103 protein-coding genes (1 of these 103 running past the window's edge) are annotated in these 115343 nt (G+C 63.6%); 55 read left to right on the plus strand and 48 right to left on the minus strand.

Annotation, left to right across the window (positions count from 1 at the left end):
* Positions 1–578 precede the first annotated feature (578 nt).
* The 4 genes from JQ628_RS06700 to JQ628_RS06715 all read left to right on the plus strand — a co-directional run bounded on the left by JQ628_RS06700 (position 579) and on the right by JQ628_RS06715 (position 6041).
* Positions 579–941: a hypothetical protein gene (locus JQ628_RS06700; RefSeq protein WP_212221161.1), complete on the plus strand. Its 363-nt coding sequence runs from the start codon at positions 579–581 to the stop codon at positions 939–941.
* A 98-nt stretch (positions 942–1039) separates the two neighbouring features.
* A complete protein-coding gene (locus tag JQ628_RS06705) occupies positions 1040–1447 on the plus strand; it encodes a FixH family protein (RefSeq protein WP_212221163.1) in 408 nt (135 codons plus the stop codon).
* The gene (locus tag JQ628_RS06710; protein WP_212221165.1) at positions 1444–2847 is read left to right on the plus strand and encodes an efflux RND transporter periplasmic adaptor subunit; all 1404 of its coding nucleotides are present in this window, start codon (positions 1444–1446) and stop codon (positions 2845–2847) included. The genes JQ628_RS06705 and JQ628_RS06710 overlap by 4 nt, the downstream gene beginning before the upstream one ends.
* A complete protein-coding gene (locus JQ628_RS06715) occupies positions 2844–6041 on the plus strand; it encodes an efflux RND transporter permease subunit (protein ID WP_212221166.1) in 3198 nt (1065 codons plus the stop codon). Before JQ628_RS06710 ends, JQ628_RS06715 begins: the two co-directional genes overlap by 4 nt.
* Positions 6042–6090: 49 nt before the next feature.
* Here JQ628_RS06715 and JQ628_RS06720 read toward each other — a convergent pair whose 3' ends face one another.
* Complete coding sequence (locus tag JQ628_RS06720) at positions 6091–6582, minus strand: MarR family winged helix-turn-helix transcriptional regulator (protein ID WP_212221168.1); 492 nt, start codon at positions 6580–6582, stop codon at positions 6091–6093.
* A gap of 212 nt (positions 6583–6794) precedes the next feature.
* On the opposite strand from JQ628_RS06720, the gene JQ628_RS06725 reads away from it, so the two are divergent.
* Both JQ628_RS06725 and JQ628_RS06730 read left to right on the plus strand, forming a co-directional pair.
* The gene (locus JQ628_RS06725; protein ID WP_212221170.1) at positions 6795–8048 is read left to right on the plus strand and encodes a cytochrome P450; all 1254 of its coding nucleotides are present in this window, start codon (positions 6795–6797) and stop codon (positions 8046–8048) included.
* Between the two features lie 59 nt (positions 8049–8107).
* Positions 8108–9280 (plus strand): ABC transporter substrate-binding protein, encoded by a 1173-nt coding sequence (locus JQ628_RS06730; RefSeq protein WP_212221172.1) that lies wholly within the window; start codon positions 8108–8110, stop codon positions 9278–9280.
* 100 nt (positions 9281–9380) lie between these two features.
* Here JQ628_RS06730 and JQ628_RS06735 read toward each other — a convergent pair whose 3' ends face one another.
* The 4 genes from JQ628_RS06735 to JQ628_RS06750 form a co-directional block, all read right to left on the minus strand.
* Positions 9381–9560, minus strand: a complete 180-nt coding sequence (locus tag JQ628_RS06735) for a hypothetical protein (protein ID WP_212221174.1) — start codon at positions 9558–9560, stop codon at positions 9381–9383.
* A gap of 115 nt (positions 9561–9675) precedes the next feature.
* Entirely contained in the window at positions 9676–10245 is a 570-nt protein-coding gene (locus JQ628_RS06740) for a peptidase S14 (protein ID WP_212221176.1), read from the minus strand.
* A gap of 108 nt (positions 10246–10353) precedes the next feature.
* Complete coding sequence (locus tag JQ628_RS06745; protein WP_349628029.1) at positions 10354–11460, minus strand: murein L,D-transpeptidase family protein; 1107 nt, start codon at positions 11458–11460, stop codon at positions 10354–10356.
* Positions 11461–11528: 68 nt separating this feature from the next.
* Positions 11529–12875 (minus strand): M20/M25/M40 family metallo-hydrolase, encoded by a 1347-nt coding sequence (locus JQ628_RS06750; protein ID WP_212221178.1) that lies wholly within the window; start codon positions 12873–12875, stop codon positions 11529–11531.
* Between the two features lie 147 nt (positions 12876–13022).
* Between JQ628_RS06750 and JQ628_RS06755 the strand changes: the two genes are divergently transcribed.
* Positions 13023–14144, plus strand: coding sequence for a hypothetical protein (locus tag JQ628_RS06755; protein WP_212221180.1), 1122 nt, complete (start codon positions 13023–13025; stop codon positions 14142–14144).
* Between the two features lie 48 nt (positions 14145–14192).
* On the opposite strand, the gene JQ628_RS06760 is transcribed toward JQ628_RS06755, so the two are convergent.
* Complete coding sequence (locus JQ628_RS06760; protein WP_212221182.1) at positions 14193–14699, minus strand: hypothetical protein; 507 nt, start codon at positions 14697–14699, stop codon at positions 14193–14195.
* 37 nt (positions 14700–14736) lie between these two features.
* Positions 14737–16284: an acetolactate synthase large subunit gene (locus JQ628_RS06765; protein WP_212221183.1), complete on the minus strand. Its 1548-nt coding sequence runs from the start codon at positions 16282–16284 to the stop codon at positions 14737–14739.
* 221 nt (positions 16285–16505) lie between these two features.
* Between JQ628_RS06765 and JQ628_RS06770 the strand changes: the two genes are divergently transcribed.
* Both JQ628_RS06770 and JQ628_RS06775 read left to right on the plus strand, forming a co-directional pair.
* Positions 16506–17087 (plus strand): L,D-transpeptidase, encoded by a 582-nt coding sequence (locus JQ628_RS06770; RefSeq protein WP_212221185.1) that lies wholly within the window; start codon positions 16506–16508, stop codon positions 17085–17087.
* Positions 17088–17175: 88 nt separating this feature from the next.
* Positions 17176–17979: a DUF2927 domain-containing protein gene (locus JQ628_RS06775; RefSeq protein ID WP_212221187.1), complete on the plus strand. Its 804-nt coding sequence runs from the start codon at positions 17176–17178 to the stop codon at positions 17977–17979.
* Positions 17980–18410: 431 nt separating this feature from the next.
* Here the strand turns inward: JQ628_RS06775 and JQ628_RS06780 are convergent, their stop codons facing one another.
* The 3 genes from JQ628_RS06780 to JQ628_RS06790 form a co-directional block, all read right to left on the minus strand.
* Positions 18411–19490: a M48 family metallopeptidase gene (locus JQ628_RS06780; RefSeq protein ID WP_212221189.1), complete on the minus strand. Its 1080-nt coding sequence runs from the start codon at positions 19488–19490 to the stop codon at positions 18411–18413.
* A 59-nt stretch (positions 19491–19549) separates the two neighbouring features.
* On the minus strand, positions 19550–20692 hold the full coding sequence (locus JQ628_RS06785; RefSeq protein WP_433996114.1) for a DUF898 family protein: 1143 nt from the start codon (positions 20690–20692) through the stop codon (positions 19550–19552).
* A gap of 222 nt (positions 20693–20914) precedes the next feature.
* The gene (locus tag JQ628_RS06790) at positions 20915–22087 is read right to left on the minus strand and encodes an isovaleryl-CoA dehydrogenase (RefSeq protein WP_212221191.1); all 1173 of its coding nucleotides are present in this window, start codon (positions 22085–22087) and stop codon (positions 20915–20917) included.
* Positions 22088–22313: 226 nt separating this feature from the next.
* Here JQ628_RS06790 and JQ628_RS06795 point away from each other — a divergent pair, with 226 nt between their 5' ends.
* The 5 genes from JQ628_RS06795 to JQ628_RS06815 all read left to right on the plus strand — a co-directional run bounded on the left by JQ628_RS06795 (position 22314) and on the right by JQ628_RS06815 (position 26644).
* Entirely contained in the window at positions 22314–23585 is a 1272-nt protein-coding gene (locus tag JQ628_RS06795) for a cytochrome P450 (protein WP_212221193.1), read from the plus strand.
* 77 nt (positions 23586–23662) lie between these two features.
* Entirely contained in the window at positions 23663–24937 is a 1275-nt protein-coding gene (locus JQ628_RS06800) for a cytochrome P450 (RefSeq protein WP_212221195.1), read from the plus strand.
* Between the two features lie 12 nt (positions 24938–24949).
* Positions 24950–25384 carry a PaaI family thioesterase gene (locus JQ628_RS06805; RefSeq protein ID WP_212221197.1) on the plus strand — a complete coding sequence of 145 codons (435 nt, stop codon included), beginning with the start codon at positions 24950–24952 and terminating at the stop codon, positions 25382–25384.
* Positions 25385–25505: 121 nt separating this feature from the next.
* Complete coding sequence (locus JQ628_RS06810; protein ID WP_212221199.1) at positions 25506–26054, plus strand: thiamine pyrophosphate-binding protein; 549 nt, start codon at positions 25506–25508, stop codon at positions 26052–26054.
* On the plus strand, positions 26054–26644 hold the full coding sequence (locus JQ628_RS06815; RefSeq protein WP_212221201.1) for a thiamine pyrophosphate-dependent enzyme: 591 nt from the start codon (positions 26054–26056) through the stop codon (positions 26642–26644). The genes JQ628_RS06810 and JQ628_RS06815 overlap by 1 nt, the downstream gene beginning before the upstream one ends.
* 2 nt (positions 26645–26646) lie before the next feature.
* Here JQ628_RS06815 and JQ628_RS06820 read toward each other — a convergent pair whose 3' ends face one another.
* Entirely contained in the window at positions 26647–27570 is a 924-nt protein-coding gene (locus tag JQ628_RS06820; RefSeq protein ID WP_212221203.1) for a LysR family transcriptional regulator, read from the minus strand.
* A gap of 119 nt (positions 27571–27689) precedes the next feature.
* Here JQ628_RS06820 and JQ628_RS06825 point away from each other — a divergent pair, with 119 nt between their 5' ends.
* The 4 genes from JQ628_RS06825 to mdlC all read left to right on the plus strand — a co-directional run bounded on the left by JQ628_RS06825 (position 27690) and on the right by mdlC (position 32629).
* Positions 27690–28862, plus strand: a complete 1173-nt coding sequence (locus tag JQ628_RS06825) for an acyl-CoA dehydrogenase family protein (protein WP_212221204.1) — start codon at positions 27690–27692, stop codon at positions 28860–28862.
* Positions 28863–28871: 9 nt separating this feature from the next.
* Complete coding sequence (locus tag JQ628_RS06830) at positions 28872–30011, plus strand: CaiB/BaiF CoA transferase family protein (protein ID WP_212221207.1); 1140 nt, start codon at positions 28872–28874, stop codon at positions 30009–30011.
* Complete coding sequence (locus tag JQ628_RS06835; RefSeq protein ID WP_212221209.1) at positions 30008–30877, plus strand: FAS1-like dehydratase domain-containing protein; 870 nt, start codon at positions 30008–30010, stop codon at positions 30875–30877. Before JQ628_RS06830 ends, JQ628_RS06835 begins: the two co-directional genes overlap by 4 nt.
* A 120-nt stretch (positions 30878–30997) precedes the next feature.
* The gene (mdlC, locus tag JQ628_RS06840) at positions 30998–32629 is read left to right on the plus strand and encodes a benzoylformate decarboxylase (protein ID WP_212221211.1); all 1632 of its coding nucleotides are present in this window, start codon (positions 30998–31000) and stop codon (positions 32627–32629) included.
* Here the strand turns inward: mdlC and JQ628_RS06845 are convergent.
* Positions 32626–33246, minus strand: coding sequence for a TetR/AcrR family transcriptional regulator (locus tag JQ628_RS06845; protein WP_349628039.1), 621 nt, complete (start codon positions 33244–33246; stop codon positions 32626–32628). The genes mdlC and JQ628_RS06845 overlap by 4 nt on opposite strands.
* A 221-nt stretch (positions 33247–33467) precedes the next feature.
* Here JQ628_RS06845 and JQ628_RS06850 point away from each other — a divergent pair, with 221 nt between their 5' ends.
* Complete coding sequence (locus tag JQ628_RS06850) at positions 33468–33950, plus strand: DUF1772 domain-containing protein (RefSeq protein ID WP_212221215.1); 483 nt, start codon at positions 33468–33470, stop codon at positions 33948–33950.
* A 109-nt stretch (positions 33951–34059) separates the two neighbouring features.
* Here the strand turns inward: JQ628_RS06850 and JQ628_RS06855 are convergent, their stop codons facing one another.
* Both JQ628_RS06855 and trhA read right to left on the minus strand, forming a co-directional pair.
* Positions 34060–34854 carry an SDR family oxidoreductase gene (locus tag JQ628_RS06855; RefSeq protein ID WP_212221217.1) on the minus strand — a complete coding sequence of 265 codons (795 nt, stop codon included), beginning with the start codon at positions 34852–34854 and terminating at the stop codon, positions 34060–34062.
* 49 nt (positions 34855–34903) lie between these two features.
* Positions 34904–35599 carry a PAQR family membrane homeostasis protein TrhA gene (gene trhA / locus JQ628_RS06860; protein ID WP_212221219.1) on the minus strand — a complete coding sequence of 232 codons (696 nt, stop codon included), beginning with the start codon at positions 35597–35599 and terminating at the stop codon, positions 34904–34906.
* A 167-nt stretch (positions 35600–35766) separates the two neighbouring features.
* Here trhA and JQ628_RS06865 point away from each other — a divergent pair, with 167 nt between their 5' ends.
* Together JQ628_RS06865 and JQ628_RS06870 are read left to right on the plus strand one after the other, a co-directional pair.
* On the plus strand, positions 35767–37233 hold the full coding sequence (locus JQ628_RS06865; protein ID WP_212221221.1) for a YcjX family protein: 1467 nt from the start codon (positions 35767–35769) through the stop codon (positions 37231–37233).
* Positions 37230–38258: a YcjF family protein gene (locus JQ628_RS06870; RefSeq protein ID WP_212221223.1), complete on the plus strand. Its 1029-nt coding sequence runs from the start codon at positions 37230–37232 to the stop codon at positions 38256–38258. The genes JQ628_RS06865 and JQ628_RS06870 overlap by 4 nt, the downstream gene beginning before the upstream one ends.
* 116 nt (positions 38259–38374) lie before the next feature.
* Here the strand turns inward: JQ628_RS06870 and JQ628_RS06875 are convergent, their stop codons facing one another.
* Positions 38375–39961 carry a glycosyltransferase family 39 protein gene (locus tag JQ628_RS06875; protein WP_212222206.1) on the minus strand — a complete coding sequence of 529 codons (1587 nt, stop codon included), beginning with the start codon at positions 39959–39961 and terminating at the stop codon, positions 38375–38377.
* A 294-nt stretch (positions 39962–40255) separates the two neighbouring features.
* Between JQ628_RS06875 and JQ628_RS06880 the strand changes: the two genes are divergently transcribed.
* From JQ628_RS06880 to JQ628_RS06895, 4 genes are all read left to right on the plus strand, one after another.
* Positions 40256–42010, plus strand: coding sequence for an adenylate/guanylate cyclase domain-containing protein (locus JQ628_RS06880; RefSeq protein ID WP_212221225.1), 1755 nt, complete (start codon positions 40256–40258; stop codon positions 42008–42010).
* 377 nt (positions 42011–42387) lie between these two features.
* Entirely contained in the window at positions 42388–42621 is a 234-nt protein-coding gene (locus JQ628_RS06885) for a hypothetical protein (RefSeq protein ID WP_212221226.1), read from the plus strand.
* A 170-nt stretch (positions 42622–42791) separates the two neighbouring features.
* The gene (locus JQ628_RS06890; protein WP_212221229.1) at positions 42792–43502 is read left to right on the plus strand and encodes a dihydrofolate reductase family protein; all 711 of its coding nucleotides are present in this window, start codon (positions 42792–42794) and stop codon (positions 43500–43502) included.
* A gap of 279 nt (positions 43503–43781) precedes the next feature.
* Positions 43782–43982, plus strand: coding sequence for a cold-shock protein (locus tag JQ628_RS06895; RefSeq protein ID WP_212221231.1), 201 nt, complete (start codon positions 43782–43784; stop codon positions 43980–43982).
* Positions 43983–44106: 124 nt separating this feature from the next.
* Here JQ628_RS06895 and JQ628_RS06900 read toward each other — a convergent pair whose 3' ends face one another.
* Both JQ628_RS06900 and JQ628_RS06905 read right to left on the minus strand, forming a co-directional pair.
* Positions 44107–44757, minus strand: a complete 651-nt coding sequence (locus JQ628_RS06900; RefSeq protein ID WP_212221233.1) for a hypothetical protein — start codon at positions 44755–44757, stop codon at positions 44107–44109.
* 114 nt (positions 44758–44871) lie between these two features.
* Positions 44872–45333 (minus strand): Lrp/AsnC ligand binding domain-containing protein, encoded by a 462-nt coding sequence (locus JQ628_RS06905; protein ID WP_212221234.1) that lies wholly within the window; start codon positions 45331–45333, stop codon positions 44872–44874.
* A gap of 114 nt (positions 45334–45447) precedes the next feature.
* Here JQ628_RS06905 and putA point away from each other — a divergent pair, with 114 nt between their 5' ends.
* The 3 genes from putA (at position 45448) to JQ628_RS06920 (ending at position 50423) form a co-directional block, all read left to right on the plus strand.
* On the plus strand, positions 45448–48447 hold the full coding sequence (gene putA / locus JQ628_RS06910; RefSeq protein WP_212221236.1) for a bifunctional proline dehydrogenase/L-glutamate gamma-semialdehyde dehydrogenase PutA: 3000 nt from the start codon (positions 45448–45450) through the stop codon (positions 48445–48447).
* Between the two features lie 108 nt (positions 48448–48555).
* Positions 48556–49764: a CaiB/BaiF CoA transferase family protein gene (locus JQ628_RS06915; protein WP_212221239.1), complete on the plus strand. Its 1209-nt coding sequence runs from the start codon at positions 48556–48558 to the stop codon at positions 49762–49764.
* 11 nt (positions 49765–49775) lie between these two features.
* Complete coding sequence (locus JQ628_RS06920; protein ID WP_212221241.1) at positions 49776–50423, plus strand: glutathione S-transferase family protein; 648 nt, start codon at positions 49776–49778, stop codon at positions 50421–50423.
* Between the two features lie 66 nt (positions 50424–50489).
* On the opposite strand, the gene JQ628_RS06925 is transcribed toward JQ628_RS06920, so the two are convergent.
* From JQ628_RS06925 to JQ628_RS06935, 3 genes are all read right to left on the minus strand, one after another.
* Positions 50490–50654 carry a hypothetical protein gene (locus tag JQ628_RS06925; protein ID WP_212221243.1) on the minus strand — a complete coding sequence of 55 codons (165 nt, stop codon included), beginning with the start codon at positions 50652–50654 and terminating at the stop codon, positions 50490–50492.
* Between the two features lie 67 nt (positions 50655–50721).
* On the minus strand, positions 50722–52269 hold the full coding sequence (locus JQ628_RS06930) for a hypothetical protein (protein ID WP_212221245.1): 1548 nt from the start codon (positions 52267–52269) through the stop codon (positions 50722–50724).
* Positions 52270–52370: 101 nt separating this feature from the next.
* On the minus strand, positions 52371–53375 hold the full coding sequence (locus JQ628_RS06935; protein WP_212221247.1) for a hypothetical protein: 1005 nt from the start codon (positions 53373–53375) through the stop codon (positions 52371–52373).
* A gap of 293 nt (positions 53376–53668) precedes the next feature.
* Between JQ628_RS06935 and JQ628_RS06940 the strand changes: the two genes are divergently transcribed.
* Complete coding sequence (locus JQ628_RS06940) at positions 53669–54040, plus strand: Crp/Fnr family transcriptional regulator (protein ID WP_212221248.1); 372 nt, start codon at positions 53669–53671, stop codon at positions 54038–54040.
* Positions 54040–54849, plus strand: a complete 810-nt coding sequence (locus tag JQ628_RS06945) for an MBL fold metallo-hydrolase (RefSeq protein WP_212221250.1) — start codon at positions 54040–54042, stop codon at positions 54847–54849. Before JQ628_RS06940 ends, JQ628_RS06945 begins: the two co-directional genes overlap by 1 nt.
* A gap of 174 nt (positions 54850–55023) precedes the next feature.
* Here the strand turns inward: JQ628_RS06945 and JQ628_RS06950 are convergent, their stop codons facing one another.
* Complete coding sequence (locus JQ628_RS06950) at positions 55024–55938, minus strand: LysR family transcriptional regulator (protein ID WP_212221251.1); 915 nt, start codon at positions 55936–55938, stop codon at positions 55024–55026.
* Positions 55939–56045: 107 nt separating this feature from the next.
* Here JQ628_RS06950 and JQ628_RS06955 point away from each other — a divergent pair, with 107 nt between their 5' ends.
* The 4 genes from JQ628_RS06955 (at position 56046) to JQ628_RS06970 (ending at position 59533) form a co-directional block, all read left to right on the plus strand.
* A complete protein-coding gene (locus JQ628_RS06955; RefSeq protein WP_212221253.1) occupies positions 56046–56798 on the plus strand; it encodes an SDR family NAD(P)-dependent oxidoreductase in 753 nt (250 codons plus the stop codon).
* 84 nt (positions 56799–56882) lie between these two features.
* Positions 56883–57581, plus strand: a complete 699-nt coding sequence (locus JQ628_RS06960) for a pirin family protein (protein WP_212221255.1) — start codon at positions 56883–56885, stop codon at positions 57579–57581.
* A gap of 141 nt (positions 57582–57722) precedes the next feature.
* Positions 57723–58322, plus strand: coding sequence for an NAD(P)H:quinone oxidoreductase (gene wrbA, locus JQ628_RS06965; RefSeq protein ID WP_212221257.1), 600 nt, complete (start codon positions 57723–57725; stop codon positions 58320–58322).
* 263 nt (positions 58323–58585) lie between these two features.
* Positions 58586–59533, plus strand: coding sequence for a DUF5996 family protein (locus tag JQ628_RS06970; RefSeq protein ID WP_212221258.1), 948 nt, complete (start codon positions 58586–58588; stop codon positions 59531–59533).
* On the opposite strand, the gene JQ628_RS06975 is transcribed toward JQ628_RS06970, so the two are convergent.
* Together JQ628_RS06975 and JQ628_RS06980 are read right to left on the minus strand one after the other, a co-directional pair.
* Positions 59526–60731 carry a GNAT family N-acetyltransferase gene (locus tag JQ628_RS06975; protein WP_212221260.1) on the minus strand — a complete coding sequence of 402 codons (1206 nt, stop codon included), beginning with the start codon at positions 60729–60731 and terminating at the stop codon, positions 59526–59528. The genes JQ628_RS06970 and JQ628_RS06975 overlap by 8 nt on opposite strands.
* 2 nt (positions 60732–60733) lie before the next feature.
* Positions 60734–61666, minus strand: coding sequence for a cupin-like domain-containing protein (locus JQ628_RS06980; protein WP_212221262.1), 933 nt, complete (start codon positions 61664–61666; stop codon positions 60734–60736).
* 211 nt (positions 61667–61877) lie between these two features.
* Here JQ628_RS06980 and JQ628_RS06985 point away from each other — a divergent pair, with 211 nt between their 5' ends.
* On the plus strand, positions 61878–62969 hold the full coding sequence (locus JQ628_RS06985) for a glycosyltransferase (protein ID WP_212221264.1): 1092 nt from the start codon (positions 61878–61880) through the stop codon (positions 62967–62969).
* 131 nt (positions 62970–63100) lie between these two features.
* Here the strand turns inward: JQ628_RS06985 and JQ628_RS06990 are convergent, their stop codons facing one another.
* The 4 genes from JQ628_RS06990 to JQ628_RS07005 form a co-directional block, all read right to left on the minus strand.
* Positions 63101–64414 (minus strand): O-antigen ligase family protein, encoded by a 1314-nt coding sequence (locus JQ628_RS06990; protein ID WP_212221266.1) that lies wholly within the window; start codon positions 64412–64414, stop codon positions 63101–63103.
* The gene (locus JQ628_RS06995) at positions 64411–65424 is read right to left on the minus strand and encodes a glycosyltransferase family 2 protein (RefSeq protein ID WP_249127590.1); all 1014 of its coding nucleotides are present in this window, start codon (positions 65422–65424) and stop codon (positions 64411–64413) included. Before JQ628_RS06995 ends, JQ628_RS06990 begins: the two co-directional genes overlap by 4 nt.
* A gap of 184 nt (positions 65425–65608) precedes the next feature.
* Positions 65609–66619 carry a glycoside hydrolase family 26 protein gene (locus tag JQ628_RS07000; RefSeq protein ID WP_212221270.1) on the minus strand — a complete coding sequence of 337 codons (1011 nt, stop codon included), beginning with the start codon at positions 66617–66619 and terminating at the stop codon, positions 65609–65611.
* A complete protein-coding gene (locus JQ628_RS07005; RefSeq protein ID WP_212221272.1) occupies positions 66606–68561 on the minus strand; it encodes an acyltransferase family protein in 1956 nt (651 codons plus the stop codon). Before JQ628_RS07005 ends, JQ628_RS07000 begins: the two co-directional genes overlap by 14 nt.
* 449 nt (positions 68562–69010) lie before the next feature.
* Between JQ628_RS07005 and JQ628_RS07010 the strand changes: the two genes are divergently transcribed.
* From JQ628_RS07010 to galE, 6 genes are all read left to right on the plus strand, one after another.
* Positions 69011–69940: a DUF6492 family protein gene (locus JQ628_RS07010; RefSeq protein ID WP_212221274.1), complete on the plus strand. Its 930-nt coding sequence runs from the start codon at positions 69011–69013 to the stop codon at positions 69938–69940.
* Complete coding sequence (locus tag JQ628_RS07015; protein WP_212221276.1) at positions 69937–71379, plus strand: oligosaccharide flippase family protein; 1443 nt, start codon at positions 69937–69939, stop codon at positions 71377–71379. The genes JQ628_RS07010 and JQ628_RS07015 overlap by 4 nt, the downstream gene beginning before the upstream one ends.
* Before the next feature lie 6 nt (positions 71380–71385).
* Positions 71386–72174: a class I SAM-dependent methyltransferase gene (locus JQ628_RS07020; protein WP_212221278.1), complete on the plus strand. Its 789-nt coding sequence runs from the start codon at positions 71386–71388 to the stop codon at positions 72172–72174.
* Positions 72175–72541: 367 nt separating this feature from the next.
* Complete coding sequence (locus JQ628_RS07025) at positions 72542–74845, plus strand: exopolysaccharide transport family protein (RefSeq protein ID WP_212221280.1); 2304 nt, start codon at positions 72542–72544, stop codon at positions 74843–74845.
* Positions 74838–75662, plus strand: a complete 825-nt coding sequence (locus tag JQ628_RS07030; protein WP_212221282.1) for a WecB/TagA/CpsF family glycosyltransferase — start codon at positions 74838–74840, stop codon at positions 75660–75662. The genes JQ628_RS07025 and JQ628_RS07030 overlap by 8 nt, the downstream gene beginning before the upstream one ends.
* A 1-nt stretch (position 75663) precedes the next feature.
* On the plus strand, positions 75664–76698 hold the full coding sequence (galE, locus tag JQ628_RS07035) for a UDP-glucose 4-epimerase GalE (protein WP_212221284.1): 1035 nt from the start codon (positions 75664–75666) through the stop codon (positions 76696–76698).
* Position 76699: 1 nt separating this feature from the next.
* Here the strand turns inward: galE and JQ628_RS07040 are convergent, their stop codons facing one another.
* Positions 76700–77302 carry a 3-keto-disaccharide hydrolase gene (locus JQ628_RS07040; RefSeq protein WP_249127592.1) on the minus strand — a complete coding sequence of 201 codons (603 nt, stop codon included), beginning with the start codon at positions 77300–77302 and terminating at the stop codon, positions 76700–76702.
* 219 nt (positions 77303–77521) lie between these two features.
* On the opposite strand from JQ628_RS07040, the gene JQ628_RS07045 reads away from it, so the two are divergent.
* The 4 genes from JQ628_RS07045 to JQ628_RS07060 all read left to right on the plus strand — a co-directional run bounded on the left by JQ628_RS07045 (position 77522) and on the right by JQ628_RS07060 (position 79827).
* Positions 77522–78028, plus strand: coding sequence for a cupin domain-containing protein (locus tag JQ628_RS07045; protein ID WP_249127593.1), 507 nt, complete (start codon positions 77522–77524; stop codon positions 78026–78028).
* 6 nt (positions 78029–78034) lie between these two features.
* Entirely contained in the window at positions 78035–79135 is a 1101-nt protein-coding gene (locus JQ628_RS07050) for an amidohydrolase family protein (RefSeq protein ID WP_212221288.1), read from the plus strand.
* A 58-nt stretch (positions 79136–79193) separates the two neighbouring features.
* A complete protein-coding gene (locus tag JQ628_RS07055) occupies positions 79194–79418 on the plus strand; it encodes a DUF2171 domain-containing protein (RefSeq protein WP_212221290.1) in 225 nt (74 codons plus the stop codon).
* Positions 79419–79485: 67 nt separating this feature from the next.
* Complete coding sequence (locus JQ628_RS07060) at positions 79486–79827, plus strand: hypothetical protein (protein ID WP_212221292.1); 342 nt, start codon at positions 79486–79488, stop codon at positions 79825–79827.
* Here JQ628_RS07060 and JQ628_RS07065 read toward each other — a convergent pair.
* Positions 79801–83358: a sensor domain-containing phosphodiesterase gene (locus tag JQ628_RS07065; protein ID WP_212221294.1), complete on the minus strand. Its 3558-nt coding sequence runs from the start codon at positions 83356–83358 to the stop codon at positions 79801–79803. The genes JQ628_RS07060 and JQ628_RS07065 overlap by 27 nt on opposite strands.
* A 314-nt stretch (positions 83359–83672) precedes the next feature.
* Between JQ628_RS07065 and JQ628_RS07070 the strand changes: the two genes are divergently transcribed.
* From JQ628_RS07070 to JQ628_RS07090, 5 genes are read left to right on the plus strand one after another with little or no spacing between them, the layout of a single operon-like run.
* The gene (locus JQ628_RS07070) at positions 83673–84725 is read left to right on the plus strand and encodes an Ldh family oxidoreductase (RefSeq protein WP_212221296.1); all 1053 of its coding nucleotides are present in this window, start codon (positions 83673–83675) and stop codon (positions 84723–84725) included.
* A 13-nt stretch (positions 84726–84738) separates the two neighbouring features.
* Complete coding sequence (locus tag JQ628_RS07075; protein ID WP_212221298.1) at positions 84739–86106, plus strand: LLM class flavin-dependent oxidoreductase; 1368 nt, start codon at positions 84739–84741, stop codon at positions 86104–86106.
* A gap of 22 nt (positions 86107–86128) precedes the next feature.
* Positions 86129–86914 carry a fumarylacetoacetate hydrolase family protein gene (locus tag JQ628_RS07080; RefSeq protein WP_212221300.1) on the plus strand — a complete coding sequence of 262 codons (786 nt, stop codon included), beginning with the start codon at positions 86129–86131 and terminating at the stop codon, positions 86912–86914.
* Positions 86915–86917: 3 nt separating this feature from the next.
* Positions 86918–88651, plus strand: coding sequence for a thiamine pyrophosphate-requiring protein (locus JQ628_RS07085; RefSeq protein ID WP_212221302.1), 1734 nt, complete (start codon positions 86918–86920; stop codon positions 88649–88651).
* A gap of 20 nt (positions 88652–88671) precedes the next feature.
* On the plus strand, positions 88672–89628 hold the full coding sequence (locus tag JQ628_RS07090) for a Bug family tripartite tricarboxylate transporter substrate binding protein (RefSeq protein ID WP_212221304.1): 957 nt from the start codon (positions 88672–88674) through the stop codon (positions 89626–89628).
* On the opposite strand, the gene mctP is transcribed toward JQ628_RS07090, so the two are convergent.
* The 12 genes from mctP to JQ628_RS07150 form a co-directional block, all read right to left on the minus strand.
* Positions 89612–91108, minus strand: coding sequence for a monocarboxylate uptake permease MctP (gene mctP, locus JQ628_RS07095; protein WP_212221306.1), 1497 nt, complete (start codon positions 91106–91108; stop codon positions 89612–89614). The genes JQ628_RS07090 and mctP overlap by 17 nt on opposite strands.
* Positions 91109–91121: 13 nt before the next feature.
* The gene (locus JQ628_RS07100) at positions 91122–91301 is read right to left on the minus strand and encodes a DUF3311 domain-containing protein (protein WP_212221308.1); all 180 of its coding nucleotides are present in this window, start codon (positions 91299–91301) and stop codon (positions 91122–91124) included.
* A 145-nt stretch (positions 91302–91446) separates the two neighbouring features.
* On the minus strand, positions 91447–92436 hold the full coding sequence (locus JQ628_RS07105) for a tripartite tricarboxylate transporter substrate binding protein (protein WP_212221310.1): 990 nt from the start codon (positions 92434–92436) through the stop codon (positions 91447–91449).
* Between the two features lie 3 nt (positions 92437–92439).
* Positions 92440–93627, minus strand: coding sequence for an acyltransferase family protein (locus JQ628_RS07110; RefSeq protein WP_212221312.1), 1188 nt, complete (start codon positions 93625–93627; stop codon positions 92440–92442).
* A 14-nt stretch (positions 93628–93641) separates the two neighbouring features.
* Entirely contained in the window at positions 93642–94904 is a 1263-nt protein-coding gene (locus tag JQ628_RS07115) for a serine hydrolase domain-containing protein (RefSeq protein WP_212221314.1), read from the minus strand.
* A 168-nt stretch (positions 94905–95072) separates the two neighbouring features.
* Entirely contained in the window at positions 95073–95933 is an 861-nt protein-coding gene (locus JQ628_RS07120; RefSeq protein ID WP_212221316.1) for a D-amino-acid transaminase, read from the minus strand.
* A 127-nt stretch (positions 95934–96060) separates the two neighbouring features.
* Positions 96061–96792 (minus strand): amino acid ABC transporter ATP-binding protein, encoded by a 732-nt coding sequence (locus tag JQ628_RS07125; protein ID WP_212221318.1) that lies wholly within the window; start codon positions 96790–96792, stop codon positions 96061–96063.
* A gap of 3 nt (positions 96793–96795) precedes the next feature.
* A complete protein-coding gene (locus JQ628_RS07130) occupies positions 96796–97488 on the minus strand; it encodes an amino acid ABC transporter permease (protein ID WP_212221320.1) in 693 nt (230 codons plus the stop codon).
* 4 nt (positions 97489–97492) lie between these two features.
* Positions 97493–98224, minus strand: a complete 732-nt coding sequence (locus tag JQ628_RS07135; protein ID WP_212221321.1) for an amino acid ABC transporter permease — start codon at positions 98222–98224, stop codon at positions 97493–97495.
* Between the two features lie 207 nt (positions 98225–98431).
* Positions 98432–99343, minus strand: a complete 912-nt coding sequence (locus JQ628_RS07140; RefSeq protein WP_212221323.1) for an amino acid ABC transporter substrate-binding protein — start codon at positions 99341–99343, stop codon at positions 98432–98434.
* Positions 99340–100221, minus strand: coding sequence for an alpha/beta fold hydrolase (locus JQ628_RS07145; RefSeq protein WP_212221325.1), 882 nt, complete (start codon positions 100219–100221; stop codon positions 99340–99342). The genes JQ628_RS07140 and JQ628_RS07145 overlap by 4 nt, the downstream gene beginning before the upstream one ends.
* Positions 100218–100631, minus strand: a complete 414-nt coding sequence (locus JQ628_RS07150) for a hypothetical protein (protein WP_212221327.1) — start codon at positions 100629–100631, stop codon at positions 100218–100220. Before JQ628_RS07150 ends, JQ628_RS07145 begins: the two co-directional genes overlap by 4 nt.
* Before the next feature lie 330 nt (positions 100632–100961).
* On the opposite strand from JQ628_RS07150, the gene JQ628_RS07155 reads away from it, so the two are divergent.
* The 3 genes from JQ628_RS07155 to JQ628_RS07165 all read left to right on the plus strand — a co-directional run bounded on the left by JQ628_RS07155 (position 100962) and on the right by JQ628_RS07165 (position 104069).
* Positions 100962–101927 carry a tripartite tricarboxylate transporter substrate binding protein gene (locus JQ628_RS07155; protein WP_212221329.1) on the plus strand — a complete coding sequence of 322 codons (966 nt, stop codon included), beginning with the start codon at positions 100962–100964 and terminating at the stop codon, positions 101925–101927.
* A gap of 138 nt (positions 101928–102065) precedes the next feature.
* On the plus strand, positions 102066–102551 hold the full coding sequence (locus JQ628_RS07160) for a tripartite tricarboxylate transporter TctB family protein (protein ID WP_212221331.1): 486 nt from the start codon (positions 102066–102068) through the stop codon (positions 102549–102551).
* Positions 102552–102560: 9 nt separating this feature from the next.
* Positions 102561–104069: a tripartite tricarboxylate transporter permease gene (locus tag JQ628_RS07165; RefSeq protein ID WP_212221333.1), complete on the plus strand. Its 1509-nt coding sequence runs from the start codon at positions 102561–102563 to the stop codon at positions 104067–104069.
* A gap of 60 nt (positions 104070–104129) precedes the next feature.
* Here the strand turns inward: JQ628_RS07165 and JQ628_RS07170 are convergent, their stop codons facing one another.
* A complete protein-coding gene (locus JQ628_RS07170) occupies positions 104130–105515 on the minus strand; it encodes a M20 family metallopeptidase (RefSeq protein ID WP_212221335.1) in 1386 nt (461 codons plus the stop codon).
* A gap of 157 nt (positions 105516–105672) precedes the next feature.
* Between JQ628_RS07170 and JQ628_RS07175 the strand changes: the two genes are divergently transcribed.
* The gene (locus JQ628_RS07175) at positions 105673–107073 is read left to right on the plus strand and encodes an LLM class flavin-dependent oxidoreductase (protein ID WP_212221337.1); all 1401 of its coding nucleotides are present in this window, start codon (positions 105673–105675) and stop codon (positions 107071–107073) included.
* 789 nt (positions 107074–107862) lie between these two features.
* Here the strand turns inward: JQ628_RS07175 and JQ628_RS07180 are convergent.
* The gene (locus JQ628_RS07180) at positions 107863–109527 is read right to left on the minus strand and encodes a thiamine pyrophosphate-binding protein (protein ID WP_212221339.1); all 1665 of its coding nucleotides are present in this window, start codon (positions 109525–109527) and stop codon (positions 107863–107865) included.
* A gap of 203 nt (positions 109528–109730) precedes the next feature.
* On the opposite strand from JQ628_RS07180, the gene JQ628_RS07185 reads away from it, so the two are divergent.
* Positions 109731–111116 (plus strand): MFS transporter, encoded by a 1386-nt coding sequence (locus JQ628_RS07185; RefSeq protein WP_212221341.1) that lies wholly within the window; start codon positions 109731–109733, stop codon positions 111114–111116.
* A 136-nt stretch (positions 111117–111252) separates the two neighbouring features.
* On the opposite strand, the gene JQ628_RS07190 is transcribed toward JQ628_RS07185, so the two are convergent.
* The 5 genes from JQ628_RS07190 to JQ628_RS07210 all read right to left on the minus strand — a co-directional run.
* A complete protein-coding gene (locus JQ628_RS07190; RefSeq protein WP_212221344.1) occupies positions 111253–111753 on the minus strand; it encodes a GFA family protein in 501 nt (166 codons plus the stop codon).
* 117 nt (positions 111754–111870) lie between these two features.
* Positions 111871–112998 (minus strand): alkene reductase, encoded by a 1128-nt coding sequence (locus JQ628_RS07195; RefSeq protein WP_212221346.1) that lies wholly within the window; start codon positions 112996–112998, stop codon positions 111871–111873.
* Positions 112999–113104: 106 nt separating this feature from the next.
* Complete coding sequence (locus JQ628_RS07200; protein ID WP_212221348.1) at positions 113105–113311, minus strand: hypothetical protein; 207 nt, start codon at positions 113309–113311, stop codon at positions 113105–113107.
* 198 nt (positions 113312–113509) lie between these two features.
* A complete protein-coding gene (locus JQ628_RS07205) occupies positions 113510–114709 on the minus strand; it encodes a hypothetical protein (RefSeq protein WP_212221350.1) in 1200 nt (399 codons plus the stop codon).
* On the minus strand, positions 114706–115343 hold the 3' portion of the coding sequence (locus JQ628_RS07210) for a hypothetical protein (protein ID WP_212221352.1). Its footprint extends 373 nt past the window's final position; only the last 638 of its 1011 coding nucleotides appear in the window; its start codon lies off the right edge, out of view; its stop codon occupies positions 114706–114708. Before JQ628_RS07210 ends, JQ628_RS07205 begins: the two co-directional genes overlap by 4 nt.

The following is a 115343-nucleotide window of genomic DNA, read 5'->3' on the forward strand; positions in this document are numbered from 1 at the left end:
GCAGGGAATGCCGGGTGCGCGCTGCACCCGCGGTCTCGTGTGCTGTGCTTGCGCAACGAAAAAATGCACACGAGCATACAGGTGAGCGGAGAACACTCCGACATCCCCTGCGCAATGGCTTTACGGCTTATATCGCGCTCTCCCTGGTGAGCGGGCTTGTTGTCACCATCGCCTCGCGGAAAATTCCGCAAGGTTTAGCGCCAGCGTCGCGGCGCCAGGACCACACGACTTCGCCGTACGCGATCAGCGCTTCGTCAAGCACGCCGCCCGCGTCCACCGCATCCCATCCCAACGTTTGGTGGCGATGGCCAACGCCCCTCCTCGGGGATGAGGTGGCGTTGTTATAATTCTGATTTGCCGAAATTGACAAGCGGAATATTTTTACGCGAGGGGCTTGACATGATTTCCGAAAATCGGAAGTGATTTGCCCGACGGAGCAATGTGCTTGAGACCGTTCGGGTATTCCAGGCTCAGCCTGTATTCGATGAGGACCATGTTCCAAAGCGAGATAGCCGCTAGCGGACATGTGAATTGGAAGCCTTTCAAAGTTCCATGCTACGTGGCATAACGACCGCACGATGCTGTGCCGGCTCATTAACCTCGTTCTCGCGGCTTGCGTGATCACCGGTCTGGCCTTTGCGCCACTGGTGACGTCGGCGGCTGTCCAGAGCAAGACCTTCGGCGTCACGGACACGTCGATGTCCGATGACATGTCGATGTCGGACGATATGCCGTGCTGTCCGAACCAGAAGAGCATGGACTGTCAGGACTGCCCGCTCATCGCGATGTGCATGCTGCAAACTGCGCAGGCGAGCCCGTCTTTGGCCGCTGCCTTGCCGCTGCGATATCCGGTCCGGACCTTGCACATCGTTCGTGACGATACCCCTGCCGCCGGGCTCGACCGGCCACCTCCCGACCAACCCCCTCGATCCCAGGTCTAAGCAGCGCGCTTTCGCGCCGATTGCTTCCGTGCGCCCGCGGGCGCTCGGAAGTCGCATGCGGTTTCCACCGCGGACCAGGAAAATCGAGGATCAGGAATATGAACACGTTCAATTTCGCGCACGCCGTCCGGGCGGCGCTTGTGATTGCTGCCTTCGCCGGCGCAAGCACGCCGGCGATGGCCGACATCAAGGACTACAGATTCGAACTCGTCGGCGAGACGATTGCGGTGGGACCCGACAAGGTCATCACGGTTCGTCTCGTGAACACCAAGACCGGCAAACCGGTGCCGGACGCCGTCATCTTTGCGACGCGTCTCGACATGGCTCCCGACGCCATGCAGGAAATGGCGACCAAGGTTACGCCGCTGCCAGGCGGCGAGCCGGGGACCTACAAGTTCAAGGCGGCGTTCAGCATGGCCGGCCGCTGGCAACTTTCGCTCGGCGCCAAGGTTCAGGGTGAGACCGGGACCGTCGACAACAAGCTTGTCATCACGGCGCAGAAATGAGCCGGGCCGTCATGGCAGGTGCAGCCGCCGCCGCGATCGCGGCGGCAGCGGCATGGCTTGTGGTCACCGGCGCGCAGCGGTCGCCGGTCCGCGTCACCATGATCGCATCGGCCTCGGCGGATGGCGGGCAACCGATCTATTATCAGGACCCGGACGGCAAGCCCTTCTATTCGTTGACGCCGAAAAAGACGCAGGATGGTCGTGACTATCGCGCCGTTCCCGCCAGTGCCGACGTCAGCTTCGATGATGCGGCCGAGGAGACGAAGCCGGCAACGTCCACCACCACTGCACGCAAGATCAAGTACTACCGCAACCCGATGGGCCTTCCCGATACCTCGCCGGTACCGAAGAAGGATTCCATGGGGATGGATTACATCGCGGTCTATGAGGATGAAGACAGTGACGAAGGTTCGATCAAACTTTCGCCCGGAAAAATCCAGCGTACCGGCGTGAAATCCGAGCCGGTGTCACGCCGCCCAATCAACTCCACGGTCCGGGCGCCGGGGACGATTCAACTCGACGAGCGGCGCGTCTCCGTCGTCGCAATGAGGTCCGAAAGCTTCCTCCTGAAGGTGGCCGATGTCACAACCGGATCGCATGTCGTCAAGGGCCAGCCTTTGATGGAGGTCTATAGTCCGTCGGTAACGTCCGCGGCCGCGGAATACCTCGCCACGATTACGTCCAGGACGACCAGTGGCGACGTTCAATACGGCCGGGGCTCTCGGCAGCGATTGGTGAACCTCGGCGTACCGGAGGCTGCCATCTCGGCCCTCGAGAAAAGCCGAGCCGTTCCGACATCGATCGAATGGTCGGCTCCCCGCGACGGCATCGTCCTTGAGCGCAATGCGATCGAGGGTATGCGCGTCCAGCCGGGCGGCGTCCTCTTCAGGATCGCCGACCATTCCGTCATGTGGGCTCTGATCGACATCGCAGAGCGCGACCTCGGTTTGATCGCCAAGGGGCAACCGGTCACCGTCCGGGCACGCAGCTTCCCTGGACGCGAGTTCACCGGACGGGTGGAGGTCATCTATCCCGAGATCAAGAAGGAGACGCGGACGGCACGCGTTCGCATCGAATTGCAGAATCCCGACCTGATCCTGTTGCACGACATGTATGTCGACGCCGAGATCGATACCGGAAGCGGCGAGCCCGTGCTGGCCGTGCCCGAAAGCGCCGTGCTCGACAGCGGCGCCCGGCAGGCGGTGCTGATCGACAAAGGCGAAGGCCGGTTTGAGCCGCGGGAAGTCAAGCTCGGGCATCGCGGCGGCGGTTACGTCGAAATCCGCGAAGGCGTGAAGGAAGATGAGCAGGTCGTCATCTCCGCGAACTTCCTGATCGATGCCGAAAGCAACCTCAAGGCCGCACTGAAGGGCCTTTCGGAAGCGGGAGGCCAGCCATGATCGCCCGCCTGATCGCGTGGTCGGCGCGCAACCTGCTGCTGGTGCTGTTCGGCACCGGCTTTGCGGCAGCGGCCGGTCTCTACGCCCTGCTGCACTTGCCGCTCGACGCCATTCCCGATCTGTCGGATACGCAGGTCATCGTCTACACGGAATACCCGGGACAGGCGCCGCAAGTGATCGAGGACCAGGTCACCTATCCGCTGACGACGGCGATGCTGACGGTGCCGAAGTCCAAGGTGGTGCGCGGCTTCTCGTTCTTCGGCGTCTCGTTCGTCTATGTCATCTTCGAGGACGGCACCGACATCTACTGGGCGCGCTCGCGCGTGCTCGAATTCCTCAATGCCGCGGCATCGCGGGTGCCGAACGGCGTGACCCCGACGATCGGCCCCGACGCCACCGGCGTCGGCTGGGTGTACCAGTACGCGGTGATGTCCAAAGAGCTGAACCTCTCGGACACGCGCGCGATTCAGGATTGGAATCTGAAGTTCGCGCTCGCCAAGGCGGAGGGCGTCGCGGAAGTCGCCAGCGTCGGCGGCTTCGTCAGGCAATACAACGTCGTGCTCGATCCGCAGCGCATGCGGGACCTAGGTATCACGATGCAGAAAATGCGCGAGGCGATCCGTGCCAGCAATGCCGATGTCGGCGGCCGCACGGTCGAGCTTTCGGAATTCGAATACGTCATCCGCGGCAGGGGCTACCTCAAGGGCATCAACGACCTCGGCAATATCGTGCTTAAGGTGAACGACGGGACCCCGGTGCTGCTGCGCGACGTCGCCCGGGTCGAGCTCGGTCCCGATGAGCGGCGCGGCATCGCCGAACTCAATGGCGAGGGCGAGGTGGCGAGCGGCATCGTGCTACAGCGCTTTGGCGTCAACGCCCTCGACGTCATCCAGAATGTCAAGAAGCGCTTTGCCGAGATCGCGAGCAGTCTGCCGAAATCGGTCGAGATCGTGCCGGTCTACGACCGCTCCAACCTGATCAATGCGGCGATCGCCACCCTCAAGCATACGTTGCTCGAGGAAAGCATCGTCGTCGCGCTGGTCTGCATCGTGTTCCTGCTGCATGTCCGCAGCGCGCTGGTGGCGATCCTGATGCTGCCGGTCGGCATCCTGATGGCGTTCGGCGCGATGAAGCTGCTCGGGATCGGCTCCAATATCATGAGCCTCGGCGGGATCGCGATTGCGATCGGCGCCATGGTGGACGCAGCGATCGTGATGATCGAGAACGCCCACAAGCACCTGGAGCGGGCGGAACCCGGCAAATCCCGCCTCGACATCCTGATCGAGGCGGCGGCTGAAGTGGGGCCGGCTCTGTTCTTCAGTCTGCTGATCATCACCGTGTCCTTCATGCCGATTTTCACGCTGGAGTCGCAGGAGGGGCGGCTGTTCAGCCCGCTGGCGTTCACCAAGACCTTTGCGATGGCCGCTGCGGCGCTGCTGTCGGTGACGCTGGTGCCGGCACTAATGGTGATTTTTGTGCGCGGCAGAATCGTTCCGGAGCACCGCAACCCGATCAACCGCTTTCTGATCTGGGTGTACCGGCCGGTCATCAAGGGCGTGATGCGCGCCAAGACGCTCGTCATCGTGCTGGCAATGGCCGTGCTCGCAGCCAGCGTCTGGCCGGCGCGGCAACTCGGCACCGAGTTCATGCCGAATCTGAACGAGGGCACGCTGCTTTACATGCCGACCACGCTGCCGGGAATTTCCGTCACCAAGGCGGCAGAGCTGATGCAGATGCAGGACCGGATCATCCGGTCGTTTCCGGAAGTGGCCTCGGTCTACGGCAAGGCGGGGCGTGCGGCGACGGCGACGGACCCGGCACCGTCCGAGATGTTCGAAACCGTCATCAATCTGAAGCCGAGGGAGGAATGGCGTCCCGGGGTGACGATCGACAGCCTGACCGCTGACATGGATAAGGCGCTGCAATTTCCCGGCGTGTCGAATGCCTGGACCATGCCGATCAAGGCCCGCATCGACATGTTATCGACGGGCATCCGCACACCTGTTGGCGTTAAGGTGATCGGCACCGATCTGGTCGAGATCGACAGGCTGGCGAAGCAGGTCGAACAGGTGCTGAAGACCGTGCCTGGGACCTCGTCGGCCTATGCCGAGCGCGGCATCGGCGGCTATTACCTCGACATCACGCCCGACCGTACCGCTCTGGCGCGTTACGGCATCATGGTGCAGGACGTGCAGGACACGATCGGCACGGCGCTCGGCGGCCAGAGCGTGACCACGACGGTCGAGGGAAGGCAGCGCTTCACCGTCAATATGCGCTATCCGCGCGACCTGCGCGACAACCCGAAGACCATCGCGAGCGACGTGCTGGTGCCGATGCCGGCCGGCGGAGCCGTTCCGCTCGGCGAGGTCGCAAAAGTCGCGCCGGCGCGCGGGCCGTCGACGATCCGGACCGAGAACGGCCTGCTTGCCACCTATGTCTATGTCGACATCCGCGACCGCGATCTTGGCGGCTATGTCGCCGAAGCGCAGCGCGCAGTGCAAGCCAGCATCCAGTTCCCGCCGGGCTATTACGTGATGTGGAGCGGGCAGTATGAATATCTGGAGCGCGCGACGGCGCGGCTGAAGATCGTCATCCCCGTCACGCTGGCGATCATTTTCCTGCTGCTCTATCTCAACTTCCGCTCGATCACGGAAACCATGATTGTGATGCTGTCGCTGCCGTTCGCGCTGGTCGGCGGCCTGTGGCTGATGTGGTGGCTCGGCTTCAACCTTTCCGTCGCGGTCGCGGTCGGCTTCATCGCGCTGGCAGGCGTTGCCGCGGAAACCGGCGTCGTCATGCTGATCTACCTCAATCAGGCGCTGGCCGCGGTCGCGGCACGGCGGGACGCCGAAGGCAGGGAATTGAGCCGCGGCGACCTTTACGACGCCATCATGGAGGGCGCGGTGGAGCGGGTGCGGCCGAAGATGATGACGGTGGTCGCGATCATGGCCGGCCTGTTGCCGATCATGTGGAGCACCGGCACCGGCTCGGAGATCATGCAGCGCATCGCCGTGCCTGTTATTGGCGGCATGATCTCCTCGACGCTGCTGACTTTGATCGTGATCCCTGCGATCTTCGGGCTGGTGAAGGGCTACCGATTGCCGAAGGCGCCCGCAGCCTCCCTACTCCGCAGGGACGCCAGCCGGCTGCCGCAATTCCGCCAGGGACTGACGGACGATTTGAAACGCCGATGACAGGAACAGCCCGGCCATCAGGGCGGCGACCGGCGGAGGGGAAAGCCGGCTACCGTCCCGCCGCGCGCCGGCGGGTGGTTGAAAGGATGGGCCCCCGCGGGGCGCGTGACCACTGATTGTTGGTCTCGACCATCCGGTCGAGCAGCTTCATGAAGGTCTTGCGGTCCTTGGCCGTGAGCGGCGCGAGGATCCGCTCCTGTGAGCGCATGACGGCCGGCTCAACCGATTCCACGAGGGCCTGCCCTTCCTTCGTCAGGAACAGGCACTTGGCGCGTTTGTCCGCGGCGGTGGTGCGCCGGCTCACCAGCTTTTTCAGTTCCAGGCGCTCGATCACCTTGCCGAGTGTCGCCGGATCGAACGCCACGATCGCCGACAACTGGATGGCCGCGATCCCCGGTGTCTCCCGGATCGCGACCAGCGTCGCATATTGCACCGGCGTGATGTCGAAGTCCGCGCACTCCTCCATGAACAGCGCGACCGCGATCTGATGGGCCCTCCGGATCAAATGACCCGGTTTCGAATAGAGAATGTTGAACGCCATCTCGTCCCTGCCGTCCCCTAACAATTTGAATCCAATCGTATAACGGCTTCAAACGCCTTCCGGCAAATGGTTCGCGCGGCCGGAGCAGTTTCTTCCTTCGCAAACGGTCTGGCCAACGCTAAGGCCGGTTGTTATTGACAGTGCACATTTGATATGTACACTTATCATATAAGCGAAGGTCGCTAACGACCCCGAGATGCAGGGAGGGTGCGATGAATTTCATCGATCGCGATACCGTTCGCGAGCTTGGCTCGCGGTTCGATCCGCTCAGCGCCGATTATCTGCTGGACCCCTACCCGTTCCTTTCCGAAGCGCGCGAGATCGCACCCGCGTTCTATTGCGAGGCAGTCCAGCATTGGGTCATCACGCGTCACGCCGACATCAAGGGTATCTTTCGCAATCCGCCGACATTCTCGGCGCGGAACGCCAATGCGCCGGTGAGCGCCGTGTGTCCCATGGCGGCGAAGGCACTCAGGGAAGGCGGATGGAAAGCGATTCCAACGCTCGCCGATGTCGATCCGCCGCAGCACACGCGAGTCAGGAAGCTGGCGAACACAGCCTTTACGCCAAAGCGCGTCGCGGAGATGGAGCCGTTCATCCGCAGCCTGGTCGCCCGATTTTGTGAGCAGCGGTTTCGCGGCGGAAACGCGGATCTGGTCCGCGAACTGGCCTGGGATCTGCCGGTTCGCGTGCTGTTCAGGATACTGGGCATCCCGGACGAAGAGGTCGAGCGCATCAAGACGGGCTCCTGGAACCGCATCCTTTTCATCTACGGGCGCCCCGGCGACGACGACCAGGTCCGCGCCGCGCAGGGTATGGCTGCGTTCTGGCGCTACGCGGAAGAACTGGTCGCTTCGCGGCTGCGCACGCCGCAAAACGATTTTACCAGCGCGCTCGCGCATGCGCTCGATCCTGACGGCGTCGGGCTGACGCAGCAACAAACCACGACGGTGATTCTCAGCCTGCTGTTTGCCGGGCACGAGACGACGACGGGACTGCTGGGAAACGCCTTCCGGCGGCTGTTGGCCGACCGGCAGGCCTGGCAGGACATCGTCGACGATCCCGGCCTGATCCCGAACGCCGTCGAGGAAATTTTGCGGCTGGACAGTTCGGTCATCGCATGGCGGCGCCACACGACAGCGGATGTCGAGGTCGGCGGCGTCAAGATTCCGCAGCACTCGAACCTGCTGTTGATGCTGGGATCGGGAAACCGCGACCCCGCCGTGTTCGACGATCCCGATAGCCTGGACATCAGGCGAGCGAATGCCCGCGAGAATCTTTCGTTCGGCGTCGGCGCACATCTGTGCCTCGGTGCGCCGCTGGCGCGCATGCAGGCCGCGATCGCGATCGAAATCCTGTCGCAGCGGCTGCGAAATCTGCGCCTTGCCGGCGACCAGCAGCTTCGGTTTGCCCCCAATGTCTCCTTCCGGGGGCCGCTGGAGCTGCATGTCGAATGGGACGCATGACGGGACTTCGCATTCGTTGAAAACGCGCAGCATCAAACTTCCGGCATTGGGAGAGAGACATGAAGAAGCAGCTTCTCGCGGCAGCCGCGCTGGCGATGTCGGTCTCGGCGGCGCCAGCCGCCGATGGCACAGTCAAGATCGGTTTCGTGAACACGTTCAGCGGCCCGAACGCCGCGCTCGGCAACGATGAGCGGGACGGCTTTGAGCTCGCCCTTGACCATCTCGGCCGAAAGATGGGAGGCCTCTCCGTCGACGTCGCCTACGAGGACGATCAGATGAGGCCCGAGATCGGCAAGCAGGCCACCGAAAGGCTCGTCCTCTCGCGCAAGGTGGACTTCATCACCGGCTTCAACTGGTCCAACGTGCTGCTCGCTTCCTTGAAGCCGGCGGTCGACGGCAAGACGTTCCTGATCAGCGGCAATGCGGGACCGTCGCAGATCGCCGGCGAGCAGTGCTCTCCCTATTTCTTCTCGACCTCCTGGCAGAATGACCAGACGCCGATGGCGCTCGGAGAGACGCTGAACAAGCGGGGCGTCAAGCGCCTGTTCCTGCTGGCGCCGAACTACGCCGCCGGAAAGGACATGGCGGCCGGCGTGAAGAAGACATTCAAGGGCGAGGTCGTCGGCGAGGAATATACCGGCTGGCCCGGTCAACTCGACTTCTCCGCCGAGCTGACCAAGGTCCGCTCGGTCAAGCCCGACGCGGTCTGGGTGTTCTATCCCGGACAGGCCGGCGCGCAGTTCATGCAGCAATATGCGCAAGCCGGGCTGAAGGAGAGCATTCCGATCTACAGCGTGTTCACCGTGGACGCGCTCACCCTACCGCATATCAAGGAGCTGGCACTGGGTCACCTCAGCACCCAGGAATGGGTTCAGGACCTCGACAACGAAACCAACAAGCGCTTCGTCGCCGACTTCCGCAAGAAGTACAAGCGCTACCCGTCGTACTACTCCGCGCAGCACTACGATGCAGCGATGCTCATCAACAGTGCCGTGCTGGCGGTGAAGGGCGATCTGAGCAACAAGGATGCCGTGCGGGATGCCTTGCGCAAGGCCGATTTCAAATCGGTGCGGGGCTCATTCAGGTTCAACCACAATCACTTCCCGATCCAGGATTTTTACCTCCAGGAAGTGATCAGGGATGACGCCGGCGAGTTCACCATGAAGAACCTCGGCGTGGTCTCCCGGGACAATGCCGATCCATACGCCGACAAGTGCGGCATGAAATGGTGAAGCCGGCCGCGTAGCAAGGTTCAAAAAATCCGGACCGGCGGCTGCCGCCTTCTCAGGCAGGACAGCCCCCGGTCCGGTCGCAAGCCACCCCCCAATCCTTTCAGGACGGCAACAGGTGCTGCGCGTCGGCCGGCACCAGCGGATTCTCATCATCGTCGATGATGGTGACTTCCCAGCCCTCGCTCGCCCATACGCGCGCCTTGGCAATCGCGATGATCGAGGAATTGCGCCGCATCCTGACGGTCTCATTGTCGCGTTCTGCAACAATATTGTAGGCCATGGAGAAGTCCCTCATCCATTGAAGACGGGGGATGTTTGAATCGCCCTTTGGCCGGAATTCGCAGAAATCGTGTCGATCTGGCGGCATACTCGGCGACGATTCGGGCGGCTCCGCCTCACAAAACGGCCTCGATCAGCCCCAACTCCCTGGCCTCCTGCGCCTCGACATACCAGTTCGCCGGTGCACGGCGGATCACTTCCTCCAGCGTCACCTTCGAGCCGTTGACGAGATTCTGAAAGCCTTCGTTCTGGATCGCGATCGAGCATTCGATCTCATTCAGCGTCGCCTGCATGGTGGCGCGGCAGACCGTCAATGGACCGTTGAGAGCCAGATCCTTCGACAACAACCGCTCGTGGATCATCAGGCGCGAGCCGCGCGTGAGATAACGGTTCTCGCGCGCGAAAAAACTCATGAAGGTGGTGCCGGCGGAATAGATCGCGGCCTTGCCGAGAAACACGAAGCGGCGCTGCGGCGACATCTCGCTGGCGAAGCGGATGTCCTCGCCCATCATGCGCGCGACCTCGGGATCGCCGCCGAGTGTCGACAGCTCGACCACGACAAAATCCAGACCGGCGGTGTTGTTGAACTGATTGCGGAAGCTGATGTACATGCCGTAATCGACCACGCCGGACAGCGCCACCGCCGGATTTTGAAACGCGGACGCAGGAAGGACTTGGCTCGCCATTTCTCGGTCACCTCGGGAAATCTGGTGGCCAAAAAATCAGGCAAACGCCCGCGGCGACCAGCGCCATTTCAAACGCTGAGCCTGTCGAACAGTTCCTCTCGAATTACTTCAGCACCGGCTCGATGGGAAGCTGGCGCGATCACACACCATCGGTCCGGAGAACGAGACGCCAAACCATTTGCTCGTCAACGAGCCATCGTTGTCGATCCAGGGGATCGGTGGCAATGGCGGTATGTAGGATGCGTACGGCATCACTTTCGCAAGCGTCACCCTGCCCGGAAACTGCACGAGGAAAGCCTTGTTCATGCCGCCGTCCCATCCGCTGTAGATCGAGGCCGCCGGCACATCGGCTTCGACCAATTGCGCGAACTCGCGCTCGTCGGCGCGCCGCTTTTCCAGCGCCCGCCGCGCGATTTCCGGATTGACGACAAAGGCGGGGCATTTTTCGGTGGGATTGAACACGAGAGGCTGCGGTGAATTCGGCGAAGGTTGCGCATCGAATACATAGCGGCGATCGCACACATCTACTTTCGGTTCGAGCTGCGTCGTCTCGAAATGATCGTTGCCGATCTTGAGCATCTTCCAGAAGGCAAGGTTCGGGCTGTTTCGGTGCCGCGCCAGATTGGCCGGCGTCAGGCGGAACGGATAGGCCTGGACCTGGAACGACGGCCGGCCGAGCAGCGAGTCGCGCGCCAGCGAATAGATCTCGCTGATCTGTTCGTCGGTCATGGCATAGCAACCGCTCGACCAGCAATCGCCATGGATCATGAGGAAGCTGCCGTCGCGGTTGTTCGCCTTGTCGAAGTTGTTGGGGTAGCCGAGGTTGATCGAAAGATAGAAGTTGGAGTTGGGATTCATCAACTCGGGCGTAACCGTATAGAAGCCCTCCGGAGCCTGACGGTCGCCCTCCCATAACTTCGGCCCAAGATCGCCCGACCAGCGACAGATCGGATAGGTCTTGAGGACCTGGAAACGACCGGTGCTGTCCTGCTTCCAGACCTCGAGCTCCGCCTCTTGCTTGAAGATGCGCATCACGATCGGCGAATTTTTCGGCATCTTCTTCTGTTGGAGCAGCGAGAGCAGCTCGGGCGGCAGTTCCCTTGTTGCCTTGGCCGGCAACCGCTTGCTGCTTTCGCCAAGGCAGGTGACCGGCGTCAAACCCGCAACGAAGGCTGCCATCAGCACAAATGCACGCCGGACCATGGCGCGGATCACGGCTTTACCTCCGACGCGCACCTATGCCATCTGGAGCCGGTAGCCGGTGGCGTTCGCAAGGGCAAACCCTACTTCCCCGCCCGCACCGCCAGCGCCGGCTGGGTCACGCCGTCGAGCCCCGACAGCATCAGCACCGTCAGCAGCGCGCTTTGCGGGCCCATCCAGGCATCGGTCGGCTTGTACCATTCGTTGCGCGAGTGCCAGTTGCCGCCCTCGCCGCCGCCGCCGATGGTGACGGCGGGAATGCCGAGCGACATCGCGATGTTGGAATCGGTGGAGGAGCCGGCGAAGGTCGCGCGCGGGCCGCGGCTGATGGCGCCGACCGCGCGCTGGGTGGCCTGCACGATCGGCGAATCCATCGAGACGATGCCGGCGGGACGATCGCCGATCAGCCTGACCTCGACCGAGATCTTGTCGGTCTTCCAGCGCGCGTTTTCGTCCGCCACCGCCTCCTTGACGAGGTCGAGCAGGCGCGCTTCCAGCTTGAGCAGCTCCTGCTCCGAGTTTGAGCGCATGTCGACCGCCATCTTCGCTTCGGCGGCAATCGCATTGACCGAGGTGCCGCCGCTGACGGTGCCGACCGTGAAGGTGGTCTTGGGATCGGACGGCGGCTGGAGCTCGGAAATCTTGGCGATCGCCCGCCCCATGGCGTGGATCGCGCTTGGCAGGCCGAACTCCTGGAAGGAGTGGCCGCCGGGCCCCTTGAAGGTCATCTCGTAGCGATGGCTGCCGGTGGCCTGGTTGACGACGCGGGTAATGCCGAGCCCGTCGATGGAAATAAAGCCGTCAATGTCCTTGTGGTCGCGAAACAGCGCCTTCACGCCGCGGAGATTGCCGAGTTCCTCCTCGCCGACCGTGCCGACCACCAGAATGTCGCCGACGGTGGCGATGGCGTTCTCGTTCATGGCCTTCACCAGCGACAGCAGCGCTGCCAGCCCCCGTGAATCGTCCCCGATGCCGGGCGCGACAATGGCCCCTTCCTTTTCCTTCACCGTGACGTCGGTGCCCTCGGGAAACACCGTATCAAGATGCGCCGAGACCACGAGCTTCGGCCGCCCGCCGCCACTGCCCTTGCGCAGCGCGATCACATTGCCTTCAGCATCGATCGCGGCATCCTTCAAGCCGAGCTCCTGCATCCGCTTCAGGTAGTATTCGGCACGGACCTTTTCCTTGAAGGGCGGCGCCGGAATTTCGGTGATGCGCTTCTGCTCCTCGAAGGTGCGTCCGTCGTCGGCCTTGATGTCGTCGAGCGTCTTGACGACCTTCGGGTCGGCGGCGATGGCCTGGAAGGTCGCGAGCGTCGGAGGCGTCGCGCCGGCATTGGCCTGCGCCCAGGCTGTCTTGCTTCCGGCGGTCCCTGCGACAATGAACGCAACTGCGAAGGTCGATCGCAAGAGCCACATCAAGATCGCCATTCCTTTACCCCTTCCGCAGTGCACCCAGTGTTGCCAACACGCATAAATTGTGATGGCAATTGTGCGTATTGATCGTTCGAGCCCGATTGCCCGTACCCGGCCCTTTTCCATCAATGTCGCGGCTACTCATATTCTCGGGAGCGCGAAGTGACAACTCCATCCAACGCAACACCAGCCTCTCCCAAAGCGATGACGTCGAGTTCCGACGCGGCAGCAACGCGGCCGCTGGATCCGGTATTCAGCAATTTTCTGAGCGTGCTGGATGTACGGCTTCGACGGATTGCGCACACGCAGGATCAAGGGACTGGCGCCGCCATGGATCCGGCTTTGGCGCAAAAAGCCGATGCGGCAAAACAGGCCGCTCTCAAGGACCTCTCCGCCGCGCTCGCCGAACTCAGGAGGACGGACTGGACGAATCGAGAAAATGAATCATGGAATCAGGCCTACCGGATCGAGCGCCTGTTCGTGCTCTATGAGCCTTCCCAGTATCTGCGGGAAGAGCTGACGCGCCGTCTCGCTCAGGCTTTCGAAGAAAATGTCGGGGCATGGAAACGCCTGAACCTGGCCGCGCAAGCGCTGGCCGTCGACCCCAGCCATCCCGGGGCCAACGATGCGATCATCAGATCGCTGCTGCTTGAAACGCTGGAAGAAACCCACTCGACAAAACAGCGCAAGTTCTTTTCCCGGCCCATTCGCAGGGAAGCGACCACCAAGATCGTGTGGTTCGGTTTGGCCGCCTTTACACTGTTCATACTTCCGTACCTGGTGCTGTACTACAATCTGCTGCGCCACGAGCCCATCAACATTTCTTCATGGTCATGGCTTCCACTCTACTGTGCAGCGACGACCGGCCTGTTCGGAGCATTGTTCAGCCGCCTGCTCTACCTGCAATCGAACTGGAATGCGCTCACGATTGGCGGCCTCAAGGACGCGCGTGATTATGCCTCGATCCTGCTGCGAGCTTCCGTCGGGATGATTGGCGCCGTGATCGTCTTTTTCTTTCTGAAATCGGGCATCGTCAGCGGCGGCCTTTTCCCCGACTTCACCCAGATCGGCATCGAAGGATTCAAATTTCCGCCGCCTGCGCCCGGCGAAACCGCAGACTACGCGGCCAGAGACATTCCGGTGTCGTTCCGGCTGTATTATCCGAGCAAATCATGGGCACTCCTCGTCGTATGGAGTTTTCTGGCAGGCTTCTCCGAACGTCTCGTGCCAAGCATACTTCGCGAAACGGAATTCACTTTCGACAAGTCCGCTACGCCGAAATGACGGTTGGGCGGGCGCCTGGAGGGTGGATTATTCCACCCGCCTCCGGCCTTACCCGCACGTATCCTTCAGCCTTCCCGCGAACCAGTTCGACAGCACGGGATCGATTACGCCGCCAAGATAAACATCGGAGGCCTTCACCTGCTTCTTGCCGAGTACGAGCAGGACGCCGAGCCGGTATGCGAACCACAGATGCGGATCGGTCATGCCGCGCAGCTTGTGCTGGTCATGCTCGACCGGCTGGTGATTGATTTCCTTGCGGACCTCGATCGCAAGCAGGTTTTCCGGAACCACGCGCCGATGCACGACGATGTCGGGGAAGATCGATTTGCCGAGCCCGTCATCGGTGGAGATGATCGAGCCGTGCGGCAGCTTCAACAGGCGCTCGCCGAGCCGGTTGTAGTCGCAATCGACCTCCCAGCCGTCGAACTGCCGCTCGATATATACCGCGAGGCGATGCGTCAGCGTGCGCTCGCCGAGATCCTTGTCAAACAAGTATTCCTCGCGCGCGTAAAGCTCCCTGATCGCGCCGATGAGCTTGTCGAGTTCGCCCCTCATCCCGTCCCCCAAACTCCGCAGAGGACGGCGGATGCCGCTACATCTGCACCTCGATCAGCCGCGGCCCCGGCTCTGCGACGGCTTCCGCCAACGCCTTGACGAAATCGTCCGCGGTCGCCACCGCCCGGCCCGGCACGCCCATGCCCTTGGCCAGCGCGACGAAGTCGATCGTCGGGCGATCGATCTTCAACATGTCCTGCGCGCGCTTGCCCGGCTCGCCGGCGCCGACGCCGTCGAATTCCCCGCGCAGAATCTGGTAGATTCGATTTGCGAACACAATCGTGACAACGTTGAGGCCTTCACGCGCCTGCGTCCACAGCGATTGCAGCGTGTACATCGCGCTGCCGTCGCCGACCATGCAGATCACCTTGCGGTCCGGACATGCAACGGCCGCGCCAGTTGCGACCGGCGTCGAAAAGCCGATCGAGCCGCCCATGTTCTGTAGCCAGTCATGCGGGTTGGCCGCCGCGGTCGGCGGAAAGAACTGGCGGCCGGTGGTGATGGATTCATCGACCACGATGGCGTTTTCCGGAATCGCCATCGCGATCGCCTGCGCGATCGAGGCGTGGGTCAGCGCGCCGGTCGGCTTCGCGAGTTCCACCATCTTCTGCGGCTGCACGTCCTGTGGTTTGGCATGCAGCGCGTGGGCGAGCGCTTCCAGCGCGGCGACGGAGTTTTCGCCGCCATTGGTCATGCGATGCACCTCGCAGCCCTCGGGCTTGAGCATGCTCGGCTTGTTCGGATAGGCGAAGAAGGCGACGGGATCGTTGGCCTCGACCAGCACGATGTTCTTGAAATCCTTCAGGATCGGCAGCGCCTGCTCGATCACATAGGGAATGCGGTCGATCGAGTAGCGGCCGCGGCCGCGCGCCATGCGCGGGTTGTAGGTCTGGCCCATCACCTTGCAGCCGGTCTTGCCTGATATCTGCTGGGCCAGCGCCAGCCCCTTTTCGGTGAGTGCGGCGCCGGTGAGCAACAGCAAATTCTGCGATCCGCCGTTCTTCAGCACCTTGGCGGCCTGATCGACCGCCTGCGAGGAGTAGTTCGGGCGCTGGGTTTCCTGCGGCACTTGCGCAATACCGTCGGCTTCGTTCCAGGCGGTGTCGGCGGGCAGGATCAGGGTCGCGATCTGCGGCGGCGAGCTTTTGGCGGCGGCAATCGCGGCGGCGCCGTCAGTGGAGACGGATTTCGCGTCCGGCGAGGTGCGCACCCAGGCCGACATCGGCCGCGCCAGGCCCTCGATATCCGAGGTCAGCGGCGCGTTGTAGCCGATGTGATAGGTAGCGTGCTGGCCGACGATGTTGACGATGCCGGAATTGGCCTTCTTGGCGTTGTGCAGATTGGCAAGGCCGTTGGCGAGGCCGGGGCCGAGATGCAGCAAGGTCGAGGCCGGCGTGCCCTTCATGCGAAAATAGCCGTCGGCGGCACCCGTCACCACGCCCTCGAACAGGCCGAGCACGCAGCGCATGCCCTCGACCCGATCCAGCGCAGCGACGAAATGCATCTCCGAGGTGCCGGGATTGGTGAAGCAGACATCCACCCCACCTGCGACCAATGTCCGCACCAGACTTTCCGCACCGTTCATCGCTTCGCTCCCCTTCGGCATTCTAAAAAGCCGGTCCAGATCAACCATTGTTCAGGCGCTGCGTCAAAGGCTTAGCCGGACATTGCTGCCATCGCGACGCATGTGTTGCCTTTTTTACCGGTGCTAAACGAAAATGCCTGCCTCACAGGCTCGTTGGTTGCGAAACGGCCGCCGATATGGCCTGTCTCGCTGCAACATTTGATTTTTCGCGAGGAAGAAAAATGATCCGGGGGCTTACGGTTTTATTTGCGGCAGTAGCAATGCTGACGGCGGCCGGCCAGGCGCAGGCCCAAGGCTTTTTTGATATGCGCGACATCATGGGCGGCGGGCCCGGCTTCGGCGGCGGCTATAGCCGCGGCGGAAGCTCGATTCCGCGCAGCACTGTGATGCTGCAGACCAACTATCCGCCCGGCACCATCCTCATCAGCACCAGCGAGCGGCGGCTCTATCTGGTGCAGGGAGGCGGACAGGCGCTGCAATATGGCATCGGCGTCGGCCGCGACGGTTTCCGGTGGACCGGCGTCCACCGCATCACCGCAAAGAAGGAATGGCCGAGCTGGACCCCGCCGGCACAGATGCTGCGCCGCCGCCCGGACCTGCCTCGGCACATGCCCGGCGGTATCGAAAATCCGCTAGGCGCGCGCGCCATGTATCTGGGCTCGACGCTCTATCGCATCCACGGCTCGAACGAACCCGAGACGATCGGACAGGCGGTGTCATCGGGCTGTTTCCGCATGACCAATGAGGACGTGGTGGACCTCTATAGCCGCGTCGGCGTCGGCACGACCGTGGTCGTCAGGTAACCAGAGCTGGTCAGATGGAACCGGACCGCCAGAACGGCGGGCCCGGATCCGGCTTGCCTAGCTGCGCCGATTCCGGCAGCGTCAATCGATGTGCGCCTTCTACCGATCGCAGTATCTGCTCGCGTCCATTTTGGCGGCCCTGATATTCGCGTGCACCGTGGCGCCGTCCGCAGGCGGCGAACCTGCGTCGATCGCTCACCGCCAGCGCACCGAGAAGAAGAGCTTCACCGACGCCGAGATCGTCGAAGGCTTCATGAAGACGGCCTTCGGCGCCGAGTATCACCTCGCCGGCCGCGTCGACCGCATCCGCAAGTATGAGATGCCCGTGCGGGTATTCGCCGACGGCACGCGCGCCGACCGCAAGGCGCAGATCGGAAAGATCGTCGCCGACATCGCGGCCAAGGTTCAGCATCTCGACATCGCCGTCACCGAGAACAGCGAAGGCGCCAATGTGCTGGTCAAGCTGGTGCGCGACCGCGACCTCTATCGCACCATCGCGACCTTCTATGGCGGCGAACGCGCCAGGGAGATCAAATCCTCGCTCGATCCGCAATGCCTGTCGGGCTTTCGCAAGAACGAGAAATTCGAGATCGAGCGCTCCGACGTCATCCTCACCGTCGACAATGGCGACTTCGTCTTCCTCGACTGCGCCTATGAAGAACTGCTGCAATCGCTGGGGCCGATCAACGACACCGCGACGGTGCCCTGGACGATGTTCAACGACAGCGTCTCGATGGGCTACTTCGATGTCTACGACCAGTATCTGCTCAACCTGCTGTACGATCCCCGCATCAAGGCCGGGATGACGGTTGCGGAAGTTCGGGCCGTGCTGCCTGATGTGCTCGCCGATGTGCGGGCCTGGGTGAAGAAGGTGAATGGTTTGGCGGAGTGAGAAGGTGTGAAGCTCCCTCTCCCCGTTCTTGCGGGGCCGAGACGAGCAAAGCTCGCTCTGAGAGGGTTGGGGTGAGGGGCTGCTTCCGCACATTCGGTGAGATTGGACTCGCGGAGAGTCCCCCTCACCCGTATCGCATCTCCGATGCGATACGACCTCTCCCCGCAAGCGGCAGGGCTATCGCATATGAGCGAGGACTCGATGAGGCGACTTCGTTGTGGCCATCCTTCGAGACGCCCGCCTTTGGCGGGCTCCTCAGGATGAGGTCTTGTTTCGTGGCAAAATCCTAGAACCCTCATGGTGAGGAGCGCCGCCTGCGGCGCGTCTCGAACCATGAAGGCCGGGCTCGCTCACACGCTCAATGGGCCATATGCGATAGCCCTGCCGCAAGCGGGGCGAGGTGAAGAAAGGGCTACCCGGCCATGACGGAGTTAGACCTTCGAACCGGTCCTGCAAATATTCTTCAGCGCCACCCATTCGTCCGGCGTCAGCAGCGGCGGCCCGCTCGGCGGCCGGTGTTCGCGCGTCATGCGTGCGAGGCGGTCCTCGGTGAACGGATGGCCAGAGAGGATCGAAAGGCCCCTGCCACCCTCCTTTCCGGTGACGCGAAACAGCAACTCGCCCATCGGTTTGGCCGAGCGGCCGAGTTTTTGCATCAGTTCGATCGCGAACGTATCGGCATTGCCTTCCTGCTCGCGCGAATGGGAGGCGGTGACCAGCGTGCGCGAGGCAAAGATCAGCGCGCTCGAGCCGGTGATGTCGCCGAACAGCAGCCCGATCAGGAACGAGGTGCCGCCGTTGTAGATCAGCCCGCGCATGTTGTCGCGGTGCTTGAGATGGCCGAGCTCATGCGCCAGCACGCCGGCGATCTCGTCCGGATTTTCCGCCTTCGCCAGCAGGCCGTCGAACAAGAAGACCTTGCCGCCCGGCAACGCAAAGGCGTTAGGGACCGGCGAGGACAACACGGCAGTCTGCACCGAGGGATCGAGACCCGCCTGCTCGCGCAGCGCATTGACGAGTTTTGTAAAGGCCCGCTGTCCGGCGGCGTTACTACAGACCTTTCCGTCAAACAGAAGCTTGACCTGCTTCTCGGTGACGTCGCCGATCCGCCGCTCCAGCCCCTCCGGCACCAGCGGCGCGAGGCGATCGGCCGCCAGCGGCACGCCGAACAGGACGATCAGGATGATCGAGGCCGTCGCCGCCAGCGACCAGAACACGATCTTCGCCACGCCACGGCGGCCGAGATGATGGTCGTCGAGCTTTGCGCAGCGCGATGTCACCTCGGCGGCAAGCGCCGCATCGCGGATCTCCAGCCGCGCCAGCGCCGGCGCGGTCTGGCACGACAGGCGCAACGTGCCGGATGGGCTGTCGGCCCGGCGGATATCGGCATAGGCCCAACGCGTGATGACGCCTTCGTCGCCATGGATTTCGAGCGCATCGGAGAAGGCCAGCGTCGCCGTGCGGCGCCGGCTCGACGTCCCGTCGAAATAGATCGCCGGTTCACCCGCCATTATTTGAGCTCCGCATGATCTTTGCGGAAAACCGCTTCACACTTTTCCGAGATCATGCGCTAAAACCCGCCGACGTCGAGGCCGTCGGCAAAGCCCTCGCCGAGCGCGCTGGCAAGGTCGCCGCGCGCCGCGACGTTCGCGGCGGCCTCAAGGCCCGTCACCGTCGTCGAGGCGAGCACCCTGACCCAGAGATCGCGCGACAGATAAAGCCGCGCCACCACGCTGATCCCGAGCGCCAGCGCGAGATAGCCGATGACGGTCACCGCGATCATGGCAGGGGTTTGCATCACCGCATCCGGTCCGGCAGCCTCGCTCAGTTTCGTCAGCAGCGGCACGGCGCCGGCGATGAGGATGCCGAACACCGTGAAAAACAGCACCGACCAGCCGATCACCTTCCAGTACAGGCCCTGCAACGCACTCGGCTCCAGCGTCGATTGCACGCGCACCTCACCGAAGCGGATTCCGGAAAGCCACCAGCGCCACTCCACCGCCTTGTAGTAGGCATAGAGGAACGGCAGCAGCGGAAAGATGAAGAGCGCGATCGGCGTCACCGGCCACAGCCACCAGACTTTCTTGAACAGCTCCCAGCCGCGGCCTTCAAAATCGCCTTGCAGGTCGCCATACCAGGAGTGCCGCATCTTGTAGCGTTCGAGCGCGGCCGCGCGCCACGGCGAGGCAATGCCGAGCGTCAGGATCGCGAACACGCCCCACAGCGTCGCCCGCGCGGCATAGGCCCAGCCCGAGCCGTCCATCCAGAACCGCACGCCGCGCCAGATCGTGCGCGTCAGCCGGTAGCGGCGGGCGCGGTAGATCGCGAACTGCCCGAACACGTAGAAGGCCGCGATCAGCGGAAAGCTGGCCAGCGCTTGCCAGCGTTCGGCCTCGATGCCAACAAGGAAATAGCCGAGATAGATCGGCATCAGGACCGCCATTGCGATCAGAAATCCGATCAGCAGCTCACGGCCGCGGCCGGTATATTCGGCGGCGTCGCCATCGATCACCGTGTTCGACCACAGATGGCGGCGAACGTCGGTGACGAGCCAGAACCGGTAGAAGCCGAGCGTGATCAACTCAAGGCCGGCGCCGCGCGCAACGAGATCGAAAAAGCCCTTGCGCTCGCCGGTGAATTCGAGCGTGGCAGGCAGCGGCGGCGGAACCGGCATCGGAGGCGGGTTCGTCGGGGTCCAGGCAAACTGATTCACGGGAAACGACTCCAGGTGGTATTGCGGGCATATCAAACCACGGATTAGTCGCCGGGAATATGATCGAGGTTTTCGACGAGGTGATCTAAATCACTCTCCGCTCCGGGCAAACGCCGCGCGAGCTGCACGCAAGTTGCGATGATGGTTATGGATTCCGGGCCCGTGCCGTTCGGCGCGTGCCGAATGACGGCCTCCAGAAAGAGCGCGGCTGTTGCCTGCGCGCTACGCCGTCTTGTCGAAAAGTTCCCGCCCGATCAGCATGCGGCGGATTTCGCTGGTGCCGGCGCCGATCTCATAGAGCTTCGCATCGCGCAGCAGGCGGCCGGTCGGATAGTCGTTGATGTAGCCGTTGCCGCCGAGCAACTGGATCGCATCGAGCGCGCACTGCGTCGCTTTCTCAGCCGCGTAGAGGATCGCGCCGGCGGCATCCTCGCGCGTGGTCTCGCCGCGGTCGCAGGCCTTGGCCACCGCATAGACATAGGCGCGCGAGGCGTTCATCGTGGTGTACATGTCGGCGATCTTGCCCTGCACGAGCTGGAACGTGCCGATCGGCTCGCCGAACTGTTTTCGCTCGTGCACGTAGGGCAGCACCACATCCATGCAGGCCTGCATGATGCCGATGGGACCTGCCGCCAGCACCGCGCGCTCATAGTCGAGCCCGCTCATCAGCACGTTGACGCCGCGGCCGACCTCGGCGAGCACGTTCTCCTCCGGCACCTCGCAATCCTCGAACACGAGTTCGCAGGTGTCGGAGCCGCGCATGCCGAGCTTGTCGAGCTTTTGCGCGGTGGAAAATCCCTTCATGCCCTTTTCGATGATGAAGGCGGTGATGCCGCGGGGTCCCGCGGCCGCATCGGTCTTGGCGTAGACCACCAGCGTGTCGGCGACCGGGCCGTTGGTGATCCACATCTTGTTGCCATTGAGCACAAAACGGTCGCCCTTCTTCTCGGCGCGTGTCTTCATCGAGACGACGTCGGAACCGGCGGAGGGCTCGGACATCGCCAGCGAGCCGACATGATCGCCCGAAATCAGTTTTGGCAGATATTTGCGCTTCTGCGCCTCGTTGCCGTTGCGGCGGATCTGGTTGACGCAAAGATTGGAATGCGCGCCGTAGGACAGGCCGACCGCGGCCGAGGCGCGCGACATCTCCTCCACCGCCAGGCAGTGCTCGAGATAGCCCAGGCCGGCGCCGCCATACTCTTCCTCGACGGTGATGCCGTGCAGGCCGAGCGCGCCGATTTTGGGCCAGAGGTCGCGCGGAAACTGGTTTGAGCGGTCGATCTCGGCGGCGCGCGGCGCGATCTCGTTCTGGGAGAAATCGTGCACGGTCTCGCGGATCGCATCCGCCGTTTCGCCGAGGTCGAAATTGAACATCTTGTGCGCGTTTGGGATCATTTGGCGGCCTCCGGCAGGATATTTTTGCGGGCAATGTTGAGCCAAGCCTTAGCCGCTGCCAATGGCCTTGTCACGGAAAATGATACGGCTCCGTATCAAGCCGACATTTCAGTGCTTTGGCGAGGTGCGAAAAGTCGCTCTTGCCCGACAGTGCCGGCCGGGGTGTAATAGGGTAAAACATTCGCCGGCAACGCACCGGCCGAACCACCGACGGGGAGAAGCCACCATGCATGGAACGCTTGACCAAGCGAGTGATGCCTCGCTGCGCGAGGCCCGGGAAAAAGCCAACTCGCTGCCGCTGGAGGATTTGAATCCGGGCGATCCCGAACTGTTTCGCACGGACACGCACTGGCCGTATTTCGACCGGCTGCGCAAGGAAGACCCCATCCATTACTGTAAGGATTCGATGTTCGGCCCGTACTGGTCGGTGACCAAGTACAACGACATCATGGCCGTCGATACCAATCACGGCGTGTTCTCGTCGGCCGCCGCGCTCGGCGGCATCACCATCCGCGATGCGCCGAAAGAGCTGCGCCGCGAAATGTTTATCGCGATGGACCAGCCTCGCCATTCCGCGCAGCGCAAGAGCGTCGCGCCGATGTTCACGCCGACCAATATCGACGAACTCGCCGTCAACATCCGCAAGCGTTCGGCAAGCTGTCTCGACAACCTGCCTCGGGGCGAGGTGTTCGATTTCGTCGATACCGTCTCGATCGAACTGACCACGCAGATGCTGGCGGTGCTGTTCGACTTCCCCTGGGAAGACCGCCGCAAGCTGACACGCTGGTCCGACGTCGCCACCACCGTGCCCGGCGCCGGCGGGCTCGTTGCGACCGAAGACGAGCGGCAGGCCGAACTGATGGAATGCGCGAGCTATTTCGCAAGGCTCTGGAAGGAGCGCTTGAACGGACCGCCGCGCAACGACTTGTTGTCGATGATGGCACATACCGAGGCCACCCGCGACATGGACCCGAACAATTTTCTCGGGAACCTGATCCTGCTGATCGTCGGCGGCAACGACACCACCCGCAATACGATGTCGGGCAGCCTCTATGCCCTCAACAAATATCCGGAACAGTACAGGAAGCTGCGCGAAAACCCGGCGCTGCTCGACACCTTCGTGCCGGAAGTGATCCGCTGGCAGACGCCGCTTGCCCATATGCGCCGCACCGCGCTCGAAGATACCGAGCTCGGCGGCAAGCAGATCAGGAAGGGTGACAAGGTCGTGATGTGGTACGTGTCCGGCAATCGTGATGAGGAAGTGATCGAGAAGCCGTATGACTTCATCATTGATCGCGCACGTCCGCGCACACATATCTCGTTCGGCTTCGGCATCCATCGCTGTATCGGCATGCGGCTCGCCGAACTGCAATTGAAGATCATCTGGGAGGAGATCTTCAAACGCTTCGACAACATCGAGGTGGTCGACGAGCCAAAGCGGGTCTATTCGAGCTTCATCAAGGGCTACGAGACCCTGCCGGTGCGGATTGCCGCATAAACAATCTCCGCGAGACTTGAGCCGGTCTTGCGCGTAAACTGTCGGGCAAATCAGCTCGCCATCGGGGAACGAAGACTATGAACGTTCACACTGCCGTTCGAGCCGACAAGGCCGAACGTCTCCGCCAGGCCCGCGAGGAAGCCTACTCTACTCCCCTGAAGGATTTTCATCCCGGCGCGCCACGCCTGTTCCGGGACGACACGCTGTGGCCGTGGTTCGAGCGGCTGCGCAAGGAAGAGCCGGTGCATTACTGCACCAATGCGCCGATCGAGCCGTACTGGAGCGTGGTGAAGTACAACGACATCATGCATGTCGACACCAATCACGGCATCTTCTCCTCCGACTCCACGCTCGGCGGCATCTCGATCCGCGACGTGCCGCCCGGCTATGACTACCCAAGCTTCATCGCGATGGACCAGCCGAGGCACGCCGATCAGCGCAAGACGGTGTCGCCGATGTTCACGCCGAGCCATCTCGACGAGCTGGCAAAGCTGATCCGGCAGCGCTCGGCTACCGTGCTCGACAACCTGCCCCGTAACGAGACCTTCAACTTCGTCGACCGCGTCTCGATCGAGCTGACCACCCAGATGCTGGCGACGCTGTTCGACTTCCCCTGGGAGGAACGGCGCAAGCTGACGCGCTGGTCCGACGTCTCCACCGCGCTGCCCAAGAGCGGCGTCGTGGACTCGCCGGAGCAGCGGCGCCGGGAAATGGACGAGTGCTACGCCTATTTCACAAAACTTTGGAACGAGCGCGTCAACTCCGAGCCGCGCAACGACCTGATCTCGATGATGGCGCACAACAACGCCACCCGTTACATGGACCCCGACAATCTGATGGGCAACATCATCCTGCTCATCGTCGGCGGCAACGACACCACGCGCAACACCATGAGCGGTTCGGTGCTGGCGCTCAACGAGTATCCCGAACAGTACGAGAAGCTTCGCAACAATCCTGAACTGATCGATTCCATGGTGCCGGAAGTGATCCGCTGGCAGACGCCGCTGGCGCATATGCGACGCACCGCGCTCGAGGATACCGAACTCGGGGGGAAGACTATCAGGAAGGGCGACCGCGTCGTGATGTGGTACGTCTCGGGCAACCGCGACGAGGAAGGCATCGAGCAGCCCGATGAGTTCATCATCGACCGCGCGCGGCCCCGCACCCATCTGTCGTTCGGCTTCGGCATCCACCGCTGCGTCGGCATGCGCCTCGCCGAGCTCCAGCTCAAGATCGTGTGGCAGGAAATGCTGAAGCGCTTCGACCGCATCGAGGTGGTCGGCGAACCGAAGCGGGTCTATTCCTCCTTCGTGCGCGGCATCGAGCAATTGCCGGTGCGTATTCCGGGATAAGGACAGGCGCGCGTGGGGGCGGAGCAACTCGCGGTTCTCGACCGCATCATGAACCTGCCCGGCTTTCCCAAGTCGTCGGGCATGCGGGTAGTGTCGGCCGAGCCCGGCAGGGTGACGATGGCGCTGGCGAAGAAGCCGGAGCTGACACAGTTCTTCGGCCATTTCCATGGTGGCGTGATCACGGCGCTGGCCGACCACGCCGCCGGGGCCTGCGCCACTTCGTCGATGCCCGCCGGCAAACTCGCCGTCACCGTCGAAATCAAGGTCAATTTTCTGTCGCCCGCCGACGGCGAGGAAATCATCGCGCGGGCCGAAACCATCCAGGCCGGCTCCACCATCGTCGTCGTCAAGGTCGACGTGGTCTCGCGGAAAGCCGGTGCCGAGCGCATTTGCGCCTTTGCCACCGCCACCATGCGGGCAGTCGACATGCCGGCCGGTTTCGGCTGAAGCCCGCCTATACAATTCCGGCATAGCCGTTCGAACGAGATGGGAAGGGCGGCGGGCCCGCTTCCGGCCTAGATGATGGATCGCGATGACGCGCCCGCGCGTGTCACGATCGAGGCCCCAGATGAACATTGCCGCCCCCGGCGCCGCCGTCCAGATGGACTGGCCGAACGCCATCTACCGCACGCTGAAGGCTCATGGCGTCAAGCAAATCTCCTATGTGCCGGACGCCGGCCATTCCCGGCTGATCGAGCTGTCCCACGCCGACCCGGCGATCCAGACCACGGTCCTGACCACAGAAGAGGAAGGCGTGGCGCTCAGCGCCGGCGCCTGGCTGGGCGGCGCGCGTGCCGCACTGCTGATGCAGTCGAGCGGCGTCGGCAATTGCGTGAACATGCTTTCGCTGATGGCGAGCTGCCGCATCCCCTTGCTGACGCTGGTGACGATGCGCGGCGAGTGGGCGGAATTCAACCCATGGCAGATCCCGATGGGAAAGGCGACGCCGCAGGCATTCGAGATCATGGGCGTCACGGTACTGCGACTGGAACGGCCGGAGGACGCGGAAGAAGTGGTTTCAGCTGCCTGCTCGCTCGCTTTCGACGGCGATCAGCAGATCGCGATCCTTATTTCGCAGCGCATGCTCGGCCGCAAGAAGTGGACGGAGAACAAGTGATGGAACAGTCGAATGCACTTCCCCGCCGCGAGGCGGTGAAGGCGCTGCTGGCCGACCGCGGCGACCTGCTCGTCATCAGCGGCCTCGGCTCCTCTTCCTACGATGTGTTCGACGCCGGCGAGAGCTCCGCCAATTTCTACCTGTGGGGCGCGATGGGCGGAGCTGCGATGGTTGGTCTCGGCCTCGCATTGGCGCAGCCGAAGCGGCCGGTCGCGGTCATCACCGGCGACGGCGAGCAGTTGATGGGTATCGGCAGCCTGCTGACCATCGGCGCGAAGAAGGCCGGCAACCTCTCGATCGTCGTGCTCGACAACGGCCAGTTCGGCGAAACGGGAATGCAGACCAGCCATTCCGGCCTCGGCGCGCGGCTGGATGTGATCGCGTCGGGTGCGGGCTTTCGTTCGATTACGGAAATTTCGGCTATGGAAGGTATCGCGGATTTTCGGCCGCAGTTACACGACATCAATGGCGGACCACGGTTCGCGCGCATCCACATCGCCACCGGTCATGTCGAGCGCGCGTTGCCGCCGCGCGACGGCGTGTTCCTGAAGAACCGCTTTCGCGAGCATCTCGGCTTCGCCGTCACTTAAGGTCAGCTCAAGGTGATGTCCCAAAGACCTTCATCACGGCAGGCCTTGATTTCGCTGCGGAGCAGATCGGTGATGAGCGCCGTGGCGATCGAGAGCGGATGGTCGATCGGGGACGCGAGGGTGAGTTCGCGCATCGGCGGCGATTTGGCAATCGTGGCAACTTCCAGCCGGCCGTCCGCGACCTCGCCGCGCACCGACGACGGCGGCAGCAGCGCATATCCAAGGCCCTCCTCGACGAGGCCGGTGAGGACACGGAAGGAATCGGCCTCGATCTGTACGTCGAGCTTCAATTTGTGCTTGGCCGCCGCATGCTCGATCAACGCCCGGAGTCCATGCGAATGACTGGGCAGCACCAATTTCTGTTTCAGCAGCCAGTCGAGCTGGATCTGCTTCTTGCGGGCAAGCCCGCAGCCGCGCGGCCCGACCGCCACGATCTTGTCGCGGCCAAGGCTCTGCACGCTCAGATGCAGATCGACCGACGGGCCGTAGATCACGGCAATATCCATCTGCCCGCGATGCAGCCATTCGATCAGATGCCCGCTGTAGCTTTCGACGATGCACAGCGAGATGCCGGGAAAGCGCTCGACCGTGCGCCGCGCCAGCCGCGCCGATATCACGCAGCTCACGGTGGGAACGAGCCCGAGCACGACACGTCCCGAAGGCGGCCCGCCCGAGGACTGGATATCGTCGCGGATCTGATCGATCTGCCGCACGATGCCCGCGGTTCTTGCCAGCAGCAGGCGGCCCGCCTCGGTCAGCACCATGCCGCGGCCGTTGCGGGTAAACAGCTCGGCGCGCAATTCATGCTCGAGCAGCTTGATCTGACGGCTCAGCGCGGGCTGCGCTATCCGCAGCGTGTCGGAGGCCTTGCTGAGGCTGCCGAGCTCGGCAACATAACTGAAGGTCCGCAACTGTCGGAAATCCATACTTGCCGATCTTGGAATACAGGCTAATACGCTATAACGAATGAGCATAAGGGCTTTGCAGCCGCTTCACAACTGCAAGGCACGACAAACCGCAACGGAAACGCTACCGGTAAGGGTCAATGACCGCACAAGAACAACAACATGACGAATATGCCGACATCCGCGACGCGGTTGCAAAACTCTGCGCCCAGTTTCCCGGCGAATACTGGCGCAAGCTCGATCGCGAGATGGCGTACCCGTCCGACTTCGTCAACGCGCTGACGGAAGCCGGCTATCTCTCGGTGCTGATCCCCGAGGAATATGGCGGCGCGGGGCTGAAGCTTTCCGCGGCGACCGCAATCCTGGAAGAGATCCATCGCAACGGCTGCAATGCCGGCGCGTGCCACGCCCAGATGTACACCATGGGCACCGTGCTGCGGCACGGCAACGACGAACAGAAGGCGAAATGGCTGCCGCAGATCGCCAGCGGCAAGTTGCGCCTACAGGCGTTCGGCGTCACCGAGCCGACCAGTGGCACGGACACCTCCTCGCTGAAGACGGTGGCGAAGCGCGAAGGCAACGACAGCTATGTCGTCAACGGCCAGAAAATCTGGACCAGCCGCGCCGAATATTCCGACCTGATGGTGCTGCTCGCTCGCACCACGCCGAAGGAACAGGCGAAGAAGCGGACCGAGGGCCTTTCCGTGTTCCTGGTCGACATGCGCGAGGCGCGCAAGGCCGGGCTTACGATCCGCCCGATCCGCACCATGATGAACCATTCCACGACGGAAGTGTTCTTTACCGACATGAAGGTGCCGGCCGAAAACCTGATCGGCGAGGAAGGCAAGGGCTTTCGCTACATCCTCTCCGGCATGAATGCCGAGCGCATCCTGATCGCGTCGGAATGTATTGGCGATGCCAAATGGTTCATCGGGAAGGCCTCGAACTACGCCAAGGAGCGCGCCGTGTTCGGCCGTCCGATCGGCCAAAATCAAGGCATCCAGTTCCCGATCGCAAAGGCCTATGCATCGATGCGCGCGGCGGAGCTGATGGTGAAGGAAGCCACCCGCAAATATGAAGCCGGGCTCGATTGCGGCGCCGAAGCCAACATGGCCAAGATGCTGGCGGCCGATGCGTCCTGGGAAGCGGCCAATGCCGCGATCCAGACCCATGGCGGGTTCGGCTTTGCGGAAGAGTACGACGTCGAGCGAAAATTCCGCGAGACGCGGCTCTACCAGGTGGCGCCGATTTCGACCAATCTGGTGCTATCGTTCATCGCCGAGCATGTGCTCGGCATGCCCCGCTCCTATTGAGAGGCGACCATGCTGCCACTGGAAGGGTTAGTCGTCATTGCGGTCGAGCAGGCGGTGGCGGCGCCGTTCTGTTCCTCGCGGCTGGCGGACGCCGGCGCGCATGTCATCAAGATCGAACGCCCCGAGGGCGACTTTGCCCGCGGCTATGACGCTGCCGCCAAGGGACAGAGCAGCTATTTCGTCTGGCTCAACCGCGGCAAGGACTCGGTGGTGATCGATCTCGCCACCAGGGAAGGCCGGCAATCCCTCGAAGAGCTGATCGCCAGCGCCGACGTGCTGCTTCAGAATCTCAAGCCCGGCTCGATGGACAAGCTCGGCTTTTCGCTGGAGCGGCTGCGGCGCGATTATCCCTCGCTGATCACCTGCACCATATCAGGCTATGGCGACGAAGGGCCTTACGCGCACCGCAAGGCCTATGACCTGCTGATCCAGGCCGAGAGCGGGCTTGCCTCCATCACCGGCGGGCCGGAAGGCGCTTCCCGCGTCGGCATGTCGATCGTCGACGTCGCGACCGGCGCCACGGCGCACGCCTCGATCCTGGAAGCGCTGATCGGGCGCGGGCGCACCGGCAAGGGCGTCGATATCCGCATCTCCATGTTCGACGTGATGGCGGACTGGTGCACCGTTCCGCTGCTCAATGCCGAGAACGGCAAACCGCCGCAGCGCATGGGCCTCGCCCATCCCTCGGTCGCGCCCTACGGCGTGTTCCGCTCGAAGGACGGCAAGGACATCCTGATCTCGATCCAGAGCGAACGCGAATGGAAGGTGTTCTGCGCCAAGGTGATGAGCCAGCCCGACCTGCCGAGCGATCCGCGCTTCGTCAACAATGTAGCGCGCGTGCACAACCGTGCGGACACCGATAAGGCCGTGGCCGACAGCTTTGGCAAGCTGACGCGCGATGAACTGCTGGCGAAGCTCGCGGATGCGGACATCGCGTTCGCCGAAGTAAATTCGATGGACGATCTTTCCAGGCATCCGCATCTGCGCCGCATCGAGGTCGACACGCCGAACGGCAAGGTCAGCTATCCCGCCCCGGCCATGATGGTGGTCGGCCAACCGCGTCAATATCGCGGTGTGCCTGCCGTCGGCCAACATCACGAACTGCCCAAGAAAATGCTGAAGGCGCAACCGGTCAGGAAATCCTCATGAGTGCTCCCGCCATCGCGGGCGAGAAGCCCGACATCGAACATCTCAGGCAATGGATCGGCCGCACCGAGGAAGCGACCGACGTCGTCACCGCGCAGCTCGTAAAAGGCCTGCGTGCAACGCTGTTTCAGGAGATCGGGCAACCGAAGGCGGGCGATGCCGCGCCGTTCACCACGCATTGGTGCCTGGCGCCGCCGGTGTTTCCGATGTCGCAGCTCAGCCAGGACGGCCATCCGACCCGCGGCGGCTTTCTGCCGCCGGTGCCGTTGCCGCGCCGGATGTGGGCCGGCGGCGAGCTGGAAATTTTTGAAGCCCTGCGCGTCGGCGACGAGGTGAAACGCTCGTCACGTATCTCTGATGTGACGCTGAAGAGCGGCTCCACCGGCACGCTGTGCTTCGTCGCGGTCCACCATGAGATCACGACACCGCGCGGCACGGCGATCAAGGAGCGCCACGACATCGTCTATCGCGAGGCGACGAGCGGACCGCAAGTTGCGCCGAAGGCCGCGCCCGCGCCGCCGTCCGCAAAACATCGCGAGAGCCACATGGCCGATGAAGTGCTGCTGTTTCGCTATTCGGCGCTAACGTTCAACGGCCACCGCATCCATTACGACCGCGACTACGTCACCAAGGTCGAGGGCTATCCGGGCCTGATCTTCCACGGCCCGTTGCAGGCGTCGTTCATCATCGAGTTCGCGGCGAAGCTGCACGGCGGCCAGCCGCCGAAAAAATTCGTCTATCGCGGATTGCAGCCGCTGTTCGAGGGCAGCGAGTTCTCGGTCAACGCCAATGAAAATGAAGGTGGCATGGAGCTTTGGACCGCAAACTCGGCTGGACAGGCGACCATGAAGGGCCAGGCAACGTGGTAGCCCCACCGTCATTGCGAGCGAAGCGAAGCAATCCAGCTTCGCTTCGCCGCAAGGAAGCTGGATTGCTTCGTCGCTTCGCTCCTCGCAATGACGGTGGAAGCTTTTTCGAGAGTCACTGAAATGTCGTCGTCCCGTAAGCCTGCCAAAGCCACCGCCAAATCCGTCACAGTCAAGGACGCCACCTTCGGGCTGCTGCGCGCGTTCGGCGTCAAAAAAGTCTTCGGCAATCCCGGCTCGACCGAATTGCCGTTCCTCAGCGACTGGCCCGATGACATCGACTACGTGCTGGGCCTTCAGGAATCCTCCGTCGTCGGCATGGCCGACGGTTATGCGCAGGCCACCCGCAACGCCGCCTTCGTCAACCTGCATTCGGCGGCCGGCGTCGGCCACGCCATGGGCAACATCTTCAACGCCTATCGCAACCAGACCCCCGTCGTGATCATCGCGGGCCAGCAGTCCCGCTCGATCATGCCGTTGCAGCCTTTTCTGTTTTCCGAACGCGCGGCGGAATTTCCGCAGCCTTACGTCAAATACGGCATCGAGCCCGCGCGGGCCGAAGACGTGCCGGCGGCAATCGCACGCGCCTACTATGTGGCGATGCAGCCACCGTGCGGGCCGACCTTTGTTTCGGTGCCGATCGACGACTGGACCCATGCGACAGCGCCGGTCGAGGCCCGTAGCGTCAGCCGCGAGCTCGGCCCCGAGCCGGGCGCGATCAAGGCGCTCGCCGCAGCGCTCGCCGACAGCAAGCGACCTGCCTTTGTGGTCGGCCCCGGCGTTGATCGCGCAGAGGCCGTCGATCTCATGGTTGATGTGGCGGAGAAAGCAAAGGCCGCGGTGTGGGCGAGCCCATTCTCGGCGCGCTGCTCGTTTCCGGAGCGGCATCCGCAATTTGCGGGTTTCCTGCATGCCTCACCGGGACAGCTTTCCGATGCGCTGCGCGATCACGATCTCGTCGTCGTGGTCGGCGCGCCGGTCTTCACCTTTCATGTCGAGGGCCATGCCTCGATCTTCGACGGCGCGACGACGATTTTCCAGATCACCGACGATCCGACCGCGGCGGCGATCACGCCCACGGGCACCAGCATCATCGGCACGATGAAGCCGGCGCTGTCCGCGCTGCTCGGGCAATTGGCCGAAACAAGGCGCGCGACGCCGGCCGGTCGCGTGTTGCCGTCTGCGCCATCGGCCGGCGATCCGATCCCGGTCGAATTTTTGCTGCATAAGCTTGCAGCGGCGATGCCGGATAATGCCGTGCTGGTCGAGGAAGCGCCCTCGCATCGCCCATTGATGCAAAAATTCATGCCGATGCGCGGGCAGGATAGTTTTTACACCATGGCCAGCGGCGGCCTCGGCTACAGCCTGCCGGCTTCGGTCGGCATGGCGCTGGGCCGTCCGGGTGCGCGCACCGTCTGCCTGATCGGCGACGGCTCGGCGATGTATTCGATCCAGGCGCTGTGGACGGCGGCGCAACGCAAGCTGCCGCTCACCGTCGTCGTCATCAACAATCAGGGCTACGGCGCGATGCGCTCGTTCAGCCAGGTGATGCAGGTGCGCAACGTGCCCGGCATTGAGCTACCGGGTCTTGATTTCGCAAAGCTTGCACAAGGCCATGGCTGCGACGCGGTGCGGGTGACAAAGTCCTCCGAACTCGCTGCGGCACTGAAGCGCGGGCTTGCGCATGACGGCACCAGCCTGATCGAGGTGATCGTGGATTCGGCGGTGCCGCTGCTCTACACGAAGAAGGACTAGGCTGCGAGCGCCGAGAGATCGGCGGGCAGCATCCGCTTGAATAGCGCGAGCATTTTGCGCGCATCCTTTGGCGGCAAGGTGATCGCGTGGCGCACGGCGGCGGCGATCAGGGTCATGGTCAATCGCGCAAAAGCTTCCAGCGCCGGTTTTGGTGCATCCGCGGCGATACCGCGCAGGGCAGCTGATAACAGGCCCGCAAGATAGGCCACATCCTCCTCGTCAAGTTTCTGCAGCGCGCGGTCGGCCTGCGTGGCCTGCCAGATATCGCGCATCACTGATACGTCGGTGAACATCCGATAATAGCTGTCGGTGATGCGGCAAAGTGCGGGATGCAGGTCAGCGGCCGTCTTCATCACGGACAGATCGCGCGCCACGCAGTCGCGCCCGACCGCGTTGTAGCGTTCCGCCAGCGTGCCGATGATCGCCGTCTTGTCGGGAAAATATTGGTAGAGCGAGCCGAAGGCGACGCCGGTGCGCTCGACGATGTCGCTCATGCGAAAGGCTTCGCTGCCTTTTTCGGTGAGGATTTCCGCCGCGGTCGCAAGGATCAGTTCGAAGCGGTCGCGGCTGCGCTTCTGGACCGGAACCAGCCGGGCCAGAGCCTTTTCCGTTCCGATTGAATCGGAACGGGGCTCTGTTCTTTTGTTTTGACGCGTTTTCTTCACGCGAACCGGCTCCCACTTCGCTTGAAAACGCTTTGGCGGTGATTGTTCCGTCTCCTTCGCTTCCGCCTTCTTCCGCGACATGACGTCCTTCCTCCAATCAGGCCTTGACGGATTAAATACGAGAGTTTATCGCTTTTGTAAATACGATAATTCCTCGTATTTGGAGATCGCCAATGCAATACGTCGTCACTGCCCTGTTGTGGCTTTCCGCCATCGGATGCGGCCTGCTTGCGGGGCTCTATTTTGCATTCTCGACCTTCATCATGACCGCGCTCGGCCGCATCGACCAGGCCGCCGGCATTGCGGCGATGAACTCGATCAACAAGGTGATCGTGCAGTCGCTGTTCCTGCCCGTATTCCTCGGATCGACCGCAACCTGCCTGCTGCTCGCGGTGCTGGGGCTGATCCGGTGGAACGAACCCGGCGCGCTGGCAATGATCGCCGGCGGGCTGCTTTATGTGGTCGGCATGTTCGTCGTGACGATGGTATTCAACGTTCCCCTCAACAACGCGCTTGCGGCGGTCAATCTCGCCAGCCCCGAGGCGCAGGTGCTGTGGACACGCTATCTCAGCGACTGGACCTTCTGGAATCACGTGCGGACAATCGCTTCCACGCTGGCCTTTGCGCTGCTCATCGCGGCAATCACGGCGCGGTGACAGACCTCATCCTGAGGAGGCGCGCTAGCGCCGTCTCGAAGGATGGCGACATCGGGACCGGGGCCTCATGGTTCGAGAGGCGTTTCGCGCTCCTCACCATGAGGGTTTGCTACTTCCCGTACGTCTCGCGCATCTTCGCCTGGATCTTCGCCATGCCCGCGATCCAGCGGTCGTAATTCTCGGTCTTCTTGCGCATATAGCCGAGCACCTGCGGGTGCGGCAGGATCACAAAGGTCTCCTGCTCGAGGCCGGCGAGAACGTCCTGCGCGACCTGCTCGGGCGAGAGATCGCCGTCGCCGGATTGCGGGCCCTTCGGGATCGAGCGCAGCATGTTGGTGTCGACGCCCTGCGGGCACAGGATCGAAACCTTGATGCCGTCCGCCCGGTGCGAGATCGCGAGATTCTCGGCAAAGCCGACCGCGCCATGCTTGGTCGCCGAATAGGCCGGGCTGCCGACCTGCGACAGCAGTCCCGCCGCAGAAATCGTATTCAGAAAATAGCCGCCGCCACGCGCCTTGTAACGCGGGATCAGGTGCCGCGCCGCATAGACATGCGCCATGACGTGAACGGCCCAGCTTCGCTGCCAGGGCTCGTCGGAATCGCCGCCCGCGTTCACCGACACCGGATCGAAACCGCCGCCGATGCCGGCATTGGAACAGAACAGCGCGATCGGGCCGAACTGCTTTTCGGTCTCCTCGATGACGTGGGCGATGTCCTTTTCCTTGCCGACGTCGCATTTGAACGCTGCGCCGTCGATCGATCCGGCCACGGCACGCGCGGCGTTGGGATCGATATCGGCGACCACTACTTTAGCGGCGCCGGCGCGGTGAAAGGCCTCGCACATGGCGCGTCCAATGCCGTTACCACCGCCCGTGACGACGACGACCTTGCCGGCCACCTGCATCGCTCCCTCCCGCGCTTTCTTGTCTTTGTTCGGCCGGCTTTATTATCGCTCACTTCAGGACGATGTCGAGCACCGCCGTGTAGTGACAGGCCGCGCCGCACAGCACAAAACCGTGCCAGATCGCATTCTGGAAGCGCAACCGCTGCCAGGTGTGGAACACCACGCCAAGGCTGTAGAGGATCCCGCCTGCGATGACGAAGCCAATCGCCATGGCCGGCAGGGCTTTCACGACGGAATCATAGAGCATCAGGCCGCTCCAGCCCATGACAAGATAGAGCCCGACCGAGAGCCGGTCGAACCGCCCGGGATATCGCAGCTTCAGCACGATGCCGCCGATCGCGGCGCACCACACCCCGATCAGCAGCGCAATCGCCAGCAGGCTCCCTTTCACCTCCATGATGAACGGTGTGTAGGTCGCAGCAATCAGCATATAGATCGCCGAATGGTCGAAGCGGCGCAGCAGCCACTTGGCGCGCGAGACCGGCCACAGATTGTAGGTGGCCGACAGGCCGAACATCGCAAGCAATCCAGCGACATAGATCGACGACACCACGATATCGAGCGGCGTGGCATAGACGGAGGCGAGCACGATCAGGACGGTGGCGGCGACCAGCCCGAAGCAGATGCCGACCGCATGGATGACGCCGTCCGCGATCAGTTCGGCACGATCGTAGTTCCAATGCATCGCATCGGCGGCGGCATGGAACGAGTTGGAAGCAAGTTGCTTCAATCTGAAAACGGTCATGGCGGCTCGCGCTGTCCTTGCCCTTGGGAGCGGATAGATCATGGATATCACGGGGTCAACGAAGCGTTCATGAACGGACTTGCCATCTCCTGCTTGATTTTGGCCAGTTAATCGCCACTTTGTTGTTCTTTCGGCACATTGCCTCTCACGTGAGCACCCCTCCCCGCATGACTCCCAGCTTTTCCGATATCGTCGAGGAAGCGCGTCTGTCGGCGCGGGCGCTGTGGGACTACGGTGACAACTTCTTCAATCCGACGGTGCGGCTTGGCGTGACCGGCCTGTCGCGCGCCGGCAAGACGGTGTTCATCTCGGCGCTGATCCACGGTCTTACGCGCGGCGGCCGGTTTCCGGTATTCGAGCCGTACGCGACGGGACGGATCGCCCGCGCCCGGCTGGAGCCGCAGCCCGACGATGCGGTGCCGCGCTTTGCCTATGAGAGCCACATCCACACCCTGATCTCCGAACGGCTGTGGCCGAGCTCGACCACCGACATCAGCGAATTGCGGCTGGTCATCGACTACCAGCGGCAGAACGGCGCCGACCGCACGCTCACCCTCGATATCGTCGATTACCCCGGCGAATGGCTGCTCGACCTGCCGCTGCTCAACAAGAGCTTTGCAGAGTGGTCGGCCGAGAGTCTGGCGCTGTCGCGCGAGCCGCTGCGGGCAAGCCTCGCCAAGCCATGGCACCGCTATCTTTCCGCGCTCACCGCCGAAGGCCGCGAGGACGAGCAGGCCGCACTCGCTTCCGCGCGGCTGTTCACCGATTACTTGCGCGCCTGCCGCGACGAACGCTTTGCCATGAGCCTGCTGCCGCCGGGCCGTTTCCTGATGCCCGGCAATCTCGCCAATTCGCCCGCGCTGACCTTTGCGCCGCTCGATGTGCCCGCGGGCGGCAGCGCGCCGGACGGATCGCTGTGGGCGATGATGGTGCGGCGCTTTGAAGCCTACAAGGACGTCGTGGTCCGCCCGTTCTTCCGCGATCATTTTGCGCGGCTCGATCGCCAGATCGTGCTGGTCGATGCGCTCGCGGCCTTCAACGCCGGACCGGAAGCGCTGCACGATCTCGAGGCTGCGCTTGCCGGCATTCTCGATTGCTTCCGGATCGGCCGCAGCACAATCCTCTCCACGCTGTTCCGGCCGCGCATCGACCGCATCCTGTTTGCAGCCACCAAAGCCGATCATCTGCATCACCAGAGCCACGACCGGCTGGAGGCGATCCTGCGGCGGATCGTGGCGAGAGCGGCCGAGCGCGCCGAACACGCGGAAGCGACCATCGACGTGGTGGCGCTCGCTGCCGTGCGCGCCACCCGCGAGGCGATCGTGACGCGCGGCCGGGAGAAGCTGCCGTCGCTGCTCGGCACGCCGGCGAAGGGCGAAACCGCCAATGGCGAGACCTTTGACGGCGAGACGGAGGTCGCGACCTTTCCGGGCGACCTGCCCGACGATCCCGAGGCGCTGTTCAAGGGCGCTGCGTTCCGCGGGCTTTCCAGCACGCCTTCCGACAAGGCCGACTTCCGTTTCCTGAAATTCCGGCCACCGCGGCTCGAACAGGAGGGTGACAGCGAGCCTGTGCTGCCACATATCCGCCTTGACCGCGCCCTCCAGTTCCTGATCGGAGACCGACTGCAATGAGCGAGAAGACGCCGCGCCGTCCGGCCACGTTCAAGCTCGGCGACGCCAATGTGGTCGTAATGGACGCGGAGGAGACCGGCCGCCTCGCGCGCGGCACCGTTCGCATCACGCCGGAAGCCGATCCCGCCCAGTTGCCCGTGCCGGTCGATACGCCGCTGGTGCCGGCGCGCCGCGGTTTCCGCTGGGGCACCATGTTCTGGACCGCCACCGGCGGGCTGCTGTCGCTCGGGCTTGGGCTTGCCGTCACGCATCTGATCGAGGATCTGTTCGCCCGCAGCCAGACCCTCGGCTATCTCGGGCTTGGCCTCGCCGCCGTCGCCGCCCTCGCACTCGCCATCGTGACCGGCCGCGAGCTGTTCGGCCTGATGCGGCTGGCGGCGATCGAGAAGCTGCATCTGCGCGCCGCCGAAGTGCTGCGCACCGACGATCGCGCCGCGAGCCGGGAGGTCGTCAACGATCTGCTGAAGCTGGCGCATCAGAACCCGCAACTGGCACGCGCGCGCGTCGCGTTGAAAGGCCACGCCGACGACATCATCGACGGCGCCGACATGATCAAGCTGGCCGAGCGCGAATTGATGACGCCGCTCGACGCGGAGGCGCGGCGGCTGGTGTCATCAGCCGCCCAGCGCGTCTCGGTCGTCACCGCGGTCAGCCCGCGCGCGCTCATCGACGTGGTGTTCGTGTTCGTGGCGGCACTGCGCCTGATCCGGCAACTGGCGCGGCTCTATGGCGGTCGGCCAGGCACGCTCGGCATGATCAGCCTGATGCGGCAGGTGATCTCTCATCTCGCGATCACGGGCGGCATGGCCACCGCCGACAGCCTGGTGCAGCAGGTGCTCGGCCACGGGATTGCGGCACGGCTCTCGCAGAAGCTCGGCGAAGGTGTGCTGAACGGGCTGCTTACGGCGCGACTGGGATTGGCTGCCATCGACCTGACGCGGCCGCTGCCGTTTACGGCGCTGCCGCGCCCGGTGCTGTCCGATCTTGCAAAGGATTTGCTGAGCAAGCGGGAAGAGAAAGAATGAGGCGCCAGTGAATGCTCCCTCTCCCCCTGTGGGAGAGGGCTACGCTGACCGTGCGTCAAACTCGGCTGGGTGAGGGGTTGCCTCCGCATGCGCCGGCGCTTGCGGAGAGACACCCCTCATCCGGCGCCATAGCCGATGCGATGCATCGGCGTTCTCAGAGACGGCGGCCGAAGGCCGCCTATGCCACCTTCTCCCACAAGGGGAGAAGGAAGAGAACGCACTTCACCAGCCAGCTCGCGCACTTTGAACAGCGGCGAGCCCGGCGGCGGCGATAGCTCCGGCGTCCAGCCCGAGATCTTTTCCAGCGTGTAGATGTCCATCACGGTGCCGCGCCATCTTCGCTCGACGCGCTCGAGCGGCGTCCGCGTGGCCATCGTCGCGCTCCACAGCGGCAGCAGATTGTCCGGCTCGCGCGCGACATAGAGGCCGGGATTGCCCTTGATGCGATCCATGCCGGGGTCGCCGAATCCCTGGAAACGGCCGCGCTCATTGATCTGGACCACCGGCACGCGGCCGTTGAAATACCAGCGCAGCATCGCGTGGGTGCGATAGTCCGACGCGGCGATCCAGGTCGCGCCGGTCTTCTTCAGTTGCTCATCCGCGCGGGCGACGACCTGCTCGTAGCCCGCCTCCCCGCCGACCGGATCGGTGCGGCCGATCAGATTCCAGGGCGCGGCGACATAGTAGAAGAACACGCCGACCACGAAGGCGATGCCGGAGACGACGGCGATTTTTGCCCATGAGACGGTCGACTTGACCATCCATTGCGGAAAACCCTCCTTCGGCAGCATCGCGAGGTTGATGGCCGTGGCGGCAAAGCCGGCGGGCCATAAGAACATCGGCCAGGTATCGCCGACCCGCAGCGTCAGCGATTTCCAGAAGAAGTAGAGGAACGGCACGATGACAGCGGTCGAGAGCAGGATCGCGACCGGTTCGCGGTTGCGATAGCCTCGCCATGCGGTGAGCGTCACGCCCGACAGCACCACCGGCAGCAGCACGAAACCGACCAGGCCGAGTTGCAGGCCGATGAACTCGCCGACAGTGCGGAACGAGAACGGATGCGTGGCGACTGCGCGCACGAACTGGAAGCGGAACGATGCAAAGTCGTACTGATAGTTCCAGATCAGGACCGGCGAGAATACGATCAGCGCGATCAGCGCGGCGAGCCACGGATACGGGCTGAGCAGCCAGCGCGACCGCCAGGCCGGCACCAACACGAAGGCGAGCACGGCAGGCACCAGCATCACGGCAGTAAATTTCGACAGCACCGCAAGCCCCGCGAACAGGCCGGCAGCCAGCCACCAGCGCCCATCATTGCTCTGTGCGAGACGAACCAGCGACCACAGCATCGCCACCGCGAACGGGATCAGCGCGGTGTCGGGCGAGACCTTGGCCATCAACAGCCCGTAATACAACGCGGCCTCGGGCATCAGCAGCGCAAAGATGATTGCGCGGAAATCATGGGTGACGCGGCGGACGATGTCGGCGATCAGGAGCTGCGTGACCAGCATCGCCAGAATGCCGGTAAAGCGCACGCCGAGATTGGTATCGCCGAAAATCGCGGTGCCGAAGCGGACGAACCAGGCGATCATCGGGGGATGATCGAGGAAGGACAGCGCGTTTTCCTTCGACCAGGTCCAGTAATAGGCTTCATCCGTGCGCAGCTCGAGCACACCAGCGTAGATCAGCCGCATTACCGTCATCGCTGATATCAGCGCGATCACGGCCCACCACTGACGGCGGGCGAGATGGTCCGGAATATTGCTGGGTGGGATGGTCGTCACGAGCGCTTTCTTCCCGAGTATGACGGGGGTGTCAACGACACTTTCGCCTGTCGTCCCTGCGAACGCAGGGACCCATAACCACAGGCATTTCTTGCTTTAGAAGGTGTCTGCCCACGTGCCTGAAGAGAGGCCGCGGAGTATGGGTCCCTGCGTTCGCAGGGACGACGAGGGAGACAGTGGCCGCGGGCGGGAATAAACTCTAATATCGGCGATATGGACTCCATGACACATACGGCCCCGCCTGCCCGGGAGCGATTGACGAACCCGCTGCGCGGCATCGGCATTCGCCAGATCCGCCTCGTCAGCGGGATGATCCTGTTCGGCTATGTGCTCAGCCATTTCGTCAATCATGCGCTCGGCAATATCTCGCTGGAGGCGATGGCGGACGGGGTGAAGCTGCACGCCGGGTTCTGGCAATTTCTGCCCGTATCGATCGTGTTCTATGGCGCGTGTCTCGTGCATACCTTCCTTGGCCTCTGGGCGCTGTATGAACGCCGGCAATTCCGCTGGAAGACGATGGAGCTGATCCAGCTCACACTGGGCCTTTCGATTCCGCTGCTGGTCATCACGCATGTGCTGGGCGTGCGGCTGGCGCTGACGCTGTACGGCCACGAAATACTCTATCCGCAGGTGCTGTTCGCCTATTTCGTTTCCTGGCCCGCATGGCGGATCTGGAGCCTGGTTGCCGCCATCCTCGCCGCCTGGATCCATGGCTGCATCGGATTGCATCTCTGGCTGCGGATGAAGCCGTTCTACAAGCGCGCCGCCCCTCTGCTGTTTGCGGCAGCGGTGTTGCTGCCCGCGCTCGCCATCCTCGGCGTCTATCAGGGCGGGCGGGGTGTCGTCGACAGCGACAGCGTCGAATGGCGGGCCGAGAATCTTTCCGAAAGCCAGATCGGCACGCGGGATCAGAAAGCCGCGCTCGATGCTGCCGTCGATTACACGTTGATCGGCTATCTCTCCCTGATCGCACTCGCGCTGCTGGCGCGAGGCGCGCGCGCCCTGCATGAGCGGCGCGGCGGCATGATCAACCTGTCCTATGGCAACGGCCGCACCATACGCGTGCCGAAGGGACTGACCGTGCTGGAAGCGAGCCTGCGCAACAACGTGCCGCATGCCTCCGTCTGTGGCGGCCGGGCGCGCTGCTCAACCTGCCGCATCCGGATCATCGGCGATCACGCCGCCCTGCCCGAGCCTTCGCAGCGCGAAGCGTTCGTCCTGCGCCGGGTCGGCACCGACGATCCCTCGATCCGGCTTGCCTGCCAGTTGCGCCCGGCGGGCGATCTCTCCTTTTTCCAGCTCTTCCTGCCGCACGCGGTCTCCGCCGAAGGATACGGCTCCAACCCGACGCGGATCGGCGAGGAGCGCTACCTCGTCAGCATGTTCGTCGACATGCGCGGCTCGACCAAACTCGCCGAGAAGCGGCTGCCGTTCGACACTGTCTTCATCGTCAACCGCTTCCTCGGCGCGGTATCGCAGGCGGTGCTGGAGAGCGGCGGCCGGCCGAACCAGTTCGTCGGCGACGGCATGCTGGCATTGTTCGGGCTCGCCACCGGGCGGCGCGAGGCCTGCCGGCAGGCATTGCGGGCGGCCGCGATGATCTCGGCCAATGTCGACGAGCTGAACAAGTTCCTGAGCCATGATTTGCGCGAGCCGATCCGCTTCGGCGTCGGCATCCACGGCGGCGAGGTGATCGTCGGCGACATCGGCTATCGCGACCATATGGTGTTCACCGCGCTCGGCGATCCCGTCAATGTCGCGGCCCGGCTACAGGACATGACCAAGCAGCTCACCTGCGAGGCCGTGGTATCGGACGAAGTGCGCGCCACCGCCGGGCTTGCCGAAGATGCGCTGCCGCGCCACGAAGTCGAAATCCGCGGCCGCAACGAGCCGATGATCGTGCGCAGCGTGATGGAGACGAAGACGCTGGCGGCGCTGCTGGTGGAGGAGCAACAGGCGGCGGCGTAGTTACACACGTCACTCTATCGTCGTCCCTGCGAAAGCATGCGAAAGCAGGGACCCATAACCACCGGCGGCTGTTGTTGAACAAAGTCGTCCACCACCTTTTCAGGACAATCTCTGCCGCGGCGTATGGGCCCCTGCTTTCGCAGGGGCGACGGATGCGTTGTGAATTAACCATGTCGATGCGCTTGCCGCGCAACCCTTCCCCTGCGTGATCTTCCGCACACCTGAACGCGCGTTCAGCAACCTGTCCGCATTTGTAATCCGGCATTCTCGAACCGCGTTCTTCCCGATGCCGACTGACGGGCGATGGGTAAGACCAAACCCAACGCGCCAAGACACCGAGCGGTGCACAGCGCATCATCTCAAGAGGAAGAACGACCATGCTTCGCAAACTCACCCTCGCCCTCGTCGCCGCCGCTTCGCTCGGCACCATGGCGCTGGCTCCGACCTCCGCTTCGGCGGGCGGTCTCTGGCCGCATCATCATCACCACAAGCATCTGCACTTTGGCGTCGGCTATGTCGATCCCGGCTTCGGCGGCTGCTACCGCACCCGCATGGTGCTGACGCCGTGGGGTTATCGGCTGCGCACCATCAACGTGTGCCGCTACTGGTAATCGAATCCGGTTCCGCCGGCTTCAAAAAAAGCCCCGGCTGCTTCGCGCAGCCGGGGATTTTTGCATGGCACGCGCAACGCCGCGCAATTGAGAGGTTGGTCCCGCAGGCTATATGAGGGATATCTATCCCCTCCTCGCTTCTCCTCGCCGAACCTCAAGAGCCGTTTGCCATGCGTCCCTACATCATTTGCCATATGGGCACATCCATCGATGGCCGCCTTCATCCCAGCCGCTTCACATCGGCTGCTGCGGGGATATCGCCGGCCGTGTTGCGCGGTCACTATGAGAAGGTGCACGACAGTTTTGGCGCCGATGGATGGCTGGTCGGCCGCAAGACCATGAGCGAGATGGCGAAGGGATCCGAGAGAACCATCGCCAATGCGGCGAAAGTGCCGCGCGAACCTCATGTCGCCAATCGTAACAGCCGCAAGCTTGCGATCACGATCGACCCCTCGGGGCGCGTTCACTATGGCAAGGACAATGTCGGCGGCGATCATGTCGTCACGATACTGGGCGAGCAAGTCTCCGACGCTTATCTGGCCGAGTTGCGCGAGGACGGCGTCTCCTACATTTTCGCCGGCGCGAAAGGCGATGACCTTGCTTCCGCAATGAGCGAGCTCGCCACCATCTTCGGCGTCAGGAAACTGTTGCTCGAAGGCGGCGGCAGGATCAACGGTGCATTCCTCAAGCACAAGCTGATCGATGAGTTCAGCACACTCATCCACCCGGCGGTCGACGGCGTGGCGGGGACGCAAACCATCGTCGACTATGACGGCCCCGAGGGCGATCGTCCCGGCGCCGGCCAGGCGCTTCGGCTCATCAGTTGCGAGACGCTCGAAGGCGGAATGGTCTGGCTGCGCCACGCAGTCGAGCGCTTGTGATGGATCGTGACGGTGGGGGAGCCGCTCGTTCGGTATACAAGTGCACGCTCCTTGCCACCGAGAAGCCTTGAAGGCCGCTCAAACAACCAGCACCGATTTTAGGCAAATCCTGCAAATTGCCCAAATTGCGCCGCGATCAGCGGCCTTTTCGCCGCAATCGCATGCGGATTTGCGCTATCAAGCCGCCCGCATCCCGCGTATCCTTGTTCATGAACCTTTCGGTGCGTGCGGGGACCGGCGGTTCGCTTTTACTTTTTTGATTCCGCGGAGACGACGTGAATGGCTAAAGGTACTGTTAAGTGGTTCAACCCGACCAAGGGCTATGGATTCATTCAGCCCTCGAGTGGCGGCAAGGACATTTTTGTTCATATCTCGGCCGTCCAGAAGGCCGGACTTACAACACTCAACGAAGGGCAGACCGTGGAATATGAAGAGGTCGCCAATCGCGGCAAGACCTCTGCCGAAAATCTCAAGGTCTAGCGGTTAAGCGGGCGGCTTACTCCCGGACGCGACCCGGGGGTTCGCTTTTCAGTAATTTTTTGGAATGGCATGCGCCCGGTCAGGCGAACTGTTTTGTGCGCCCTCGGCACGCGCCTGATCCGTCTCAGTCTTCCGTCACCCATTGCGCGACGGTCATGACATCGGGCGGCTGTAGATAGCCGCGCGGCCACAGATCCAGCACCCATTCGACCTTGGTGGCGCGGTCGACCAGCACCGACGTGTTGTGCGGCGTCTGAAGCACCAGCGCGTTGCCGCGATAATGGGGATCGCCGATGTCGTGGAATTTCAGCAGGCCCCACATGTTCAGCACCAGCAAGAGACTGGTGGTGTTGCGCGTGATGTCCCAGCAATCGTAATTGTGCTTGTCGTCGAAATAACGGAAATCCGCCTTCGCCACCCGCTTGTCGGTGCCGAGGATCGGCCCCATGCGCCGATCGAACCAGATCACCGCTTTCTGTAGCGCCGCGCGCTCCGCCGCGGCGGATGCCTGTCCTGCCTTGAGAATTTGCGTCAGCGCGGCCTTGTCGGCAGGCGTGAAGTCGAGGATGTAGCGGCGGCGGCAGACGAAGCCGTAACACACCGTCATCGAGGTCGCCGAGGGCGGATAGATCGAGACCGAGCTGTAGAGGTACTCCACCTTGGGCCGCAGCGCCTGCGCCGAACAGGGAACCGCGATCACCGCCGCGAACAACGCAACGAGCGACGCGAGCGTTGCGCGCGCAAATGTTGCGTGTTTCGGCCGCTTCTCTCTCATGGTGTTTGCTGCCCCGTTCGAGATGGCCGGAAGCTAGCGCAAGCTTTTTTCAGTGCCAACATTCCGGCCGCCCGCCTTTGGGCCGGTGCGCGATTTTGTCGGCGAGTGTGTCCTTCAGCCAACCGGCAACGGCGCATCGCGTTTGACTTCCTCCATCACGGCGTAGGTCCTTGTCTCCCGTACCCCCGGCAGCGCCAGCAGCCGCTCGCCGAGGAACCTGCGCCAAGCCGCCATGTCGGCGACGCGCGCCTTGACCAGATAGTCGAAACCGCCGGCGACCATGTGGCACTCCAGCACTTCCGGCGCGTTCTGCACCGCGCGCGCAAAGCGCTCGAAGACATCAGGCGTGGTCTTGTCGAGCATCACCTCGACGAATACCAGAAGCCCGAGACCGAGCCGGTGCGGGTTCAGGCGGGCGCCATAGCCCTCGACAAAACCGTCGCGCTGGAGACGCTTCAGCCGCTCGCCGATCGAGGTTGGCGACAGGCCGATGCGTTCCGCCAGCTCGACGTTCGCGATACGGCCATCCCCCTGGAGAATTGAGAGGATCTTGCGGTCAATCGTGTCTATATCCATCATTTATCCGGTCATCTATCCATATCTCCTGATTTTCTAAGGCAAAATGATAAATTTGTCTATCGAACTGCGGATTCGAGGAGAATAGATAGGGATATCTGCTGAGGAATCGCCATGCCCGACCTGCCCCCGCCGTTCAGCGCGCCCTATGCGCCCGACGATGCTGCCTTTGCCGCCCGGTTGCTCGCCACAGCCAGACTGACCGCGGCGCAGGAGGCGCGTATCGACCGTACGGCGGCGCGGCTGATCGAATCGATCCGGGCCAACGACGATCCGCTCGGCGGCGTCGAAGACATGCTGCGCGAGTTCGCGCTCTCGACCAAAGAGGGCCTCGCGCTGATGGTGCTGGCCGAAGCGCTGCTGCGGGTGCCCGACGCCCGCACCGCCGACAGCTTCATCGAGGATCGGCTCGGCCACGGCGACTTCGTGCATCATGAGACAAAATCCAGCGCGTTCCTGGTCAATGCATCGGCCTGGGCGCTCGGCGTTTCCGCGCGCGTGATCCAGCCGGGCGAGACGCCGCAGGGCACGATCGGGCGGCTGACAAAGCGGCTCGGCGCACCCGCGGTGCGCGCCGCGACGCGGCAGGCGATGCGGCTGATGGGCAGTCACTTTGTGCTGGGCGAGACGATCGAGGCCGCGCTGGAGCGGGCAAGGCCGCAAGCGAGACATCACCAGCGCTATTCCTTCGACATGCTAGGGGAAGGCGCGCGCACCGCAGACGATGCAAGACGCTATTTCGATTCCTACGCCCGCGCGATCGAGGCGATCGGCCGCGCCGCCGACAACAATCCCCTGCCCGACCGTCCCGGCATTTCCGTGAAGCTGTCGGCGCTGCATCCGCGCTTCGAGGCGGTCAGCCGCGGCCGCGTGATGGCGGAGCTGGTGCCGCAACTGCTCGCGCTGGCGCAGCGGGCGCAGGCGTATGACCTCAATTTCACTGTCGATGCCGAGGAAGCGGACCGGCTGGAGCTTTCGCTCGATGTGATCGCGGCGGCGTTTTCCGATACCTCGCTCGCAGGCTGGGACGGTTTCGGGCTGGCGGTCCAGGCCTACCAGAAGCGGGCGAGCGATGTGATCGACTATGTCGACGAGCTTGCGCGCCGGCAAAACTGCAAGATGATGCTGCGGCTCGTCAAGGGCGCCTATTGGGACACCGAGATCAAGCGCGCGCAGGAGCGCGGGCTCGACGGCTATCCGGTGTTCTCGCGCAAGGCGACGACGGATTTGAACTACGTCGCCTGTGCGCAAAAGCTGCTGGCGCTTCGGCCGCGCATCTTTCCGCAATTTGCCACGCATAATGCCCTGACAGTTGCGAGCATTCTGGAACTGTGCGGCGACGGCGGCGGATATGAGTTCCAGCGGCTGCACGGCATGGGTGAGGCGCTGTATGCGCAATTGCGCGAGGATCGTCCGGAATTGGCCTGCCGCACCTATGCGCCGGTCGGCAGCCATCGCGATTTGCTCGCCTATCTGGTGCGGCGGCTGCTGGAGAACGGCGCCAATTCTTCCTTCGCGGCACAGGCTGCCGATGAAGGCGTGCCGGCGGCGGCGCTGTTGAAGCGGCCGGCGGACATTATTGGCGCGGCAGAAAACGCGCGGCATCCGAACATTCCGTTGCCGCGCGATCTCTACGGGGCGCAGCGCGTCAATTCGCGTGGAATTGAGTTCGGTGAGCGGGCGGCGCTGTCGGCACTGGTCACGGCAATCGCGGCGGAGCAGGTGACGCCAGCCAGTATCGCCGATGCAACGCCGGAGCAGGCGAATGCGGCGGTCGCGTCGGCGCGCCAGGGATTTTTGCGCTGGAGCAGGACGCCGGCGAACGAGCGCGCGCATATGCTGGAACGGGCTGCCGACCTGCTGGAGCAGCGGCGAGCGCATTTCATCGCGCTGCTACAGCGCGAGGGTGGCAAGACGCTCGACGATGCGCTGTCGGAGGTGCGCGAGGCGGTGGATTTCTGCCGCTACTATGCCGCGCAAGGCCGCAAATTGTTCGGCGATCGCGAGGAGATGCCGGGGCCGACCGGCGAAAGCAACCTGCTGCGCTTGCGCGGCCGCGGGGTATTCGTGGCGATCTCGCCGTGGAATTTTCCGCTGGCGATTTTTTTGGGACAGGTGACGGCGGCGCTGATGGCCGGCAATGCCGTGGTGGCAAAGCCCGCGGAGCAGACGCCGCTGATCGCGGCGGAAGCCGTGAAACTGCTGCATGAGGCCGGCGTGCCTGCGTCGGCGCTGCATCTGGTGCAAGGCGACGGACGCATCGGCGCAGTGCTCACGGCGCATCGCGACATCGCCGGCGTGGTCTTCACCGGCTCCACCGAGGTGGCGCGCGCGATCAACCGGACGCTGGCCGCCAAGGATGGACCGATCGTGCCGCTGATCGCGGAGACCGGCGGCATCAATGCCATGATCGTCGATGCCACCGCGTTGCCCGAACAGGTCGCCGACGACGTCGTTACTTCCGCGTTCCGCTCCGCCGGCCAGCGCTGCTCGGCGCTCCGGCTGCTGCTGGTGCAGGATGACGTCGCCGACCGCATGATCGAAATGATCGCGGGCGCGGCGCGCGAGCTGCGGCTCGGCGATCCCGGCGACCCTGCCACGCATGTCGGGCCGGTGATCGACACGGATGCAAAGCAGAAGCTGGAGGCACATATCGCCCGGATGAAGCAGGAGGCGCGCGTGCACTATGCGGGCGAAGCGCCGGTGGGGAACTTCGTCGCGCCGCATATTTTTGAACTGTCCGATGCCGCGCAGTTAACGGAAGAAGTGTTCGGCCCGGTGCTGCATGTGGTGCGCTACCGTGCGGATGGGCTCGATCGCGTGCTGCGGTCGATCGAGAGCAGCGGCTACGGGCTGACGCTCGGCATTCATTCGCGCATCGACGACACGATCGAGGACATTATCGATCGTCTTCAGGTCGGCAACATCTACGTCAACCGCAACATGATCGGCGCCGTCGTCGGCGTGCAGCCGTTCGGCGGCTTTGGCCTCTCCGGCACCGGCCCCAAAGCCGGCGGGCCGCATTACCTAGCGCGGTTCGCGACGGAGCAGACGGTGACGGTGAACACGGCCGCCGCAGGCGGGAACGCGGCGCTGCTGGCGGGCGGGGAGTGATGAGAAAGTGCCGTTGCACCATGCGCCCGAGACGGGTCAAATGGTTTCCGAAAAGTGCAATTCTGCCGCACGAACAAGACCAACAGGCGCACCGGGAGCGACGTCGATATGGAAGAAAAGGGCATCTTCGAAGGGCTGAAGGTTCTGGATTGCGCGAGCTTCATCGCGGCGCCCGCGGCTGCTACCGTGCTGTCGGATTTCGGCGCCGACGTGATCAAGATCGAGCCGCCCGGCGCGGGCGATCCCTATCGCAATTTGCCGAACCTGCCGGGCTATCCGCACAGCGAGCATAATTTCGCCTGGCTGCTGGAAGCGCGCAACAAGAAGAGCCTGGCGCTCGACCTCTCGAAGCCGGAGGGACAGGCGGTGCTGCACAAGCTGGCGGCGCAGGCCGACGTGTTCATCACCAACTATCCGCCGCAGGTGCGCGAGCGGCTCGGCATCACCCATGAGCACCTCGCCCCGCATAACGAGCGGCTGATCTATGCCTCCTTCACCGGCTATGGCGAAAAGGGCGAGGAAGCCAACAAGCCGGGCTTTGACAGCAACGCCTATTGGGCGCGCTCGGGCCTGATGGACCTGGTGCGAGCGACGGAAGACACCACGCCCGCGCGCTCGGTGGCCGGCATGGGCGACCACCCCTGCGCGATGGCGTTTTACAGCGCGATCGTCACCGCGCTCTACAAGCGCGAGCGTACCGGCAAGGGTTCGCATGTCTCGTCCAACCTGATGGCCAACGGCATCTGGGCGGCGTCCGTGCTGGCGCAGGCAAAGCTGGTCGGCGCCAAATTCGAACGTCGGCGGCCGCGCGAAGAGGCGCTCAATGCGGTGACCAATCACTATCAGTGCAAGGACGGCCGCTGGATCATCCTGTCGTTGCTGAACGAGGACCGCCAGTGGCCGGCGCTGGCGAAATGCCTCGGCCGCGAGGACCTGATCGCCGACGCGCGCTTTGCCACCAAGAAGGACCGGCATGCGCGCTCGACCGAGCTGGTGAAGATTTTTGACAAAGTGTTTGCCACACGGACTCTCGCGGAGTGGCGAAAGATCCTCGACGGCAGCGGGCTGGTGTTCGGCGTGGTCGGCATCCTCGACGACATTCCGAACGACCAGCAGATGATCGACAACGAGGTGCTGGTGCCGTTCGAGAACGACACCATGCTGACGATCAGTAGCCCGATCTGGGTCGACGGCAGCAAGAAGGTGCAGCCCCGCAAGCCGCCCGGCGTCGGCGAACACTCCGATGAGATTTTGCGCAACGCGGGCTATGACGAGGCGGCGATCAGCAAGCTGCGCGCGTCGGGTGCGGTGGCCTGAGCCGCAACAGCATGCCGAAATATCGACTGCATTATTTTCCGGAGTCCGGCAACAGCTACAAGCTTGCGCTGATGCTGACGCTGTGCGGCCAAACGTTTGAGGGCGTCTGGACCGATTTCGGCGGCGGCGTCACCCGCACCGAGCAATGGCGGCGCGACGTCAATCCGATGGGCGAGATTCCGGTGCTGGAGGTGGACGGAAAGAAGCTGACACAGACCGCGCCGATCCTGCTGCAGCTTGCCGAGCAATATGGAAAGTTCGGCGACGAGACCGCGGAAGAAAAATTCGAACTGCTGCGCTGGCTGTTCTGGGACAACCACAAGCTCACCGGCTACATGGCGACCTACCGCTTCATGCGCACCTTCACGCCGTCGGGCGATCCGCAGGTGCTGAAATTCCTGCGTTGGCGGGTGGACGATTTCCTCCGCATATTGGAACAGCATCTACAGCAGAACGCGTTTGCGATCGGCGCGCGGCCGAGCGTGGCAGATATCTCGATGATGGCCTATCTGCATTATCCCGCCGATGAGCACGGTTACGACTTTGCGACGAGCCATCCGGCGATCGCTGCCTGGCTGGCGCGGATCGCGGCGCTACCGGGGTGGAAGCCGGCCTACGAACTGTTGCCGGGCAAACGGCTGACGCATTACGCTAAATAGTTAGCCGGCGCTCCCCGGCTCTGCGGAGCAGCGTTGCACGCTGCACGGCGTCCGGGACACGAGAGTTCAGCGATTGAACCACGCCCAGGCGATGCCGAGCGCGATCACGCCGGCGATGACGGTGACGGCGATGGCCCAGGTGCTGACGCGGACGGCGCTGACGGCCTCCCTTGCGGCCGTGTTCCGGGCGATCTCGCGATTGCGTTCCTTCTCCTGATCGGAAGAGCTCATCGTCCAACCCCGGGGTTCATTGCCTGCCGTCGACGCCAGCGGCAGTCTAGCACCGAACGATGACGATTCACCGGGTTTTCACGAAGCACATGCCGATGCGGTTTTCGCCGGCCGTCTGGCAGGCGAGGCCTTTCGCGCAAGTCCATGAGCGGAAGCTGGCGTCGTTGGCGCCCTTGCTCAGTTGCCGGTAGCAATGCGCGCCCCAGCCGTCGCTGTATTCGGTGCCCGCCAGCTCGGTGCTGCCGCGCAATTGCGGCCGGCTGGAAAAGCCGCGGGAGAAATCCGGCGCCTTGCCGTCCCGTAGCGCCGCAAGGATATCGCGGCGGCGGTCCTGGTCGCCGAAGAAATGCGGCGAGGCCGGCACCACGGTGGAGTTCGAAGGCTTTGCCGCCATCCAGTCGACGCCCGGAAAATGAAAGCCGCCGATGCCGCGGGTCTGGTGACAGCCCGAGCAGGTGATGTCGTTCAGGCGCCGCTCGAAGCCGCCGGGCGAGCGGATATTTTGCAGCGAGGCGCCGCTGTGTGCCGCCTGCTGCAAGGCGCCGACGACGTCGGCCTCGGAAAACACGGGGCTGCCGCCCTCACCTGCCGTCATGCCAAAGGCGGCTTGCATATCTGACGGCGCAAATCCCACCGGCGTCGGCGCGATCGCGCTCCTGGCCAAAAATTGTTCGGGAATGAGCAGCGTGCCGCGATCGAGCTCTGCAAAATGTCCGGGATCGAGCAGCCACGCCTTGAAGTCGCGCCTGAGATTTTCGTCCGCAAGGATCCGCTCGCGGTCGATCTGGTTTTCCAGCGGCGCTTCCTCAAAGCGCTTTGCCGATGCGTTGTAGCGAAACACCTTCAAGAGATAATCGGTGCGGAAATCGCGCACCGCCGATTTCGGCGCATGCGCGATCTGCAAATTGGTCTCGATCCGGTCGATGCTTTCATATCCGACCAGATCGAGCGGTCCGTTCTTCGCCAGCAGTTTTTTTGCGAGCTCGGCGCCGGTTGAAGACTCGTCCGATAATGCCAGCCAGCGGCGTGCGATCTCGGCGCAGGTGATGGGCTGGCCGTCGCGATCGTTCGGATAGTCACCTTTCGCCCTCAGCACGATGTTGAACGTCATCGGCAGGCGCGGCGCGTTGTCTTCGAAGGTGGCAGTGCGCGTCAGCCGGTAGATCAGCCGGATCTCGCCGCAATTCTCCGGGGCCACATAGGCGCGGTCCATCCGGTTGACGATGCCGGCCAGCACGAAGCGCGTATCGGGCGAGTAAAGCTGCGCGCGGTCGAATAGCTGGAAATCAAAACCCTCGCCGACGCCGATGCTTTCTTTCGGAAGAGCGGCCTTGTGCCGTTCGATGTAGCGATCGAACTCGCCATCGATCGCTTGCCTCACCGGAATCATCGACGGCAACGCGAAGAGCTGGGCATCGGTGAGCGGAAGATCGGCGGAGCGCGCCGGCACGAGCATGCGGCCGAGGCCGAACCTGCCGCGATCGAGCTCGCGCAGCGCGAGAGGATCCGATATCGCCGCTCCGCGTTCCAGCGGCGGCTTTTCCGCCGCGTATGCGCAAATGCCGCTCACCAGCAGCAGGCATACGGGAACGAGACGTCGCAACGCGCGGATCATGCCTCAACAACACCGCGCGGCGCGGCCTTATTCAAGTAAAAAGGCGCCTCACGCCGTGGTGAAGCGCCTTGATTTCGCTTTTAGCTTGCCGGGATTTTTCGTCAGCGCGCGACGATCAGGCCCTTGGAGGTGACGACGACCCAGCGGCCGTCCTGCTTGCGGATGGCGTCGACGCGGCCGAGGCCGGGTACGGGATCGCCGGCATAGACCTCGTAGATGCCGCGGCGGCTCTCGATCAGCGCAACGCCCCTGCCGACGTCGCGCAGCACCCAGCCTTCCACCGTCGGCAGGCGGCCGACTTCGGCCTTAGCGGTAGCGGCGGGTGCGTGGGCCGGCGTAGTTGCGGGCGGCGCGATGGAACCGGTGACGTCCTTCGGCGCGGCAGGAGCTGCGGCTGCAACCGGCGCGGCTGCTGCGGCCGCAGCTTGAGCGGCTTGCTCCTTGCGGAGCTTTTCGACGGCGTCGCTCAGCTTCGCAAGCTTTGCTGCCGGCTCGCCTTGCGCCTTCTCGACCTTGTCGAGGCGGTCGCTGGTCCTGTTGAGCTGGCCGTTCGCGAGTTTGGCGTTCTGCTCGACATTGGCCTTCAGCGCCAGAATATCGGCGTCGAGCCGCGCCACGGAGGCTTCCAGGCCGACATTGCGGACGGAGGCGGCATCATTGGCGGAAAGTTGTCCGATGCCGGCGGTCGCCAACGCACCGCCGACGGCTCCGGCGATCAGCGCCAGCGCAGCCACCGCCGCCATCGCGGAGACGCGGCGCTTGCCGCCCTGCGCGGCCTCGGCCTTGGCGCCAGCGCCCGTGCGGTCGCCAGGTGACATGATCGTGACATTGCCGGGGATGCGCGGCGGCTCGGCTTTTTTCGCTTCGACCTTAGGCGGCTCCGCCTTCACCTCGGCCTTCGCCTCGAACGTCGGTTCGACCTTGGGCGCATCAGCCTTGGCCGGGTCAGCCTTAGCCGCGTCAGCCTCGGGCGCAGTGTCTTCCTGCTCGGGCGCAATGCCGGGAGATTCGACGTCGGGTGCGGACTGAACCGGTCCTGAAGCTGCCTCCGATGCCGGCGCGGCATTGGTTTCGGAGCTGACGGGTTCCGGCTTTTGTTCGCTCACGGCAAATTCTCCAGAATAGATTGACCATTTGGTAACTTTCAAAACTTGCCAATTCGTTACCACCCACCGCGTTACCGAAATTTTAGGAACTTTTCCGGGGCGGATTTGGGCCGGGATGATGGCGTTGTGCGGCGGTGCCGGACACCGGCCCTTGCTGCTTTGCGGAAAAACCCTTTCGCCCGCTCCGTTTGCGCCGGTCCGTTTCGGGATTAACATGCAAGCCGAGCGTGATCCGGGACCATGATGCGATCGCATCATAATCGAGGGGCACCAAGCCAGAAGGCGGCGGCACGATGGCAATCGAAAAATGCATCAAGGAATTTGGCGTCGATGACGTCATTTTCGAGGAAGGCTCGACGGACCGCGAACTGTATGTCGTGCTCGACGGCGAGGTCGAGATCGCCAAGGTGAAAGGCCAGGCCAAGACGGTGATCGTCACGCTCGGCAAGGGCGAGTTCTTCGGCGAGATGGCCGTGATCGACGGCTCCTCGCGCTCGGCGACCGCAATTGCGGCCACGCCAAACACCCGCGTGATGAAGATCAATCACGCCCGCTTCGTCTACCTCGTCAGCCAGCAGCCGGCCTTTGCGCTGATGATCATGGACGCGCTGTCGAAACGGCTGCGCGTCTCCAACGACCGGACCTTTCGGGCGGCGGCCAATTGATGAGCGACCGCAGGCCTTCTCCGTTCAAGACGCTGCTCGACAGCGAGGCCGCCACGCTGATCGAGGCAGCCCCGGACGTCTACCAGATCCGCTTCAAGAACCGCGCGGCCAACGCCTATCTGGTGCGGGGCTCCAGACGCACGATCATGATCGACGTCGGCCTGTCCACCAACTATCCGCATCTCGTCACCTGTCTTGCCCATATCGACGTCACGCCTGACATGATCGACATGGTGGTGCTGAGCCACGAGCATCTCGATCACATCGGCGCCGCCTACCATTTTCACGGCATCAGCTACATCGCCGCGCATCGGCTTGCCGCCAACAAGATCATGCTGCGCGACGACTTTTCGATGCTGCGCAAGATGTTCAACGAGCCGAACGTGCCGATCGACATCGACATCTGGCTGGAAGAAGGCAATTTGATCGACCTCGGCAATTTCCGCCTCAACGTGATGTATACGCCGGGGCACACCTCGGCCTGCGTCACGCTGTTCGACCAGGACAAGGGATTGCTGTTCGCGGCCGACACCTTGATGCCGGGCGGCGTGATGGGCGGCGTGTTCGGCTCCGGCAGTATCGCCGACTACATCCAGTCGCTGGAGCGGCTGAAGGGGCTGAACTCGAAGATCCTGCTGTCCGGCCACGGACGGTTGTCGGATACGCCGCAGGAAGACGTGCGGACCGCGATCCAGCGCTCGCATGGCCTCTTGGAGGACACCGCGCAATTGTTCGACGCGCTGGATGCGCGGCAGAACTTTGAGCCGATCATGCAGTCGGTGCGTGACCTCAACAAGCTGGATGATTGATGCGGCGACCGACGACGAAGGCGCAGCCGAGCGCGCGCTATCGCCACGAATACCGTCATGCCCGGGCTTGTCCCGGGCATCCACGTCTTGGCCGCAGCAAAGAACGAAAGCAAGAAAGACGTGGATGGCCGGGTCAAGCCCGGCCATGACGACGGATGGAGACGGGCGAGCGGTCTACGAGCCCCGCTTCTTCCCCTTGGCAAAATGCGCCGCCAAGAATTCCGCCAGCACCTCGACGCGGGCGGGGCGCGGGCCGCCGGGCGGGGTGACGAGATGCACCGCGCCTTCCGGCTGATGCCAGCCTTTGAGGATCACCTCCACTTCGCCGGCGCGGACGGCGTCGCCGACGATGAACTCCGGCAGGTCGGCGATGCCGAGGCCGGCAATCAGCGCCGGCAAGACGGCTTCGCCGTTGTTGACGCGCAACTGGCCGCCCGGGCGGACACTGGCCTGTTCGCCGGACGCATTGGTGTAGTGCCAGACGTTTTGCGTCGAGAGGTAGGCGTAACCGAAGCATTTGTGCTCGGCGAGATGCATCGGATGCGTCGGCCGGCCATGGCGCTTCAGATAGGAGGGCGCGGCGACGGTGTAGCGCGGCATTGCGCAGAGCCGGCGTGCGATCAGCGAGGAATCCGGCAGCCGCGCGATGCGCAGGCCCGCGTCAAAGCCCTCGCCGATCAGGTCGACCATGGCGTCGCTCAGATGCAGGTCGATCGAGACTTCGGGATATTTTGCAAGGAACTCCGGTAGCAGCGGCGCGACCACCCGCACGCCGAACGTCATCGGCACCGCGAGCCGCACCAAACCGCGTGGCGTCGTCGATTGCGCCAGCGCCTCGTTCTCGGCGGCCTCGCCGTCGGACAACAGGCGCGCGGCGCGCTCGGCGAGCTTTTGGCCGGCGTCGGTCAGCGCGAGCCGCCGGGAGGTGCGGTTGAACAGCCGGGCGCCCAGCCGTTCCTCCAGCCGGCTGACCGCCTTGGAAACGGTTGCCTTGGACAGCGCGAGCTCGGTCGAGGCGGCCGCAAACGACCGTAATTCCACGACTTTTGCGAAAATCGCCAGCGCCTCGAAGTCGGGGAGTTTGGACATCCGCCTATCTCTCTTTTGGAAACAATGTGTTTCAATAGTTTCTATTTCTATACCACAGCGGAAAGCATATCCAACCTCCATCGAATTCAAGCGGTTGGAGAAATTCCATGACCAAGAAGCTCTCAGGAAAAGTCGCCCTCGTCACCGGCGGTTCGCGCGGCATCGGCGCGGCCAGCGCCCGCGCTCTCGCAGACGAAGGCGCCAGTGTCGCCATCAGCTATGTCGCCTCCCCCGACAAGGCGGAAGCCGTCGTCGCCGACCTCAAGGCGAAGGGCGTGCAAGCCCGCGCCTACAAGGCCGACCAGGCCTCGTCTGCGGACGTCGAAAAGCTCGTCAATGATGTCGCAAAGGACTTCGGGCGGCTCGACATCCTCGTCAACAATGCCGGCGTCGCGGCCGGCGGTCAGGTCAACGATCCCGCGGCGGATATCGCGGCTCTGGATCGGCAGGATGACATCAACGTCCACGGCGTCATCAGCGCGATCCGCGCCGCCTCCAGGCTGATGGGTGAAGGTGGCCGCATCGTCACCGTCGGCTCCATGCTCGCGGACCGCGCCGCATTCCCCGGTCTCGCCGACTACGTCGCCACCAAGGCGGCGGTCGTCGGCTACACGAAGGGCGCGGCACGCGATCTGGGACCGCGCGGCATCACCGTGAACGTGTTGCAGCCGGGCTCGATCAACACCGAGATGAACCCGGACGATGATCGCGAGTTTGCGGAAGCCCAACGCAAGCAGCACGCGCTGCAACGCTTCGGCAGGCCCGAGGAAGTGGCGGCCGGCGTCGTGTTCCTGACGAGCCCGCAGGCTTCGTTCGTCACCGGTACGGTGCTCAACGTCGATGGCGGATTCAACGCCTGATCCGAAACAACCCTGGAGATGCCGGGACCTTGTGAGTCCGGCACCTTCCTTCTCTCTCAATTGAAAAATCAAAGGAGACATCACATGATTGACGTCAGAACATTCGAGAGCCTCGGCGGCGCCGATCACGGCTGGCTGAAGGCCAAGCATCACTTCTCGTTCGGCAGCCACTATGACCCCAACAACATGGGCCATGGCGCCTTGCGGGTGTGGAACGATGACGAGATCGCGCCGAACACCGGCTTTCCCGCCCATCCCCACGCCAACATGGAGATCATCACCTATGTCCGCGAAGGCGCGATCACGCACCAGGACTCCCTTGGCAACAAGGGCCGCACGGAAGCGGGCGACGTGCAGGTGATGAGCGCCGGCAGCGGCATCCGCCACTCCGAATACAATCTGGAGCCGGGCAAGACCAAGATCTTCCAGATCTGGATCGTGCCGACCACGCAGGGCGGCGCGCCGACCTGGGGTGCCAAACCGTTTCCCAAGGCGGACCGCTCCGGAAAGTTCGTCACCATCGCCAGCGGCTTCAAGGCCGACAACGATGCGCTGCCGATCCGGGCCGATGCGCGGGTGCTCGCCACTACGCTAAAGGCCGGTGAAAGCGCGGAGTATGAGCCGGCGAAGGCGCGAAATCTCTATCTGGTGCCGGCCGTCGGCAGTGTCGAGGTCAACGGCGTTTTCGCCAATGCCCGCGACGGTGTCGCGATCAGCGACGAGACGAAGCTGACGATCACGGCGCTGGAGGATACCGAGCTGGTGCTGGTCGACGCGGCCTGATTGCCAAACACACAACTCGTCATGCCCGGGCTTGGCCCGGGCATCCATCCCTCTTCGGAAGACTCCTTTCGAAATTGATGGATGGCCGGGTCAAGCCCGGCCATGACGATCTCTTCATCCCCAACCTCAAAGGAAGCCATCATGGCCAAAGTACTCGTGCTCTACTACTCCGCCTACGGTCACATCGAAACCATGGCCAACGCTGTCGCCGACGGCGCGCGCGAAGCCGGCGCCACCGTCGACGTCAAGCGTGTGCCCGAACTGGTGCCCGCTGATGTCGCCAAGGCGTCGTATTACAAGGTCGATCAGGCAGCTCCCGTCGCCAAGATCGACGATCTTGCCAATTACGATGCGATCATCGTCGGCACCGGCACGCGCTTCGGCCGAATGGCCTCGCAGATGGCGAATTTTCTGGACCAGGCCGGTGGCCTGTGGGCCAAGGGCGCGCTGCACGGCAAGGTCGGCGGCGCCTTCACTTCGAGCGCCACCCAGCATGGCGGCCAGGAAACCACGCTGTTCTCCATCATCACCAACCTCCTGCATTTCGGCATGACGGTGGTCGGCCTCAATTACGGTTTTGCCGGCCAGATGAAGCTGGACGAAGTCACCGGCGGCGCGCCCTATGGCGCAACGACGATCACCGGCGGCGACGGCAGCCGGCAGCCGAGCGAGAACGAGCTCGCCGGCGCACGCTACCAGGGACGCGTGATCGCGGAGACCGCACAGAAGCTGCATGGCTGATGCGACGAGGGCGGCATTCTCAAGCGGGGATGCCGTCCTATCTACCGTTTCGGTGAACGGTGGATCATGGCCAATGGTTGAGCTTCTTTTTGTCGCGCAGGCGTTACGCAAGCCGCTGCGGGCGTTTGCCCGGCGCTGGTATTGCCGCGGCCTGTTTCGTGCGACGCGCGGTGCACACCGCTGTCCGGAGTGCACGAGATCGTGAGTCCGGCGTAGCGGATTCGTGATAAGGCTTTCACCCGCACAACCACACAGAGCTGAACATGAGCAGCGATCCGCGAGCCAACTGGCCGGAATTGCCGACGGCAGCATGGCGCGAGACCTATGCCACCCTCCATCTCTGGACGCAGGTGATCGGAAAAATCCGCCTTGCCCGCTCGCCCTGGCTCAACCATTCCTGGCATGTCGCGCTTTATGTCACGCCGCGCGGCCTGACCACCTCACCGATTCCGGACGACGCCGGCAGCTTCCAGATCGACTTCGATTTCATCGATCATTGCCTGCGCATTGCCACCAGCGACGGCAGAAAGCGGCAGTTTGCGCTGGCGGGACATTCGGTGGCGAGCTTCTATGCCGCCGTGAAGAGCCAATTGGCTGAGCTCGGCATCGCTGTCGTCATCGACGAGACACCGAATGAATTGCCGGATCCGATTCCGTTCCCGAAGGACACGACGCACGCTTCCTACGATGCCGACGCCGTCGGACGCTTCCTGCAAATCCTCGTCAACAGCGATCGCGTGTTCAAGCAGTTCCGCACCGGTTTTCTCGGCAAGGCCAGCCCGGTGCATTTCTTCTGGGGCAGTTTCGATCTCGCGGTGACGCGCTTTTCGGGCCGAGCCGCGCCGCGCCATCCCGGCGGCGTGCCGCATTTGCCGGACTCCGTCGCGACCGAGGCCTATTCGCATGAAGTGAGCAGCGCGGGCTTCTGGCCCGGCGGCGGCGCGATCGACTATCCCGCGTTCTATTCCTATGCCTATCCGGAGCCGCAGGGATTTCGCAACGCCGCGGTCAAGCCGGAGGCGGCGTTCTTCAGCGAGGCGCTGAGCGAATTCGTCCTGCCCTACGACGCCGTGCGAAATGCAGCCGACCCCGACGCCGCGCTGCTCGCCTTCCTGCAAAGCACCTATGAAGCCGCCGCCATCGCCGCAAAATGGGATCGCGACGCGCTGGAATGCCCGAGCGGCCAGCCCGGCGTGGTGCGGGCTATTTAGCCCGACCTGCTTCGCGCGAGCCGGCTTTGCCGAACGCACGCTTCAAATGCTCGGTCAACGCCGGATAACGCCGCAGTTCGCGCACGGCGCGATCGCGCAGGGCGTGGCGCCATCCGCGCCAGCTCAGGGCTGCGCTGATATCGGCAAGCGGGATTGGCGTCGCACCGAAACGGCGCTTGTAGTCATAATCGCCGACGCTGAAATCGAATTCGCGAACGCCCTGCTTGTGGAGGGCCGCCATGGTGCGATCGATGATCAGCCGCCCCGGCGAGTAATGCGACCATTTCTCGCCGGCATTGCTGACGCGCAGCATCACATAGCGTGACCCTTCGCGAACGCCCAGCAGGACGGCCACGACCTCCTCGCCCGCGGTGAGCATCGAGAGCACGGCATAGCCGCTGGCGACGTTGTCGCGGATGAGATGGCGGTAGAACGCGCCGTTGTTTCCCTGGGCCAGCACGAAATTGGCACCCAGCTCGCGCATCCGCGCGCCCTGCTGCTCGTCCAGAACGGTGAGGACCCGCAGCGCCTCGTCCGCGTCGGTCAGGATGCGGAATGCGGCGGACGGATGCGCACCGAAGTGTCGCCAGTGGCGATCCAGCACCTTGCGAATGTCGCGCTTCAGCGAGCGGCGATATTGCTCGAAATCATCCGATGTGACGACGATGTTGCCGTTGAGCGAACACGGCCCCGCGGCGCGCGGCATCGCGAGCGGATTGGGCGCGCCGCCGAGCTCGAGCGGAAGCTTCTTGAACCGGATGAGGTCGGCGCCACCGGCAAGCCGGCGCAACGCCCGGCGCAGCTCGCGCCAAAGCTCCTTTGCCGCTCCGGCGTCGCGCGGCGCGGCAGGGCCCAGCACGGGCGCGTTGTAGTCGGTGAGGTCGAGGTCGGCGAATTCGACGACCCGCAAGCCATTGATCGTGCGCCGGATCAACGGCAGGCGCAGCGCAATTTCCCCGGTCGCGCGATCCCGCAACGTCACGAGCAACGGCTTTGCATCATCGCGCGCGGCAAAGGCGCGGTACCAGGCGCCGAGCCAGCGGCTGTGCTGGAACGGAGTGACCTGCCCTCGCCGGCGCAGCGCGTCCCACTCACCGGCAACGGCGCTCCAGTCGGAATCGATCTCGACGGCGAACGCGGCGCGCGGCGCGCGGCTCAAGGCCGCGCGCTGTGCCACATCGTTCGTCAGCGTGGTCACGCTCAGGCCGCCTTCGGCAGATCGATCATCTGCTCGGGATGGTTCTGGTCGAGCCTGAACTCGACCTGGTTGCGCGCCTTGCGCTGGCGCTTGACCCATGAGGTGTTGCGCAACGCCTTTTGCAGCAACGCCTTGGCAAAGAACGACGGCCCCTTGAGCGCGCGGCTCTTCGGCTCCCAGCCAATGCGATGGCGCAACAGGCCGTTGGCGAGGTTGACGATGCGGGCACGGCGGATCGCGTCGTTCTCGAACTGCACGGTCATGGAGATGTTGACGGTACCGAGATTTTCGACCCGATGCGGTGCGTTGAGCGGCCAGTTCAGCATGTAACCCGGCTCGAGATCGATCACGGTGGCGTGGCGGTCGTACCATTCGGCATAGGGAATATCGAGCTCGAGCTCGAACAACTGCACGTCCTCGAGGAAGCGCGTGGTCAGGAACGGCTCGGTCGGCGGATAGATCCAGACACGCTTGCGGCCGGCGATCTGGATCAGGCCCTGGCCGGGAAGATCGGCGTGATACGGCACCTTGGCTTCCGGCGCCGAGATCAGGATGCCGGCATCGAATTTCGGCGCGGTGAAATCGGGCCGCCGGGCGCGAACTTCCTCGAACATCTGCGCGAGCAGGTCGTGGTAGCTGCGATCGATTTCGGAGGCCATGCGCAGGTTGAGCCACAGACCGCCCTTCGAGATCGCATCGATCACCTGGCGGCCGCTGAAATCGCCGATGTCGCCGTGGCGCCAGATGCGCTTGCCGTCCTTGATGCCGGTCTGCATCAGGCTGTAATGCTCGCGCGGATAGTTCTCGATCAGCTTGGCCAGATGATCCAGCGAGAAGGCCGGCGACTTGTGCATGCTGTGGGCCAGCTTGACGGGCTGATTGCCCCAGAGGGCTGTGTGGGTCTGATCCCAGTCGGTCAAAATCTTGTTGGTCATTATGCTCTGCTCCAGGTCGCGTCATTCACCTGAGGCTGCCATCTGGGACTGTCCCGAAATTGCATGCGCTGCCACAGGCTGGCCATGCGATGTCCCGTTGCGAGACGAACGCGCGACCTTATGCCTCATCTAGCAAGAGCGATGCCGCAGCCTGTCGCAGGACGCTTACGCGGCGCTAATGTCTGCGCGGTATGGCTAACGCGAGAACCAAATGACATCAGAGCCGCCATACCAGACGCTTTTCCTCGGCGCGGGGCCGCAAATGCAATGCGGCGTCGGCCAGTTCACGCGCCTGTTGCAGCAAGAGATCGAGCGTTCGTCACCCGGCGGTAGCACTACGTTAACCCTGACGCGGACGGATGGCTCGTTTCGCGACATCCGGCACGCGGTCGATTCCGTTAACAGCGTGGTGTGCAACTTTCCGATCGTGGCCTGGAAGCGGGTGATCGTTCGCCCGCTGCTGACACTGCTGATCGCAAAGCTGCGCCGGCGCAAGGTTGTCCTGATTCAGCACGAATGGGCGGGACTGCACTGGGCGCGCCGTCTCACCTATGCCCCTGCCCTGTTGCTGGCCGATACCATCGTGATGTTCACACCACTGGTGCGGCGGGAGCTGGCGGACGATTTTTGGGTCGGCTGGACGGTCAAAAAAGTCGCGCTGGCGCCGCTGCCGCCGAACATCGAGGCGCCGGCGAAACCAGCAGATTCGGAATTGCGCCAGCGGCTGGCGCGTGCACGCGCCGATCGGCGACTGGTGATCGGCCATTTCGGATCGATCTATCCGGGCAAGCAGCCCAATGCGCTGCTCGATATCGGCGCGATCCTGAAGCGGCGCGGGCTGAAGCCGCTGATCGTCTATATCGGCTCGTTCATCCGCGGCACCGACAATGTCGAACAGGATTTTTTCGCCCGCGCATCGGCTCTGGGCTTGACTGACGATGTCATCGTCAGCGGCTACGTCGCCTCCGATGCCGAGGTGTTCGGGCTGTTCAGCGAGGTCGATGCGTTCTGCTACCCGCTGGGCGAAGGCCTGACTGCGCGCCGCTCGAGCGTGCTGACCTGCGTGCAGTCCGGAAAGCCGCTCGTCGTGACCGCTCCGGCGCTGGGGGAGGAATTCGACCACCATCCGCGCTTCAGGCAATTGATCGAGAGCGGCGCCATCGCGCTGGTGGCGCGCGGATCGGGCGATGAGGCTTATGCCGACAGCATTGTGGCGGCAGCAAAAGCGCAGGTTACGCGAGCGCCGTTCGATTTCCGCGGCTGGTGGCACGACGTGGCCGCGGCCGTGAATGCGCAGCTGTAGGAAGCGTTCCCCGGACGCTGCGCAGCGCGAAGCGGTGCGCGGCAGAGCCGGGGTCCGGTGCCTTACAAAAGATGGGTCCCGCCTCTGCGGAGCAGCGCTATGCGCTGCACCGCGTCCGGGACACGAGCTTATCAAGCCTTTGCCCGAAAGCGCGCGAGGTAGTGCAGAAAGAAGATCGCCAGCAGCAGCGTGAACCAGGTCGGATCGGCGCGATCGAGGAAAAAGCTTTCCATCGACGCGAGATAAAGCCCGAACAGCCAGATGCGCAGCAGCGCCATCGCGAGCGGGCCGCCATTGCCGCCGGTATCGGCCCGTTGAAAATCACGCAGCGGCACGATGACCAGCACCAGGATGAGCAGCGCCAGCCCCGGCAAGCCCATGCCGAGCGCGGTGTCGAGATAGCCGTTGTGGCTGTGCGAGGAGAAGGCCGCCCATTCCTTGCCTGCCGGCAGATCCTGGATGGCGCTGGAGCCCCAAAACGCCTGAAATCCGTAGCCGGTCGCCAGACGCGCCTGAAGGGACTGAACGGCGAAGGTCCAGATGTCGGTGCGCCCGGTAAAGGTCGAGTCGAACGGCAGCAGCTTTGACCACGATGCGAGCGCGGGACTGAGCACAGTGCCGACACTGAGCAGATTGAGTATCGCCAGCGGCGTCAGCAGCATCACCGCGCGCAGCCAGAACCACGGCACGACTGCAACGATCGAGGTGAGGAACAGCACCATGAAGCACAGCGACAGCGAGCTCTTGCCGGCGGCATAGACCAGGAACAGCGCGCATAGTCCGATAATGGTTGGGCCCGAAATCCAGCCGCCTTCGCGCGTGATATAGATGCCGAGGAACAGCAGCATCGCCATCATGCTCGCCGCGGCATTCTTGTGGCCGAACGTGCCGCGCCAGTTGCCGGCAAGCAGCGGCTCCTGCAAATCGGTCGCCAGATGCATCGACAGATGCGGCGCCAGCAGCAGCCCGAGATAGCAGGCGGCGAGCAGGCCGAGCGCAGCGATGCTGAACCAGCGCATCACCTCATGCCGCGACCTCGCCAGCAGCGGCATCGATGCCGCAACGGCGACGACGCAAGCCGTCAGCGCAAAGCGGCGCAGCGACGTTCCGCGATCGAACGACAGGATGGTGGTGAGGACAAGCCACCCGCCGAACAGCAGGAAAGAGCTGGTCCACAGCGTTGCCAGCCCCTGCGCGTTGTCGCGCGCGACCAGGAAGACCGCGACGACCGCAAGGATCGCGAAGATCACATAGGTTGGCAGGTCGTTGCCGGTGCTGGTGTCGCCGACTGCGTATTCGCCGAGATCGGCATACGGACGGAGCGAGATCCACACCAGCAGCAGCGTTCCGATGAAGAGGCCGGCGCGGACGACATCGATGACCTGCTGGCGGCCGATCCCGCCGGCCACGCTGTTCAGTTCCGACGTGACGGCTGCCCGGTTCAAGAGACGATCTTCGATGCTTTGTAGGGTTGCGGCTCGATGCCAATGGCGGCCAGCGCGCTGCCGGCCGCCACCGTCATCGGATGCATGGCGATCACCGCCTTGTGCGCCGATAGCGCAAGACCGATCGCGCGCGGCAGCGACATCGGAAGCGCGGCCAGCATCTTCAGCGTGAGCGCGGCGCGCGACCAGCGGTTCGGCGCGACCTTGCGCTGGACGTGGTAGTTGATGGCGCCGATGCGCAAGCCGCGCACCACCAGCCAGCGCAGGCTGGTCCGCCCCGGCGGCACGGTCTCGTCGATCACGGCTTCGGCGGCCCAGTGAAATTTCATGCCTGCCGTCATGCAGCGCCAGAAGAAGTCGGTGTCGCCGCCGCCGAGCAGATTGAAGCGCAGATCGAAGGCGGGTTGCGGCATCCGCTCGAACACCGAACGCGAGATCAGGCAGTTGCCGCTGCCGTAGATGACGGGCACGGGACCCGAGGTGGCGTAAGCCGGCGCGAAGGCGGGATGATCGCGCAGGCCGCGCTTTCGCGCATCGTCGAAATGGGGAAACACCGGGCCGCCGACGATATCGGCGCCGCTGGTCTCGGCCGCATGCACCATCTTGTCGAGCCAGCCGGGCGAGGCAATCTCGTCATCGTCGATCATCAGGAAATGACCGGCGTGCGGAAACGATTCCAGCGCGGTTTCGAAGGCGGCGTTGATGGCGTGGCAATTGCCCTGGCGCGGCTCGACGACGCAGAGGCCGGAAAGTTTTCCGGCGAGCAGGAATTCGGTTGCGACCGGAACCGCCTCGCATTTGGCGGCATCGTTGTCCACGATCACGACGGCGAAGCGGCGGCCGGTCGACTGGCGCGCCAGCGAGTTCAGCGTCTTGCGCAGGTGCTGCGGCCGGCGAAAACTCGGAATGCACACGACGATGCCGATCGTGGTATCGAGCGCGCCCGAAGCTGCGACCAGCGCGCGGTTTTCGCGCTCGGGCGCGAGCGATACAGTAGCGGCTTCGTCCATGGCAGTTCGCATCCTGCTCTCTATGGCCGGCGTCCCGAAACGGGATCGCCGGGCAATCCCGGGACAATGTCGTGCCAATGCGGCCGCCGCCATCGGGCGCTGCCGCATGCGGTCACGATAACGCCCTCAATATTGCAAAATGCGGTCCGGCGCGGCCGTCGACGTTTCACACTTCGTGCCACGGTTAAGGAACAGCGTTAACCCGAGGTAACGCGCCGCGTGACTTTACGGCGGAGCCGGAAAACAGCTTGCGGAACAATTTTTCAGACTGCGGGAATCGGCCGGTGTCGATCCGCGTCGGCCACAATCCATCGACATTGAAATAGCCTGCGTAGGCGAGGTGGTCGCGGTTCTGCATGAACCACTCGTGCATTTTCCGGATGAAATAGGGATTGTCGCCGAAATGGCCGACGCCCCATTCGGGGTAGCTCATGAGCTTGTTGTGTTTGGCGGCGAAGTCACGGTGCCATTCCAGGCCGAACGGCGCTTTCAGGTAGAATTTCTCCCAGCGTTCCTCGGGCGTGCCGTCATATTTGAAATCATAGACGTCGAGGCCGATGATATCGACGACGTCGTCGCCGGGATAAGCGAGATCGGCCGGCGTCTCCTGCGGTCCCCATCCCGGACACCAGTCGAACCTGAAATCGCGGGAATGTTTTCGGAAGATGCCGACGACGCGGCGGAACGCCGCGATGTAATCGGCCTCGTGCCCCCTGGTGAACCAGACCATCTGCTCGAGATTCATCTCCCAGCCGAGCCGGATAATGGCCCTCGGCTGCGCCTCGGCGATCGCCCTTGCCGCCTGCTCGAACTCGGCGTCATGCTTGCCCTCTGCCACGTCGGAAAGCGGCGTATCCTTCATCGTGAGGGGAAGCGACCAGGCCACGTTGCGCGCGGGATTGAGCTTCTTCCACACGCCCGGCACCCAGGTGAAGCGTGACAGCTTCTCCCAGGAATCGTCGTTATAGAAATCGACGGCGATGACCGAGGACGGTTTCTGATTCAGCCATTTTTCCCATTGCTGTAGCGTATGCTCGCGGCCGACCTGTCCCCAGTCGACGAAGGCGCCGGCGAGCCTGGCCGAATCGCTACGCGGCAACGAACCGGCCTTGCCATATGCCGCGGCCATTCCGCTCGCCGCCACGCCGATGGCGGCCATCAACAGGCTGCGGCGCAGGCGATCAATCGCGGACATCGCCGGCCCTTGCGAGCTTTTTGGCAAACGAAGACGACAGCCGCCGGCCGACCTCGACCGAACCCTGCTCGGTCAGATGGCCCTCATCGAACTGGATCGGAATATCGCCTTGGACGAATTCGTCGCAGCGGTCATGGCGGCAGATCGTATCGTAGACGGAGACGTAAGCCGCGCCGCGCGAGGTCACCAGCGCATCCATCGTCCGGTCGCGTTCCCTGATTCCCGGCGTGCGCCGCGCATAGGCGGCATAGCTTTCGCCGCGCCTGATCTGATCGGCCAAAAGCCGCGGCAGGGCGCGGTCATATTCGACGATCGGACCCAGCACGACGGCCTCGATGCCGCGCATTCTCAGCGTATCGATCACCACGGATAGATCGGCGAGATCCTCGTCCTTCCAGGACGCCGCGAGAATAACCTTGTCGACCTTGTTGTTGACCAGGAAATCGTTGAAGACGAAGTGCATCAGCTTCGGACAGGACCGCGTCTCGAGCGCCGAGATGGCCGGGATCGCCGGACGGCACATGCTGGCGGTGGCCTGCATGACGTTCACGTCGGGCATCGCCGCCGACAATCCAAGCCAGAGATGTGCCGCATGGCTGTCGCCGACCAGCAAATAGTTGGGCGAACGCGGGTCGACCTTCACGCAGGTCTCGACGTCGAGCTGCTGGCGATTGGTGGCAAGAAAGCACTTTCCGGTGCGGAACGCGTTCGACGAATCATAGGCAAGATAGGAGGCGATTGAGACGACACGGTCGGAGAAACGGAACGGCGCACCGTCCGCCAGAAGGATCATGACGCAGGCCACGAACGCGGAAGCCATTGTCGCCGACGCGGTCGCGAACACCGCAGGCTTCGTCGAGTAACGCGCCATGGCCCGGAACGGCCGCTCGATGAACCTCCACGACACGATGGCGAGCCCGATCGATGCGGCGATCACGACCAGCTTTGCCGCGACGGACGAGCCCGGGTAAAGCAGGCCATCCGTGCGCTGGAACACGGTGAGTGGCCAGTGCCACAAATAGAGCGAATAGGAGATGAGGCCGACAAAGACCAGCGGCGGCAGCGACAGCAGCCAGCCGGCCCAGGAAACACCGCGCTCGCTCGAAGCGATCACCATCACCGAGCCCACGGCGGCAAGACCGACCATCGGCAGCAGCGGCGCCGAGGCCGATCCCAGCAGGATGACGCCGATCAGCAGTGCGAGCCCGACAGCGCCGATGACATTCCGGCTCAATGCGCCCGACGGCGCTGGAATTGCGCCGATCGCAAGCAACGCACCGAGCGCAAGCTCCCAGGCGCGGAACGGCGTCAAATAGAACATCAGCGACGCGTTGCGATAGCTCATCAGGACGGCGGCTGCGAAGGACAGCGCCGCGGCGGCGGCAAGCCACCATTTCGCCTGCCTCGGCATGAAGCGATAAAGCAGCAGCATCATGAGCGGCGCGATGAAATAGAACTGCTCCTCGACACCGAGCGACCAGGTATGCAGCAGCGGTTTTGTCTCCGCCGGCGCGTCGAAATATCCGGCCGTCTTCGCGAAGTAGACATTGGATACGGAGCCGACCGCGGCGGCGAGGCTCTTGGCAAAATCCTCGAACTCGACCGGCAGAAAATAGACGTAAGCGAGGACCCCGGTCACGGCGAACATGGCAAACAAGGCCGGCAGGATGCGCAGGATGCGGCGCTTGTAGAAATCGCCGAGCGAAAAGCTCCCGTTGCGGATGTCCTGATCGATCATCCCGCAGATCAGATATCCCGATATGACGAAGAAGATGTCGACGCCGACGAAGCCGCCGGCGAATCCGGGAAGGCCGACATGGTAAAGAACCACCGGGAGGACAGCGAGCGCTCGCAGGCCATCGATGTCGGAGCGATATTTCATGATCGGGACCTCGACCGGAATTTGCACCGCGATGTCACCGCCCGTGCCAAAGACGGACATCGCGGACGATTTCACTGTGCCGAAAAGAACCAGCGACGCAGCGTGATCGGTGCTGATCGAGGACTCCGGCATTTTCGGATTCGCCTTGCGGCTTGCCCGAGCCGGCTTGTGCAATATCCGGTCCAGCGCCGCGCGGTGTGCAAGCGGCGCGTGATTCAGAGTTAACACCCACCGCACCGTTCCATCCGCAGGACATGCGGGACGAAAGCCGCACCGAAACGACGCACGGCCCCGCAATAGCGAACTCCACGGGCCGGAGGCGGCCTGCCCATTTGTTTGCGAAAGCAAATCTCGCGCAGGCAACGCCCGACGAACGCGGCGATTTAACCATGTCGACACGCCTAACGCGCGTCCATGGCTATCCGGCACCGATCTTGCTCATCGCGACAGGCCAACAATCGCGGCTGCCCAAAAAGCGGCCCGATCGTCATCGCGAGAGAGTTTTGGAAATGGATCGTGTAGCGCTGCTGACCCCGACCTACGGGCGCGACCTGGAAATCTGCACCCTGCTTTGCGAAAGCGTGGACCGGCATGTCCGCTCCTTTTCGAAGCACTATCTGCTGGTTCCGGATTGCGACCTGCCGCTGTTCGCGCACCTTGCGAGCGAGCACCGCGTGATCATCCCGGCGTCGGCCTATCTGCCGGGATGGCTGCGGCCGCTGCCGCGCATCGTCCAGCGCAAGCGCCGGCAGTTCTGGTGGTCGCTGCGCGCCAAGCCGGTGAGCGGATGGCATGTCCAGCAATTCCTCAAGATCGCCGCGACCATGTCGCTGCCGCATCAGCGTTACTGCATCCTCGATTCCGACATCCTGTTCTTCCGGGATTTCGACCTGTCGCGTTTCGAGCATCCCAACCCGATTCCGCTGCTCAGCATGCCCGACGAGATCGTCGCCACCACCAAGCCGCATCATTCGCGCTGGGTGGTGACCAGCCATCAACTGCTCGGACTGCCGGTGCCGCCGCTGCCGGCGGACGATTACATCGGTCACATCATCTTCTGGGATCAGCAGACGACGCGCGCGATGGCTTCGCGCATCGAGGCGGTCTCCGGCATGAGCTGGATCGAAGCGCTGTGCAAGACGCGCGAATTCTCCGAATACATGCTCTATGGCTATTTCGTGCGCAATGACGCCCGCTTCGCTGCCGGCCATGCCAACACCACCAAGACACCCTGCGTCAGCTATTGGGAGCAGCCGCAGCTCAGCAAGGAGCGGCTGAACGCCCTGTTCCGCCGCGCCGGCAAGAACGACGTCGCCTGTTCGATCACGTCCTTCTCCGGCACGCCGGTCGAGATGATCCGCGCGGCGGTCGCCGAAAATTTCTACGGTGCGCCGCCGCTTGCTCCAGGCGACGAAAAATCGGGGCTTGCCGCCGCATGATCATTGGACAGGCCAGCATCAACCTGACCGCCAACGTGCTCTCGGCGCTGCTGGGGCTCGGATGCGTGTTCGTGTTCACGCGGCTGTTCTCGCCGCATGAATACGGCGTCTATTTGCTGGGCGTCGGCTTTGCTTCGGTCATCAGCGTCTTCCTGGTCGGCTGGTTCCGCAACATCATCCTGAGCGGGCATGCGCGCAATGACGGCACCGACGTGCGCGGGCTCGTCATCTCCGGCTACCTTGTTTGCTGCCTCACCGCACCGATCGCCTACGCGATCGCGCGGCTGGTTGGCCTCGATCCCGTGGCTGCATTGGCCACGGTGGCGCTCTCGGTCGCCATCGGATTGTTCGAACTGACGCAGGACCTGGTGCGCGCGCGGCTGCTTGCGCTATCCGCCATGAAGGCCACGCTGGTCCGCGCCGCAGGCTTGCTCGCGCTCGGCGCCGTGGCGGCGCTGGCGAGCCCGAGCGGTTTCCTGCTGCTGCTCGCCGCAACCTTCGCCTATCTGCTCGCAGTTTTCGTGCAATCGCGTACGGCCTGGCGGGGAACGTCGTTCAAATTCGACCGCTCGGACTTCTTGTCGCTGGCAAAGACCGGCCTGCCGCTGACGGTGTCACTGACCCTGCTCGCGATCTCCAGCGTCACCGATCGCTTCGTGATCGCCAACCTGGTCGGCGAGGCCGACGCGGGCCGCTATGTCGCCGGGCTCGACCTCGTCCGGCAGACGCTGATGATGCCGGCCATGAGCATGGCCGCCGCGTTCTTCCCGATGGCGGTGCAGATCCATGCGCGCCAGGGCGACGATGCCGTGCGTTCGCATCTTGCCGAATGCGTCGAACTGCTGCTGGCCGTCACCCTGCCCGCCGCGCTCGGCTTTGCCGCGATCTCGAGCCACGTCGCCAATGTTCTGCTCGGTCCCGAATTCCGCGAGCTGGCCATCCAGATCATGCCCATCCTCGCAGTAGCCGTCGTGTTCCAGGTCCTGACCCAGCAATATCTGCATGCGAGTTTCCTGCTGTCGGGCCGCAATTCGTTCTACCTGATCAATACAGCCTCGATCATCGCCGCCAACGTGATCCTGTCGTACGTGCTGGTCCATTTGTTCGGTACGGTCGGCGCGGCCTGGGCACGGCTTGCCGCCGACGTCACCGGATTTGCCTGCGCGCTGATCCTCACCCGCTTTGCTTTCCGCGTGCCGCTGCCGCTTGGCCGGCTGGCACCGATCCTGATCGCGGCGCTCACGATGGCGCTGATCGTCGCGGCGCTTGATCGCGGCCTGCATGTCGGCGACCTCACAGCCTGCGCGATCCTCGCGGGCCTTGGCCTCGTCAGCTACGCGGCGCTCGCCTGGGTTTTTGACATCGCCCGGGCGCGTGGACGCATCAAGCGCGCTCTTGCGCTGTTTCGAACCAGATTTGCCAACAACGATATCGGGTGAACACCAATGAACAAAATGGCAGCCCTCGATTTCTCGTCCTCCACCGGCGCGGTGCAGGCGCATCCGCAGTCCCTGCTCGACCTGCCCCATGGCGAAGCCCGGCAGAGCCTGCTCACGGTACACAGCATTCTTGAAGCAAGGTTGCCGAAAGCACCGCTCGCGATCTACGAAGCCGGCGGCGGTTCAACCAGTTTTCTGCCGCTGAGCGTGCTCGGCCGTGCGCATGTGACCGTGGTCGACATCGATGAAGACCAGATCCGCAACAATACCTACGCCCAGCAGACGATCCTCGGCGACATCCAGACGCACCGTTTTCCGCCTGATAGTTTCGACCTTGTGATCTGCTACAACGTCATCGAGCACGTGCCCGACGTCGACGCGGCGCTGCGCGGCTTCTGCCAGTCGATCAAGCGCGGCGGCCTGATCCTGATCGGCGCACCCAATCCGCGCTCATTGTCGGGCGTCGTCACAAAATACTCGCCGCACTGGTTCCACGTCTGGTTCTACCGCCATGTGCGCGGCGACAAGAAGGCCGGCCTGCCAGGCCAGGCGCCGTTCCCCACTCATTTCCATCCGCTCGTCACGCTGGCGAACCTCGAAGCGTTCGCGAAGCTGAATGGCCTGCAAGTGATCTACAAGAAGGAATATGAGAGCCCGCGCTATCCGGAAATGCGCAAGCGCATGCCGATGCTCGCTCGCCTGATCGACGTCGGCGCAAAAATCCTGAACGCCCTGTTGCCGGGCAAGCGCGACGTGCGCCACGGCGACTACCACGTGATCCTGCGAAAGCTCTGAACCGTGAACGCGATCCGGCCCGAAGCAAGCGTTGATTTGAGCCGTCGTCCGGCGATGCATTCGCGCGCGGGCGACGGTTTTCGGCTGCGCCGCTTCGACGAAGATCGAACCACTAACGGATCGTTAATTTATGCGAGGCCCGCGCGGCCGAACGAGCGCGCCTGCATGCGGATAGTGCACCGGGAAAACTCCAGTTCTCGCCACAGCGGCAACGGTTTGTTTGCCTTTTCGGTGAATAGTCCCTCAATGAGTATGGTTAATTTTTCCTGTTGCGTTGTTTCCGCGTTCCCCGTTTGCGCGCGTGGCGTAACCCGAAGAGTAACCCCTCAGCCGTCGTGTGTTGCCGCTGGAATGAAAGCTGGGGCCGATGCTGCAATATGACCAACCGATAGGCCAGGCGAAGCCCGACCCGCGGCCAGCACCGTCGGCGGGCTTTGACGTGCTTGAACTGGTCAATGTGCTCTGGCGGCGGCGGCTGATGATCGCCGGCGCCGCGCTGCTCGGCGCTTGCGCAGCCGTTGCCATCGGCAAGAGCCTGACGCCGCGATATACGGCCAGCGCACAGCTTTATGTCGATCCGCGCGAGCTTCAGCTTGTCGAGCGCGAACTCACACCGCGCTCGCAGGACGTCTCGGGCCTCGCCATCGTGGTGGAAAGCCAGGCGCGCCTGATCACCTCGAACAAGGTATTGCTACAGGTGATCAAGGATACGAACCTCGAGAAGGATCCCGAGTTCGGCGGCGGTCCCGCAACGAAGGGCATGTTTGCCACCCTGATCGGCGTGTTTGGCGTCGAACTGAAGCCGACAGCTGAACAGCGCAAGGAGAGCGAACTTGCAACGCTGGACGCGCTGAACAAGCACATCAATGTGAAGAAGACCGACCGCAGCTTTATCGTCGACGTCGACGTCTGGTCGGTCAATCCGGAAAAGGCGGCACAGCTCGCCAACGCCATCGCAAAGGCCTATCTCACGGAATCCTCGCGGTCGCAGGCCTACGCCGCGCGGCGGGCGACCTCCGACCTGTCGGGCCGGCTCAAGGAGTTGCAGGAGCGGCTGCGCAACGCCGAGAACGAGCTTGCGACTTACAAGGCGCAGAATAATTTCATCGGCACTCAGGACACGCTGATCAGCGACCAGCAGCTTTCCGCCAGCAACCAGCGGCTCGCTGCGGCGCGGGCGCTGACGCTGGACGCGCAGGCCAAGTACGACCAGATCGAGGCCAGCCGCCGCGCTTCAACCGATGCCGGCGCGATTCCCGAGGCGCTTCAGTCTCCCACCATCGCCAATCTGCGGGCACAATACGCCGATGCGCGCAAGCGCCAGGCCGAGCTGATGAGCGAGCTCGGTCCGCGGCATCCTGCGCTGCGTCAGGTCGAGCAGCAGGTGGGCGATCTCAAGCGCAACATCAACGAAGAGCTCGACCGCTTCGTGCAGTCGGCCAAAAACGATCTCACCCGCGCGCGCGAATACGAAGCCTCGCTCAACAAGGCGCTGGAGACGCAGAAGCGCCAGAGCGTGCAGATGAGCCAGGCCTCCGTGCGCTTGCGCCAGCTCGAGCGAGAAGTGGAAGCCAGCCGCGACGTCTATCAATCCTTCCTGAAACGTTCGCGCGAGATCGAGGAGCAGGAAAGCCTCAACACCTCGAATGCCCGCATCACCAGCGACGCCACCGTGCCGCAGTTCCGCACCTTCCCGCCGCCGATGAGCCTGCTCGCGATGGTCGGCTTCATGTTCGGCGGTCTGGCCGCGGCCGGCTGGAGCATCGCGGCCGATCAGCTCAAGCGGCGGGAATCCGGGATTCAGCCGAATACGCCGGCACCGCCCGCTTCCTCGACGAAGCGGACGACGGCTGCGCCGATCAAGACACAAGCGCCGGTAAGCCCGCCACCTCGACCGCATCAGCCTGCGCCGGCGCGCGCGGAAAAGCCGCTGATCGCGCGCCTGCAAGAGTCTGACGTCGTGCGGACGCTCGGCGGCATCTTTGCCACTGGCACGATGCCGGACGCCACGCGCATGGGCTGGCCGACGCCGCGCGCGGGCGAGCCCACGGCATTCGCGACCGCCATGCGCGAGATCCGCACAAGAGTCGCCGGACGTGGTGTCCCCAATACCATTCCAGTCGTGGCCGTGCTCGGCCCCGGCGAGGGTCTCGAGCGCAGCATCGCCGCGATGAACATCGCGCTCGCCGCCGCGCGCGACGGCGCCAGCGTGCTGATGATCGACGCCGACCATGCCTCGCATGCGCTCTCGGACAAGGTCGCGGGCTTCGGCAAGGCCGAGCCCAGCCGGCTTGGCTGGCTTTCGATCGGCAGCAAGGCGTTCCGTGCGATCAGGACCGCCAACGGCATTTCGATCCTGCCCACAGTCAAGGGCTCCGATGTCAAGGCAAGCGAAGCGATCCGCAAGGCGATCGCGCAGGCGCGTTCCGCCGGCGGCTATGACCTCGTCATCCTCGACGGCCCGGCCATGCCGGGCAGCGAGGCCGACCGCAAGCTGATCGAGATCGCCGACGGTCTCGTCGCGATCCTGCCGGTCAGCCTCGACATCAATGAATGCATGGAAGAGATCATCGAAAGTCTTGATGGCGCCGAGCGCAAGCTGGTCGGCGTCGTCCTCAATGAATTGAACCCAACTCATACTCATCGCCAGCGGGACCAACGATATGCGTGAGCGTCGCATCAATCCGATCGGAAGGGCCGCCACATCAGGCGTTCCCCGCATCACACTGGGCGGGTTGCGGCTCGCCGTGCTCGACCTCGAGCAAACCGCCGATTTCATGATCGACATGGTTTTCCCGCAGCGGCGGGCCACCCGTCCGCTGTACCTGACCTCCGCCAATGGCGAGGTGCTGGCGCGCTGCTCGACCGAGCCGATGACCGACCGCCTGTTCCGGTCGGCCGACCTGATCAATGCCGACGGCCAGCCGCTGGTCACGGTGTCGCGCCTCAAGTCGAACACGCCGCTGCCGGAGCGTGTCGCCACCACCGACCTGTTTCACGTCGTCGCGCGCAAGGCGCAGGCCGCCGGGCTCTCCTTCTACATGTTCGGCGCGGACGAGGCCGAAAACACTGCTGCGGTCGCCAACGTCCGCAAGATGTATCCGCAGCTGAAGATCGTCGGACACCACCACGGCTATCTGCGCGGCGAAGCGATGCGCGCCAAGGTCGACGAGATCAACGCGCTGGCGCCCGACTATCTCTGGATCGCGCTCGGCGTGCCCTATGAACAGGCCTTCGTCGAGGAGTACACCCCGCACCTGTCAAATGTCGGCGTCATCAAGACGTCGGGCGGGTTGTTCAACTTCCTTTCAGGCAGCCGTTCGCGTGCACCGAAATGGATGCAGGACGCAAGCCTCGAATGGGCCTGGCGCATCTGGCTGGAGCCGCGCCGGCTGTTCTGGCGCTATCTGACCACCAACCCGCGCGCGCTCTATCTGTTGTTCAACAAGAGCCGCCCGCAGGTCACCGACCGCAGCGAGCACAACTGACATGGCAAAGCGTCCTGCCATCCTGGTGACGGGCGGCGCGGGCTATATCGGCTCGCATTGCTGCCGCGCGCTGGAGAAGGCCGGCTTCCGCCCTGTCGTCTATGACAACCTCTCCACCGGCCATCGCAGTTTTGTCAGCGGCGCGCTCGTTGTCGGCGATATCGCCGACAAGGCGACGCTGGCGCGCGCCTTTGCCGAGCACGAGATAGCGGCCGTGATGCATTTTGCGGCCTCCAGCCTCGTCGGCGAATCCGTGGCTGATCCGCAAAAGTACTATCTCAACAACCTTGCCGGCACGCTGGCGCTGCTCGACGCGATGCGCGAGGCGCAGTGTAACCGGCTGGTGTTCTCATCGACCGGCGCGGTCTATGGCAATGCCGACAGCAAGGCGCTGCCCGAAAACTACAACTGCGCGCCGATCAATCCCTATGGTGCCTCAAAATTCATGATCGAGCGCGTGCTGACGGACTATCGCGTGGCCTACGGCCTCGGCGCGTTCGCGCTGCGCTACTTCAACGCCAGCGGCGCTGATCTGGCCGGCGGCATCGGCGAGCTGCGTGAGATCGAAACCCATCTCATTCCGCGCGCGATGATGGCGCTACAGGGCCACGTGCCTGATTTCGCCGTGTTCGGCGACGACTACGACACGCCCGACGGCACCGCGATCCGCGACTACATCCATGTCACCGATCTCGCGGCCGCGCATGTCGCGGCGCTCAAGCTGTTGCTGGAGGGCCATTCCGGCGGCGCCTTCAATCTCGGCACCGGCAACGGCTTTTCGGTGCGCGAGATCCTGGCGGCGATCGCAACCGAGACCGGTCGCGAGGTGCCGCATGTCGTCAAACCGCGCCGCGCAGGCGATCCCACCTATCTGGTTGCCGATGCTTCGGCGGCGCGCGACGTCCTGAAGTTCGTGCCGAAACATTCAGACTTGAAAACCATCATCCGCACCGCTTGGGCCTGGCACAGGAAGGCTCACCCGCTGAAGACGGGAGAGCCGGCCAATTCGGACAAAAGTCTTTCGCCGGCTGCGTGATCTACAGCGGCTTGATCTGCACCTTGCGCCACTTGATCACGCCGGAGCCGTATTGCAACGCGATCGGCCCGCTGGCGAGCTTGGAATCCTGCGCGTCGACCGTTTTCTGTCCATTGAATATAACGACCAGATGCGGGCCCTTGGCGGTGATGTCAAACGTGTTCCACTTGCCGCCGGCCTTCGGCATCGGATCGACCTTGCCGACGTCGACGATCGCGCCGGTGCCGTAGGTCGGGTCCGGACGCTTGTCGAAGATGTTGACCTCGTAGCAGAGCTTGGAGTCGATCTTGCCGCGCTCGGCGCAGCGGATGAAGATGCCGCTGTTGGTGTCGTCATCGGCCCAGAACTCGGCCTTGATCTGGAAATCCTTCCAGGATTCTTTGCTGACGAGATAGGAAGGATCCTTGCCCTCGGTGATCTTGTCGGCAACGAGCGCGCCGTCCTTCATCGCCCAATTGGCTTTGCCGACCTCGGTCCAGTCTCCCATCTTGCTGCCGTCAACCAGCGTGACCCAGCCGTCCTGGCCGGAAGCCGTGCCGGAAAATTGAATGGCGGCGGCGCCGATCAACAGGCCGGCGGCGAGTGTCGCGAGATGCTTGGTCAAGGTTAGTCCTCCCGGTTTGATTTTGGTTGGCTGAAACCTATCACCGCGACGCGCGGCGTAAATACGGCATTCATGCTGCGTTGCAGTTTGTTCTGCCATGGCGACGCCGGTCACACATGCAGGCGCATGTCTTGTCGTTCGGGCGAAGGCGCGGCTAGCATCGCGGTGACATTCAAGACGAGCACATCCGAACTCGCGAAGTTGGCAAGAGAGGAACAGATGCCGAATGCCCGTCCCTGGCGATACCTCGTGGCGCCGCTGGCGCTGGCCGGCATGCTCGGCTTCGCTTGCGCCGCCGAGCTCAATCCGGCCGCCGTCACCTACAAGCTGCCGGACCAGATTCCATGGGGTCCGGTGAACCCGTCAGGCTCGCAACAGGCTGTCGTTGTAGGGGATTTGAACAAGCCGGGCTTCTACGTGGTCTACAACCGATGGACCAAGGGCAATCATTTCAGCCGGCCGCATTTCCATCCCAACGACCGCTACATCGTCGTGCTGCAAGGCACATGGTGGGTGGGATCGGGACCGAAATTCGATCCCGACAACGCCGTGGCGATGCCGGCCGGCAGTTTCGTCACGCATTACGGCAAGCAGGTGCATTGGGACGGCGCCAAGGACGAGGACACCGTGCTGCTGATCATGGGCGAAGGCCCGGCGACGTCGACGCGGGCAGAAGATAAACAAACCCCGGCGCGGCAACTCTATTCCACGAATTTTTCTCCGTGAGGACGCATGACTCTCCTGTTTCAGTGCAAGACGTGCGGCCCCGCAACCGACCACGGCAGCGCGCCTGCGCGCACCGGAAAAGCAAAACCGTGGCGCACCATCGACATCCATTGCCACTGCATGGTGCCCGAAGCCAATGCGATGGTGGAGAAGGCGACCGGCATTGCCGGCGGCGGCCATACGCCGAATGCCAATACCCATGTCAACGAATTGACCAGGCGCATTCAGCCGCAGCGCGGCAAGATCGATTTTCCAAAGCTGACCGATCTCGAGACGCGGCTGGCCGAGATGGACCGCACCGGCATCGATGTGCAGGTAGTCTCGCCCTATCCCGGCCATTTCGTCTATGCGGCGCCGCCGGAGGTGGCGCGCGATAGCTGTCATATCGTCAACAACCATATCGCCGAGATGATCGCCAAGCACCCGGACCGGCTGATGGGCATGGGCATCGTGCCGTTGCAGGACCCCGGCATGGCGGTGGCCGAGCTCGACCGCACGGTGAAGCAGCTCGGCTTTCGCGGCGTCGAGCTCTGCACCAATGTTCGCGGCGTCGATCTTACCCGCGCGGGCCTCGAAAAATTCTTCGCACGCGTCGAGGAGCTCGGCGTGATGATCTTCTTGCATCCGTTCGGCACCAGCCTGGTCGGCCGCATGGAGGATCACTATTTTCCGAACACGATCGGGCATCCCCTCGATTCAGCGCTGTGCGTGGGACAACTGATCTTCGACGGTTACCTCGAACGCTTTCCAAAGCTGAAGATCTGCATCGCCCATGGCGGCGGCTATCTGCCGGCCTATTGGGGCCGCTTCGATCATGCCTGGGCACATCGCGAGGATTCCCGTGTCCATATCAAGAAGCCCCCGTCGGAATATCTGAGAAAGCTCTATTTCGACACGGTCGTGTTCGACGAGCGCGAACTCAAACATTTGATCGAGATCTGGGGCGCCGACCATATCATGCTCGGCACCGACTATCCCTTCGACATGGCGGAACCGGACCCGGTCGGTTTCCTCGGCCGCGTCAAGGGCGTCAGCAAAGAAGACATGGCGCTGGTCGCAGGCGGCAACGCGGAACGGTTGCTGGGACTGGCCAAGGCGAAGGCCTAGCAACCTTTGCTGCGGCCGGGCGTTTTCGTCTCACCTTATTGTTCAAGGGAGAAGCAACATGACCGCTGCCGCAGATATCAGGGAACACATGGACGTCATTTCTTCCGACAAAAAGACGGTCGGCAAGGTCGATCACATGGAAGGCGCCGACAAGATCAAACTGACGAAATCAAGCTCACCGGATGGCAAGCATCACTTCATTCCGCTTTCCTGGGTCGATCACGTCGACCAGCACGTGCACCTCAACAAGTCGGGTTCGGACGTGACGTCGCAATGGCAGTAACGGCGACCCGTCCGCGGGATTGTTTCCTGCGTTGAAGCCGCTAACATCGAGGCTCAGGAGAGCCTCGATGCATCCGGCGGCAAGATTGCAGTTCAAGCGCGTCATGGACGAATTCGTGCAGTGGCGCGCGATCGCGGAAGACGAACGTCCTCCAGCTCCTGCCTGGTGGTGGGGGCCGGCGTTCGAGTTGTGCGATATCGATGAACGGCTGCCGCTCCACTGGTGCGGCCCGCTCCGTCTTCCGCAAGGGGCGAGCTATGCGGCAGCCGCGAAGGTGCTGCGCGATGCGATGGCCGGGCAGACACTGGTTCCGTGGCCCTATGATTTTTCCAGCAAGGTGAAATCGACGGATTCCGACGTGCGGGACCTGCACGTGCAGCCGTCAGACGACAGCGCGTTTCCGCCGTGACCCGTGCGCCGGTTTCGCGGGCGCGCTATCCGGCTGTAGCGGCGGCGAAACCAGCGCCGGCGGCGCTTTCAACAGGCGCGCCAGTTCTTTTGCCGGCAGCGGCTTGCTGAACAGGTAGCCCTGCATCTCGTCGCAGGCATGACTGCGCAAGAACGCCTGCTGCTCGGCGGTCTCGACGCCTTCGGCGACCACGGTCATGCCGAGCGCCTTGCCCATGCTGATGATCGCCTGCGCGATCGCCTGATCCTCCGAATCCTTCGGCAGGTCGCGCACGAAGGAGCGATCGATCTTGATCGTATCGATCGGGAACTGCTTCATCAGCGACATCGACGAATAGCCGGTGCCGAAATCGTCGATCGCAAGGCGAATGCCACGGCTCTGGATCGCGTTCAGCACCTTGATGGCGCGCGCGACGTTGCGCATCACCATGCTCTCGGTGACCTCGAGTTGCAGCAGCACCGCCGACATGCCGCTGGCGGCGAGTGCGTCGTCGATGTCGTGCAGCAGGCGCTCGTCGGCGAATTGCCGCGGCGACAGGTTGACCGCCATCGACACCGGCCGCAGACCGCGGCGCTGCCAGGCCATATTCTGCGCGCAGGCCTCCTTCAGCACCCAGCGGCCGATCGGCACGATAAGGCCGGTTTCTTCCGCCAGCGGAATGAACTGCATCGGCGGCACCAGGCCCAATTCCGGGTGCTGCCAGCGCAGCAGCGCCTCGACGCCGGTGACCTGACCGCTCACCATGTCCACCTTGGGCTGGTAATGCAGCGAGAACTGACGGCGCTCCAGCGCGCGGCGCAGCGCCGTTTCCAGCGTCAACCGCTCGATCGACTGGGTCTTGATTTCCCGGGTGAAGAAGCGAAAGCCGTTCTTGCCGTCTTCCTTGGCGAGGTACATCGCCATGTCGGCGTTCTTGGTCAGCGCCCGCACGTCGGTGCCGTCCTGCGGATACATCGCGATGCCGATAGAAGCGGTGGCGTGGCATTCATGGCCGCTCAACATCAGCGGCTGGCTCAGCGTCGACAGAATGTTTGCGGCGATCCGCTCCACATCGCGACGCTCGGCGGTCTCTTCCAGGATCACGACGAATTCGTCGCCGCCGAGCCGGGCCACGATGTCGCTCGAACGCAGGGCGTTGCGCAGACGGCCGGCGACCTCCACCAGCAGCCTGTCGCCGGCTTCATGCCCGAGCGAGTCGTTGATCACCTTGAAGCGGTCGAGGTCGATGAACAGCACCGCGAACTGCCGCCGGTAGCGCCCGGCGGCCTCGATCGCATGGCGCAGCAGCCCATTGAACATCTCGCGGTTGGGCAGTTGCGTCAGGCTGTCATGCGAGGCGAGATATTCGATGCGCTCGTCCGCGCGGCTCTTCTCGTCGGCACGGTCAAAACTCTCCAGCGCGAACGAGACGTTATCGGCCAGCCGCTGAAGCAACTCGGAAAATTCCGCCGTGAACGTGTCCTTTTCCAGCGAGATGAACAGCATGACGCCGACCACCTTTCCCGCGACAAGCAACGGAAATGCGGCTCCTGACTTTGCGCCATCCTTGTTCGCCTGGGCGTGGAATGCCTGTGTGCTCTGGCTCGCCAGATAGTCGTTGCTGATGCAGGCGCTTGCCGTGCGGTAGGCCGTGCCGGCGAGGCCACGTCCCTCAGGACGCGCTTCGTTGAAGGAAACCCGGACCTGGCGCGAGCTCTCGGCTTTCGGACCGGCAGCGACGGCGGATACGAAGAAGTCGCTGTCCGGCCGCACCAGCAGGATGTTGGTCGAGGCGAACCGGCCGCCTTGCGCGGCGGCTTCACACACCAGTTCGTAGAGATGAGCGCGGGATTTCGCCCGCATGATCGCTTCATTGGTCGCGCTCAGCGCGGCGAACATGCGTGCGAGGTTATCCTTCTGCTGTTCCGTCTTCGCCTTTTCGTCGGCGCGGGCGAAATTCTCGAGCGCGAAGGAAATGTTGTCGGCCAGCCGCTGGAGCAGCTCGGTAAATTCCCCGCTAAACGTGTTCTTCTCCGAGGAAATAAACAGCATTACGCCGGTGACCTGCCCGTCGACCAGCAACGGAAAGGCGGCTCCCGACTGTGCTCCGTCGCGCTGAATCACCTGCCGGAAGGCCTCGCCTCGCGGATCATTGGGAAAATCATTGCTGAGGTTTGCTCGCCGCGTACGGAACGCGGTGCCGCAGATGCCGCGCCCCTCCGGGCATCCTTCGCTGGTCGATACATTCAGCCGCCGCGCATTGGCGGCGGTCGGTCCGGCGGAGGCGACCACATCGAGACGGTCGCTGCCGGGCCGCGGCAGCAAAACGCTGGCCGAGTTGAACCGGCCGCCCTTGGCCGCCGCCTCGCAGACGAGTTCGTACAGTTCGGTGCGGCACTTCGCGCGTATGATGGCTTCGTTTGTAGCGCTGAGCGCCGCAAACATGCGGGTGAGACGCTGCTTCTGCTCATCTGCCCGCACCTTCTCGGCCGCGCGCTCGAAATTATCGAGCGCGAACGAGACGTTCTCGGCCACCCGTGCGGCCAGCGCGACGATCCCTTCATCCGTCGCCCAGGACTTGCCCATGAAGAACATCAGCACGCCGACGCTCTTTCCCATCTTGATCAGGGGCAGCGCGACGCAGGCGACAGCGCCGCTGACCCGCTGGGCTTCCTTCCAGGCGCCGCTCCTCGCGGCGATATCGGGGTTGATGCAAGCCTTCTGCGTCCGGAAAGCCTCGCCGCTGATGCCCTGCCCGTAGGGATTTTCGGGATCCCAGGAGAATTTGGTTTGGGTGATGAGATGGATGGCCTGGCCGGTCGCCGCGACCGGCTTGAGCCACATCGAACCCGGTTCGGCGAGCAGCACCACGGTGGCAAAGGACTTGCCGGTATGGACGGCGGCATCGCAGACAAGCTGGTACAATTCGTGCTCGGTCTTGGCACGAAGGATGGCCTCATTGGTGCCGCTGATGACGCCGAACATCTGGTTGAGGCGGCGCGTCGCGCGTTCGCCGGCCTTGCGCGCGGTCTCGCGCTCGAAATTGCCGAGGGCAAAGGAGACATTCGCCGCCATGCGCTCGAGCAGCGAGACGACCTCCTCGTTCAGGGAGCCGGGCTCCCGCCGGGTGACCATGAACACGCCGATCACGCGCTCGTTGCAGGTGAGCGGCAGCGCCGCGGCGGCGCCGACCCCGCCCGCGCGCGCGCCGTCGCGCCAGGCCAGCGAACAGGAATCGTTAAGGAAGTCGTTACTGACGCACACCTTGCCGCCGCGAAAGGCTTGGCCGCCGACGCCGGATCCTTCGGGCGTACCGGCAACCGTCGAGATGTCGATGCTGCGCAGCCGCGCGGTGTCCGCGCCGAAGCCGGCCGCGAACCGCAAAAGGCCGGTCGCGGGCTCATGCAGAAAGATGGCGACCGCGAGAAAATCCCCGCTGGAGAAGGCGGCCTGGCAGACCTGCCCGTAAAGCTCCTCGGGCGATTTCGCATAGAGGATCGCTTCGTTGGTGGCATTCAACGCCGCTAACGCTCGTGCGAAATTCGTCGGCAAACCCGGCTCCCTCGGACCATACTGGCCGGCCAGATTAATGGGTGCGAGGTGCCTAAATGCCCGTTATGGGCACGCGGAAACCGCGGGAAAGAGTAAACGGCCTGCCAATAAAGCCCTAACAAACCCCGAAAAATTACCGTTCGTCGATCGAACGGAACCCCGGCGGCCGGCAGCGATGCGCGCGCTGCATTGCACCCACGAATTTGCCGGCAGGTCCCCTCGGGTCATTGCCACCGGCCGGCGGCTTTGAGACCATGGCGGGCCGTGACAAGAAACAAGACCCGCTTCCCATGCGGGCGCGCCAGAGGAAACCCATGCCCATTGTTCAGGCCGACCGCCTCACGCGCATCGGCATTGCCCTGCTCCGGGCGGCCGGCGCATCGGAGGAGGAAGCTCAGGCCGTGGCGATCGGCTGCGTCAACGCCAACCTTGCCGGTCATGACTCACACGGGATTATCGCGATCCCGACCTATATCGACCGCATCAAGGCCAAGCATATCGTGCCCGGCGCGGCGTGGACCATCGTGCAGGAATCGCCGACCACGACCGTGATCGACGGTCAGTGGGGTTTTGGTTTCCACGTCAACAGCAAAGCGATGGAGCTGACCATTGCGAAAGCGAAGACCGCCAACGTCGCCGCCTGCACCGTGTTCCGGCAGAGCCATGTCGGCCGGCTTGCCGCCTATCCATTGATGGCGATGCGCGAGGGCATGATCGGAATTGCCACCGCCGATTCCGGTCGCTCGCCAAAACATGTCGCGCCGTTCGGCGGGCGCGAGGCGCGGCTCGGCACCAACCCGATCTCGATCGCGGTGCCCTCCGATCTCGAGGCGCCGTTTTATCTGGATATGGCGACCTCGGCGGTCGCGGTGGGAAAAGTTTCGCTCGCGGTCGCGCGCGGCGAGCAGATACCGACCGGATGGATCATCGATGCCGAAGGCCGCCACACCACCGATCCGACCCAATACCGCAAGGGTGGCGCGCTGCTGCCGCTCGGCGGCACCGAAGGCTACAAGGGCTCAGGTCTCGCCGCGATGGTCGAGGTGCTGTGCGGGCTGCTGACGGGACTTGGTTTTGGCGTCGAGCCGACCGGCCGGCACAATGACGGCGTGTTCATGGCGGTGTTCAATGTTGCCGCCTTCCGGCCGCTGAAGGATTTCAAGAAAGAAGTCGCCGAGTTCGCGCGCTATCTGAAATCGACGCCGCCGTCGGAGGGCTCGAAGGGCGTGTTCTATCCGGGCGAAGTCGAGTATCTGCGCGAGCAACAATGCCGGCAGAACGGCATCGAGATCGAGGATGCCACCTGGGACAAACTGCGCGCGCTGGCCGGCGAATACGAACTCGCCGCCGAGCTGGGACTGGCGTGAGAAGGAGAGCAGCATGACACGGCAAATGGCGCTGGTTGGTTTCTTGCAGGCACAGAACTGCACCAACCTGCCGAGCTCATGGCGGCATCCGGAATCGCGCGATGATTCGATGTCGTCGGATTACTATCAGGAGATCGGCCGCGTTCTTGAAGCCGGCAAATTCCACATGGCGTTTTTCGACGACCGCCTCGCGATGCCGGACCGCTACGGCAACGACCACGCCCACACCGTGGAATACGGCATCCGCTGCGTGAAGATGGATCCGCTGGTCGTCTTGACCTGCATGGGGATGGCGACCGAAAAGCTTGGGTTAGGTGCAACCGCGTCCACCACCTATTTCGAGCCGTTCGACGTTGCGCGGCGCTTCCAGACGCTCGACCTGATGACGGGTGGGCGCGCGGCGTGGAACGTCGTCACCTCGCTCAACGACGGCGAGGCGCTCAACATGGGCAAGGATTCCCATCTCGAACATGACTACCGCTACGACCGCGCCGACGAGTTCATGGAAGTGGTGCTCGGCCACTGGGACGCCTGGGAAGACGGTTCCGTCATCATGGACAAGAAGAGCGGGCGTTTTGCCGACCCCGCCAAGGTGAAACGGCTCGATCACAACGGGCAATTCTTCAAGTCACGCGGGCCGTTCACCGTGCCGCGCTCGAGCCAGGGCCATCCCGTCGTCATTCAGGCCGGTGCCTCCGGCCGCGGCCAGCGTTTTGCCGGGCGATGGGGCGAAGTGATCTTCACCGCCGCGCGCAATCTCGCCGGCGCCAGGGAAGGCTATGCCGCCGTGAAAAACGAGGCAGCCAACGCCGGCCGCGACCCCGACCAGATGTTCCTTTGCAACCTCACCACGCCGGTGGTCGGCGCCACCAAGGCGGAGGCCGAGGACAAGATGGCGCTGATCAACAAGCTGCCGCTGGAGATCGACGCGCTGTCGCTGCTGGCGGAAGCGTTGAATTATGATTTTGCCTCAAAGGGCCTCGACGAGCCGCTGACGACCGAAGAGCTGAAGAGCATGCAAGGTATCCTCGGCATTCGGGACGGCGTGCTGAAAGCTTCCGGCAAGAGCAATCCGAGCGCGCGCGACTTCGTCACCTTTTCCGGACGCGGCCAGGTGCACGACGCGATTGTCGGCGGGCCGAAGGAGATCGCCGACAAATTGGAAGAGATGTTCGTCGAACGGGGGTGCGACGGCTTTGTCATCGCGGCAACCATCGTGCCAGGCTCCTATGCCGATTTCGTCAAACATGTTGTGCCGGAGTTGCAGCGTCGCGGGTTGTTCCACGAGGATTATTCCGGCAAGACGCTGCGCGAGAATCTCGGCCTGAAGCGCCCGGCCCCGGGCGCATGGAAGGCGCAAGCACGCGCGGCCGCCGAATAAAGAGCAAAGAGGAATTTTGGGGATGCGCTGGCTAAAGTTTACCGCCGCAGGGAAGACTTCCTGGGGCCTGATCGAGGGCGACAAGGTGTTTGCCGTGACCGGCGATCCCTTCGGCGAATGGCAGAAGACCGCGCAATCGCATGCGCTCAAGGACGTCAAGATCGAGCTGCCGCTGGTGCCGCGCACCTTCTATTGCGTCGGCCTCAACTACCTCAAGCATCTGAAGGAAGCCGCCGACAAGGCCGGCACGGTGCCGAATGTGCCCGACCGGCCCGAGATCGGCTATCGCGCCCAGAACGCGCTGATCGCCCATGGCGAGGACGTGGTGATCCCTTCCTTTGCGACCGACAAGATTCACTATGAGGGTGAGCTGGCCGTCGTCATCGGGAAGAAGGCCAAGCATCTCACCGAAGCGGACGCGATGAGTTGCGTGTTCGGCTACACCATCGGCAACGACGTCTCCGAGCGTACCTGGCAGAAGTTGGACCGCGGGCTGTGGCGCTCCAAGAACGCCGATACCTTCAAGCCGATGGGGCCGTGGATCGAGACCGATGTCGATCTCGACAAGATGGAGACCGTGATCCGGGTCAATGGCAAGGAAACCGGCCGCTTCAAAACCAACGACATGATTTTCGGCATCGTGCCGTTCCTGGTCGAATTGACAAAATACTTCACGCTGTGGCCGGGCGACGTGATCTGGATGGGCACCGACGGCGCCTCGCCCGACCTCAGGCATGGCGACGTCGTGGAGATCGGCATCACCGGCATCGGCACCTTGCGCAACCGCTTCGTGCGGGAAGGTCAATAAGACATGGCTCGCTATTCGGCTGCGCATTATTTCCTCGAGGGACTGGTTGATCTCGGGGTCGAATACATCTTTGCCAATCTCGGCACCGACCATGTGTCGCTGATCGAGGAAATGGCGCGCTGGGACAAGGAGGGCCGCAAGCATCCGGAAGTCATCCTGTGCCCGCACGAGGTCGTGGCGGTGCACATGGCCGGCGGCTATGCGCTCGCGACCGGACGCGCCCAGGCGGTGCTGGTGCATGTCGACGCCGGCACCGCGAATGCCTGCATGGCGATCCAGAACCTGTTTCGCTATCGGCTGCCGGTGATGCTGTTCGCCGGCCGCGCGCCACACACGCTGCATGGCGAACTGACCGGCTCGCGCGATAGCTATGTGCACTTCGTGCAGGACCCCTTCGATATCGCCAGCATCGTGCGGCCCTATGTAAAGTGGGAATACTCGCTGCCCTCCGGCGTCGTGGTGAAGGAAGCGCTGGCGCGCGCCGGCGCCTTTGCCCACAGCGATCCGCCCGGCCCCGTCTACATGATGCTGCCGCGCGAGACACTGGCCGAGGAATGGGACGAGGCCGCGATGCCGCCCTATCCGCCGATGCGCTACGGCAGCGTGCAGGCCGGCGGCATCGATCCCGCGCGCGTGGCTGATATCGCTGATACGCTGATGCGCGCGGAGAACCCGGTGGCGTTCGCGGCCTATCTCGGACGCAAGCCGCAGGCGGTGGCGGCGCTGGACCGGTTGGCGCGGACCTGCGGCATCCGCGTCGCCGAGTTCAATTCCATCGATCTCAATATTCCCCAGGATTCGCCCTGCTTTGCCGGCTCCGACCCGCTCGCCTTGCTGGATGGCGCCGATCTCGGCCTGTTGCTCGACACCGATGTGCCGTTCGTGCCGCAATCCGCCAAGCGCGCCGCAGACATCAAGTGGGTTCAGATCGATCTCGATCCACTGAAGGCGGATTTTCCGATGTGGGGATTTGCCACCGATATCCGCGTGCAGGGCGACAGTGGCATCATCCTACAGCAGGTGTGCGACGCCGTGGAGGCCCGCGCCGATGACGGCTATCGCCGCCGCGTTGCCGAACGCATCGCGGGCTGGGACAACGCGCGCACTGCGGCGGCGCAGAAGCGCACTGCTGCCAGCGCGAACAAGGGCGTCAAGGGCGCGCTCAATCCGGCCTTCGTGCTGGCCACGCTGAGCGGAAAGATTTCGCAGGACGATGTCGTGCTCAACGAGGCCATCCGCAACGGGCCGGTGCTACAGGAGCATGTCAAACGAACGAAGCCGCAGAGCTATGTCGGGCTGGCCGGCGGCGGGCTCGGCTTCAGCGGCGGCATGGCGCTGGGATTGCGGCTGGCGCGGCCGGACCGCCGCATCGTGCAGGTGATCGGTGACGGCGGCTTTCATTTCTCCTCGCCGGACAGCGTCTATGCCACCGCGCAACAGTACCAGATTCCGATTTTCACCGTGGTGCTGGACAATGGCGGCTGGCAGGCGGTGAAATCGGCGACGCAGCGTGTCTATCCCAAGGGCGTCGCCGCCGAGACCGATCAGTTCCAGTCGCGCCTGATGTCGGGACGGCAGGGCGAGCGGCGCGATTTTTCGGAAGTGGCAAAGGCGTTCGGCGCCTATGGCGAGTGCGTCAGCGAACCGGACGACCTTGCTGCGGCGATTGATCGCTGCCTGGCCGCGCTTGATGACGGCAAGGCCGCGGTGCTGCATGTTCATGTGACACGGCTCTAGGAACGCTCGGGGGAATTCTCATGAAGGCACTTTTGACAGGCGCCGCGATCGGCCTCCTCGCGCTGACGGCGCCGGCCATCGCACAGGACTATCCGGGCAAGCCGATCCGCCTGATCGTCGGTTTCGCAGCCGGCGGCGGCAACGACATCATCGCGCGCGTATTCGGGCAAAAACTCTCCGAAAGCCTTGGCCAGCCCGTGATCGTCGAGAACAAGCCGGGCGGCGGCGCCATCGTCGCGACCGACTATGTCGCAAAGTCCGCGCCCGACGGCTACACGCTGCTGATGAGCGCCAGCGGCATCTCGATCAATCCGGCCGTCTACGCCAAACTGCCCTATGACGCCATCAACGACTTCGTCGCGGTGTCGGAGCTGGCCGCGTTCCCACTCATCATGATCGTTGCGCAGGACTCGCCGATCAAGTCGGTGGCCGAGTTGGTGGCCTTTGCCAAGGCCAACCCGGACAAGACGAACTATGGCAGCTCGTCCGCCTCGTTCCAGCTCGTCACCGAGCTGTTCAAGATGAAGACCGGCGCACCGATGCAGGCCATTCCCTACAAGAGCGCCAATGAATCGGTGCTAGCGGTGGTCTCGGAGCAGGTCACCACGACGATTGCGGACGCCGGCCCCGTGCTCCAGCAGGTGAAGGGCGGCACCGCGCGGGCGCTGGCGGTTGCCACCGCCAAACGGATTGATGATCTTCCCGACGTGCCGACGCTGAAAGAAGCAGGCGCCGACGTCGAGGCGGTGCTGTGGAGCGGCATTTTCGTGCCGAAGGGCACGCCACCTGCCATCGTCAAGAAGCTGGAAGGCGAATTCATGCGGATCGCGAAAATGCCCGACGTGATCGCCAAGCTTAAGCCAATCGGCATCGAAACCATCGGCAATAGCAGCGAGGAGTTCGCCAAGATACTGGCCGACGACATCGCGCGCTGGAGCGCGGTAGCGAAAGCCGCGAACATCAAGATGGAGCAGTAGCGCCGCTCTTCTCGGACGAGATCGTACGAACAATGGCGGTCGCGATGACGGCCACCGCGATGTTGAGCAACAGCGCGCCGAGCCCGACGTAGAAGCTGTGGCTCTCCCCGCCGAGGGTGAGCGTCGCCAGCGGTTTGAGGCCGTTGCTCCACGCTGTCCAGGATCCCCAGCCGATGCCGGCGGCCCAGCCGAGCAACAGGCCTTCTGCGCGGAACCAGCGCGTGTAAAGGCCGAACACCAGCGCCGGCAAGGTCTGCATGATCCAGAGTCCGCCCAGCAGTTGCAGGTCGAGCGCATATTGCGTCGGCAGGAACAGGATGAAGGCGAGCGCGCCGACCTTGACGATCAGCGACACGATCTTTGCGACGGAGGCCTCGCCGGCGTGGGTGATGTCCGGGTTGACGTAGGATTTCCAGACGTTGCGCGTGAACAGGTTCGCGGCGCCGATGCTCATCACTGCCGCCGGCACCAAAGCGCCGATCGCAATCGCCGCAAAGGCAAAGCCCGTGAACCAGGACGGGAACAACGCCTTGAACATCATCGGCACCACGTCATTGGGCGACTCCACCTTGATGTTGGCGGCGTGGGCCATGTAGCCCATCAGTGCGATCAGGCCCAGCAAGAGCGTGTAGGCCGGCAGCAGGATCGCGTTCCTGCGGATCGTGTTGGCCGATTTCGATGCAAAGACGCCGGTCAGGGTGTGCGGATACATGAAGGCGGCAAAAGCCGAGCCGAGCGCGAGCGTGGCGTAGGCCAGCATCTGGTCGGGCTTGAGGAGAAGGCCAGTGTTGCCGCCCTTGGCCGTGAACGCATCATTGGCCGCCGAGAACACAGCGCCATAGCCGCCGAGCTTTGCCGGCACCACCACCACCGCCACCAGCACCACGATGTAGATCATGGTGTCCTTGACGAAGGCGATCAGCGCGGGCGCCCGCAGGCCGGAACTGTAGGTGTAGAGCGCCAGGATGACGAAAGCGGCGATGAGCGGAAATTCGCCCCTCAGCCCCATCGCCTTGATCACCACTTCCATGCCGATCAGTTGCAAGGCGATGTAAGGCATGGTCGCGATCAGGCCGGTGATGGCCACCGCAAGCTCCAGCGCGCGCGACCGGTAGGCTGCATGCACGACGTCGGCCGACGTGACATGGCCCGCGGCGTGCGCGCGCTTCCACAACACCGGCATGACCGCGAACACGAAAGGGTAGACGATGATCGTGTAGGGCAGCGCGAAGAAGCCATAGGCGCCCACCGCATAGACCAGCGCGGGCACTGCGATGATGGTGTAGGCGGTGTAGAAGTCGCCGCCGACCAGGAACCAGGTGACCCAAGTGCCGAACTGGCGGCCGCCCAGGCCCCATTCATCGAGATGCTCGCTGACCGGGCCGGATTTCCAGCGCGCGGCGAGAAATCCCATTACGGTGACGAGCGCGAAGAAGAAGATGAATATCGAAAGTGCCGTCCATTCGATCTGACCGGGCATGACGATGCCTCCCTCAGGGAGCTTCGTCAGGCGGAAGCCTGCGATAGACGAGCCAGATCAAGAGCGAAGTGACCGGCACCCATGCGAGTTGATACCAGTAGAAGAAAGGAAAGCCGAACAGCGTCGGCTCCATGAAGTTATAGAAGGGCACCCAGAGCAGGCCGATGAACGGCAGCAGCAAGAGGATCCACATGGAGGGTTCTCCCGGCGGCGTTACGTTACGCTGGCGCTCGCACGCCGGCTCTCCCTCCAATCAACTATTTGGGAATCCGATCGTTGCTTCGGTAGCGGGAATTTGCGTGTTGCGGTGCGACGCTCGAAAATGTGATCGCAGTGCCCTACTCGGCCTTGATGCCGGCGTCCTTGATCACTTGCCGCCAGCGCGCTTCCTCACCGGAGAAATAGCTGTCGAGCTGCGCGGGCGGCCCGGCGACCATGACAAGCCCTTCGTTCACGCTCAGCTTCTTGAAGGCGTCGGACTGCACGGCCTTTGCAACCGATTTATTGAGGCGCTCGATGATCTCCGGCGGGGTCTTGGCCGGCGCATAGAGACCATACCAGGCTTCCGCGGCGTAGCCGGGCACGCCCGCTTCGGCCACCGTCGGCAGTTGCGGGAACGCGGCCGAACGCTCTGCGGACGTCACGGCAATCGCTCGCAGCTGACCAGCCTCCACCAGCGACGCAGCGCTGGCGACCGTGGTGAAGATGACGTGAATCTGCCGGCCGAGCAGATCGGTGATCGCAGGCGCGGCGCCCTTGTAGGGCACGGTCGTCAGCTTGACGCCGGCCATGTGCTTGAACAGCTCGCCCGCGAGATGCGCCGAGGTGCCGGTGCCATAGGTGCCGTAGGAGAGCTTGTCCGGCTCGGCCCTGGCCGTCGCGATCAGGTCGGCAATCGTCTTGATCGGCGAAGCGGGATTGACGACCACCAGGTTGAACGAGCGTGCGATCAGGGAGACCGCGGCAAAATCCCTGTGCGCGTCATAAGGCAGTTTTGCGTACAGGCTTGGATTTACCGCGTTGGCGAACGTGCCCATCAGCAGCGTGTAGCCGTCGCCCTCGCTGGTCGCGACCGACTGGGTGCCGATGATGGTGCCGGCGCCGGGCTTGTTCTCGATGATGACGCTGCCGCCGAGGTCCTTTGCCATTTCCTGCGCCAGCGCGCGGGCGATCACATCGGTGCCGCCGCCCGGCGCAAAGGGCACCACGATCCTGATGACGCGCTCGGGATACGCAGCATGCACTCTCTGGTCTGGAAGCATCCAGCACAGCGCGAAAGCCGCGAACGCGAACAGCGAGCAGATTGCCTTATTGCCGCAAACAGTCATGCGTCAGATCATCCGCACCACGAACGGGATTTTTCGTAAAGCTATCGTGAGCAGCCAGCTTCCGCCCAGCGTACCCACGAATACGATGGCCGACTTCACCACAGCGGGCCAGGCGGGATCGTAGACGACATATTGCAGCCAGATGATGAACATGTAGTGCACCAGAAAGATGCCGTAGGCCGACGGCTGCATCGCGTCGAGAAACCGCAGGCTGGAATGCGCCAGGCGCAGCGACGTCGCCGGAATGGTGAAGGCCATCGCGGCGCTGAACGATGCAAAGGCAAGGCCATATGCCGCCCGCCACCATAGCGCGGGGTCGGAAAAATTTTCGAGCCAATTGTGGTGGGCATAGACCAGCAAGAGAATGGTGCCGTAGAGCAACACCGCAAATGCCAGCCAGATCGGCCAGCGCCTGGCGATCTCGCTGTTCTCCGCAAGGATACCCGTCCGCAGGCTGAGCATGCCGATGCCGACGCCGGTGAGGAAATAGGCGGGATACAGGAAGATGCGGCTGGTCTGGATCGGAAACGGATAATGGCCCGGCTCGAACCAGGCGCCGTCGCCGACCGCCAGATGCATCGGCAGATATGATGCGATCGAGACGATGAGGAAAGCGACGAACGCCGCGATCGGCCGTTCGCGCAAAGTTTCGATCAACCGGCCCCAGGCGGTGAGAATTTTTGGCGCCATTGACCAGACCGCGACCGCGACGATGTCGAAGGCAAGCAGCACCCACAGGAACCAGGACTGTCCCGACGGCCACGGCCCGACCGTGATCATGCGCCACCAATAGTGGAAGAAGTTGAAGTCGGTCGTGCCGGGCATGTGATAGCGCAGGAACGAGGCGTAATAGGCGATCGGGATGAAAACGAAGATCGAGATCAGGAGCGGCACGCCGAGCCGAAACGCGCGCCGGCGCAGATATCCCAGCGCCCCCCTCCTCGTCAGGCTCTCATGGACGAACAGCCCCGAGATCAGGAACATGAAGGCCATGAAGTAGCTGTCGTTGAACAGCACCATCAGGTCGAAGCCGAGCCAGCGCATCCGGTCGCCATTGCCGAAATACGTGTAGTTGACGACGGAATGGTGCACGACCACCATCAGCGTGATGAAGGTGCGCGCCCGGTCGAACGCCAGGATGCGCGCCGTATCGGTCGCGGTGTAGGCGCCTCCATCGGTGTCACGCAGCATTGGACAGCCCCGGTCTATTTCTCGAATGCGTCGTAGACGATCTTCTTGAGATTTACTTGAATGTGCTGCCGCCCCGACGGCGAATTCTCCATCAGCACGAAGAACATGTCCTGGTCGCGGTCGACCACGAGATAGCAGCCGGTGGCGCCGTCCCATTTGAATTCGCCGAGCGAGCCGGGCGGCGGCGGCACCGCGTTGCCGGGATCGGTGCGGACGCCATAACCGTAGCCGAAGCCAAAGCCGTCGCCGGGATAATACCAGTAATTGCGCGCAACGCCCGAACCCGGCCCGATGTGATCGGTCACCATCGCCGCAAAGGTCTTCGGGCTGAGAAAGGTCTTGCCGTCGATCGTGCCGCCGTTGAGCAGCATCTGCCCGTAGCGCGCGAAATCGGAGACGGTCGAGACCAGCCCGCCGCCGCCGGATTCCCAGCGCGTGACGTCGAGCGAATTGCGCTCGACGTGGCGATCCTTTTTCAGCGGCTGCGCATAGCGCGCCCGCTCGGCCGGATCGGTCAGAAAGTACTTTGTCGTGGTCATCCCGAGGGGATCGAACAGGTTCTGCTTCTGGAACTGGTACAGCGACTGCCCGGAGACGACTTCGATGATGCGGCCGAGCACGTCGATCGAATGGCCGTAGTCCCACAGCGTACGCGGCTGCTCGGCCAGCGGCACCTTCGATATGCGCTCGGCAAATCCGGCATTGTCGAAGTCGCCGAGATAGATGCCGTCATAGGCGGCCTTCACCAGCCCGTCGCCGTAGAAGCCATAGGTGATGCCGGAGGTGTGCAACAGCAGATCCTCGACGTTGATCGGGCGGCGCGGCGGCACCAGGTCGAGCACCGGTTTCGCCGCCTCGTCCTTGCGCTCGACGCCGACCTTCATGTTGGCAAAGGACGGGATATATTTGCTGACGGGATCGTCGAGGACGATCTTGCCGCGATCGACCAGCATCATCGCCGTGAAGCTGGTGAGGGTCTTGGTCAGCGAGTGGATCGGAAAGATCGCATCCTTCGTCATCGCAATGTCGGCATCGACGTCGCGCTTGCCGAACATCCCAAAATAGACCGGCTTGCCGTGTCGCTGGATCAGCACGATGGCCCCGGGGATGCTTCCTTTCGCGACCTCGGCATTGATGAAGTCGTCGATCCGCGACAGTTTTTCGATCGAGAGCCTCGCGCCGGGCAGCGGGCCGAGCTGCGTGCCGAACGCGGACCGCGCCAACGTCACGGCCGCCGCGGCCGTGGCCCCCAGCGTGACTGCCCTGCGTGAAAGCATCGAATTCCCTGCCATGCCCAGTTGAGCGGACTTTATGGCACCAGGGCATGCCAATCCAGACGCCCGAGTGTCGCTACTGCCATATCTTTTTCACGCGCAGGTTGAGCCCGCGCATGATCGATAAAATCGTCTCAAACTATGAAAGGTCGATGCGCCGCCCGGCGGCAGCTATACCGCCGTCGCCCTGGCAAAGTCGACATAGATCTCGCGCAGCCGGTTCGTCATCGGACCGGGCTTGCCGTCGGCAACTTTCTTGCCGTCGATGGAGACCACGGCCTGCACGAACAGGCTGGCGCTGGTGATGAAAGCCTCCTTGGCGGCAAGTGCTTCGTCTACCGAAAACGCACGTTCTTCGACGCGGAGCTGACGTTCTTCGGCGAGTTTCACCACCGCCTTGCGCGTGCAACCCGGCAAAATCTCGCTGCCGTTCTGCCGTGTCACGATCACGTCATCCTGGGTCAGGATGAAGCATGACGAGGAGCCGCCTTCCGTCACCTTGCCGTCCTCGATCATCCAGGCTTCGCCCGCGCCGGCTTCTGCTGCGGCCTGCTTGGCCAGCACCTGCGCGAGCAGCGCCACGCTCTTGATGTCGCGGCGCGACCAGCGGATGTCGGGCACCGTGATGACGTTGATGCCGGACTTGGCGGAGGCCGCGTTGACGATGTCCTTGACCGAGGTGAACATGATCAGGGTCGGCTTCACGTCGTTCTTCGGAAAAGCAAAGTCGCGACCGGTGTCGGCGCCGCGTGTCACCTCGAGATAGACGAGGCCGTTTTCGACGTTGTTGCGCTTGACCAGCTCCTTCTGGATTTCCTGGATGCGCGCAAGACTCTCCGGCAGGCGTAGCTTGATCTCGCCGACCGAGCGCTCCAGCCGCGCCAGGTGGGACTCATTGTCGATCAGCTTGCCGTCGAGCACGGCGGCCACCTCATAGATGCCGTCGGCGAACAGGAAGCCGCGGTCGAGGACCGACACTTTGGCTTCCGAGAGCGGTACGTATTCGCCGTTGACGTAAGCGATCTGTTCCAAGTGAGGTCTCCTGTAGGGAATCCAGCCATTTGCCGGGCAATATAATCTATTCGCCAAGCGTTGATCCACCGCTGAGGCGAGGCGTGGAGGGCGAGAATTGCTCCGAGTACATTCGTTGCGACCCCGCTTAATGCGACAGAATCTTCGACAAGAACTTCTGCGCCCGCTCGCTGCGCGGTTTTCCGAAAAAGTCGTCCTTGTTGGCGTCCTCGACGATCTCGCCCTGGTCCATGAAAATTACCCGGTGCGCCACTTTGCGGGCAAAGCCCATCTCGTGGGTGACGACCATCATGGTCATGCCGTCGCGGGCGAGGTCGACCATGACATCGAGCACTTCGGAGATCATCTCGGGGTCGAGCGCCGAGGTCGGCTCGTCGAACAGCATCGCGATCGGGTCCATGGCGAGCGCCCGGGCGATCGCGACGCGCTGCTGCTGGCCGCCGGACAGCTCGGCCGGATATTTGTTGGCATGCACCGTCAGCCCGACGCGTTCGAGCAACGCCTTGCCCTTCTCGACCGCCTTGTCGTGGGAGCGGTTCAGCACCTTTTCCTGCGCCAGGCAAAGATTGTCGATGATCTTCAGATGCGGAAACAATTCGAAGTGCTGGAACACCATGCCGACGCGCGAGCGCAGCTTTGGCAAATTGGTTTTGGGATCGTTGACCTTGATGCCGTCGAGGATGATCTCGCCGCCCTGGATCGGCTCCAGCGCGTTGACGCACTTGATCAGCGTGGACTTGCCCGAGCCCGAAGGGCCGCAGACCACGACCACTTCGCCCTTGGCAACGCTGGTGGTGCAATCCTTCAAGGCCTGGAAATTCGGCCCGTACCATTTATCGACGTGGCTGATCTCGATCATGTGTCACCGGACGATACTGATGCGCGCCTGTAGGCGGCGGACGCCGTAGGAGGCAACGCAGGAAATCACGAAATAGACCAGCGCCGCGAACAGGTACATTTCGACCAGCCGGCCGTCGCGCTGCGCCACCTTGCTGGCCGCGCCGAGGAAGTCGGTGATCGACAGCACATAGACCAGCGATGTGTCCTGGAACAGCACGATGGTCTGGGTCAGCAGCACCGGCAGCATGTTGCGGAAGGCTTGTGGCAGCACGACGTAGCGCATGCTCTGCGCGTAGGTCAGGCCGAGCGCGCTGGCGGCGGCCGGCTGCCCCCTGGAGATCGATTGGATGCCGGCGCGCATGATTTCGGAGAAATACGCCGCCTCGAACATGATGAAGGTGATGAGCGAGGATGAGAAAGCGCCGACGCGGATCGGACGCGAGGCGCCGGTCAGCCACTGCCCGATATAGGGCACCAGAAAATAGAACCAGAAGATGACAAGCACCAGCGGCAGCGAGCGCATGAAGTCGACATAGAGGCCCGCGATGCGGCCGAGCAGCCGGTAACCCGACAGCCGCATCAGCGCGATCAGGGTGCCGAAAATTAATCCGCCCAACGCGGACAGCGCCGTCAGCGTCAGCGTGAACGTCATGCCCTCGTAGAACAGATAGCCCCAGGAGCGGCGGATGACGTCGAAATCGAGGGTGGAGAACATCGCGCTATTTCCCCGAAATGTAGCCGGAGATCGCGACCCAGCGTTCGAGGAAGCGCATGGCTGTGACAACGACGATGTTGATCAGGAGATACATCACGGTCGCGGCGGTAAAGGCTTCGAACACCTGGAAGGAGAATTCCTGCATGGCGCGCGCCTGGCCGGTGAGCTCGAGCAAGCCGATGGTGATGGCAACTGCGGTATTCTTGATGGTGTTGAGGAATTCCGACGTCAGCGGCGGCAGGATGATGCGGTAGGCCATCGGCAGCAGCACATAGCGATAGGACTGCACGGTGGTCAGCCCGAGCGCGGTGGCGGCCTGTTTTTGCCCCCGCGGCAGGGAAGAGACGCCGGCCGCGAGCTGTACGGCAACGCGCGCCGACATGAACAGGCCGACCCCGATCGCCGCCGTCCAGAACGGCGCGTTGGGCAATTGCTTCAGCCACAGTCCGGCCGCGCGCGGCAGCAGTTCCGGGAGGACGAAGAACCACAGGAAGAGCTGCACCAGCAGCGGCATGTTGCGGAAGAATTCGACGTAAGCGAAGCCGATCCAGGACGCTGCCCTCGAAGGCAACGTGCGCAGCACGCCGATGATCGAGCCGAACACCAGCGCGATGATCCAGGCGAGCAGCGCCGTCTTGATGGTCAGCGCCAGTCCCGACAGCAGCATGTCGAGATAGGTGCCGGTACCCATCGGGTTCGGCTGGAAGAAGATGTTCCAGTTCCAATTATAGTTCACGTGTCCCCCGCGCCGAAGCGCAACTCGCGTATCATGCGAAGCCTATGCAAATGTCCGGCCATTCCCTCCCGAATGGCCGGACAAATGTAACTCCTCATCCTGAGGAGCGGCGCATGCGCCGCGTCTCGAAGGATGGAGGCCACTGTCGGGCCTGCATGGTTCGAGACGCGCGCAAGAGCGCGCTCCTCACCATGAGGGTTGGACAGCTTACTTATAAGCGTCCGGATCCGGCGAATCCGAAGGCTTGGCGTACTGATTCTTCAGCTCCGCACTGATCGGCGTAGCGAGGTTCAACCCCTTCGGCGGAATCTTCTGGGTGAACCACTTGTCGTAGATCTTGGCGCCCTCGCCGCCGGTGTAGACCGCCGCAGTAGCGGCATCGACGACCTTCTTGAAGGGGGCATCGTCCTTGCGCAGCATGATGCCGTAGGGCTCGGGCTTGGAGAACGCGTCCTTTGAGATGACGTAGTCGCCGGGCGCCTTCGAGCCGGCAACCAGGCTCGACAGCAGGATGTCGTCCATTACGAAGGCCACCGCGCGATCGGTCTCCACCATCAGGAAGGCCTCGGCATGGTCCTTGGCCGGGATGATGTTGATGTTGAGGTTACGCGCCGCGTTGGCCTCGGTGAGCTGCTTGATGTTGGTGGTGCCGGCGGTGGAGACCACCGACTTGCCCTTGAGGTCGTCGATCTTTTCGATCTTGCTCGCCTTCTTGGTGACGTAGCGGCTCGCGGTCAGGAAGTGCGTGTTGGTGAAAGAGACCTGCTTCTGGCGCTCGGCATTGTTGGTGGTCGAGCCGCATTCGAGGTCGATGGTGCCGTTGGCCATCAGCGGGATACGCGTCGCAGACGTGACGGGGGTGAGCTTGACCTCGAGCTTGTCGAGCTTCAGCTCCTTCTTCACGGCATCGACGATCTTGTAGCAGATGTCCATCGCATAGCCGACCGGCTTCTGCGCGTCGTCGAGATAGGAGAAGGGAATCGAGGAATCGCGGTGGCCGAGCGTGATGGAGCCGCTTTCCTTGATGCTCTTGAGCGTGCCGGTAAGCTCCTGCGCCCCGGCCTGGCTTGCGCCGAGCGCGGCGGCGAGCGCGAGGCTGACGACGTGAATTCGTTTCATGCATGTACTCCTTGTTTGCGTGACTGTGTCGAAGTTTCGAGGATTTCGCCGAGCACCGGCGCAATATACGTGCGGAACTGGCTTGGGTTTTCGCTCATCGGAAAATGGCCGAGCTGCTCCATGATGGTGACGCGGGCGCCCGGAATGGAAGCCGCGGTTCTCGTTGTGTCCTCGGGCGTGCAGGAGAAATCATACTCGCCCGTGAGCAGGTAGAGCGGGCATACTTTAGTATCGATCCTCGCGACCCGCCCGCGCAGATCGCCGTCGACCCGGTAGAAATACAGATCGCCCTTGAACACGCCCGGGCCGCCCTGCTTGTAGGCCCACAGCGTCTCCTCGCGCGAGGCTTTCGGGCTCTGCGGCGCGATCAGGCCGGAGACCAAAGCGGCACAGACTTCGCCGCCATGCACGTCCGGCCGGTTGAGCCAGGCCGTGTCATACCAGGGCGCCTGGAAGTCGGCGGCTTCCAGCCCGATCAGCGCGCGGAATTCTGAGGAGTGGTCGATCGCCAGATTGAGCACGATGCGGCCGCCGATCGAGCAGCCCATCACCACAGGCTTGTCGAGGTTCAGCGCGGCGCAGAACGCGCGGATCGTCTCGGTGTAGCGCGCTGTCGTGAGTTGATATTCCTCGCCATCCCAATTCGCCGGTGGATTCGATTTGCCATGGAAGGGCATGTCGAAGGCGATGATGCGAAAATTGTTCGCGAACTCCTCGTCGGCCAGCAGATAGCGCCACTGCCTGTTGTCGGCCCCCGCGGTGTGCAGGCAGACCAGCGGAATGCCGCTGCCGTTCTCCTCGAAATAGATGCGGTGCATCTCGCCGCCGATCTCGACGTGCACGTAACGGCCGATGATCGGCTCGATCTGGCTACTCATGCCGCCACCCTGGCGAGCGCCCGCGGCAGCGCCAGCACATCCTTGAAATACTGAAGGTTGGCCATGAACGGATGCAGGTCGCCTTCCAGCACGGCCTCGCCGCGTTTGGTGAGCGACAGCAGATCGTGCCAGCCCGGCCGCGGCACCGGTTGCCAATATTGCGACCACGCCTGCGGCGTCGCCCGATAGGCGAACCGCCACGACCCCATCAGCACCGGCGCCGGCGTGAGGTCCACGATCCTGCCCGCGCGGACCGAGACATGAAAGGCACGGTCCATCGGACCGAGCAGGCAATCGCATTCGAGAAAGCGGCCGCGCCGGATCAAGCCGAGATTCTGTTCGAGCAAAGCGGGAATTTTGGCGAACGCTTCGGCAATCGCGGCTTCGGAGACGGTCGGAGGTGATGTCATAGGCTTTTGGCAGGCTTTCCTGCGATGCCGGCGTTGAGAAACGGAACTGGCTCCGATCGAGGCGCATGATGGCCCGGAAGGCCGGGAGGCCGCAAGGCACCCTCGAGAAGCAGGTTTCGCGCCAAGCATACCCCACCAAGGTGGCAGTGAATTCCGCCGCTCGGCATGACCGGCAGACTTTTTGTCGCATGGTTTGCCAATATCAGGCCCGGTCGGCAAGCCTTTCAGCCGGCACGCTTTTCTTACCGTTTGTTTTCGGGGAAGATTGCGGCTAGGTGACAGAACAAGATCGTTCGACGTCAAGACGACCACAAGGGAGAGAGAATTTTCATGTTTCAGCGCAGCCATTTGAAGATCGCGCTTGCCGCGGCCGCCATGCTGGTGTCGGCCGCTGCCGGGGCGCAGGATTATCCGACCAAGCCGATCACGCTGATCGTGCCGTGGCCGGCGGGCGGCTCGACCGACATCTCGATGCGCGCGATCGCCGAGCGGGCTTCCAAGGAATTGGGACAGCCGATTGCAGTCGACAACAAGGCCGGCGGCGGCGGCACGGTGGGCCCGGCGACGATGGCGGCGAGCGCCAAGCCCGACGGCTACACCATTGCGCAAATCCCGATCACGGTGTTCCGCCTGCCCCTGATGCAGGAAGTTTCCTGGGATCCGGCAAAGGACTTTTCCTACATCGTCCATCTCACCGGCTACACCTTTGGCGTCACGACCAGCGCGGAGGGTCCGTTCAAGACCTGGAAGGACGTGATCGACTACGCCAAGGCCAACCCGGGCAAGGTCACCTATGCGACCCCAGGCACCGGCACCTCGCTGCATGTCGGCATGGAGCAGATCGCGGCGATGGCCGGCATCAAGCTGACGCAAGTGCCGTTCAAGGGCGGCGCCGAGACCAACGCCGCGGTGCTCGGCCAGCACACCATGCTGCAAGCCGATTCCACCGGCTGGAAGCCGCTGGTCGATGCCGGCAAGCTGCGTCTCTTGATGGTGTGGACCGCGGTGCGCTCGCCGAACTATCCGGACGCGCCGACGCTGAAAGAGCTCGGCTATCCCATGGTCTATGACTCGCCGTTCGGCATCGCCGGTCCCAAAGGGATGGACCCGAAGATCGTCGCCAAGCTGCACGACGCCTTCAAAAAGGCGGTGGAGGATCCGGCCGTGATCGCAACGCTGGCGAAATACGACATGGTGCCGAACTACAAGAACACCGAGGACTACAAGAAGTTCGTCGTCGAGGTGACCGACTCCGAACGCAAGGTGATCGACTCGCTGGGCCTCGCGAAGAAGTAGTCCGTCTCGTGTCCCGGACGCGGTGCAGCGTGCAACGCTGCGCCGCCGAGCCGGGACCCATGCTGCGATGTGGACCCCGGCTCTGCAGCGCACCGCTTCGCGCTGCGCTGCGTCCGGGGAACGGCCGAGAGAAACGCGATGAGTGATCAGCCCAGCGTCAGGTTCAAACTCAACAACTCCGAACTGTGGGGCGGGCTGATCGGGCTTGCGCTCGGCATCTTCGTGATCCGGTCCGGCCTCAAACTCAAGCTCGGCACCATCCACGATCCCGGCTCGGGCTTCGTGCTGTTCTACACGGGCATCCTGATGTGCGTGTTCGCGGCGGCGATCATCGTCGCCTCGCTCACGGAAGGTGGACCGACCTTCGGCACACGCTGGAAGGATGCGCGCTGGACCAAGCCCGTCATCGTCATTGTCTGCCTCACGGTCTTTGCCGTCGCGCTCGAATGGGCCGGTTTCCTCCTCTCGTCGATCACGCTGGTGCTGCTCTTGATGCGGCTGATCGATCCGGTGCGCTGGCCGCTGGCGGTTCCGATCTCGATCCTGGTGCCGACCGGCATGTGGTGGCTGCTCAAGCATGGACTCGGCATCCTGTTGCCGTCCGGCATTTTTGGAATCGGCTGAGCACGCGCCATGGATACACTGCTCAATGTCGCGCATGGGTTTGGCGTCGCGCTGGCGCCAATCAACCTGCTCTACTGCTTCATCGGCGTGTTCATCGGCACGCTGGTCGGCGTCCTGCCCGGCATCGGCCCGATCTCGGCGATGTCGCTGCTGCTGCCGGTGACGCTGTCGGGCACGCCGGAATCCGGCATCATCATGATGGCCGGCATCTATTACGGCTCGATGTATGGCGGCTCGACCACCTCGATCCTGGTCAACATCCCCGGGGAAGCCGCCTCTGTCGTGACCTGTCTCGACGGCCACCAGATGGCCAAGCAGGGGCGCGCCGGCCCCGCACTCGGCATCTCCGCCTTCGGCTCCTTCATCGCCGGCACCTTTGCGCTTGTTGCCCTGATGCTGGTGGCGCCAAAGCTGGCCAGCGTCGCCATCGCCTTTGGCCCCGCCGAATATTTCAGCCTGATGGTGCTCGGCCTCGTCGTGCTGACCTTCCTGACGCAGGGATCGATGGCCAAGGCGCTGCTGATGGCCTGCATCGGTGTCGTACTCGGCCTGATCGGCCTCGACAGCATCACCGCGCAGCCGCGCCTGACTTTTGGCCGCATGGAATTGATCGACGGCATTGGCCTCGTGCCGGTCGTGATGGGCCTGTTCGGCGTCGCCGAGGTGCTGCTCAACACCGAGCAGGTGATCAAGCGCGACATCATCAACGCCAAGATCACGCATCTGCTGCCGAGCAGGGAAGACTGGAAGGCCAGCGCCGGGCCGATGGGCCGCGGCACCATCCTCGGCTTTTTCCTCGGCATTTTGCCGGGCGGCGGCGCGGTGGTGGCGTCCTTTGCTTCCTACGCGCTGGAGAAGCGGTTGTCGAAGACGCCGCAGCGTTTCGGCAACGGCGCGATCGAGGGCGTGGCGGGGCCGGAAGCCGCCAATAACGCCGCAGCCGGCGGCGCTTTCATTCCGCTGATGACGCTCGGCATTCCGCCGAACGTGGTGATGGCGCTCTTGCTCGGCGCGTTCGTGATTCACGGGTTGCAGCCGGGCCCGCTGATGATCACGCAGAACCCCGGCCTGTTCTGGGGCATCATCGCCAGCATGTATATCGGCAATCTGATGCTGCTGGTGCTGAACCTGCCGATGATCGGGATGTGGGTGCAACTGCTGAAGCTGCCGTACAACATCCTGTTTCCGCTGATCATCCTGTTCACCATCATCGGCGTCTACTGCTCCAGCAACAACGTGTTCGACGTCTATGTAATGATCGCCTTCGGCGTGATCGGCTATTTCATGCGCAAGCTCGGCTACGAGCCGGCGCCGCTGGTGCTGGCCTTCGTGCTCGGGCCGATGATGGAGAACAACCTTCGCAAGTCGCTGATCCTGTCGCAGGGCGATCTCTCCACCTTTGTGACGCGGCCGATCTCGGCCGTATGCCTCGCCTTTGCTGTGGTCCTTCTGGTCGCGCCGCTGCTACCGGCGCTGCGCAGGAAGCGCGAGATGGTGGCGCTGGATGAAGGGGCGTAGCGTTCAGACTCTTTGTTTTGCGCATGATCTTATCGGAAAACCGGTACCCACTTTTCCGGATCATGCGCGCCGCGCCCCCTTCTCGCCGAGGTCCCAGAACAGGCCAGCCATGATGGTAAGCGCCTCTTCGGTCACCGGCAGCAGGATGTGCTCGTTCGGTGCGTGCTGCGAGCAGCCCGGATAGGAGTGCGGCACCCAGATCGTCGGCAGTCCGAGACCTTCGGAGAACACGTCGTTCGGCAGCGAGCCGCCGAAGTTCGGAAGGATCGCCGGCCGCTTGCCGGTGGTCTTCTGAATCGATTCCGCAGCCCAGTTGATCCAGGGGCTGTCGAAATCGGTGCGCGAGGCCGCAAACGCTTGCGCGCCGCTCACCTCGACCATCGGAAAGCCGTTGGCATGCAGACGTTCGCGCACGGCATCGATAGCCTGCTCGATTTTCGTGCCGACCACGAAGCGCAATTGCAGCACCGCATGCGCCTCGCCGGGGATCGCATTCGCCGGGCTCGCAATGTTGCCCGCCGACATCGCCAGCACCTCGAGCGTGTTCCAGGCATAGAGCCGTTCAGCAGGCGAAAGGCCCTCCTCGCCCCAGTTCGGCGACAACGCCGGCTCATCGGCCGTCGGTTCAACCTTGACGTCGGCCAGCACGCTGCGGATCGCATTGGAGATGCGCGGCGGTTTTAGCGCCTCGAATTGCATCTGCCCCTTCTCATTCACCAGACACGCAATCGCGTTCGACAGCACGGTCGCGGCATTGGCGAGCACGCCGCCCCAATTGCCGGAATGATGCCCGCCCTCGCGCAGGTTTACATCGAGATGGATGCGAAGGCCGCCGCGGCAGCCGAGGAAGATGGTCGGACGATCCGCCGACAGCCGCGGGCCGTCGGAAGCGAGGAACAGGTCGGCCTTCAACTCCTCGCGCAATCCGTCGCAGACCCGGCGCAGATCGGGCGAGCCGATCTCTTCGCCGGTCTCGATCAGGAATTTCGCATTGAAGCCGAGCTTGCCGCCGCGCGCTTCGCGCACCACGCGCAGCGCCGACATGTTGATGCTGTGCTGGCCCTTGTTGTCGGCGGTGCCGCGGCCGTAGACGCGCTCGCCCCTGGTCGTCGTCCGCCAGGGGTCGAGGTTGTCGCGCCATTCGCCTTCCATGCCGTCGACGACGTCGCCATGGCCATAGGTGAGCACGGTCGGCAGCGAAGCGTCCTCGCGATAGTCCGCCAGCAGATACGGCCCCTTCCCGCTCGGCGCCTCGATCAGCCGCGTCGTGAAGCCGAGTGCGGTGAAGGCAGGCGTAAGCTCCTCGACGAGATAGGCGCGCAACGCTTCACCCGAATTGGGCTGCTGGCTTTCGGTGCGGTAACCGACCCGGCGATCCAGAATTTTCAGGAACTCGCCCGACTGAAAATGCTTGCGCGCCCGGTCGATCGCGTCGGCTCTCGTCATGGTGTTCTTCCTTTTGGAATTCTGTCCAGCGGCAACCTATCGGGATGCGTAGCCTGCTGGAAGTCGCATCAGCCCTGCCCGTATTCGCCCTTGCCAATCCCGCTCCCATGCAACAATTTCGGCGGCCAACCAACCGCGCATCAGAACGCCCAGAGCCATGCCCAAGGGAACGAACAAGCAAATCCGCCTCAACGCCTTTGCCATGAACTGCGTGGCGCATCAGTCGCCGGGGTTGTGGACGCATCCGCGCGACCGCACCGCCAAATACAACAGGCTGCCGTACTGGATCGATCTGGCCAAAACGCTGGAGCGCGGGCGGTTCGACGGGCTTTTCCTGGCCGACGTGCTCGGCGTCTATGACGTATTCGGCGGAAGCCACGACGCGGCCGTGCGCCATGCGACGCAGACGCCGGCCAACGAGCCCTTGATGCTGATCCCCGCGATGGCGGCGGTGACGAAGCATCTCGGCTTCGGCGTGACGAGCAATCTTTCCTTCGAGCCGCCCTACCCGTTTGCGCGGCGCATGTCGACGCTCGATCATCTCACCGACGGGCGGATCGGCTGGAACGTCGTCACCGGCTATCTCGACAGCGCCGCGCGCGGTGCCGGCAAGGACAAGCAGACCGCGCATGATGACCGCTACGATATCGCCGATGAATATATGGAAGTCGTCTACAAGCTCTGGGAAGGAAGCTGGGAGGACGACGCTGTCTTGCGCGACCGCGCGCGCGGGATCTTTGCCGATCCCGCCAAGGTTCATCGCATCGTGCATGAGGGAAGCAACTATCGCCTCAACGCGATTCACCTGAGCGAGCCGTCGCCGCAGCGCACGCCGGTGCTGTATCAGGCCGGCACCTCGCCGCGCGGCCGGCAGTTCGCGGCAGAGCATGCCGAATGCGTGTTCATGTCGGGGCCTTCGGCCAAGATCATCGGGCCGCGTGTGGCCGCGATCCGCGAACAAGCGGCGAAGGTGGGACGCAATCCGGCCGAGATTTTGATGTTCAGCATGTTCACGGTGGTGCTCGGCCGTACCGAGGCGGAGGCGCGGGCAAAGTACGAGGACTACCGCAGCCATATCAATCCGGAAGGCGCGCTGACGCTGATGTCGGGCTGGACCGGCGTCGATTTCTCGACCTACGACCTCGATCAACAAGTGCGCCACGTGCAGAACGATGCCGGCCGTACCGCGATGGACAACATTACCCGCGCCGATCCTGACAGGGTGTGGACCGTGCGCGAGGTGGCGCAGCATGTCGGCATCGGCGGCATCGGCCCGGTGGTGGTCGGCACGCCCGAGAAGGTCGCGGACGAGATCGAGGCGTGGTTCGAGGCGACGGATGTGGATGGGCTCAACATGCCGTTTGCAGTCTCGCCCGGCGATTTCGAGGATATTGCCGACATGCTGGTGCCGGAGCTGACGAAGCGCGGACGGTACAAGGCGGCGTATACGGAAGGCACGCTGCGCGAGAAGCTGTTCGGCAAGGGACGTGCGCGGGTGGATGCGCAGCACCCGGCGGCGCGGCATAGGCCGGGCGTGGCGGCGAAGGCGGCGGAGTGAGCCCCCGGCTCTATCGGCGCGTCGTCCCGGCGAACGCCGGGACCCATAACCACAGGACGTCGTTGGGTTAGCAGAGCGTCGACCAGTATTTTCTCACAACATCCGCCGCGGCGTATGGGTCCCGGCGTTCGCCGGGACGACGTGGGGAGAGAGCGTGCGTTCGCACTCTCGCGACGTGTTTTCGCCCGAGCTATTCAAGTTCATCGCGCCTCTAACGATAGAGGGCGCAGGGAATGCCGGGTGCGCGCTGCACCCGAGGTCTCGTGTGCGCTGCTTGCGCATAAAAAACTGCACACGAGCATACAGGTGAAGCGGTGAACACGCCGACATCCCCTGCGCAATGGCTTTACGGCTTATACGTGATCTCCCCGGTGAGAGCGCTTTGTTGTCACCGTCATCAGCGGATTGCTCCGCAAGACTTGACGCCTGCATAGCGGCGCCAGGACCACACGACTTCGCCGTACGCGCTTGCCCAGTCGTCTGCTGAACCGACGCGTCCATCGCAATCCCATCCCAACGTTCAGTGACGACGGCCGACGCCCCTCCTCGGGATGAGACGCCTGACCATACTTCTGATTTTCGGAATTTGGCAAGAGGAATATTTTTGCGGCGGGGGCTGGACAGGTTTTGCTGATTTGCCCGTCGTGTTGAATTTGTCACAGTTCGTATTGCGAGGAGCCGACGGGTCGCGAGAATGCGCGCCCGATGACAGCCTCCGCGACAAAGCAATCCAGCTTTTTTGTTGCGGCAAAGCTGGATTGCTTCGCTTCGCTCGCAATGACGGCTGGGCTAATTCACCGCGTTGTTCACCACCACTTCGATCAGCTTCGTCCCCGGCCGGCTGAAGGCCGATGACAGCGTGCTCTTCAGCGCGCCGGGATCGGTCACCTTGATCGCCTCAAGCCCGAGCGACTTTGCGACGCCGGTGAAATCCACGGGAGGGTCGACAAAGTCCATGCCGACATAGTGGTCGTCGCCATGGAAGGCGAGCAGGCGCTGCTTGATGATGCGGTAGCCGCCATTGTTGACGATCACGAAGGTCAGCGGCAGCTTGTGGTTGGCCGCCGTCCACAGCGACTGGATCGAATACATCGAGGAGCCGTCGCCGGAGAAGCAGACCACGGGACGATCGGGATTCGCAAGGCTCGCGCCGACGGAAGCCGGCAGGCCCCAGCCGATGCCGCCGGAGGCGAGCGCGTGATAGCCGTAGCGGTCCTGGTGCGGCCGCAGCGCGGTGATGTGGCGCGACGATGTCAGGCCTTCATCGACCAGGATGGCGTTGCCGGGCAGCGCCTCGACCAATTGCAGCGCCAGCCAGTCCGGATCGATCGGCGAGCGGTCCTTTGCTTTCGAAATCTGTTCGACGATGGCCTTGCGTTTGGCGGTCCAGTTCTTCGACGCCAACTCGGCGATGCCCTTTTTGGCGCGCGCCTCCAGCGCGGCGCCGCCGGCGGATTTCAGCGCCGGCACGAGCGCCCGCAGCGTTTCCTTCACATCGGCCTTCAATGCGATCTCGGCGCCGTAATTCTTGGCAAGGTCCCAATCGACCAGGCCAACCTGCACCATCGACAGGCTGTCCGGCATCGGATCGACCTCGCTGTAGACCGACATCCGCAAGGGGTCGGCGCCGAGCACGATCATGAGATCATAGGGTTGAAGCGTCTCGCGTACCTGCTTTTGCAAACGCGTCAGTGCGCCCATGAAGCACGGGCTCTCGGACAGGAATTGCGCGCCGTACGGCGTCGAGCATTGCCAGGCCGGCGCGCCGAGCGTTTCGGCGAGCGCGGCTGCTTCTTTCAGAGCATCGCTCTTGACGATCTCGTCGCCGGTGACGATCACCGGGCGCTCCGCTTTCAGAATGCGCGCGGCCAGCGCCTGCAATGCCTCATCCGAGGGGCGCACGCGGGCATCGACACGGGTGGCGCGGCCGAGCTCAATGCCGGCCTCGGCATTGAGGATGTCGCCGGGTAGCGAGATGAACACCGGTCCGGTCGGCGGCGTGGTCGCGATCTTGGCAGCGCGGCGCACAATGCGCGGCAAATCTTCCAGGCGCGTCACCTCGACCGCCCATTTCACCAGCGGCTCGGCCATCTGCACCAGCGGGCCGTACAGCACCGGCTCCATCAGGCCATGGCCCTGCTCCTGCTGGCCCGCGGTGAGGATCATCGGGGTGCCGGTAAACTTTGCGTTGAACAGCGAGCCCATCGCGTTGCCCAGACCAGGCGCGACATGGACGTTGCAGGCAACGAGCTTGCCGGAGGCGCGGCTAAAACCGTCGGCGATCGCCACCACCAGGCTCTCCTGCATCGCCATCACATAGGTGAGATCGGGATGGTCCTTCAGCGCATGCATGATCGGCAATTCGGTGGTGCCGGGATTGCCGAACAGATGCGTGATGCCCTCGTCCTTCAACAAAGCGAGAAAGGCCGAGCGCCCGGTAATGCGATTTTTCATACATCTCCTCCAGCCCGCGGCTGTTGCCGTCGAGATGCGCCATTGTGGCTGATGTAGCGCGCTTGTTGCAATGGACGGCGCTCATGGCTGCCCTGCACCGATAATGGCGGCTGTGCACTTGTGCCGCCTGCCCTTTGATTGCTAACCGTTCCCACAAGCCGCGCGGCCGGGGCGCGCATGATCCGCCGGAGCAACCGCCCGCCATGCTGGAACGACCGAGTTCGCTGCAACAGCCATCCGCGCCCGATGGCTTGCCGCCGGAGCAGCGGCGCTGGGCGATCCTGGCGATCTTCACCGCGTTGTCGATGGCTTCGCTCGATACCGCGATCGCCAACATCGCCCTGCCGGCGATCGCCGCCGATCTCCGCACCAGCCCGGCCGACGTGATCTGGGTCGTCAATGTCTACCAGATCGCGCTGGTGGCGACCGTGCTGCCGCTCGGCGCGCTCGGCGAGATTGCCGGCCATGCCCGCATCTATCTCATTGGCCTTGCGCTGTTCACGCTGGCCTCATTTGCCTGTGCCTGCGCGTGGTCGCTGGAAAGCCTGCTGGTAGCGCGCACGCTCCAGGGACTTGGCGGCGCGGGATTAATGAGCGTCAACGGCGCGCTGGTGCGCTTCGTCTATCCCAGCAAGCTGATGGGCCGCGGCTTCGGCTACAACGCACTGGTGGTCGCAACCGCAACGACGCTCGGCCCGACCGTCGCATCCGCGATCCTCGCGCTCGGACCATGGCCGTGGCTGTTCGCGATCAACGTACCGATCGGCGTGCTGGCCATCGCGATCGGCCTGAAGACGCTGCCGGCGACGCCACGCGCGACACACCGGTTCGACTTTCTCGGCGCGGCTCTGGCATCCGGATGTCTGGGTTTCTTCATTATCGGTCTCAGCAGCGCCGGGCATGATGCGCATATCGGCTTGGTTATCATCGCACTGGCCGCGGCCATCGCATTCGGCTGGCTTTCGATGCGCCGGCACGCCGGTCACCCGGCGCCGATGCTGCCGATCGACCTGTTCCGCCGTCCGCTGTTCGCGCTGTCGGCAGCGACCGCGGTCTGCTCGTTCACGGTGCAGGGACTGGCGTTCGTCTCGCTGCCGTTTTATTTCGAGCACGTGCTGCATCGCTCGCAGGTCGAGACCGGGCTGTTCATGACGCCATGGCCGCTGATCGTCGGCATCATGGCGCCGATTGCGGGACGGCTATCCGATCGTTACGCGCCGGGAATGTTGGGCGGCATTGGTCTCGTGATCCTCGGTGTCGGCATGGTGCTGCTGGCGACGCTGCCCGCCAATCCCACGGTGACCGACATCGTCTGGCGCATGATCGTGTGCGGCGCCGGCTTCGGCTTCTTCCAGGCGCCGAACCTGAAGGCGCTGATGTCGAGCGCGCCGCCGGAGCGCAGCGGCAGCGCCAGCAGCATCATCGCAACCGCCCGCCTCACCGGACAGACGCTGGGCGCATCCTTGACGGCGCTGTGCTTCGGTCTTGCCGGCACGGAAGGGGCGACGATCGCGCTGGCGCTCGGCGCGGGATTTGCGGCCGTGGGCAGCCTGATGAGTTTCATGCGGCTTGCGGTGGGCCGCGGGTGATCTCGTGTCCCGGACGCGATGCAGCGTGCAACGCTGCTTCGCAGAGCCGGGACCCACACCTGCTTTCAACAACGATGGGCCCCGGCTCTGCAGCGCATCACTTCGTGCTGCGCTGCGGCCGGGGCACGAGAATACTTCAGAGATCGCCGCGCGCGAGTTCGAAGGGATCATCGCCCGTGCGCTTCTTCTTTTTCGAGCGTTGCCAGACTACGCCGGGAAAGCCTTTCAGCGGCACCAGCGGCTCGCCGGTGTAGGCCCATTCCTGCAATTCCTCGATGGCGATGTGGTAGAGCGGCTGGCGGCCGGTGCGACCCGAGAACAGCGCGCGCGGGATATTGACCATGTGCGGCGAGCGGGCGCGCTCGTAAGCGATCGGCGTGCCGCAGGCGCTGCAAAAGCTGCGTGTGGTTTTGGTCGCGGCGTCCTCGTAGCGCGCGATCGCGGTCTTGCCTTTCGTGATGCGGAAGCGCTTGCGCCAGCTTCCGACATAGGTGGCGTAAGCCGCGCCGTGCACGCGGCGGCTGGCGGGAGAATGATCGTGCCAGGCCCAGCGCGCGGGCACGTCGATCTCGAAGGCGATTTTTCCGCACAGGCACTGGCCCGAGGCGATGCCGGCGGCGGGTGCTGCTTTGGCCATATTCGTTCGATCTCTCCACCGTCATTGCGAGCAAAGCGAAGCAATCCATCTCTCCGCTTGCCGCGCTATGGATTGCTTCGTCGCTGCGCTCCTCGCAATGACGGTTGAGGGTGAGGCTTACGCCTGCGCCAACTCATTGTGCTCCGGATAATCCGTGTACCCCACCGCATCGCCGCCATAGAACGTCTTGCGGTTGTAGGGCGTCAACGGAAAGCCGCGTTGCAGGCGGCGCGGCAAATCCGGGTTGGAGATGAAGATGCGGCCGAAGGCGACGGCGTCGGCGTGGCCTTCGGCGATCGCGGCCTCCGCCGCTTCGCCGGAAAATCCGCCGGCGGTCATCAGGACACCCTTCCAGATCGGGCGGAACAGCACCATGGCCGAGGGCACGTTGGTCCAGTTGACCTCGGCGCGGCCGGCGCCGCTGGAGCGCGGCTCGATGAAATGCAGATAGGCGAGGCCGAGCGGATTGAGCGCCTGCACGACGTGGGTATAGAGCGGCATCGGGTCCGGCTCGCCCGAACCATTGGCGATGCCGTAGGGCGACAGCCGCACGCCGACGCGACCCGCGCCCCACACTTCGGTGCAGGCTTGCGTGATCTCCAGCAGCAGCCGCGCGCGGTTCTCGATCGAGCCGCCATAGCGGTCGGTGCGCAGATTGCTGCGCGACTGCAAAAACTGCTCAAGCAGATAGCCGTTGGCGCCGTGGATCTCGACACCGTCGAAACCGGCTGCCAGCGCGTTCTTTGCGGCGTGGCGAAACGCATCGACGACGCCTGCAATTTCAGCGGTCTCGAGCGCGCGCGGGGTCTCGTAGTCGACGAGCTTGCCGTCTGCGGTCGAGGCCTTGAATTCCGATGAAATCGCAACCGCCGAAGCCGACACCGGCAGCGCGCCGCCGGGCTGGAAGGAAGAATGCGACACGCGGCCAACATGCCAGAGCTGAAGGAAGATGATGCCGTCCTTCGCATGCACGGCGTCGACCACCTTGCGCCAGCCCGCAATCTGCGCCTCGCTATAGATACCGGGCACGCCCGGGCTGCCGAAGGCGGTGTTGGCCACCGGCGAGGCTTCGGCGATCAGCAGGCCGCCTGATGTGGCGCGCTGCGCATAATATTCGGCGTTGAGCGGCCGCGGCGCCAGCGACGGCTTTTCCGCCCGCATGCGGGTGAGCGGCGCCAGAACTACACGATGCTTGAGCTGATAGGGACCGATCTGGAGCGGTGAAAACAGTTTTGGAAAGTTCATGCCTGCCCTGAATATTCTTGATTGATGTCCGGCTATGTAGCCGGTTCATCGCGGGGGAGGCAATGCGCCCCGCGCGGACGGGAACGCAGGGCGTGCATGCCGGAAGCTACAGTGTCTCCTGCTTGTGCCCGCAATTCTTGCAGGCGAATTTGACGCGGGTTTCTCCCCTCGCCGCCTGCACGCGGTTGGGCGCGCCGCATTTGCCGCAGACCGCCTCGATGCGGGTATTGCCCTGCTTGACGACGAGGCTCTTCTTTTCCATCGCCTCGCGGATCATGCGCTCGGCCTCCTCGCGCATCGATTGTTTTGACATCTGAAATGATACCTGTGTTGAAATCGGGCCGGGCCGTCCAGAGCGGAATGACTTTTCTGCGAATCGTCATCCCGCTCTATCTTTTATTTGAGCATGATCTCCGCGCAAACGCTTCGCGTTTGTCGCGAGGGAAAACCGGCACCCACTTTTCCGGATCATGCTCTATAGCACGCAAATGTCGCGCAATTGAAGGCAGGATTAGACGGTTTCCGGGGTAGATGCCAGAATACGTCGCACCAGCGCCAGCGCGGTCTCGGTGGCGGGATCGGCCGAGATCACGGGCACCGCGAGCACAATCAAATCCACGGGATCGTGCGACAGGATGATGATGTGGGTGGCGTTGTTGGCCACCATCAGGGAGAGCAGGCGCTCGACCGCGGGATCGGCCGATGACAGGCCCCAGGGCGCTTGCGGCTGCCGCAGAACCCGGCGCGAACTCAGGAACTCCCGCAGCCGCGGCGGATCGTAAGCCGCAAGTTCGGCTTCGCGGAGCCGCCGCGCGCTCTCGAACAGCGGATGGCGCGCCAGTTCCGCTATCAATTGATCGCGCGTGGCGGCGGGAGAAGCCGCCACGGAGTTGAGCACGCCCGGCTCCTGCGCCTCGAACAGGGCCCGCAGCGTGTCGGTCATCAGGCCGATGGTGAGCACGCCGGCGATGGCGATGGCGACAAACCGCATCACTTGCGCGGCATCGACATCCGGCGCGACGCAGGCCGCGGCGATGCCGAGCAGCGCCGAACTGAATAACCGCAGCGCAGTGAGCAAAATGCCCTCGCGCCGCGTCTCGGTGCTGCCGCCCGCGATCAGCACGGCGGTGACGACGAGCAGTGCGCCGAGCGCACCGAGCCGCACCGGCATATCCGGCGCCAGCGCCTGGAAATCGGTGATGACGAAGGGCATGATGAGCAGCGCGCCAACCGCCAGGCGGTCGATGCTGCGGTTTTCCGAGGCCAGTAGCGAGGCGCGGTCGCGCCTGGCCAGCAGGAGCGTGCAGATCGCAAAGCCCGCGAGCTGGAACAGCGACAGCGCGATGGACTGAAGCGACGCAAAGCGCTCCGGCCCGAACGCGCCGGCCAGGCCAAGCAGAATCGCGCCCCATAACGCCACCCGCTTGACGATGCGCGGCGCATGACGGCGCAACATCCCTTCGGTGACGACGAGCGCGCCGAGCGGCACCATGGCGGCAGGGATCAGCGACAGGCGATCGAGCAGCACGGCGCCGCTCCACCATGCAAGGCCGCGTGTGAAGAACAGGACGGCGACCACGCCGAGCAGGAACAGCAGGCGTTTCGTCAGCGCACCTCCGGGATCGCGCCGGTAGAGCGCGATCATGGCGACCGATAGCCCGATCGCGCCGCAGAGATTGACGATGGAATCGGCGATCACGCTGGGCGTCATCGGCCGCTCCCGTGGCGCGGCCGCAACGTGCCGAAGGTGCGGGTGTCGTCCATCCAGTGGACGGCCGGAAGCACGAGGCGTTGTAGCGCGAGCACGGCGGAGGTCGCGAGCAACGCGGGTAGCGAGCCGGACGGCACCTCGCGGAAGAGATAGCGCCGCGCGCCGGTGAGATCGACGCGGCCGATCTGTAGGAGATCGTCGCCGCGGGCATAGTCCAGCTCGCCGGCGCAGAATTCGTTGTATTTTTCGTCGCGATGCTTTGGCGCGCTGTCGAATGACTTCTTCAGCGCGTCGGAGCCGCCGGTATAGGCGTTCGTGATGACAAAGCGTGCTTCGTCAAAGCCGGCCTCCTCGCCGACGCCGAACACCGCGCGGTGCTGGCGCATGATGTGGCGGGCGAGTTGCAGATGCGCAAAGCTCTGGCGCGAAGCCGGATCGGGCGACGGAAACACGTCGGAAAAGGTTTCGCTGACCATGCCGCACACCGCCGGCACCTGCGTGACGTTGGAGATCCAGCGCGGGCGCAGGCCGTCGCGCATGAACAGCACCAGCGTGGTCAGGCCATAGAGCACCCAGGACAGCCCCTGCCCCTGCACGTCGGGATCGACCATCACAAGGCCGAGATGGGTGACCT

The organism is Bradyrhizobium lablabi (assembly GCF_018129385.1).
GTDB classification, from domain to species: Bacteria; Pseudomonadota; Alphaproteobacteria; order Rhizobiales; family Xanthobacteraceae; genus Bradyrhizobium; species Bradyrhizobium lablabi_C.

Excerpts from the sequence above, each read along its gene's own strand:
- mdlC (WP_212221211.1), top strand. The coding sequence starts at position 30,998 with ATGTCGTCGTCCCGTAAGCCTGCCAAAGCCACCGCCAAATCCGTCACA.
- JQ628_RS07075 (WP_212221298.1), top strand. The coding sequence starts at position 84,739 with ATGACACGGCAAATGGCGCTGGTTGGTTTCTTGCAGGCACAGAACTGC.
- JQ628_RS06810 (WP_212221199.1), top strand. The coding sequence starts at position 25,506 with ATGAACATTGCCGCCCCCGGCGCCGCCGTCCAGATGGACTGGCCGAAC.
- JQ628_RS06710 (WP_212221165.1), top strand. The coding sequence starts at position 1,444 with ATGAGCCGGGCCGTCATGGCAGGTGCAGCCGCCGCCGCGATCGCGGCG.
- JQ628_RS06855 (WP_212221217.1), bottom strand. The coding sequence starts at position 34,854 with ATGCAGGTGGCCGGCAAGGTCGTCGTCGTCACGGGCGGTGGTAACGGC.
- JQ628_RS07145 (WP_212221325.1), bottom strand. The coding sequence starts at position 100,221 with ATGAGTAGCCAGATCGAGCCGATCATCGGCCGTTACGTGCACGTCGAG.
- JQ628_RS07110 (WP_212221312.1), bottom strand. The coding sequence starts at position 93,627 with ATGCTGCGTGACACCGATGGAGGCGCCTACACCGCGACCGATACGGCG.
- JQ628_RS07080 (WP_212221300.1), top strand. The coding sequence starts at position 86,129 with ATGCGCTGGCTAAAGTTTACCGCCGCAGGGAAGACTTCCTGGGGCCTG.
- JQ628_RS06925 (WP_212221243.1), bottom strand. The coding sequence starts at position 50,654 with ATGAGCTCTTCCGATCAGGAGAAGGAACGCAATCGCGAGATCGCCCGG.
- JQ628_RS06815 (WP_212221201.1), top strand. The coding sequence starts at position 26,054 with ATGGAACAGTCGAATGCACTTCCCCGCCGCGAGGCGGTGAAGGCGCTG.
- JQ628_RS06705 (WP_212221163.1), top strand. The coding sequence starts at position 1,040 with ATGAACACGTTCAATTTCGCGCACGCCGTCCGGGCGGCGCTTGTGATT.
- JQ628_RS07180 (WP_212221339.1), bottom strand. The coding sequence starts at position 109,527 with ATGAAAAATCGCATTACCGGGCGCTCGGCCTTTCTCGCTTTGTTGAAG.
- JQ628_RS07185 (WP_212221341.1), top strand. The coding sequence starts at position 109,731 with ATGCTGGAACGACCGAGTTCGCTGCAACAGCCATCCGCGCCCGATGGC.
- JQ628_RS06830 (WP_212221207.1), top strand. The coding sequence starts at position 28,872 with ATGCTGCCACTGGAAGGGTTAGTCGTCATTGCGGTCGAGCAGGCGGTG.
- JQ628_RS06730 (WP_212221172.1), top strand. The coding sequence starts at position 8,108 with ATGAAGAAGCAGCTTCTCGCGGCAGCCGCGCTGGCGATGTCGGTCTCG.
- JQ628_RS06820 (WP_212221203.1), bottom strand. The coding sequence starts at position 27,570 with ATGGATTTCCGACAGTTGCGGACCTTCAGTTATGTTGCCGAGCTCGGC.
- JQ628_RS06770 (WP_212221185.1), top strand. The coding sequence starts at position 16,506 with ATGATCCGGGGGCTTACGGTTTTATTTGCGGCAGTAGCAATGCTGACG.
- JQ628_RS07090 (WP_212221304.1), top strand. The coding sequence starts at position 88,672 with ATGAAGGCACTTTTGACAGGCGCCGCGATCGGCCTCCTCGCGCTGACG.
- JQ628_RS06790 (WP_212221191.1), bottom strand. The coding sequence starts at position 22,087 with ATGATCCCAAACGCGCACAAGATGTTCAATTTCGACCTCGGCGAAACG.
- JQ628_RS06870 (WP_212221223.1), top strand. The coding sequence starts at position 37,230 with ATGAGCGAGAAGACGCCGCGCCGTCCGGCCACGTTCAAGCTCGGCGAC.
- JQ628_RS07140 (WP_212221323.1), bottom strand. The coding sequence starts at position 99,343 with ATGAAACGAATTCACGTCGTCAGCCTCGCGCTCGCCGCCGCGCTCGGC.
- JQ628_RS07205 (WP_212221350.1), bottom strand. The coding sequence starts at position 114,709 with ATGACGCCCAGCGTGATCGCCGATTCCATCGTCAATCTCTGCGGCGCG.
- JQ628_RS07155 (WP_212221329.1), top strand. The coding sequence starts at position 100,962 with ATGTTTCAGCGCAGCCATTTGAAGATCGCGCTTGCCGCGGCCGCCATG.
- JQ628_RS06795 (WP_212221193.1), top strand. The coding sequence starts at position 22,314 with ATGCATGGAACGCTTGACCAAGCGAGTGATGCCTCGCTGCGCGAGGCC.
- JQ628_RS07070 (WP_212221296.1), top strand. The coding sequence starts at position 83,673 with ATGCCCATTGTTCAGGCCGACCGCCTCACGCGCATCGGCATTGCCCTG.
- JQ628_RS06865 (WP_212221221.1), top strand. The coding sequence starts at position 35,767 with ATGACTCCCAGCTTTTCCGATATCGTCGAGGAAGCGCGTCTGTCGGCG.
- JQ628_RS06945 (WP_212221250.1), top strand. The coding sequence starts at position 54,040 with ATGAGCGACCGCAGGCCTTCTCCGTTCAAGACGCTGCTCGACAGCGAG.
- JQ628_RS06960 (WP_212221255.1), top strand. The coding sequence starts at position 56,883 with ATGATTGACGTCAGAACATTCGAGAGCCTCGGCGGCGCCGATCACGGC.
- JQ628_RS07020 (WP_212221278.1), top strand. The coding sequence starts at position 71,386 with ATGAACAAAATGGCAGCCCTCGATTTCTCGTCCTCCACCGGCGCGGTG.
- JQ628_RS07005 (WP_212221272.1), bottom strand. The coding sequence starts at position 68,561 with ATGTCCGTCTTTGGCACGGGCGGTGACATCGCGGTGCAAATTCCGGTC.
- JQ628_RS07190 (WP_212221344.1), bottom strand. The coding sequence starts at position 111,753 with ATGGCCAAAGCAGCACCCGCCGCCGGCATCGCCTCGGGCCAGTGCCTG.
- JQ628_RS06905 (WP_212221234.1), bottom strand. The coding sequence starts at position 45,333 with ATGGATATAGACACGATTGACCGCAAGATCCTCTCAATTCTCCAGGGG.
- mctP (WP_212221306.1), bottom strand. The coding sequence starts at position 91,108 with ATGCCCGGTCAGATCGAATGGACGGCACTTTCGATATTCATCTTCTTC.
- JQ628_RS07025 (WP_212221280.1), top strand. The coding sequence starts at position 72,542 with ATGCTGCAATATGACCAACCGATAGGCCAGGCGAAGCCCGACCCGCGG.
- JQ628_RS06740 (WP_212221176.1), bottom strand. The coding sequence starts at position 10,245 with ATGGCGAGCCAAGTCCTTCCTGCGTCCGCGTTTCAAAATCCGGCGGTG.
- JQ628_RS06880 (WP_212221225.1), top strand. The coding sequence starts at position 40,256 with ATGGACTCCATGACACATACGGCCCCGCCTGCCCGGGAGCGATTGACG.
- galE (WP_212221284.1), top strand. The coding sequence starts at position 75,664 with ATGGCAAAGCGTCCTGCCATCCTGGTGACGGGCGGCGCGGGCTATATC.
- JQ628_RS06930 (WP_212221245.1), bottom strand. The coding sequence starts at position 52,269 with ATGATCCGCGCGTTGCGACGTCTCGTTCCCGTATGCCTGCTGCTGGTG.
- JQ628_RS06955 (WP_212221253.1), top strand. The coding sequence starts at position 56,046 with ATGACCAAGAAGCTCTCAGGAAAAGTCGCCCTCGTCACCGGCGGTTCG.
- JQ628_RS07150 (WP_212221327.1), bottom strand. The coding sequence starts at position 100,631 with ATGACATCACCTCCGACCGTCTCCGAAGCCGCGATTGCCGAAGCGTTC.
- JQ628_RS06980 (WP_212221262.1), bottom strand. The coding sequence starts at position 61,666 with ATGACCAACAAGATTTTGACCGACTGGGATCAGACCCACACAGCCCTC.
- JQ628_RS06780 (WP_212221189.1), bottom strand. The coding sequence starts at position 19,490 with ATGGCGGGTGAACCGGCGATCTATTTCGACGGGACGTCGAGCCGGCGC.
- JQ628_RS06950 (WP_212221251.1), bottom strand. The coding sequence starts at position 55,938 with ATGTCCAAACTCCCCGACTTCGAGGCGCTGGCGATTTTCGCAAAAGTC.
- JQ628_RS07015 (WP_212221276.1), top strand. The coding sequence starts at position 69,937 with ATGATCATTGGACAGGCCAGCATCAACCTGACCGCCAACGTGCTCTCG.
- JQ628_RS06890 (WP_212221229.1), top strand. The coding sequence starts at position 42,792 with ATGCGTCCCTACATCATTTGCCATATGGGCACATCCATCGATGGCCGC.
- JQ628_RS07085 (WP_212221302.1), top strand. The coding sequence starts at position 86,918 with ATGGCTCGCTATTCGGCTGCGCATTATTTCCTCGAGGGACTGGTTGAT.
- JQ628_RS06720 (WP_212221168.1), bottom strand. The coding sequence starts at position 6,582 with ATGGCGTTCAACATTCTCTATTCGAAACCGGGTCATTTGATCCGGAGG.
- JQ628_RS07055 (WP_212221290.1), top strand. The coding sequence starts at position 79,194 with ATGACCGCTGCCGCAGATATCAGGGAACACATGGACGTCATTTCTTCC.
- JQ628_RS07160 (WP_212221331.1), top strand. The coding sequence starts at position 102,066 with ATGAGTGATCAGCCCAGCGTCAGGTTCAAACTCAACAACTCCGAACTG.
- JQ628_RS07200 (WP_212221348.1), bottom strand. The coding sequence starts at position 113,311 with ATGTCAAAACAATCGATGCGCGAGGAGGCCGAGCGCATGATCCGCGAG.
- JQ628_RS07165 (WP_212221333.1), top strand. The coding sequence starts at position 102,561 with ATGGATACACTGCTCAATGTCGCGCATGGGTTTGGCGTCGCGCTGGCG.
- JQ628_RS06875 (WP_212222206.1), bottom strand. The coding sequence starts at position 39,961 with ATGACGGTAATGCGGCTGATCTACGCTGGTGTGCTCGAGCTGCGCACG.
- JQ628_RS07105 (WP_212221310.1), bottom strand. The coding sequence starts at position 92,436 with ATGACTGTTTGCGGCAATAAGGCAATCTGCTCGCTGTTCGCGTTCGCG.
- JQ628_RS07130 (WP_212221320.1), bottom strand. The coding sequence starts at position 97,488 with ATGTTCTCCACCCTCGATTTCGACGTCATCCGCCGCTCCTGGGGCTAT.
- JQ628_RS06940 (WP_212221248.1), top strand. The coding sequence starts at position 53,669 with ATGGCAATCGAAAAATGCATCAAGGAATTTGGCGTCGATGACGTCATT.
- JQ628_RS06735 (WP_212221174.1), bottom strand. The coding sequence starts at position 9,560 with ATGGCCTACAATATTGTTGCAGAACGCGACAATGAGACCGTCAGGATG.
- JQ628_RS06850 (WP_212221215.1), top strand. The coding sequence starts at position 33,468 with ATGCAATACGTCGTCACTGCCCTGTTGTGGCTTTCCGCCATCGGATGC.
- JQ628_RS06700 (WP_212221161.1), top strand. The coding sequence starts at position 579 with ATGCTGTGCCGGCTCATTAACCTCGTTCTCGCGGCTTGCGTGATCACC.
- JQ628_RS06895 (WP_212221231.1), top strand. The coding sequence starts at position 43,782 with ATGGCTAAAGGTACTGTTAAGTGGTTCAACCCGACCAAGGGCTATGGA.
- JQ628_RS06900 (WP_212221233.1), bottom strand. The coding sequence starts at position 44,757 with ATGAGAGAGAAGCGGCCGAAACACGCAACATTTGCGCGCGCAACGCTC.
- JQ628_RS06835 (WP_212221209.1), top strand. The coding sequence starts at position 30,008 with ATGAGTGCTCCCGCCATCGCGGGCGAGAAGCCCGACATCGAACATCTC.
- putA (WP_212221236.1), top strand. The coding sequence starts at position 45,448 with ATGCCCGACCTGCCCCCGCCGTTCAGCGCGCCCTATGCGCCCGACGAT.
- JQ628_RS07195 (WP_212221346.1), bottom strand. The coding sequence starts at position 112,998 with ATGAACTTTCCAAAACTGTTTTCACCGCTCCAGATCGGTCCCTATCAG.
- JQ628_RS07170 (WP_212221335.1), bottom strand. The coding sequence starts at position 105,515 with ATGACGAGAGCCGACGCGATCGACCGGGCGCGCAAGCATTTTCAGTCG.
- JQ628_RS07050 (WP_212221288.1), top strand. The coding sequence starts at position 78,035 with ATGACTCTCCTGTTTCAGTGCAAGACGTGCGGCCCCGCAACCGACCAC.
- JQ628_RS07010 (WP_212221274.1), top strand. The coding sequence starts at position 69,011 with ATGGATCGTGTAGCGCTGCTGACCCCGACCTACGGGCGCGACCTGGAA.
- JQ628_RS07115 (WP_212221314.1), bottom strand. The coding sequence starts at position 94,904 with ATGCTTTCACGCAGGGCAGTCACGCTGGGGGCCACGGCCGCGGCGGCC.
- JQ628_RS06825 (WP_212221204.1), top strand. The coding sequence starts at position 27,690 with ATGACCGCACAAGAACAACAACATGACGAATATGCCGACATCCGCGAC.
- JQ628_RS06970 (WP_212221258.1), top strand. The coding sequence starts at position 58,586 with ATGAGCAGCGATCCGCGAGCCAACTGGCCGGAATTGCCGACGGCAGCA.
- JQ628_RS06750 (WP_212221178.1), bottom strand. The coding sequence starts at position 12,875 with ATGGCGATCTTGATGTGGCTCTTGCGATCGACCTTCGCAGTTGCGTTC.
- JQ628_RS07030 (WP_212221282.1), top strand. The coding sequence starts at position 74,838 with ATGCGTGAGCGTCGCATCAATCCGATCGGAAGGGCCGCCACATCAGGC.
- JQ628_RS06985 (WP_212221264.1), top strand. The coding sequence starts at position 61,878 with ATGACATCAGAGCCGCCATACCAGACGCTTTTCCTCGGCGCGGGGCCG.
- JQ628_RS06995 (WP_249127590.1), bottom strand. The coding sequence starts at position 65,424 with ATGGACGAAGCCGCTACTGTATCGCTCGCGCCCGAGCGCGAAAACCGC.
- JQ628_RS06800 (WP_212221195.1), top strand. The coding sequence starts at position 23,663 with ATGAACGTTCACACTGCCGTTCGAGCCGACAAGGCCGAACGTCTCCGC.
- JQ628_RS07000 (WP_212221270.1), bottom strand. The coding sequence starts at position 66,619 with ATGTCCGCGATTGATCGCCTGCGCCGCAGCCTGTTGATGGCCGCCATC.
- wrbA (WP_212221257.1), top strand. The coding sequence starts at position 57,723 with ATGGCCAAAGTACTCGTGCTCTACTACTCCGCCTACGGTCACATCGAA.
- JQ628_RS07045 (WP_249127593.1), top strand. The coding sequence starts at position 77,522 with ATGCCGAATGCCCGTCCCTGGCGATACCTCGTGGCGCCGCTGGCGCTG.
- JQ628_RS06760 (WP_212221182.1), bottom strand. The coding sequence starts at position 14,699 with ATGAGGGGCGAACTCGACAAGCTCATCGGCGCGATCAGGGAGCTTTAC.
- JQ628_RS07175 (WP_212221337.1), top strand. The coding sequence starts at position 105,673 with ATGCCCAAGGGAACGAACAAGCAAATCCGCCTCAACGCCTTTGCCATG.
- JQ628_RS06715 (WP_212221166.1), top strand. The coding sequence starts at position 2,844 with ATGATCGCCCGCCTGATCGCGTGGTCGGCGCGCAACCTGCTGCTGGTG.
- JQ628_RS06885 (WP_212221226.1), top strand. The coding sequence starts at position 42,388 with ATGCTTCGCAAACTCACCCTCGCCCTCGTCGCCGCCGCTTCGCTCGGC.
- JQ628_RS06725 (WP_212221170.1), top strand. The coding sequence starts at position 6,795 with ATGAATTTCATCGATCGCGATACCGTTCGCGAGCTTGGCTCGCGGTTC.
- JQ628_RS06915 (WP_212221239.1), top strand. The coding sequence starts at position 48,556 with ATGGAAGAAAAGGGCATCTTCGAAGGGCTGAAGGTTCTGGATTGCGCG.
- trhA (WP_212221219.1), bottom strand. The coding sequence starts at position 35,599 with ATGACCGTTTTCAGATTGAAGCAACTTGCTTCCAACTCGTTCCATGCC.
- JQ628_RS06775 (WP_212221187.1), top strand. The coding sequence starts at position 17,176 with ATGTGCGCCTTCTACCGATCGCAGTATCTGCTCGCGTCCATTTTGGCG.
- JQ628_RS07100 (WP_212221308.1), bottom strand. The coding sequence starts at position 91,301 with ATGTGGATCCTCTTGCTGCTGCCGTTCATCGGCCTGCTCTGGGTGCCC.
- JQ628_RS07060 (WP_212221292.1), top strand. The coding sequence starts at position 79,486 with ATGCATCCGGCGGCAAGATTGCAGTTCAAGCGCGTCATGGACGAATTC.
- JQ628_RS06765 (WP_212221183.1), bottom strand. The coding sequence starts at position 16,284 with ATGAACGGTGCGGAAAGTCTGGTGCGGACATTGGTCGCAGGTGGGGTG.
- JQ628_RS07125 (WP_212221318.1), bottom strand. The coding sequence starts at position 96,792 with ATGATCGAGATCAGCCACGTCGATAAATGGTACGGGCCGAATTTCCAG.
- JQ628_RS06920 (WP_212221241.1), top strand. The coding sequence starts at position 49,776 with ATGCCGAAATATCGACTGCATTATTTTCCGGAGTCCGGCAACAGCTAC.